The organism is Streptomyces sp. NPDC012510, assembly GCF_042955065.1.
Classification (GTDB): domain Bacteria; phylum Actinomycetota; class Actinomycetes; order Streptomycetales; family Streptomycetaceae; genus Streptomyces.
On record NZ_JBIBEN010000016.1, the window covers coordinates 1 to 115,343 of the forward strand.

At 70.9% G+C, this 115,343-nt stretch carries 88 protein-coding genes and 3 pseudogenes (1 of these 91 running past the window's edge); 38 read left to right on the top strand and 53 right to left on the bottom strand.

Features of this window, described 5'->3' with window-relative positions:
• Both ACFY9I_RS27335 and solA read right to left on the bottom strand, forming a co-directional pair.
• Positions 1-512 (bottom strand): HAD family hydrolase (locus ACFY9I_RS27335; RefSeq protein WP_391006119.1); only part of this gene is annotated, 512 nt, incomplete at its 3' end.
• Between the two features lie 55 nt (positions 513-567).
• Positions 568-1,704: an N-methyl-L-tryptophan oxidase gene (solA, locus tag ACFY9I_RS27340; protein ID WP_391006122.1), complete on the bottom strand. Its 1,137-nt coding sequence runs from the start codon at positions 1,702-1,704 to the stop codon at positions 568-570.
• Between the two features lie 277 nt (positions 1,705-1,981).
• Here solA and ACFY9I_RS27345 point away from each other — a divergent pair, with 277 nt between their 5' ends.
• A complete protein-coding gene (locus ACFY9I_RS27345) occupies positions 1,982-3,604 on the top strand; it encodes a PucR family transcriptional regulator ligand-binding domain-containing protein (protein ID WP_391006125.1) in 1,623 nt (540 codons plus the stop codon).
• Between the two features lie 84 nt (positions 3,605-3,688).
• On the opposite strand, the gene ACFY9I_RS27350 is transcribed toward ACFY9I_RS27345, so the two are convergent.
• Entirely contained in the window at positions 3,689-4,171 is a 483-nt protein-coding gene (locus tag ACFY9I_RS27350; protein ID WP_391006128.1) for a MarR family transcriptional regulator, read from the bottom strand.
• A 177-nt stretch (positions 4,172-4,348) separates the two neighbouring features.
• Between ACFY9I_RS27350 and ACFY9I_RS27355 the strand changes: the two genes are divergently transcribed.
• On the top strand, positions 4,349-5,713 hold the full coding sequence (locus ACFY9I_RS27355) for an aminotransferase class V-fold PLP-dependent enzyme (RefSeq protein ID WP_391006131.1): 1,365 nt from the start codon (positions 4,349-4,351) through the stop codon (positions 5,711-5,713).
• 205 nt (positions 5,714-5,918) lie between these two features.
• Entirely contained in the window at positions 5,919-6,704 is a 786-nt protein-coding gene (locus ACFY9I_RS27360; protein ID WP_391006134.1) for an MBL fold metallo-hydrolase, read from the top strand.
• A gap of 34 nt (positions 6,705-6,738) precedes the next feature.
• On the opposite strand, the gene ACFY9I_RS27365 is transcribed toward ACFY9I_RS27360, so the two are convergent.
• The 6 genes from ACFY9I_RS27365 to ACFY9I_RS27390 all read right to left on the bottom strand — a co-directional run bounded on the left by ACFY9I_RS27365 (position 6,739) and on the right by ACFY9I_RS27390 (position 12,366).
• Entirely contained in the window at positions 6,739-6,894 is a 156-nt protein-coding gene (locus tag ACFY9I_RS27365) for a hypothetical protein (RefSeq protein WP_391006137.1), read from the bottom strand.
• Positions 6,891-7,211 (bottom strand): hypothetical protein, encoded by a 321-nt coding sequence (locus tag ACFY9I_RS27370; RefSeq protein WP_391006140.1) that lies wholly within the window; start codon positions 7,209-7,211, stop codon positions 6,891-6,893. Before ACFY9I_RS27370 ends, ACFY9I_RS27365 begins: the two co-directional genes overlap by 4 nt.
• Before the next feature lie 146 nt (positions 7,212-7,357).
• Complete coding sequence (locus ACFY9I_RS27375) at positions 7,358-8,080, bottom strand: VOC family protein (RefSeq protein WP_391006141.1); 723 nt, start codon at positions 8,078-8,080, stop codon at positions 7,358-7,360.
• 132 nt (positions 8,081-8,212) lie between these two features.
• Positions 8,213-8,506: an antibiotic biosynthesis monooxygenase gene (locus tag ACFY9I_RS27380; RefSeq protein ID WP_391006143.1), complete on the bottom strand. Its 294-nt coding sequence runs from the start codon at positions 8,504-8,506 to the stop codon at positions 8,213-8,215.
• A gap of 113 nt (positions 8,507-8,619) precedes the next feature.
• Positions 8,620-11,181, bottom strand: a complete 2,562-nt coding sequence (locus ACFY9I_RS27385) for a GH32 C-terminal domain-containing protein (protein ID WP_391006146.1) — start codon at positions 11,179-11,181, stop codon at positions 8,620-8,622.
• 222 nt (positions 11,182-11,403) lie between these two features.
• Entirely contained in the window at positions 11,404-12,366 is a 963-nt protein-coding gene (locus tag ACFY9I_RS27390) for a PfkB family carbohydrate kinase (RefSeq protein ID WP_391006149.1), read from the bottom strand.
• 253 nt (positions 12,367-12,619) lie between these two features.
• Between ACFY9I_RS27390 and ACFY9I_RS27395 the strand changes: the two genes are divergently transcribed.
• The 4 genes from ACFY9I_RS27395 (at position 12,620) to ACFY9I_RS27410 (ending at position 16,769) form a co-directional block, all read left to right on the top strand.
• The gene (locus ACFY9I_RS27395) at positions 12,620-13,642 is read left to right on the top strand and encodes a substrate-binding domain-containing protein (protein ID WP_391006152.1); all 1,023 of its coding nucleotides are present in this window, start codon (positions 12,620-12,622) and stop codon (positions 13,640-13,642) included.
• Between the two features lie 168 nt (positions 13,643-13,810).
• On the top strand, positions 13,811-14,824 hold the full coding sequence (locus tag ACFY9I_RS27400; protein ID WP_391006155.1) for an ABC transporter permease: 1,014 nt from the start codon (positions 13,811-13,813) through the stop codon (positions 14,822-14,824).
• Entirely contained in the window at positions 14,821-15,657 is an 837-nt protein-coding gene (locus ACFY9I_RS27405; protein ID WP_391006156.1) for an ATP-binding cassette domain-containing protein, read from the top strand. The genes ACFY9I_RS27400 and ACFY9I_RS27405 overlap by 4 nt, the downstream gene beginning before the upstream one ends.
• A gap of 80 nt (positions 15,658-15,737) precedes the next feature.
• Positions 15,738-16,769, top strand: coding sequence for a substrate-binding domain-containing protein (locus tag ACFY9I_RS27410; protein ID WP_391006159.1), 1,032 nt, complete (start codon positions 15,738-15,740; stop codon positions 16,767-16,769).
• A 52-nt stretch (positions 16,770-16,821) separates the two neighbouring features.
• Here the strand turns inward: ACFY9I_RS27410 and ACFY9I_RS27415 are convergent, their stop codons facing one another.
• The 5 genes from ACFY9I_RS27415 to ACFY9I_RS27435 form a co-directional block, all read right to left on the bottom strand.
• On the bottom strand, positions 16,822-17,973 hold the full coding sequence (locus tag ACFY9I_RS27415) for a YhjD/YihY/BrkB family envelope integrity protein (RefSeq protein WP_391006162.1): 1,152 nt from the start codon (positions 17,971-17,973) through the stop codon (positions 16,822-16,824).
• A 61-nt stretch (positions 17,974-18,034) separates the two neighbouring features.
• Positions 18,035-18,736, bottom strand: coding sequence for an alpha/beta fold hydrolase (locus ACFY9I_RS27420; protein WP_391006165.1), 702 nt, complete (start codon positions 18,734-18,736; stop codon positions 18,035-18,037).
• Positions 18,737-18,922: 186 nt separating this feature from the next.
• Entirely contained in the window at positions 18,923-19,816 is an 894-nt protein-coding gene (locus ACFY9I_RS27425) for an alpha/beta hydrolase fold domain-containing protein (RefSeq protein WP_391006167.1), read from the bottom strand.
• 134 nt (positions 19,817-19,950) lie between these two features.
• On the bottom strand, positions 19,951-20,763 hold the full coding sequence (locus tag ACFY9I_RS27430) for a VOC family protein (RefSeq protein ID WP_391006170.1): 813 nt from the start codon (positions 20,761-20,763) through the stop codon (positions 19,951-19,953).
• Positions 20,764-21,385: 622 nt separating this feature from the next.
• Entirely contained in the window at positions 21,386-22,051 is a 666-nt protein-coding gene (locus ACFY9I_RS27435; protein WP_391006173.1) for an SDR family NAD(P)-dependent oxidoreductase, read from the bottom strand.
• A gap of 219 nt (positions 22,052-22,270) precedes the next feature.
• On the opposite strand from ACFY9I_RS27435, the gene ACFY9I_RS27440 reads away from it, so the two are divergent.
• Both ACFY9I_RS27440 and ACFY9I_RS27445 read left to right on the top strand, forming a co-directional pair.
• Positions 22,271-23,152: a PaaX family transcriptional regulator C-terminal domain-containing protein gene (locus ACFY9I_RS27440; RefSeq protein WP_391006637.1), complete on the top strand. Its 882-nt coding sequence runs from the start codon at positions 22,271-22,273 to the stop codon at positions 23,150-23,152.
• Positions 23,153-23,469: 317 nt separating this feature from the next.
• The gene (locus ACFY9I_RS27445) at positions 23,470-25,197 is read left to right on the top strand and encodes a protein kinase (RefSeq protein ID WP_391006176.1); all 1,728 of its coding nucleotides are present in this window, start codon (positions 23,470-23,472) and stop codon (positions 25,195-25,197) included.
• 36 nt (positions 25,198-25,233) lie between these two features.
• Here the strand turns inward: ACFY9I_RS27445 and ACFY9I_RS27450 are convergent, their stop codons facing one another.
• Entirely contained in the window at positions 25,234-26,727 is a 1,494-nt protein-coding gene (locus ACFY9I_RS27450; protein WP_391006179.1) for a hypothetical protein, read from the bottom strand.
• Between the two features lie 201 nt (positions 26,728-26,928).
• Here ACFY9I_RS27450 and ACFY9I_RS27455 point away from each other — a divergent pair, with 201 nt between their 5' ends.
• The gene (locus tag ACFY9I_RS27455) at positions 26,929-28,626 is read left to right on the top strand and encodes a DapH/DapD/GlmU-related protein (protein WP_391006182.1); all 1,698 of its coding nucleotides are present in this window, start codon (positions 26,929-26,931) and stop codon (positions 28,624-28,626) included.
• 341 nt (positions 28,627-28,967) lie between these two features.
• Positions 28,968-29,906 (top strand): alpha/beta fold hydrolase, encoded by a 939-nt coding sequence (locus ACFY9I_RS27460; RefSeq protein ID WP_391006185.1) that lies wholly within the window; start codon positions 28,968-28,970, stop codon positions 29,904-29,906.
• Positions 29,907-29,979: 73 nt separating this feature from the next.
• On the opposite strand, the gene fxsT is transcribed toward ACFY9I_RS27460, so the two are convergent.
• The 8 genes from fxsT to ACFY9I_RS27500 all read right to left on the bottom strand — a co-directional run bounded on the left by fxsT (position 29,980) and on the right by ACFY9I_RS27500 (position 41,863).
• The gene (gene fxsT / locus ACFY9I_RS27465) at positions 29,980-33,963 is read right to left on the bottom strand and encodes an FxSxx-COOH system tetratricopeptide repeat protein (RefSeq protein WP_391006188.1); all 3,984 of its coding nucleotides are present in this window, start codon (positions 33,961-33,963) and stop codon (positions 29,980-29,982) included.
• Positions 33,960-35,297 carry an FxsC protein gene (fsxC, locus tag ACFY9I_RS27470; RefSeq protein WP_391006191.1) on the bottom strand — a complete coding sequence of 446 codons (1,338 nt, stop codon included), beginning with the start codon at positions 35,295-35,297 and terminating at the stop codon, positions 33,960-33,962. The genes fxsT and fsxC overlap by 4 nt, the downstream gene beginning before the upstream one ends.
• A 4-nt stretch (positions 35,298-35,301) precedes the next feature.
• Positions 35,302-35,931: a TIR-like protein FxsC gene (locus ACFY9I_RS27475; RefSeq protein WP_391006194.1), complete on the bottom strand. Its 630-nt coding sequence runs from the start codon at positions 35,929-35,931 to the stop codon at positions 35,302-35,304.
• A gap of 191 nt (positions 35,932-36,122) precedes the next feature.
• The gene (locus ACFY9I_RS27480) at positions 36,123-38,495 is read right to left on the bottom strand and encodes an FxsB family cyclophane-forming radical SAM/SPASM peptide maturase (protein ID WP_391006197.1); all 2,373 of its coding nucleotides are present in this window, start codon (positions 38,493-38,495) and stop codon (positions 36,123-36,125) included.
• Between the two features lie 33 nt (positions 38,496-38,528).
• Complete coding sequence (gene fxsA, locus ACFY9I_RS27485; RefSeq protein WP_391006200.1) at positions 38,529-38,690, bottom strand: FxSxx-COOH cyclophane-containing RiPP peptide; 162 nt, start codon at positions 38,688-38,690, stop codon at positions 38,529-38,531.
• Positions 38,691-38,855: 165 nt separating this feature from the next.
• Entirely contained in the window at positions 38,856-39,755 is a 900-nt protein-coding gene (locus tag ACFY9I_RS27490) for an ATP-binding cassette domain-containing protein (RefSeq protein WP_391006203.1), read from the bottom strand.
• Between the two features lie 7 nt (positions 39,756-39,762).
• The gene (locus ACFY9I_RS27495; protein WP_391006206.1) at positions 39,763-40,836 is read right to left on the bottom strand and encodes an ABC transporter permease; all 1,074 of its coding nucleotides are present in this window, start codon (positions 40,834-40,836) and stop codon (positions 39,763-39,765) included.
• A 7-nt stretch (positions 40,837-40,843) separates the two neighbouring features.
• The gene (locus ACFY9I_RS27500; protein WP_391006209.1) at positions 40,844-41,863 is read right to left on the bottom strand and encodes a substrate-binding domain-containing protein; all 1,020 of its coding nucleotides are present in this window, start codon (positions 41,861-41,863) and stop codon (positions 40,844-40,846) included.
• A 573-nt stretch (positions 41,864-42,436) separates the two neighbouring features.
• Here ACFY9I_RS27500 and iolD point away from each other — a divergent pair.
• Together iolD and ACFY9I_RS27510 are read left to right on the top strand one after the other, a co-directional pair.
• Positions 42,437-44,311 carry a 3D-(3,5/4)-trihydroxycyclohexane-1,2-dione acylhydrolase (decyclizing) gene (iolD, locus tag ACFY9I_RS27505; protein ID WP_391006211.1) on the top strand — a complete coding sequence of 625 codons (1,875 nt, stop codon included), beginning with the start codon at positions 42,437-42,439 and terminating at the stop codon, positions 44,309-44,311.
• A gap of 95 nt (positions 44,312-44,406) precedes the next feature.
• Positions 44,407-45,177 carry a UTRA domain-containing protein gene (locus ACFY9I_RS27510; protein WP_391006214.1) on the top strand — a complete coding sequence of 257 codons (771 nt, stop codon included), beginning with the start codon at positions 44,407-44,409 and terminating at the stop codon, positions 45,175-45,177.
• 43 nt (positions 45,178-45,220) lie between these two features.
• On the opposite strand, the gene ACFY9I_RS27515 is transcribed toward ACFY9I_RS27510, so the two are convergent.
• A complete protein-coding gene (locus ACFY9I_RS27515) occupies positions 45,221-46,372 on the bottom strand; it encodes a Gfo/Idh/MocA family oxidoreductase (protein WP_391006217.1) in 1,152 nt (383 codons plus the stop codon).
• A gap of 154 nt (positions 46,373-46,526) precedes the next feature.
• Here ACFY9I_RS27515 and ACFY9I_RS27520 point away from each other — a divergent pair, with 154 nt between their 5' ends.
• A complete protein-coding gene (locus tag ACFY9I_RS27520; protein ID WP_391006220.1) occupies positions 46,527-47,531 on the top strand; it encodes a substrate-binding domain-containing protein in 1,005 nt (334 codons plus the stop codon).
• Positions 47,532-47,663: 132 nt separating this feature from the next.
• On the opposite strand, the gene ACFY9I_RS27525 is transcribed toward ACFY9I_RS27520, so the two are convergent.
• The 5 genes from ACFY9I_RS27525 to ACFY9I_RS27545 are packed head-to-tail and all read right to left on the bottom strand — an operon-like array spanning position 47,664 to position 51,853.
• Entirely contained in the window at positions 47,664-48,092 is a 429-nt protein-coding gene (locus ACFY9I_RS27525) for an ankyrin repeat domain-containing protein (RefSeq protein WP_391006223.1), read from the bottom strand.
• A gap of 42 nt (positions 48,093-48,134) precedes the next feature.
• A complete protein-coding gene (locus ACFY9I_RS27530; protein WP_391006226.1) occupies positions 48,135-48,737 on the bottom strand; it encodes a hypothetical protein in 603 nt (200 codons plus the stop codon).
• Between the two features lie 13 nt (positions 48,738-48,750).
• On the bottom strand, positions 48,751-49,623 hold the full coding sequence (locus tag ACFY9I_RS27535; RefSeq protein WP_391006229.1) for an ABC transporter permease subunit: 873 nt from the start codon (positions 49,621-49,623) through the stop codon (positions 48,751-48,753).
• Positions 49,620-50,561, bottom strand: coding sequence for an ABC transporter permease subunit (locus tag ACFY9I_RS27540; protein ID WP_391006232.1), 942 nt, complete (start codon positions 50,559-50,561; stop codon positions 49,620-49,622). Before ACFY9I_RS27540 ends, ACFY9I_RS27535 begins: the two co-directional genes overlap by 4 nt.
• The gene (locus ACFY9I_RS27545; RefSeq protein ID WP_391006235.1) at positions 50,558-51,853 is read right to left on the bottom strand and encodes an extracellular solute-binding protein; all 1,296 of its coding nucleotides are present in this window, start codon (positions 51,851-51,853) and stop codon (positions 50,558-50,560) included. The genes ACFY9I_RS27540 and ACFY9I_RS27545 overlap by 4 nt, the downstream gene beginning before the upstream one ends.
• A gap of 191 nt (positions 51,854-52,044) precedes the next feature.
• Between ACFY9I_RS27545 and ACFY9I_RS27550 the strand changes: the two genes are divergently transcribed.
• From ACFY9I_RS27550 to ACFY9I_RS27560, 3 genes are all read left to right on the top strand, one after another.
• Complete coding sequence (locus tag ACFY9I_RS27550) at positions 52,045-52,317, top strand: hypothetical protein (protein ID WP_391006238.1); 273 nt, start codon at positions 52,045-52,047, stop codon at positions 52,315-52,317.
• A gap of 63 nt (positions 52,318-52,380) precedes the next feature.
• On the top strand, positions 52,381-52,836 hold the full coding sequence (locus ACFY9I_RS27555; RefSeq protein WP_391006241.1) for an SRPBCC family protein: 456 nt from the start codon (positions 52,381-52,383) through the stop codon (positions 52,834-52,836).
• 288 nt (positions 52,837-53,124) lie between these two features.
• Positions 53,125-53,772, top strand: coding sequence for a methyltransferase domain-containing protein (locus ACFY9I_RS27560; protein WP_391006244.1), 648 nt, complete (start codon positions 53,125-53,127; stop codon positions 53,770-53,772).
• 30 nt (positions 53,773-53,802) lie between these two features.
• Here the strand turns inward: ACFY9I_RS27560 and ACFY9I_RS27565 are convergent, their stop codons facing one another.
• From ACFY9I_RS27565 to ACFY9I_RS27585, 5 genes are all read right to left on the bottom strand, one after another.
• Positions 53,803-54,369 (bottom strand): hypothetical protein, encoded by a 567-nt coding sequence (locus tag ACFY9I_RS27565; RefSeq protein WP_391006247.1) that lies wholly within the window; start codon positions 54,367-54,369, stop codon positions 53,803-53,805.
• A 696-nt stretch (positions 54,370-55,065) separates the two neighbouring features.
• Positions 55,066-56,220 (bottom strand): XdhC family protein, encoded by a 1,155-nt coding sequence (locus ACFY9I_RS27570; protein WP_391006250.1) that lies wholly within the window; start codon positions 56,218-56,220, stop codon positions 55,066-55,068.
• Between the two features lie 214 nt (positions 56,221-56,434).
• Entirely contained in the window at positions 56,435-58,822 is a 2,388-nt protein-coding gene (locus tag ACFY9I_RS27575) for a molybdopterin cofactor-binding domain-containing protein (RefSeq protein WP_391006253.1), read from the bottom strand.
• Positions 58,823-58,825: 3 nt separating this feature from the next.
• Entirely contained in the window at positions 58,826-59,461 is a 636-nt protein-coding gene (locus ACFY9I_RS27580; RefSeq protein ID WP_391006256.1) for a 2Fe-2S iron-sulfur cluster-binding protein, read from the bottom strand.
• Positions 59,461-60,351 (bottom strand): FAD binding domain-containing protein, encoded by an 891-nt coding sequence (locus ACFY9I_RS27585; RefSeq protein WP_391006259.1) that lies wholly within the window; start codon positions 60,349-60,351, stop codon positions 59,461-59,463. The genes ACFY9I_RS27580 and ACFY9I_RS27585 overlap by 1 nt, the downstream gene beginning before the upstream one ends.
• Before the next feature lie 308 nt (positions 60,352-60,659).
• On the opposite strand from ACFY9I_RS27585, the gene ACFY9I_RS27590 reads away from it, so the two are divergent.
• On the top strand, positions 60,660-62,333 hold the full coding sequence (locus tag ACFY9I_RS27590) for a PucR family transcriptional regulator ligand-binding domain-containing protein (protein WP_391006262.1): 1,674 nt from the start codon (positions 60,660-60,662) through the stop codon (positions 62,331-62,333).
• Between the two features lie 295 nt (positions 62,334-62,628).
• Entirely contained in the window at positions 62,629-63,405 is a 777-nt protein-coding gene (locus ACFY9I_RS27595) for a hypothetical protein (protein ID WP_391006265.1), read from the top strand.
• Between the two features lie 285 nt (positions 63,406-63,690).
• Here ACFY9I_RS27595 and ACFY9I_RS27600 read toward each other — a convergent pair whose 3' ends face one another.
• Positions 63,691-64,575 carry an FCD domain-containing protein gene (locus tag ACFY9I_RS27600; RefSeq protein WP_391006268.1) on the bottom strand — a complete coding sequence of 295 codons (885 nt, stop codon included), beginning with the start codon at positions 64,573-64,575 and terminating at the stop codon, positions 63,691-63,693.
• A 189-nt stretch (positions 64,576-64,764) separates the two neighbouring features.
• Here ACFY9I_RS27600 and ACFY9I_RS27605 point away from each other — a divergent pair, with 189 nt between their 5' ends.
• Positions 64,765-65,631, top strand: a complete 867-nt coding sequence (locus ACFY9I_RS27605) for a (2Fe-2S)-binding protein (RefSeq protein ID WP_391006271.1) — start codon at positions 64,765-64,767, stop codon at positions 65,629-65,631.
• A 360-nt stretch (positions 65,632-65,991) separates the two neighbouring features.
• On the top strand, positions 65,992-67,053 hold the full coding sequence (locus ACFY9I_RS27610) for a DUF2637 domain-containing protein (protein ID WP_391006273.1): 1,062 nt from the start codon (positions 65,992-65,994) through the stop codon (positions 67,051-67,053).
• Between the two features lie 180 nt (positions 67,054-67,233).
• Here the strand turns inward: ACFY9I_RS27610 and ACFY9I_RS27615 are convergent, their stop codons facing one another.
• Together ACFY9I_RS27615 and ACFY9I_RS27620 are read right to left on the bottom strand one after the other, a co-directional pair.
• Complete coding sequence (locus tag ACFY9I_RS27615) at positions 67,234-67,713, bottom strand: ATP-binding protein (RefSeq protein WP_391006640.1); 480 nt, start codon at positions 67,711-67,713, stop codon at positions 67,234-67,236.
• Between the two features lie 577 nt (positions 67,714-68,290).
• Complete coding sequence (locus ACFY9I_RS27620) at positions 68,291-69,715, bottom strand: protein phosphatase 2C domain-containing protein (RefSeq protein WP_391006643.1); 1,425 nt, start codon at positions 69,713-69,715, stop codon at positions 68,291-68,293.
• A 292-nt stretch (positions 69,716-70,007) separates the two neighbouring features.
• Here ACFY9I_RS27620 and ACFY9I_RS27625 point away from each other — a divergent pair, with 292 nt between their 5' ends.
• The 3 genes from ACFY9I_RS27625 to ACFY9I_RS27635 all read left to right on the top strand — a co-directional run bounded on the left by ACFY9I_RS27625 (position 70,008) and on the right by ACFY9I_RS27635 (position 72,448).
• Positions 70,008-70,373, top strand: coding sequence for a hypothetical protein (locus ACFY9I_RS27625; RefSeq protein WP_391006276.1), 366 nt, complete (start codon positions 70,008-70,010; stop codon positions 70,371-70,373).
• 376 nt (positions 70,374-70,749) lie between these two features.
• Positions 70,750-71,736, top strand: coding sequence for a helix-turn-helix domain-containing protein (locus ACFY9I_RS27630; protein WP_391006278.1), 987 nt, complete (start codon positions 70,750-70,752; stop codon positions 71,734-71,736).
• A 229-nt stretch (positions 71,737-71,965) separates the two neighbouring features.
• Positions 71,966-72,448: a DUF456 family protein gene (locus ACFY9I_RS27635; protein WP_391006281.1), complete on the top strand. Its 483-nt coding sequence runs from the start codon at positions 71,966-71,968 to the stop codon at positions 72,446-72,448.
• Between the two features lie 407 nt (positions 72,449-72,855).
• Here ACFY9I_RS27635 and ACFY9I_RS27640 read toward each other — a convergent pair whose 3' ends face one another.
• The 5 genes and pseudogenes from ACFY9I_RS27640 to ACFY9I_RS27660 all read right to left on the bottom strand — a co-directional run bounded on the left by ACFY9I_RS27640 (position 72,856) and on the right by ACFY9I_RS27660 (position 79,826).
• The gene (locus ACFY9I_RS27640) at positions 72,856-73,350 is read right to left on the bottom strand and encodes a methylated-DNA--[protein]-cysteine S-methyltransferase (protein WP_391006283.1); all 495 of its coding nucleotides are present in this window, start codon (positions 73,348-73,350) and stop codon (positions 72,856-72,858) included.
• Positions 73,347-74,845: pseudogene (locus ACFY9I_RS27645) on the bottom strand (DNA-3-methyladenine glycosylase 2 family protein). Before ACFY9I_RS27645 ends, ACFY9I_RS27640 begins: the two are co-directional and overlap by 4 nt.
• A 126-nt stretch (positions 74,846-74,971) precedes the next feature.
• Positions 74,972-76,123, bottom strand: coding sequence for a ribosome small subunit-dependent GTPase A (gene rsgA / locus ACFY9I_RS27650; RefSeq protein WP_391006286.1), 1,152 nt, complete (start codon positions 76,121-76,123; stop codon positions 74,972-74,974).
• A gap of 578 nt (positions 76,124-76,701) precedes the next feature.
• Complete coding sequence (locus tag ACFY9I_RS27655) at positions 76,702-78,252, bottom strand: cellulose binding domain-containing protein (protein WP_391006289.1); 1,551 nt, start codon at positions 78,250-78,252, stop codon at positions 76,702-76,704.
• Between the two features lie 242 nt (positions 78,253-78,494).
• Positions 78,495-79,826 carry a radical SAM protein gene (locus ACFY9I_RS27660; RefSeq protein ID WP_391006292.1) on the bottom strand — a complete coding sequence of 444 codons (1,332 nt, stop codon included), beginning with the start codon at positions 79,824-79,826 and terminating at the stop codon, positions 78,495-78,497.
• A gap of 448 nt (positions 79,827-80,274) precedes the next feature.
• Here ACFY9I_RS27660 and ACFY9I_RS27665 point away from each other — a divergent pair, with 448 nt between their 5' ends.
• On the top strand, positions 80,275-81,063 hold the full coding sequence (locus ACFY9I_RS27665; protein ID WP_391006295.1) for an SDR family oxidoreductase: 789 nt from the start codon (positions 80,275-80,277) through the stop codon (positions 81,061-81,063).
• A gap of 295 nt (positions 81,064-81,358) precedes the next feature.
• On the opposite strand, the gene ACFY9I_RS27670 is transcribed toward ACFY9I_RS27665, so the two are convergent.
• Positions 81,359-82,366, bottom strand: coding sequence for an NAD(P)-dependent oxidoreductase (locus ACFY9I_RS27670; RefSeq protein ID WP_391006297.1), 1,008 nt, complete (start codon positions 82,364-82,366; stop codon positions 81,359-81,361).
• Positions 82,367-82,525: 159 nt separating this feature from the next.
• Between ACFY9I_RS27670 and ACFY9I_RS27675 the strand changes: the two genes are divergently transcribed.
• The 9 genes from ACFY9I_RS27675 to ACFY9I_RS27715 all read left to right on the top strand — a co-directional run bounded on the left by ACFY9I_RS27675 (position 82,526) and on the right by ACFY9I_RS27715 (position 95,235).
• Positions 82,526-83,773 carry a D-arabinono-1,4-lactone oxidase gene (locus ACFY9I_RS27675; protein WP_391006300.1) on the top strand — a complete coding sequence of 416 codons (1,248 nt, stop codon included), beginning with the start codon at positions 82,526-82,528 and terminating at the stop codon, positions 83,771-83,773.
• Between the two features lie 190 nt (positions 83,774-83,963).
• Positions 83,964-85,259 (top strand): ROK family protein, encoded by a 1,296-nt coding sequence (locus ACFY9I_RS27680; RefSeq protein WP_391006302.1) that lies wholly within the window; start codon positions 83,964-83,966, stop codon positions 85,257-85,259.
• A 241-nt stretch (positions 85,260-85,500) separates the two neighbouring features.
• Positions 85,501-86,760, top strand: a complete 1,260-nt coding sequence (locus tag ACFY9I_RS27685; protein ID WP_391006304.1) for an extracellular solute-binding protein — start codon at positions 85,501-85,503, stop codon at positions 86,758-86,760.
• Between the two features lie 20 nt (positions 86,761-86,780).
• Positions 86,781-87,749, top strand: a complete 969-nt coding sequence (locus ACFY9I_RS27690; protein WP_391006306.1) for an ABC transporter permease subunit — start codon at positions 86,781-86,783, stop codon at positions 87,747-87,749.
• Complete coding sequence (locus ACFY9I_RS27695) at positions 87,746-88,621, top strand: ABC transporter permease subunit (protein ID WP_391006308.1); 876 nt, start codon at positions 87,746-87,748, stop codon at positions 88,619-88,621. The genes ACFY9I_RS27690 and ACFY9I_RS27695 overlap by 4 nt, the downstream gene beginning before the upstream one ends.
• A gap of 18 nt (positions 88,622-88,639) precedes the next feature.
• The gene (locus ACFY9I_RS27700) at positions 88,640-91,522 is read left to right on the top strand and encodes a glycoside hydrolase family 2 TIM barrel-domain containing protein (protein WP_391006311.1); all 2,883 of its coding nucleotides are present in this window, start codon (positions 88,640-88,642) and stop codon (positions 91,520-91,522) included.
• Between the two features lie 264 nt (positions 91,523-91,786).
• Positions 91,787-93,106 carry a jacalin-like lectin gene (locus ACFY9I_RS27705; RefSeq protein WP_391006314.1) on the top strand — a complete coding sequence of 440 codons (1,320 nt, stop codon included), beginning with the start codon at positions 91,787-91,789 and terminating at the stop codon, positions 93,104-93,106.
• 71 nt (positions 93,107-93,177) lie between these two features.
• Positions 93,178-93,765, top strand: a complete 588-nt coding sequence (locus tag ACFY9I_RS27710) for a WHG domain-containing protein (protein ID WP_391006316.1) — start codon at positions 93,178-93,180, stop codon at positions 93,763-93,765.
• A 60-nt stretch (positions 93,766-93,825) separates the two neighbouring features.
• On the top strand, positions 93,826-95,235 hold the full coding sequence (locus tag ACFY9I_RS27715; protein ID WP_391006319.1) for a hypothetical protein: 1,410 nt from the start codon (positions 93,826-93,828) through the stop codon (positions 95,233-95,235).
• 37 nt (positions 95,236-95,272) lie between these two features.
• On the opposite strand, the gene ACFY9I_RS27720 is transcribed toward ACFY9I_RS27715, so the two are convergent.
• From ACFY9I_RS27720 to ACFY9I_RS27730, 3 genes are all read right to left on the bottom strand, one after another.
• The gene (locus tag ACFY9I_RS27720; RefSeq protein WP_391006322.1) at positions 95,273-96,022 is read right to left on the bottom strand and encodes a methyltransferase domain-containing protein; all 750 of its coding nucleotides are present in this window, start codon (positions 96,020-96,022) and stop codon (positions 95,273-95,275) included.
• 108 nt (positions 96,023-96,130) lie between these two features.
• Positions 96,131-97,936 (bottom strand): DUF2264 domain-containing protein, encoded by a 1,806-nt coding sequence (locus ACFY9I_RS27725; protein ID WP_391006325.1) that lies wholly within the window; start codon positions 97,934-97,936, stop codon positions 96,131-96,133.
• 432 nt (positions 97,937-98,368) lie between these two features.
• Positions 98,369-99,415 (bottom strand): GDSL-type esterase/lipase family protein, encoded by a 1,047-nt coding sequence (locus tag ACFY9I_RS27730; RefSeq protein ID WP_391006328.1) that lies wholly within the window; start codon positions 99,413-99,415, stop codon positions 98,369-98,371.
• Between the two features lie 203 nt (positions 99,416-99,618).
• On the opposite strand from ACFY9I_RS27730, the gene ACFY9I_RS27735 reads away from it, so the two are divergent.
• Positions 99,619-101,298, top strand: a complete 1,680-nt coding sequence (locus ACFY9I_RS27735) for a rhamnogalacturonan lyase B N-terminal domain-containing protein (protein ID WP_391006331.1) — start codon at positions 99,619-99,621, stop codon at positions 101,296-101,298.
• 102 nt (positions 101,299-101,400) lie between these two features.
• Here the strand turns inward: ACFY9I_RS27735 and ACFY9I_RS27740 are convergent.
• The 3 genes and pseudogenes from ACFY9I_RS27740 to ACFY9I_RS27750 form a co-directional block, all read right to left on the bottom strand.
• Positions 101,401-102,108 (bottom strand): annotated as a pseudogene (locus ACFY9I_RS27740) (MFS transporter); the annotation flags it as partial.
• 134 nt (positions 102,109-102,242) lie between these two features.
• Entirely contained in the window at positions 102,243-103,655 is a 1,413-nt protein-coding gene (locus tag ACFY9I_RS27745; protein WP_391006334.1) for an RICIN domain-containing protein, read from the bottom strand.
• Between the two features lie 11 nt (positions 103,656-103,666).
• Positions 103,667-104,758: a family 43 glycosylhydrolase gene (locus tag ACFY9I_RS27750; RefSeq protein ID WP_391006336.1), complete on the bottom strand. Its 1,092-nt coding sequence runs from the start codon at positions 104,756-104,758 to the stop codon at positions 103,667-103,669.
• A gap of 240 nt (positions 104,759-104,998) precedes the next feature.
• Between ACFY9I_RS27750 and ACFY9I_RS27755 the strand changes: the two genes are divergently transcribed.
• A complete protein-coding gene (locus tag ACFY9I_RS27755) occupies positions 104,999-107,107 on the top strand; it encodes an autotransporter (protein ID WP_391006339.1) in 2,109 nt (702 codons plus the stop codon).
• Between the two features lie 264 nt (positions 107,108-107,371).
• On the opposite strand, the gene ACFY9I_RS27760 is transcribed toward ACFY9I_RS27755, so the two are convergent.
• Positions 107,372-108,808: an amino acid permease gene (locus ACFY9I_RS27760; RefSeq protein ID WP_391006342.1), complete on the bottom strand. Its 1,437-nt coding sequence runs from the start codon at positions 108,806-108,808 to the stop codon at positions 107,372-107,374.
• A gap of 138 nt (positions 108,809-108,946) precedes the next feature.
• Here ACFY9I_RS27760 and mmuM point away from each other — a divergent pair, with 138 nt between their 5' ends.
• Entirely contained in the window at positions 108,947-109,900 is a 954-nt protein-coding gene (mmuM, locus tag ACFY9I_RS27765; protein ID WP_391006345.1) for a homocysteine S-methyltransferase, read from the top strand.
• 94 nt (positions 109,901-109,994) lie between these two features.
• A complete protein-coding gene (locus ACFY9I_RS27770; RefSeq protein ID WP_391006348.1) occupies positions 109,995-111,065 on the top strand; it encodes a substrate-binding domain-containing protein in 1,071 nt (356 codons plus the stop codon).
• A gap of 66 nt (positions 111,066-111,131) precedes the next feature.
• Here ACFY9I_RS27770 and ACFY9I_RS27775 read toward each other — a convergent pair.
• The 3 genes and pseudogenes from ACFY9I_RS27775 to ACFY9I_RS27785 all read right to left on the bottom strand — a co-directional run.
• Positions 111,132-111,371 (bottom strand): annotated as a pseudogene (locus ACFY9I_RS27775) (carboxylesterase family protein); the annotation flags it as partial.
• Between the two features lie 155 nt (positions 111,372-111,526).
• Positions 111,527-112,786 (bottom strand): alginate lyase family protein, encoded by a 1,260-nt coding sequence (locus ACFY9I_RS27780; protein ID WP_391006351.1) that lies wholly within the window; start codon positions 112,784-112,786, stop codon positions 111,527-111,529.
• A gap of 75 nt (positions 112,787-112,861) precedes the next feature.
• Positions 112,862-115,343, bottom strand: the 3' portion of a protein-coding gene (locus tag ACFY9I_RS27785; protein WP_391006354.1) for an alginate lyase family protein. The gene runs 851 nt beyond the window's last position; the window shows 2,482 of its 3,333 coding nt (coding positions 852-3,333); its start codon lies off the right edge, out of view — the gene reads right to left on this strand; its stop codon occupies positions 112,862-112,864.

Below are 115,343 nucleotides of genomic sequence, written 5' to 3' on the forward strand. Positions count from 1 at the left end.
TCGGGGGACGCGTCGAGCTGGTCGAGCATGTACTCGAACGCGGCGTAGCGGGGCTTGTAGTAGCCGGCCTGCTCCGCGGTGTACACCGCGTGGAAGTCCGCTCCGAGCCGGGGCACGCTCTCGGCGAGGAAGGAGTCGTCCGCGTTGGAGAGGATCACCAGCTTGTAGTGCTCGCCCATCTTCTTCAGCGGTTCCACCACGTCCGGGTGGGGCCCCCAGCCGCGCACTCCGTCGGCGAACCGCTTGCCCGCGTCCGGGGCCGCCTTGATGCCCCACTTGCGGCAGACCCGCTCGAAGGAGTCCTGCAGCACCTGCTCGTAGGAGTAGTACTCGCCGCGGATCTGGTCGTAGCGGTAGCCGCGGAACTCCCTGACGAACTGGTCCCACTGCTCGGCGGGGATCTGGTCGCCGACGAGCTCCCGCGTGATGGGGGTGATCGGGTACTCGATCAGCGTGCCGTAGCAGTCGAACGAGACGTACTTCGGCCGGAACTGCAATGAGGGAATGGGCATGACAGAACTCCGATTTCCGGTTTGAGAGAACTGGACGAGGGGTGTGCGCCGTGGATCAGGCGGCGCCGACACCGGCAGGCGCGAGGAAGTCCACGGGATGGTCCGTGACGCCGTCGAGCGCCAGATCGGCGGCGATCTCCCCCATGGCGGGCGAGAGCTTGAAGCCGCTGCCGGAGAATCCGGCCATGACGATGATGTCGTCCTCGCCGGGGAGATGACCGACGAGCGGGTTTCCGGAGTCGGTGTAGCCCTCCATGTAGACCGACAGCCTGATGGGGTCGGGGTTCAGGTCGGGCATGAGTTCGCGGATGAGGTCGCGGAAGGTGGCGAGTTCCCCGGGGCGGACGTCGCGGTCGAGCCGCTCGGGGTCGGGCACCGGCAGATAGCGGGCGAAGGAGAGTCCGAGCTTGACGGAGATGCCGTCGGGTGACGGAAGCCCGTAGCAGTCGTGGGGTGTGCTGCGTACGAAGGCGGGGGCGCCGCCCGCGAACCAGTCGTGGCGGGTGGGGATGTGCCAGGAGCTGATCAGCCGACGGACGTCGACCGACTTCGGCAGGTCCGGCAGCAGGGTGTTGATCCAGGGGCCCACCGTCACCACCGCGGTGTCCACGTGATCGGTGCCGTGGTCGGTGACGACGTGTACCCCGCCACCGGGTGCGGGGGCGACCTCCCGCACCGGGGTGTAGCGGTGCAGCCGGGCGCCCAGTTGTTCGGCGCGGGTCGCGGCGGCCTGGATCGACGCCTCAGGTCTGATGATGGCGCCCATCCGGTCGAGCACGGCGGTGTGTCCGTCCGGGAGGCGGTGCTGCGGGTAGCGGCGGGCGAGTTCGTCCCGGTCCAGTACCTCGTGATCCAGCCCTTGGGCGGCGCTGGAGGAGAGCAGGAGCCGCATGGACGATGAGGTGCTCTCGCCCATCACGAGAGCGCCGCTGCGGCGTCGCAGCGAACAACCCGACTCCCGCTGGAGCCGGTCCCACATCCGGTCCGCGAGCCGCAGCAGCGGTATGTAGCCGGGTTCGCCGAGGTGGGCGGCTCGGAAGATACGGGTCTCGCCGCCGGCCGCGCCGCGGTCGTGACCCGGCGCGTACCGGTCGTAGCCGATGACCTCGGCTCCGCGGGCGGCTAGCCGCCACATGGCCTGGCTGCCCATGCTGCCGGCACCGATCACGGCGACGCGCTTGGGAGTGCGCATGAGTCGCTCCTTTCGCCGAGCGTGGCCTGAGGGGGTGGGTGGCAGTTGTGGCCCCAGACCGTGCGGGCCGGAGTGTTCCGGGCCCTGCTGGGGATGGCGTTCACTCTCGCCCTGACCGATCCCGCAGGTCAACGCACATTCTGTTCCGCGTTGGGAGCTTCTTGAGACGGTCTGTAACAACGGACGAACGACTCGGGGGAAGTGCCATCCGCCCTCTTGTCAGGGTGCTGGCCCGGTGCGAAGGTGACCCCCGGTCCCCCGGACGAAAGCCCTACCTATGCCACCCAGACACCCCGCAGTAGGACACTTCCCCACCATCGCGGAGGTTCTCAGCCTCCCCGTTCTCGTCGAAGGACTGCCCCGGGTGCTGGCCGGTGAGTCACGGCTCGACCGTCCGGTGCGGTGGGTGCACGTCACGGAGCTGCTCAATCCGGCGGACTTCCTGGAGGGCGGCGAGCTGGTGCTGACCACCGGCATGCCGTATCCCGAGGACGCCTCGAAACTGCGGGACTACGTCGACCAGCTCGCCGACGTCGGAGCTGCCGGCCTGATCGTGGAGCTCGGCCACCGGTACCGGAAGGTGCCCGACGAGTTGGTCTCGGCCTGTCGCGCCCGCGAGGTGCCGCTCGTCGAGCTCGCCCGTGGCGTCCGGTTCATCGACGTCACCCAGATGGTGCACGCGCTCATCCTCGACGCCCAGGGCGCGCTGCTGCGCCGGGGCAGGGACGTCCAGGACATCTTCACCGCCCTGACCCTGCGCGGGGCCTCTCCCGAGGAACTGGTGCACACCACGGCGGAGCTCACCGGAACCCCGGTGGTACTGGAGGACCTCACCCACCGGGTCCTGATGTGTGAACTGCTCGGCCGACCGTACGAGCCGGTGGTGTCGGCCTGGTCCCGTCGTTCCCGTGCCACGCCGACGCTGGAGAAGGTCGCGCCGAGCGGTCCGGAGGGGTGGCTGATCGCCCCGGTGGAGGACCACCACGGTCTGTGGGGGCGGCTGATCCTGCTGGACGGCCGACAGGCCCCGGAGCCCGACCCGGAGCACGTCCTGGTGCTGGAGCGCGCGGCGGTGGCCCTGACCATGGCACGCCTGGCCGGGCCGGCCTGGTGGGAGCGCCGCGCCCACCGCTCGGTGCTGCGGGACCTGTGCGAGCGGCGTTTCCGCTCGCCGGCGGATGCTCGGGCCCGCGCCGAGGCACTGGGACTGCCGGCCTTCGGGCACCGTCTCTTCGCCGTACTGATCCGCCACACCCGGACCGGCACACAGGAGGAGCACCTCGACGAGCGGATCGCCAAGGAACTGACGCAGACCGGAGTGCGCGCGCTGGTCGGAGAGACGGCCCCGGGCCGGATCGGCATCCTCCTCGCACTGGCGCAGGCCAGTGCCTGGCAACCGGTCGCCGAGCGGATCGGCCGTCTCGCACGGGAGGAACTCGGCCCCGACTCCGTCGTCGCCATCGGCCCCGGCGTGACCGACCTGTCCGGGATCGCCCGGTCATGGCAGGAGGCCGAGCAGACCGCCGAGGCCATCACGCCCGTCTCCTCGGACCGCTGGTTCCACGTACCCGCCGATGTCGAGCTGCCGGAACTCCTGGGTGTGCTGCGGGACGACAGCCGGCTCCAGCGGTTCGCGGAGCGGCAGCTCAACCGGCTCGTCGAGCACGACGACCGCAACGGTGGCGACCTGCTGCCCACGCTGCGCGCCTACCTCACGGCGGCCGGCAACAAGTCGGACGCGGCGAAACGCAGCGGCATGTCCCGGCAGGCGTTCTACCAGCGCCTCCACACCATCGAACGACTCCTGGGCTGTGACCTGGAGTCGGGGCTGCGGCGCACGTCCCTGCACGTCGCGGTGCTCGTCCTGGACTCCCGGGGGGCAGCGTCAGCCCAAGGGTGAGGTCCGGGCGCGCCATGCCCGTGCGAGGGTGAGGTCCGGGCGCGCCATGCCCGTGCGGCTCGTCAGTCACCGCGCAACGCCTTGTCAGTCGCCGCGCAACGCCTCGTGGATCTCGCTCAGCGAGCCGGTCAGCCGTACGTAGTCGTCACGGGTAAGCGGAGCCACGAAGTACCTTTCGACGACCCGCGCGTGGACGGCCGCGGCCTGCACGAACACCGCACGACCGCCCTCGGTCGCCTCCACCAGGACGCTTCTGCGGTCCCCGGGTGACGGCACCCGCCGGACCAGAGCGGCTCCCTCCATGCGATCGATCAGCCGGGTGATGCCGCCACTGGTGAGCGTGAGGTCGTCGGCGAGCCGGCGCTGCGAGACCCGCTCGTCCGGCTTCCGGCAGAGCCGGATGAGGACCTCGAACATGGTGTGGCTGATCGCGCACTCCCGTCGCAGGTCGGCGTCGATCCGCTGCTCCAGACGGGTGGCCGCCTTGAGCAGCAGTCCGAAGTCACGAACGAGTCCACTGTTGGCGGCGCGGGTGACCTCGTCCCCCCGCCGACTCGCGGCATCCACCTGCTGGCTCCTCTCCGCCACCGGCCCCGCCGGTGCCTCCCCCGAGTTTACTGCCCCTTCACCTACCGACCCCTCATATACCGAGCACTCAATTACTGATCAATCAATTGCTGAGCAGTCAGCAAAGTCGTATCGTGGGCGCACCGCACCAGAGGGAGTCGGACGAAAGGGAGATCGATGGACCTCAAGCACTGGCTCAGCCGGGCCGACGACGCGATACAGGAGTGGGCCGACACCTTCGGCCCCTACGAGCGGCACCCGTCACTCCTCATCGAGGACGAACGCTTCGCCGCCGCCTTCGAGGAGTTCACCGGACGGCTGAGAGACAACTACCCCTTCTTCCACCCGCGTTACGCGGGCCAGATGCTCAAGCCCCCGCATCCGGCCGCCGTGGTCGGCCACCTCACCACCATGCTGATCAACCCCAACAACCACGCCCTGGACGGCGGCCCCGCCACCGCCGCGATGGAACGCGAGGCGGTCGCGCGGCTCGCCGCGATGTTCGGCTACGACACCCACCTCGGGCACCTCACCACCAGCGGCACCATCGCCAACCTGGAAGCCCTGTTCGTCGCCCGGGAGATCCACCCCGGCCGCGGCATCGCCTACAGCGCCGACGCCCACTACACCCACGGCCGCATGTGCCATCTGCTCGGCATGAAGGGCCACCCGGTCCCCACCGACGACCTCGGCCGTATCCGCGTCGACGCGCTGGAGGACGTCCTTCGGACCGGAGAGGTCGGCACGGTCGTCCTCACCGCCGGAACGACCGGTCTCGGGGCCATCGACCCGATCCACACCGCCGTCGCCCTGCGGGACCGCTACGGTGTCCGGTTCCACGTCGACGCCGCGTACGGCGGGTTCTTCGCCCTGCTCGCGGGCCTCGACGGTCCCGAGGGACTGGCGCCCGAGCCGTGGCGTGCCATCGCCGAGTGCGACTCGGTCGTCGTCGACCCGCACAAGCACGGCCTCCAGCCCTACGGGTGCGGCGCCGTCATCTTCCGCGACCCCGAGGTGGGCCGGTTCTACCTGCACGACTCGCCCTACACCTACTTCACCTCCACCGAGCTCCACCTCGGCGAGATCAGCCTGGAGTGCTCCCGTGCCGGCGCCTCGGCCGCCGCCCTGTGGCTCACCTTCCGGCTCATCCCGCCCACGCCCGACGGTCTCGGACGTGTCCTCGCGGCAGGCCGCCGGGCCGCGCTGCGGTGGGCGGACCTGATCGGCGCGTCCACAGCCCTCGAGCTCTACCAACAGCCCGAGCTGGACATCGTCAGCTACTTCCCCGTCACACAGCCCGCGACCCTGACCGCCGTCGACACGGCGTCGGCACGCGTCCTGGCCGACGGCATGGCCGGTGCCGACCCGGTGTTCCTGAGCACCCTCAGGGCCGACCGCGAGGCGTTCGCGGCCCGCCACCGGGAGATCACCGCGGACGCCGACGGCGCACGCGTCCTCCGCAGCGTCCTGATGAAGCCGGAGTCCGAGCACCATGTGGAGCGCCTCCACGACAAGGTCGAACGCCTCACCAAGGCACTCTGACCGTCCGTGTGTCACGACCGGCCGGAAGGCGTCGGGCTGTGGCCGTCCGACCTCGCCGCCCTCACGTCGGATGCCATGGTGATGCCATGGGGATCGCAGGATGTCGCCGGCCGTGTCCGGGTCGTACGCTGTCCGCGGTGTCTCCCGAAGGAGGCCGGGAGCGAGCCGGATCCTCCTGTCGTCAACACCTGGAAGGGCGTACGACATGAAGGTCCATCACCTCAACTGCGGGACCATGCTCCCGCGCACCGCCCCGCTGGTCTGCCATGTGCTGCTCGTCGAGACGCCGGGCGGGCTGGTCCTGGTGGACTCCGGCTACGGCCTGGACGACATCGCCGATCCCGGACGCCGGTTGGGTCCTGCCCGTCACCTGATCAGGCCCGTTCTCCGGGCGGAGGAGACGGCCGTCCGTCAGGTCGAGGCACTCGGCTTCCACCGCGACGACGTCCGCCACATCGTCGTCACGCACTTCGACCCGGACCACATCGGCGGGTTGTCCGACTTCCCCGGCGCCCAGGTCCACACCACCGCGGCCGAGGCCCTCGGGTCGGTCGTCTCCCCGTCCTGGCGGGAGCGGATCCGCTACCGGCCGGCCCAGTGGGCCCACGGCCCGAAGCTCGTCGAGCACACGCCGGACGGCGAGGCGTGGCGCGGATTCGCCGCCGCCAAGGAACTCGACACCGTCGCCCCGGGGATCGTCCTGATCTCACTGCCGGGACACACACGGGGCCATGCCTGCGTCGCCGTGCACACCGGAACCCGCTGGATCCTGCACGCCGGGGATTCCTTCTACCACCGCGGCACGCTCGACGGACACTCCCCCGTACCGCGCGTCCTTCGCACGATGGAGTCCCTGGTGGCGTACGACGGGAGGAAGGTACGCGCCAACCACGCACGCCTCGCCGAGCTGCACCGGCGGGACGAGGACGATCTCACCCTCGTCAACGCCCATGATCCGTCCCTGTACGAACGGGCCCGCGCCGGCGCATGACGGACGGGCCCTCGGTACGGCTGGACCGCGCCGCCTACCCCGGCACGGCCGTCGCCCGGTCGTCCGTGGCGGTGCGCCTCGGCGTGGTGAGCACGGCGAGGCAACCGACGACCAGGGCGATGCCCGCCCAGCCGAGCAGGGCCAGGCGTTCACCGACGACCCAGACGGCTTCATGGGGCGGGCCCGTCACAGCGCCGCCAGGAGCAGCGGGGTCATGAGCGCGATGGGCGGAAGGAGCATGGCCGCCAGGTGGGTCAGCAACGTCCGGGGCATGGCCAGCACGGCGAACAGCAGCAGCCCACCCAGGAGCCAGCAGCCGAAGACGGGCACGGCGAAGTGCCAGTCAGCGGTCTCCTCCTCGCGGGTCATGGCCTCCGAGAAGGGCGGCATGCCGATCGCCTTCAGGAAGAGCAGGAGGCTCAGCAGCACATCGCTCACGCCGACGACGACCGCCACCCGCCGGTCCGCCCGGCGGGTCAGTCTCCAGATGTCCATGACGACACTCATGGCGCGAGCCTAATGCGGGCCCCTCCGGGCCCTTGAGTCCCTTGAACCCCTTGAACCCCTTGAACCCTTGAGCCTCTTCGGGTCCCAGGCGCGTTGGTTCCACGGGGTCCCAGGCGCGTTGGTTCCACGGAGATCCGCGTACGGCGCTACCGGGATGCCAGCACAACGAACTCGATGCCGTCGGGGTCGGCCAGCACGATCGGGCCGTCCTCGTCCCGGCCGGCGTCGGCGCGCGTCGCCCCGAGGGAGAGCAGACGGTCGACCTCCGCCTGCGGATCAGTGTCGGCGGGGACGACGAGGTCGAAACGCACCCGCTCCCTGTCCGCCTTCGGCAGCACCGGGGGTCCGCCCCAGGTGATCTTCGTGCCGCCGTGCGGCGACTGGATCGCGGTCTCCTCGTCCTGGTCCCAGACCAGCGGCCACCCCAGCGCCCGGCTCCAGAAGTACCCCACGGCCTGCGAACCGTCGCAGGCCAGCGCTCCGACGAAACCACAGCCGGCGAGGAACTCGTTGCCCGGTCCGAGGACGCAGAACTCGTTGCCGTCGGGGTCGGCGAGCACCACATGCCCCTCCTCGGGGCGTTGGCCGATGTCGATGTGGCGTGCGCCCAGTTCCAGCGCCCTTGCCACCGTCTGCCGCTGGTCCTCCGGGGAGGCGCTGGTCAGATCGAAGTGCATCCGGTTGGGGACGGTCTTCGGTCCCCGGGCCGGTACGAAACGGATACGGAAGCCGATGTCGTCAGCAGGCGGCAGTGAGACGCCGTGGCGTGGATCGTCGTCCGTCTCCCGGCCCAGGACGCCGGACCAGAACCGGGCGAGAGCCGACGGCTCACTCGCGTCGAAGCAGATCGCGAACAGTTGAGAAGTCATTTCCCCGCCCATCTCCGGTGCGCCGGCCCACCGCTGCGACACGGCACCTCGACCGCTGCCGACACGGCACCCGGCCTCTCGCCCGGAGCGTAGAGGCGGGCCGGCACACCCGCATCCGAATTTCCCCGGCCGTCAGGTCACCGGGTCGAGGAAGGTGAGCACGGAGGCGTCCTCCTCGATCAGTGGGGCGAGGGCGGTGTTGAAGGGGCCGCCGTAGGGAGCCTTGAGGTGGGCCTGGAAGGCGTCCTCGTCCCGGTAGACCTCGAAGATCCAGAACGCGCGGGGGTGGGCGGACTTGGTGTAGACGTCGAAGGTCAGGTTGCCTTCCTCCTCGCGCACTTTCCGGGCGTACTCCAGGATCAGGCGGGCGACCTCGTCCTGCGCACCCTCGCGGGCGGTGAACTCGGCGAGCAGGGTCTTGTGCACGGTGTGGTGTCCTTCGCGGTGGGGCGTGCGATGAGTCTTGATCGGGAGCAGTCGTGGAGAGGGGCGGGATCAGTCGAGGCGACGGGCGGGCTCAGTCGTGGCGATGAGCGGGATCAGTCGTGGGCGGAGTCGAGGTGCCAGACGGTGGCCCGGTCGAGCTTCACCGAGCCGTTCTCGGCGAAGACCCGCACCCCCTGGCTGGCGGGGTCGGGGAAGATCTGGTCGGTGATCACCGCCTCGCCGCTGCCGCCGAAGACCTCGACGGAGGACCAGTCGACGAGGATCCGCAGCTTGACCTTGCCGTTCTCGGCCTTCAGCGGGGCGGTCTGGACGCCGGGGAAGGTGCTGTTGAAGTCCACGGCGCCGGAGCGGGTGCGGTCGACGTAGAGCTCCTGGGTCGTGGTGTCGTAACCGATCACGGTCTCCTCACCGTCGGCGCCGGTGCGCACCTTCAGGCCGAAGCGGTCGGCGTCCTTGAGGGAGAAGGTCGCCTCGATGTCGAGTGCCTTGCCGTCCGCCGCGTTGCCGATCAGGGGCTTCGAGGTGTCCCTGACCGTGACACCGGTCGCTGTGGCGGGCCGCTTCCGCCGCAGGGACTTCAAGCTGTCCACCGGCTCGCTGGTCAGCCGGACACGGCCGTCGATCGTCCGCAGCGCCATCTCCCGGGGGGCGCTCTGCGCGCCGCGCCAGGGGGAGGTGGGGACTGCGCCGCTGTAGTCCCAGTTGCTCATCCAGCCGATCATGTAGCGCTTGCCGCCCGGGGCGTTCTCCCAGGACACCGCCGCGTAGTAGTCCTTGCCGTAGTCGGCCCAGTCGGCGCGCTGCACGACGGACTTGGCGGGTGCGTCCGCGGCGGTGAACCGGTCGGCCAGGATGTGGCCCCAGCCGGCGGTGTTCATGTCGGCGATCTGGATCCGCGCCTTCTTCCCGGCGTAGGGGCGCAGGTCGAAGGAGGCCCAGTCGAGGGTCTCGCTGTTGGCGCCGGTGGCGCTGCGGACGATCTGGCCGTCGACGATCAGGTTGACGGAGGTCTCCTGGGAGACGGGCCGGGCCACGCTGTCGGAGAGCATGATGTGGTCGACGTTGAGGTGGCCCCAGCCGCCGGTGTTGTCATCGACGATCCTCATCCGCGCCTTCTTGCCGGCGAGGTCACCGACGTCCCAGGCAGCCCAGTTGAGCGCCTCGGCGTCCTTGCCGGTGGCGCTGCGCACCACCCGGCCGTCGACGAGGAGTTCGAGGGCGGTGGGGTGGTCGGAGCCGACGGGGTGGTTGCCCCCGCCGATGAGGAAGTTGATGTGCTTCCTGTCGATGGTGAACTCGGGCGAGGTGAGGGTGCCGGTGGTCGAGTCGCCGTTCAGGTAGGTGTTGACCAGGCCACCGCCCAGGAATCCGGAGACCTCCTGCTGGTTGGGGAGGGTCCCGTGGGCCGGTGCCGTGCCGAAGGCGTCTCCGGTCGTCGTCCAGTCGCCGTAGTCGCCGCCCTCGAAGTCGGCGAGGACCGTGCCGGCGGGCGGGGGCCCCTGCTCCATGACGGTTCCGGGCTGGTGCGGGTGGCGGCCGCCGCCGACCTTGAAGTTCAGGTAGGGGCTGTCGACGGTGAATGCGGGGGAGGTGAGGGTGCCCGTGGTGCCGTCGCCCGAGTGGAAGCTGTTGGCGAGCCCCGCACCGTCGAAGCCGGTGACGGTCCCCTGCCCGGCCAGCGCTCCGGCCGCGGGTGCGTCGCCGAAGGCGGTGCCGGTGGTGGTCCACGTGCCGAAGTCGGTGCCCTCGAAGTCCTGCACGACCGTGCCGGCGGGCGGGGTGTAGGTGCCCTTGTCCTCGGCGGTGAACTTCTCGCCGTCGAAGTCGCCGATGAAGTACTGGGCGGCCGAGCCGCCCGCGATACCACCGGGGTTGATGTTGACGACGAGAACCCACTTGATGTTGTCCTCGTCCCCGTCGACCGCGAGGGGGAACAGGTCGGGGCACTCCCACACGCCGCCCGTGGCGCCGGCCGGACCGAACTCGCTCAGCTGCGTCCAGTCCTTGAGGTTCTTCGACGAGTAGAACCGCACCTTGTGCTCGGTGGACAGCGACACCGTCATCAGCCAACTCCTGGTGGGGGCGTACCACTGGACCTTGGGATCGCGGAACTCCCTGGAGCCGATGTCGATCACGGGATTGCCCTGGTACTTGGTCCACGTGCGGCCGCGGTCGGTGCTGTAGGCGAGGGACTGGGCCTGGACGCCCGTGTCCTTGTAAGCGCTGGTGTAGATCGCCACCATGGGCGGGTTCTTCTTCGTGCCGAAACCGGTGGTGTTGTTCCAGTCGACGACCGCGCTGCCGGAGAACACCATCTCCTCGTCGTCGTGCGACAGGGCGAGCGGCAGTTCCTCCCAGTGCACGAGATCCTTGCTCACCGCGTGCCCCCAGGACATGTCGCCCCAGGAGTTGCCGTTCGGGTTGTACTGGTAGAAGAGGTGGTACTCGCCCTTGTAGTGGACGAGGCCGTTGGGGTCGTTCATCCAGTTCTTCTGCGGCGTGTAGTGGAACTGGGGTCGGTAGGTCTCGCTGTACGGCGGGGTGTCGGCGGCGACGGCCCGGGGGGTCAGAGGTGTCGCGGCGAGGGCGCAGACGGTCGCCGCCGCCGCGATCACCCGGGTGCGGGCATGCCGGGATACGCGTCCAGAGCTCATGGTCACTCCTGTGCCGCCGTCGGATCCGCGCGGCGAGCCTGCCGCCCTGCGCGATCCGGCCGAAAAGGGACTCCCGGCCGACGCCGTCGTCCACGGCGGTCGGCAAGGAGTGTCAACGTTGACTTGTGTCATCGATGACATCGAGTGGCCCGATGATGCGGTCAATGTGGCCGAGGCGTCAACAGTCCGGTTGCGGCTCCTCCTTGACCGGCCGGCGCCGCGTCATGCGCGGTCGACCGCGGCGAGCTGCTCCAACTGGCTCTGCCAGGGCGGGTTGGGACCGGCGACCGAGCAGGTCAGAGCCGCCACCCGGACGGCGAACCGGCACGCCTCCGCGACGTCGTCGAGGCGGAGTCGGGTGAGCCGGCCGCCGAGGAGCCCCTGGGCGGCGAGGTGGTGCAGCAGCCCGGCGGTGAAGGAGTCCCCCGCCCCGACCGTGTCGACGACGGCCGCCCGCACGGCGGGCACCTCGACCCGTTCGCCGTCGAGGGAGGCGAGGGCCCCCTGGGCACCGCGGGTGATCACGACGAGCCGCGCCCCGGCCGCGTGCCAGATGTCGCACGCCTCCTCGAGCGGCACACCCGGCAGCAGCAGCTCCAGATCGTCCTCGCTCAGCCGGAGGATGTCGGCGAGGGCGCACCAGCGCGCCAGGCGGGACCGGTAGACGTCGGGGTGCACCAGCAGGGGCCGGACGTTGGGGTCGATGCTGACGGTCGCACGCCGTCCCGCCTCCACGAGGAAGCCCTCGATCGCGGCCGCGCCGGGTTCCCGGACCAGCGCCAGGGACCCGGTGTGCACACAGGCCGCCTCGGACAGGTCCGTACGGGCCAGCTCCTCTGCCGTCCACTGCCAGTCGGCCGTGCTCTGGGCGTGGAAGGAGAACGCCGCCTGCCCCTGGGCGTCCAGCTCGGCCACCGCCAGGGTGCTGGGCTCCGCCGCCGCGACGGCGTACGACAGGTCGACACCCGACGCCTCCAGGTGGGCGCGGAACAGACGGCCGAACACATCGCCGGACAGGCGCGCGAGGAAGCGGGCCGGGGTGCCGAGGCGGGCCAGGGCCACGGCCGTGTTCGCGGGTCCGCCGCCGGGCAGGACGCGCAGGGCGAGTTCGCTCGCGGTGGCGGCGGGTTCGGTGAACGCGTCCGCGACGCACTCCCCCAGGACGGTGATCTGACGCGGGCTCATGGGCTGCTCTTCTCTCACGGACGAACGGGCGACGGCGGACGCGTCGTGGCGCAGTTGCCGGACGGCCACGGACGAGCGGGGGCCGTCGGCGTTGCCGATTTGTGACAAGTGCAGGGCATTGACGTTTCCGGGAGACGGAGTCCATCATCCTCGCCAGGCAGTGTCAACGATGACATAAGTCAACGATGACACCCCCGGGGCGGCACGCGCTGCATCCGATCCCGTGCCGCTCGCTATCCCACAGGAGTCGATCATGTCTCGCACCACTCGCCTGTCCTCTCCCCTCCTCAGAGCCGCCGCCGTCGCGGGCGTCGCGGCCCTCACCCTGACGGCCTGCGGATCCGGCTCCGGATCGACCTCCACCGGCTCCGGTTCGGGCGAGGTCAAGGTCGGTCTGATCACCAAGACCGACACCAACCCGTTCTTCGTGAAGATGAAGGAGGGCGCGGAGAAGGCCGCCAAGGACAACGGCGCCGAACTGCTCACCGCCGCGGGCAAGTTCGACGGCGACAACGCCGGTCAGGTCACGGCCATCGAGAACATGGTCGCCTCGGGGGTCAAGGGCATCCTGATCACCCCGAGCGACTCCAAGGCCATCGTGCCCGCGATCGAGAAGGCGAAGGCCAAGGGCGTGCTGGTCATCGCCCTGGACACGCCGACCGAGCCGGAGAGCGCCGTCGACGCCCTCTTCGCCACGGACAACCTCAAGGCGGGCGAGCTGATCGGCCAGTACGCCAAGGCCGCCATGAAGGGCAAGAGCGCGAAGATAGCCACCCTCGACCTCGCGCCGGGCGTCTCCGTCGGCGTCCAGCGGCACAACGGCTTCCTCAAGGGCTTCGGCGTCGAGGAGGGCGACCCCTCCGTCGTCTGCTCCCAGGACACCGCCGGCGACCAGGCCAAGGGCCAGACGGCGATGGAGAACTGTCTCCAGAAGGAGCCGGACATCAACGTCGTCTACACGATCAACGAGCCGGCCGCGCTGGGCGCGTACACCGCGCTCAAGGCCAAGGGACGGGAGAAGGACGTACTGATCGTCTCCGTGGACGGCGGCTGCACCGGGACCCAGGCGGTCAAGGACGGCAAGATCGCCGCGACCTCGCAGCAGTACCCGTTGAAGATGGCCGCCCAGGGCGTCCAGGCCGTCGTGACGTTCGCCAAGGACGGCAAGAAGGCGTCCGGTTACACCGACACGGGCGTCACTCTCATCACGGACAAGGCGCAGGACGGGGTCGCGTCCAAGGACACCGCCTACGGCCTGGAGAACTGCTGGGGCTGATCAGCCCCGGGAGCCCGTACGGTCCGCCCCCGAGCGGCATCGCGCGGCTCCGCCTTCCCCAGCGGGGCGGCCGCCCCCCCTCCTCCCCGACCGGTGGACGGCCGCCCGCTCGTCCTCCCGCCCTCGACCGGGGCGGGCACGACCTCTGTCTTCCGACAAGGACTTCGCATGACAGCCACGACCACGCCACCGTCCACGTCCAAGCCGTACGCCGGGCTCACCGCACCGAGCACGGCCCGCAGACTGCTCACGGCACCGACCACTGGCCCGCTGGTCGCCCTCCTCCTGGCCTGCGCCTTCTTCTCGCTCTCGACCGACCAGTTCCTCACCGGCGGCAACTTCTCGCTGATCGTGCAGCAGGTCATGGTCGTCGGCACACTCGCCATCGGACAGACCCTGATCATCCTGACGGCGGGCATCGACCTGTCGTGCGGCGCGGTGATGGCGTTCGGCAGCATCATGATCGCCAAGATGGCGGCCGAGGGCTCGCTGCCCCCGCTCGCCGCCATCGCCCTGGGCCTGGTCGTCTGCGGTGGCTTCGGGCTGCTCAACGGGCTGTTGGTGCAGAAGATCCCGCTGCCCCCGTTCATCGTCACCCTCGGCATGCTCAACGTGGCGTTCGCGCTGACCCACATCTACTCCGAGGAGCAGACGGTCACCAACCTGCCGGGCCCGCTCACGGCCCTCGGGCAGACCTTCCCGCTCGGCGGCACCGACATCACCTACGGCTCCCTGGTCACCATCGCGCTGTTCCTCCTCCTCGCCTACGCGTTGAGCAGCACCGGCTGGGGCCGGCACGTCTACGCGCTGGGCAACAGCCAGGAGGCGGCACGGCTGAACGGCATCCGCACCTCCCGGCTGACCGTCGGCGTCTACACCGTGGCCGGCGTCCTCTACGGCATCGCCGCCCTGCTGCTCATCTCCCGCACCGGGGTGGGCGACCCGCAGGCGGGACAGACCGACAACCTCGACAGCATCACCGCCGTGGTCCTCGGCGGCACCAGCCTCTTCGGCGGACGCGGATCGGTGCTGGGCACCTTCATCGGCGTGCTCATCGTCGGTGTGTTCCGCAACGGCCTGCAGCTCATGGGTGTCGCCTCCATCTACCAGACCCTGATCACGGGTGTCCTGGTGATCCTCGCGGTGACCGTCGACCAGCTCTCCCGGAAGAAGGCCCGATGACCGCCACCTCCTCCCCCACGCCCGTGCTGCAGGCCCGTGGTCTGGTCAAGCGTTACGGCCATGTCACCGCCATCGACGGCGCCGACTTCGACCTGCTGCCCGGTGAGGTCCTCGCGGTCATCGGCGACAACGGGGCCGGCAAGACGAGCCTGATCAAGGCTCTCACCGGAGCGGTCACCCCGGACGCGGGCGAGATCCGCCTCAACGGCGAACCGATCACCTTCTCCGGTCCGCAGAGTGCCCGTGCCCACGGCATCGAGACGGTCTATCAGGACCTCGCCGTGGCCGCGTCCATGGACATCGCCTCGAACATGTTCCTGGGACGCGAGCTCCGCCGCCCCGGTGTCCTCGGCAGTGTCTTCCGCATGCTCGACAAGAAGCGCATGCGGGAGGAGGCCGCCGAGCACATGGCCGACCTGAAGATCGGTCTGCGTTCGCTGACCCAGTCGGTCGAGACGCTCTCCGGCGGACAGCGCCAAGCCGTCGCGGTCGCCCGGTCGGTGGCCTGGGCCCGCAGCGTCGTCGTCATGGACGAGCCGACCGCCGCCCTCGGCGTCAAGGAGTCCGGCCAGGTCCTGGACCTCATCCGCCGCGTCCGGGACAAGGGCCTGCCGGTCGTCCTGATCAGCCACAACATGCCGCACGTCTTCGAGATCGCCGACCGGATCCACGTCCACCGGCTGGGCCGTCGCGCGGCCGTGATCAAGCCCTCCGACTACTCCATGGCCGAGGTCGTCGCCATCATGACCGGCGCACTCACCGTAGACGAGGCCGGAGATACTGTCGTAGCGGATTCCGCGGCGGTCAAGGCCGCGGGCGTCCAAGCCGATTGACGGACAACCGAGCACGCGCAGGTTCCGGCCCGGCCTCGGCCGGGACCTGTGTGTGACGAGCACAGGAGACCGTTTCCTCCATGGCAGCGAACCGCCGCCCCACCCTGGCCGACGTCGCCCGAGAAGTGGGTGTCAGCGCCAAGACCGTCTCCCGCGTCCTCAACGAGGACGGACCCGCCTCGGCACGGACCAGGGAACAGGTGCTCGCGGCGGTGGCCAGGTTGGGCTTCCAGCCGAACCTCATGGCCCGCAACATCCGTGTCGGCGGACCCGACACCACCGTCGGACTGGTCATCCCCGACCTCGGCAACCCCTTCTTCGGGGCCGTGGCCAGCAGTATCGAGGACACCGTCCGCGACCGTGGTCTGACGCTGCTCATGGGGTCCTCCGCCGATGACCCCGACCGTGAACGCGGGCTGACGGACAAGTTCCTGGCCCGTCGCATCAGCATCCTCATGGTGGTGCCGTCCGTCGGCGCCGACCACTCCCACCTCAAGTCCCAGCGCGCGGCCGGTCTGCCCGTCGTCTTCCTCGACCGTCCGGGGGCCGGCCTCGCCACGGACAGTGTCGTCAGCACCAACCGTGCGGGCGCCCACGACGGCGTGGCCCATCTGATCGCGCACGGCCACCGGCGCATCGGGTTCATCGGTGACCTGCCCACCAAGCTCTACACCCGCCGGGAGCGTCTGGCCGGCTACCGGTCCGCCCTCCAGGAGGCCGGTCTCCCCGCCGACCGCTCCCTGGTCACCAACGCCCACGACCAGCACGGTGCTTCCGCCGCCACCGCCCGGCTACTGGAGCTGCCCGATCCGCCCACCGCACTGTTCGCCGGCAACAACATCGTCGCGCTGGGCATAGTCACCGAACTCGCCCGCAGCGACCGCAAGGACGTCGCCGTGGTCGCCTTCGACGACGTGGCCCTGGCCGAGGCCCTCGAACCGGCCCTGACGGTCGTCGCGCAGGACCCCGAGGAGATCGGCCGGGCGGCGGCGACCACCGCCCTGGCGCGCCTGGACGGCGACCGCTCCCGCGCCCGCGCCGTCACCGTCCCCACCCGTCTGATCGTCAGGGGGTCGGGGGAACGGCCTGCTCCACTGCTCCAGGGGGCGTGAGCCCTGCGGCGTCGCGGTGGCGTCGGCATGCGCCCGGCGTGGGCGCGGCGCCTCAGGTTTCGAGACGGCGGCGGTCCTCCTCGTCCCACTTGCGGGTGTCGCGCGGTTCGACGTACGGCTCCTCGTCCGGGGGATGTCCGCCCGCGACGGCCCTCTGACGGGCCAGCTCCGCGTCGAACTCCAGGCCGAGAAGGATCGCCAGGTTGGTGATCCACAGCCACACCAGAAAGATGATCACGCCGGCGAGCGTGCCGTAGGTCTTGTTGTACGAGCCGAAGTTCGCCACGTAGAACGCGAAGCCGGCCGAGGCGACCATCCAGATCAGCAGGGCGAGCAGGCTGCCCGGGGTGATCCAGCGGAAGCCACGGACCTTCGCGTTCGGTGTGGCCCAGTACAGCACCGCGATCATGATGGTGACCAGGAGCACCAGCACCGGCCACTTCGCGTACGACCACACGGTGAGCGCCGTGTCTCCGACGCCCAGCGCGCTGCCCACCTCCTGGGCGAGGCCGCCGGTGAACACCACGATCAGCGCGCTGATCACGGCCATGACCATCAGCACGACCGTCACTCCGACCCGGACCGGGAGCACCTTCCACACCGGGCGGCCCTCGGGGACGTCGTACACGGCGTTCGCGCTCCTGATGAACGCGGCGACGTAGCCGGAGGCCGACCACACCGCGAGCACCAGACCCACGATCGCCATGACGGAACCGAGCCCGGCCTTGCCCTGCATCTGCTCGACCGCGTTGGTGAGGACGTCTCGCGCGGCGCCGGGGGCGAGCCGCTGGATGTTGTCCAGCACCTCCTGGGTGGCGGACCGGCCGACGACCCCCAGCAGGGAGATGAGCGCCAGCAGGGCCGGGAACAGCGCCAGGATCCCGTAATAGGTCAGCGCCGCCGCCCGGTCGGTCAGCTCGTCCTTCTTGAACTCCTTGAGGGTGCCCTTCAGAACCGTCCCCCAGGAGCGCCTCGGCAGCTCCGTCGGGCTGTCCGGCGCCCGCCGCTCCACTTCTTCGTCCGGCCCGGCGTGCGGCGCCCGCGCGTCCTCGACCTCGCGGTCGGCGACGCCGTGCGCGCTGTGCGCGTCGCGTGCGTCACGTGCGTCACGTGCGTCACGTGCGTCACGTGCATCACGTGCATCACGTGCATCACGTGCGACGTGCGTGCCGCGCCTGCCATGCCGTTTCAACGTCCGCATCATGCGGGCCGGGTATCCGACCGAGCACTACTTATACGTACATTCACGACATTCGGGCAGGCAATCACTCGACGGCGTACCCGTCGAGGGACTTCATGAACCCGTCGAAGTCGTCGCGGTGGATGGTGTGGCCCGCGCCGGCGACCGTGCGGACTTCGAAGCCGGCCGCGCGGAGCCGGTCCACGTCGTCCGCGCCGATCAAAAAACTGGGGTCGGCGAGCTGGACGAGGGAGGGCACGACGGGCCGGGCGGGAACGAACCCGGTGAGCGGGCGGCCGTCGAGGAAGCGCGCGGTGTCGACGTCCCAGGCGGCCAGTGTGGCCACCTCGACGTCGACGTCCTCGGCGTCCCAGCGCGGGTTGAACGCGCTGATCTGATCGCGGGTGGTGTGCTTGAAGGAGGCGAAGACATCGGGGCCGATCTCCCGACCGGGGTCGGCCGAGGACCAGGCCGGGTCCGAGTAGACCGCCCGCCGGGGCCGCAGCCGCTCCACGGCGAGGGACAGGACGAGTCCGCCCAGGGAGTGCCCGATGGCGAGATCGGCCCCCTGGGGCAGCGAGTCGACGAGGTCGTCGGCGAAGAACTGCGGGCTGTACTCGCCACGGGGCGAGAGCCCGTGTCCCCGCAGGTCCACGGCGATCACCCGGTAACCGCGTTCGGCGAGGGCCGGGCCGACCCTGCGCCAGGTGCGGGAGTCGGACATGATGCCGTGCACGAGCAGGGCCGTCCGTTCACCTGCGCCCCATTCACGGGTGTTGAGTCGCACATCACGCCTTTCGTCGGTTGGACGCCGTGGCACGTACCGCGCCCGGCCTCGGCCGAGCGTATGCACCGACCACGACCGAGCGCCTGCATATAGCGCCTGCATATAGCGCCTGCACATATACGGCGGTGGCGTCAGGGCGCTTACGACGGTGGCGTCGGGGCGCGTACGACAGTGGCCAGGGCGGCGTCAGGGGGCGAGGGCGGTGCGCAGGGTGCCGGCCATCAGTTCTATGGCTTCCTTGCCGGCCGGCACCGGGCCGGTGTGCGTGAAGTAGTGGTCGACTCCCTCGAAGACCCGGTGGGTGACCGGGACTCCAGCGGCGTCCAGGGCCTTGGCGTAGGCGTCGCCCTCGTCGCGCAGACGGTCGTTCTCGGCGGTGATGACCAGGGCTGGGGGCAGCCCGGCGAGGTCGTCGGCGAGCCCGGGTGAGACCAGGGGGTCGGAGAGGTCGGCCGGGTTCGGGACGTAGGCGGAGGTGAAGATCCGCATGAGCTGAGGGCTGAGCAGCGGCTTGGCGATGCGCGCATGCTTGGTCGACGGGTCCGCGACCTGGTCCAGCGGTGCGGAGTCGATGATCTGGAGCTTCGGGGTGAAGGTGCCCCGGTCGCGGGCCAGGCGGCAGACTCCGGCGGTCAGGTTGGCTCCCGCGCTGTGTCCGCCCACGGCGACGCGCGAGCCGTCCCAGTCGTGGGCGGCGCCGTTCTGGACGACCCACTCGGTGACGTCGTACGCCTGCGTGATCGGGGCGGGGAAGGGCCGCCGGGGGGCGACGGCGTAGTCCACGTTGATCACGACGCAGCCGGCTGTGGCGGCTATGTAGCGGCAGATGTGGTCGTCCTGCTCGGGGCGGGCCACGACGAAGCCGCCGCCGTGGAAGTTGACGTACACGGGAGCGGGGGTGTCGGTGCCGGCCGGGGGGCGGTAGACGGTGCAGGACACCGGTCCGGCGCCGGTCTCCACCCGGAGGGACTCCGTCCGCTTCGGCAGGTCGGTGAAACGCAGCTCCTTGTGGACCCGGGTCATGACGCCACTGAGCAGCAGTTGAACGCCCCTGGCCTGGATTCTGGCACTGAACGACATGATCGACCCCGCCCATCGCTACAACGTTGAATTAACAGGATTCCTGATGATGGACGGTAATCCTGATTTGCGCAACGATGAGCGTCTGAAGGACGGGCGGGGTCAGCTATGGGCGGGTCTGGCTCTGGGCGGGGTCAACTCTCGGCGGGGGTGAGGACCACGAAGTCCGCCTTGGACGGGTCGAGGCACACGGCGAGGCGGCCGACCCCCTCCGCGTCCTCCGGTCCCATCTGCACGTCGCCGCCGTTGCCGGTGACGGCGGCGACCGCCGCGTCGCAGTCGGTGACGGCGAAGACCGGGTGCCAGTAGGGCCGCCCGTTCGTCAGGGCGAGGTCCTCCTCGCGGAGTTGCATGAGACCGCCCTGCATCCGTTCCTCGGGGAGTCCGGCGGGCGTGATGAGGGTGTACGTGCCCGCGTCGCCCGGCAGTCGCATCTCGCCGAACTGCCAGCCGAACACCTCTCCGTAGAACTCCTTGGCCGCCGCGACGTCGGTCGTGTACAGCTCGGTCCACGACAGCGAGCCCGGCTCGTCCGCCCGCTCGAAGCCCTGGTCCTTCCCGGGCTGCCAGACGGCGAACTGGCCGCCCAGCGGGTCGTTGTACTGCGCCATCCGGCCCCAGTCGCCGAGGTCCCTCGGAGCCACCCGCACGGTGCCGCCCACGCGCTCCACGGTCTGCGTCGTGGCGTCCGCGTCGTCGACGGTGTAGTAGATCATCCAGGCCGAACGCGCACCTTCCTCGGTGAGCTTGCCGAGCCCGCCGACGGCCTTGCCGTCCTTCCGGAAGGCTCCGCCCTCCATGTCCTCCCCCTCGCCCCCGCCCTCGTCGCTCATGGGCTCGTACTCCCAGCCGAGCACCGCGCGGTAGAAGGCGGCCGCGGCCGGTACGTCGGGGGCACCGAGGTCGAGCCAGCAGGGGGAGCCGGGAGTGAGGTCAGTGGTGATCACGGGATTCCCCTTCGCACTAGCGGATCCAGTGATCTCAGCCTGACACCCACCCGCGACGCTCGCGCGTCGACCGCGATGGGGGTGCCGGAGCGCAGGGTGAAGGACGGGGTCGGGCCGGTCCGGGGGAGACCGGGGGCGGCGGGACCAGCGGAACCCCCGGGGGGCGGCGGCACGGGCAGGGCAATGTCGGAGCTTGGCAAGGTGTTGCCGGGCGGGCAGAGCGTCACACGGCTATGGCATCGCGGGGTGCCACACGGGTCGGCACCGAGCGGAGCAGTACGCGTTCGTGGATCGGGCCGGGCGCAAGCCGGCGGTGCGCCACGGCGTCAGCCGCGTCCCAGGCCCGCACCCGCGAATGAACCCGACTCAGGCGCCCGGTGACCGCCACCGGTTCGAGCGCCCACACCGCAGACGCGTCCCAGGCCCGCGCACTCACGGATCAGCCCGTCGCCGGACGGAGTGGGCGCGATGGAAGGCCGTCCGGCCCTGGCCGGCGGCTTCCCACGCCGACCCGTCGTGATCGCCGGGGTGCGCCGGTCACCGGCGGGACCGGACGGCCCGCGTTCCCGTCACCGCTTCGGTGGGGTCGGGCGCCGGCCGGTCGTCACCGTGGGGTCGCTCCTCAGGCGTCGAGGTCGTCGGCGAAGTGGCGGAAGCCGTGGCGGTCGCGGTGGAGCTTCCACAGGGTGTCGGCGAGAACGGCCGGGTCCTTTCTGGTGTGACCGGGGACGATCGCGCCCGGGACGACGAGTTGGGCGACGTGGACACCCTCGGCCGCGAGGGTGTCGTGCAGCATGTGGCCGTACGCGCTCTCCGCCGCGAAGGCGATGGACGTACCCGCCCGGTCGGGGCGCGGGACCACGGCCGTGCCGCCGTTGACGAAGAGGATGGTGCCGCGGCCGAGGTCGCGCATGCCGGGCAGCACCCGCCGTACGGCGGCGGCCGGACCGTAGACCGAGAATTCGATAGGACCGACGAGATCGGCGTGGCCGGTCTCCAGCACCGGCAGCATGAAGTCCCGGTGCGGCAGCGGGCTGTACTGCAGGACCTCGATCGGGCCCAGGGTCGTACCGGCCGCGTCCAGTGCGGCGGCCAGAGCCTCCGGGTCGCGTACGTCGGCGGCGAATCCCCGGGCCGTGACGCCCTGGTCCGCGAGGTCGGCGGCCAGCGCCCGGGTCCGTTCGAGGTCACGGGCGACGAGCGCCACGGCGAACCCCTCACGGCCGAAGCGACGGGCGACGGCCGCGCCGAGCCCCGGCCCGGCCCCGATGACGGCGATGGTGGTCATGATGGCTTCCCTCTCCGCTGCCCCTCCGTGGACGGTCGGCCGCCCGGCGCTCCGGCCTGCTGGGTGGCGTCGACGGTCCCCATCATGAAGGGTCGGCGCCGATGCCGCCGATCACCCTGCGTCCGCCCCGCCGGGGCCTCGAAGGGGCGGCCGTACTCTTGCCCCGTGGAGAACTACGACATCCTGGACACCCCGGACAGCGGCACCCCGGACAGCGGCATCCCGGACAGCGACGCTCCGGACGCCGACCTGCCGGACGGTCCACAGCCGCGCCCGCAGTCGCTCATGCTCGCCTTCTTCGGCAACCACGTGCTGGAGGAGGGCGACCGTGACCTGTGTGTCTACTCGGGCAGCATCATCGACGTGCTCGGCCGTGTCGGGGTGGGCGAGCAGGCCGTGCGGTCGACGTTGACGCGGATGGTGAACCGAGGTCTGCTGCGACGCCGACGCGAGGGCCGCCGAATGTACTTCGGCCTCACCCCGCAGGCGACGCGCGTCCTGGGGGAGGGCCGCACCCGCATCTGGGAGCAGGGCGCCGTCAACGACGACTGGGACGGCACCTGGACCCTCCTCGGCTTCTCCCTCCCCGACCCCTGGAAGCGCCGTCGCCACGACCTGCGCTCCCGGCTCACCTGGTCGGGGTTCGGCGCGCTCTACAGCGGGCTGTGGATCGCCCCGGGGAACGTCGACATCGCCGGCGCCGTCGCGGAGTTGGGGCTCACCGAGCACGTCAAGATCTTCCACGCCCAGGCCGACCCCACCACCGACGTCGAGCTGATGATCCGCGACACCTGGGACCTCGACGGCATCGCTGCACGCTATGTGGCCTTCGACAAACGCTGGACCGGCCACCTCGGCACCGGCTCCGGCGACGACCCGATCGGCACCCTGCTGCGCCTCGTCAGCGAATGGCTCTGGACCATCCGCACCGACCCCCGGCTCCCGGCCCGCCACCTTCCCGCCGACTGGCCGGCCCGCCCCGCCGAGGAGACCTTCCGCCGCGTGGCCGGACAGACGACGGGGCCGGCCCGGCGGACGGCCCTCGAACTCCTGGACACGGTGCCGCTGCATCAGGGGTGGTCTGAAAGGCCATCGACATGAAGGTCGAGGCGAAGGCCGAGGTGCGCATCAAGGCACCCTCGTGTCCAGCTCCTCGTGTCCAGCTCCTCGTGTCCACGGCTCCCCCCGGCCCGAGGCCACCGACCGGTGGGGCGCGGCCGAGCCCATGAGACGCTCACGCAGCCGGTCCCGGACTCCGGCGGCCCACTTCCCGGACCGGTCGGGTGCTCCCCACGACGTGCGAGTGCTCACGAGTGCTCACCCCGCGCCCTCACAGGCCGGTCCGCTCCATGGCCGTGGCCCGGGGCCGGTTATTGTGACGAGGCGAATCGAACGTACGCAGGGCTGGCGGAGGGCACGTGGTGTCGGACGTAGGGCGGCTGATCGCCGGGCGCTACCGGCTCACGGAGCAGATAGGCCGTGGCGGCATGGGCACGGTGTGGCGGGCGGGTGACGAGGTCCTCGACCGCCAGGTGGCGGTGAAGCGGTTGCACGTGCAGCCGCACCTGTCCTCCGACGATCTCGTCACCCTGTACGAGCGCACCCGGCGCGAGGCGCGCAGCGCGGCCCGGATCGCGCACCCGAATGTGATCGTCGTCCATGACGTCGTCGACGACCACGTGGACGTCGACGAGAGCGGCACCGGGGACGGCCGGCCGTGCATCGTCATGGAGTACGTCCCGGCGCCGACACTCGCCGATCTCCTCATGGACGGCCGGACCCTCTCCCCCGAGGAGGCGGCGCGGATCGGTCTGGGCATGGTCGCCGCGCTGCGCGCCGCGCACGCCGCCGGTGTGCTGCACCGCGACGTCAAACCCGGCAACGTCCTGCTCGGCGCCGAGGGCCGGGTCGTCCTCACCGACTTCGGTATCGCGATGACCACCGACGCCTCGACCCTGACCAAGACGGGCGAGATGGTGGGCTCGATCCACTACATGGCCCCTGAGCGGATCCGGGGCCAGAAGCCCGGCCCCGCCTCGGACCTGTGGGCGCTGGGCGCCACGCTGTACCAGGCGGTGGAGGGCCACCCGCCCTTCCGCCGTCTCACCGCGATGGAGGCGGCGTACGCCATCGCCGTGGACCCCCTGGAGCCCCTGAAGCAGGGCGGCGCCCTGCAGCCCCTGATCGAGGCCCTCCTCGCCAAGGACCCCGCCGACCGCCCCTCCACCGAGCAGACGGAACGGGCGCTACGGGCCGTGCTCTCCGGCTCGGCGACGATCGCCCTGCCGGTCCCGGGCACCGGGGGATCGGCCGACGTGGACCCGCCCACCGGCGCCCCGTCCTTCGGTGGCGAAGTCCTGGACCGCGTGTCCTCCGGCGGGGGCGCCTCCGACGGGCGGACCGGCGGTGGCGGGCGGCTCGTCGGCCGGGAAACCGGTGGTGGAACGGATCCGGTCGTCACAGACCGTGACAGTGGCCGGGGCGACTCCCCGATCGGCGCGGACCCGAACGCCGGCGGGCCCGCCCGTCGGGGCAGTGGCAGGCGTCGCACCCTCGTCCCGGTCGCCGTCGCCGTGACCGGGGCAGCCGCGCTGGTCGGAGCCACGCTGTACTCGATGTCCGGCCCCGAGGGCGACGACACCTCGCCGAGCGGGAACACAGCCACCTCCACCCCGTCCCAATCGCCCTCCCCCTCCCCCGTTCCCGACGGCTTCCGCCTGGTCACGGACAAGACCCTGGGCATCGCCTTCCCCGTCCCGGACGGCTGGCAGGCCGGCAAAAGGACGGCAGAGTCGGTCACGTACACCGACGAGGCGAAACTGGCGGAACTGACGATCGGCGTCGTGGACCCCGCCGGCTCGCACCCGATGGCCCACTTCGAGGACATCGAGGCGAACACCAAGATCAACTACCTCTCGTACCGCAAGCTGCGGATGCAGAAGACCACCTTCCGCGGGCAGCCGGCGGCCGTGTGGGAGTTCACCTTCCAGGGGCGGGCCCGTCCGTTCCGCGCGATCGACCTCGGGTACGGCCGTGCGGGCCAGCGGGAGTACGACATCTACCTCTCCGCGCCGGAGGCCGACTGGGACACCTATCGTCCCGTCTTTTACACGGCCAGGGACGGTTTCGTCACCGGGGTCTCCTGAGCCCCGCCCACCTGTCTCCTGAACCCCGCCCACCCGTCACCGGGGCCCGGCCACTGCCCGGGTGCCCGTCGGTGCCACGTGCAGCCTGAACCCGGCGACCTCGTGGACGGGCCACGGCCGGGCGTACTCGGGCGGACCGCCGCCCGGGGCGACGAGGGCGGCCACCGGAATGCGTTCGGCGGTCTCCAGGATGCCTTCGCGGGTGATGTTGGCGTTGTTGCCGTGGGTGTGGCCGGAGGCGCAGCCCGCGTAGTAGGCGATGGGGATGGCGTAGTCACCGGTCAGCAGACAGGGCGGCCGGACGCCGAGGTTCCGTAGTTCGGCGGCGGTGCGGTCCCAGTCGCGGTGGAAGGCGTCGGTCCGCTCGACGGTGCGGGACAGCACCGTGTACTGCACCGCGAGGTGCCCGAGGAGCCCGAGCCCCACCACGGCCCCCACGACCGGCCGCCAGGACCCGCCCGGCCCCGTGACGAGGTCGAGCAGCGCGTCGGCGACGGGGATCGCGAGCAGGGCGTACGCGGGGAGCAGGAAGCGCGGCGCGGCGTACCCGATCAGGAACAGGTACGGGACGGCCGCGGTGGCGGCACAGGCCAGGGTCACCGCGGTGGCCGTGGCCCGCCCGGTCCTGAGCGCGACGACGAGTCCGAGGGCGGCCAGCACCGGGAGGACGAACCACCAGGCGAGGACCGCCGCGTTCGGCATGTCGCCGGTGCAGGGACGGCACAGCGTGCGCCCCACGAGAGCGCGCATCTGGTCGTCGACGGCGATGTTCCAGCCCAGCCCGCCCTGGATCCGGGAGGCGTCGGCGAGCCGCCGTGCCGGCCCGCCGTACTGGGCGTAGGCCTCGACGGTCCACGCCCCCGCGCCGGTCCCGAGCCCGGCCGCCAACGCCGCCAGAAGCCCCGGCCGCCGCCATCCCCGTACACCCACCAGCAGCGCGAACAGCGGGAGAGCCACCCACACCGCGTCCGTGGGCCGCATCCAGGCCATCAGCGCGGCACCGGCGCCCGCACCCCACAGGGCCGCCCGGTCTGTGGGATCTTTCCGTACGCGCAGGCAGCACCCCACACAGACGAGTGCGCCGATCGCGACCCAGTGGTTGGGCATGGCCTGCGGACCGTAGAAGAGGGTCACCCACAAGGAGGCGAACAGCGCGCCCCCGAGCGCCAACACCCGCGTGGGGAACAGCCCCCGCCAGGCCCGCAGGGCGAAGTACAGCGCCACCCCGGACAGCACCGCCAGATAGACGCGCAGCAACACGGTGGACGACGACCACCCGGCGACCGGCGCGACCAGCAGCGAGACTCCCCGGGCGCGCGGTGCGCTGAAGAACGCCGCCGGTGCGTGCGGGCTGACCTGACTGACGTACACGGACTCGTCCCAGCCGAGCCCCATCGCCGGTGGCACGAGAAGGAGTTGGGCCAGGGTGAAGGCTCCGGCAACGACGGCGAGGGGGATGAGAAGCGGTGTGACGGTCGTCGTGACGGTGACGGGCGCGACGACCGGGGCGGCGTTCGGACTGATGCGCATGACCCATCCCGGGGAATATGAATAAAACCATCCCAAAGCGACGAAATGATGTGTCATGCGCTGTCGTTCCGTCCCCGCGGCGCACCGCCCCCGGCCCACCTTCACCCTCCCGGCCCAGCCCGGCTTCCCCAGCCCGGCTCCCCTCCCGGCACTCTTCCGCCCTCTTCCTCACGGGACGGGCGTCCGCCTAGCGTGCGGTCCATGGATCACCGACAGCAGCCGCCCCTCAGGTCCTTCGTCCACTTCGACCACTGCCCCTGGCTGTTCGAGAAGGAGGCCAGCGAGGAACAGCGCGCCGCGCAGCGGGAGCGCCAGCGGTCGCTCGGCGGGGACAGCGCCGTGGGCGAGCGGTGTTACGTGGCCGAGTCGGCGGCGGTGTTCCCCGACCGTCTGCGGCTCGGCGACGACTCCTACATAGCCGCGCACGCCTATGTGACCGGCGCCCTGACCACCGGCAGCGACTGCACGCTCAACCCGTTCACCGTCGTACGCGGCACGATCGCCCTGGGCTCCGGTGTGCGCGTGGGCGCCCACACCTCGCTGCTGGGCTTCAACCACTCCACCGCCCCCGACCAGCCGGTCTTCCGGCAGCCCCAGACCAGCCGGGGCATCACCGTCGGCGACGACGTGTGGATCGGTTCCCATGTGGTCGTCGTCGACGGCGTCACCATCGGCGACCACTGCGTCATCGGCGCGGGAGCGGTGGTGACGAAGGACGTGCCGGCGTGGACGGTGACGGCCGGGAATCCGGCGCGGCGGATCCGGGACCGGCGGGAGACGGGGGGCCACAGGCAGCCGGCGAGCACGGGGAGTGGGGACGACGCTCTCACCCGGTTCGCCGACACCACCCGCGCCCAGGCCGCCGACCTTCTCGACCGGTGCTGGAACGGCACCCACTACACCGACCGCCCCGGCGCCGCCCCCACCGTGCGCGCCCACTGCGACGCGGTGGAGATCGCCGACCTGCTGTTGGGCCGACCCCCGGAACACCTGACCGAGGCAGAACACATCGAGCGCCTCGCGGCCCTCCAGGACGAGGAGACCGGCCTCCTACCCGAATTCGGCGAGCGGCTGCCGCCCATGGACGCCGACGGCTTCATCGGCGAGGGCGCCGCCCTGTACCACGTCCTTTCCGTGGGTTACGCGCTCGACCTCCTGGGCGCCTCCTTCCGCCATCCGGTACGCGGGGTGAGCGATATGACGGCCAGTCAACTCATGGCCCGTCTGGAGCGGTTGCCCTGGAGCGACGGCGCGTGGAGTGCCGGTGCCTGGATCGACTCCTGGGCCACGGCCGCCCACTGGAACCTCCGACACCCCAGTGGCGCCGGCCTCACCGCGGGCACCCTCGAAGCCCTTTTCGGCTGGCTCCTCACCCGGGCAGACCCCTGGACCGGGATGTGGGGCACCCCCTCGGGCACCGCCGGCCGCCTCCAGGTGGTGAACGGCTACTACCGGCTCACACGGGGTTCCTTCGCACAGTTCGGGGTACCCGTCCCCCATCCGGAACGGGTCGTGGACGCGGTGCTGGACCACGCCCGTGACACCCGCTACTTCGGTGCGGGGCGGGAGAACGCCTGCAACGTACTGGACGTCGCCCACCCGCTGTGGCTCTGCACACGGCAGTCGGGCGGCGGGGACGGAAGCGACGACAGCTACCGCGCGGCCGAGATCCGCCGTTGGGCCGAGCAGCGGCTCGGCGCCGCCCTGACCCGCTGGCAGGACGGCGAGGGCTTCGGGTTTGGACCCGGTACGGCGGGGCCGGGCCCGGAGCCGGGCCTGCAGGGAACCGAGATGTGGCTCGCCATCGTCTGGCTCCTTGCGGATCTGCTGGGCCGCTCCGACGCCCTGGGCTATCGGCCACGTGGCGTACACCGCCCGGAACCGGCAGGCGGAGCGTGAGGCGCGCCACGTCCGGAACGTCAGCGTCCGCACTGCCCCGTACGGGTGGTCGCGCCGTCACCCAGGTGCCGGGCACCGGGCAGGAACCGGAACGGCTCGGAGAGTGCGAGGAGGCTGAATACCCCATGACTCACTCGGTCACCATGAATTCCCCCCTCACCCGGCGACCCGTGCCCCGGTGGTCTACCTTGGTCCGTGAACAGCCGAGCGGCCCACGTTTACCCAATTCTTGCCACATGAAGCCAGAACGGCTGAGCAGCTACTAGGAGCGGGGCTTCCCATGCGTAATGCTGGGAGGTCCCGCGCTTCACTCCACAGCCGCTGGCACGGGAGGGCATCGGGTGGTTAAGACAGTGAAGACGCCGTCAAGCGGACGGACGATCGCCTATGAGACGTGGGGCGATCCGGACGCACACCCGGTGTTTCTGCTGCACGGAACTCCCGGAAGCCGACTCGGGCCCCGCCTGCGCACCTTCGATCTCCACAAGCTCGGCGTACGGCTCATCGCCTACGACCGACCGGGGTACGGCGGCTCCGACCGCCACGAGAAACGGACGGTGGTCGACGCGGCCGAGGACGTCGACGCCATCGCCGGGGACCTGGATCTCAAGAAGTACTCGGTGGTGGGCAGATCGGGCGGCGCACCGCATGCCCTGGCCTGCGCGGCACGCAACATCGGCAGCCAAGTGGCGAGTGTCGCCGCGTTGGTCTCGCTCGCCCCGCCGGACACCGACGACGACGGCTTCGACTGGCACGGCGGGATGTCGGAATCCAATGTGTCGACCTACGACCTGCTCGACCGTCACGCCCCCGATGTGACCGAGCTGGGCGCGCTGCTCGCCCGGAACGCCGAGACCATCCGGCGCGACCCCACTGTCTTCCTCGCGTCCCTCCAGGAGGAGATGCCGAACGTGGACCGGGTGATCGTCGAGGACGCCGGGATCCGCCAGCACCTCCTCACGAACTACCTCTCCGCCGTGGGTCGCGCGCAGCAGGGCGAGGAGGCGGCGGCCGATCCACGGGCACCGATGGGCTGGGTGGACGACCTGGTCGCGTTCCGGTCGCACTGGGGGTTCAAGCTCGACGAGATCGACGGTTCGGTGCCCGTGATGCTCTGGCACGGGGAGCGGGACGTCTTCGCCCCGGTCGCCCACTTCCACTGGCTGGCCAAGAAGATCCCCTCGGCCAAGGCCGTGCTGCAGCCCTCCGCGGCCCACTTCGCGGCGCTCCCCGCGCTGCCCCACGTGCTCGCCTGGGCCCGGGACTCGGCCGGCCGCTGACATCCGCCGCGGCCGGTGCGGCCGGTGCGGCCGACACCGGCACCGGCCGCACCACCCCGGTTCGCCCAGCCTTCTAGATCGGGTGCGGCTCCAGGTCGAGACAGCTCAGCTTCCACTCCTTGAGCGCTCGCACACGGGGGTGCTCCCTGCCGATCCGCTTGCTCAACGCGGCCAGAGCGTCATGGTGCTTGGTGCGCGCCTCGTCGGCGCGGCCCAGACGGCTCAGGACGACGGCATGGTTCCCCGCGCAGGTCAGCGTCGACGGATGATTGGGCTCAAGGCCCCCCTTGAGCAGTTCGTAGGCCTCGGAGCTGGTTCTACGGGCGGCCTCCCACTCGGCGAGCGCCGCCTGCGCGACGGCCAGGTTCGTCCGGCAGATGAGGACGTGGGGGTGGTGATCGCCGTTGAGCTCGGAGAACCTCTGCTCGGCCTTGCGCAGCAACTCCTGTGCCTCGGCGGCCACTTCCGGGCGAACGGCCTGGATGTCGTGGAGCAGCAGCACCGCGTGGTTGACCGAGCAGGCCACTGTCTGGGAGTGCTCCTCCCCCAAGGTGTCCCTCAAATCTTCGTGGACCTTGCGGATCAGCTTCAGTCCCTCGTCGACGCGGCCCTGGGCGGCGATGTCGCCGGCGAGGCTCATCTCCAGCAGCAGCTGTTCGGAGGACGACTTCTCCCCGTCGGGTGTGGGAGTGCTCCTCAGCACATGGCGCACGAGTTCCTCGGCCTCCGCCGCGCGGCCCGCCCTGCGCAGGGAACCGGCCAGGCCCTTGGCCGTGTTCAGCACGGTCGGTGAGCCCTGGGTGAGGCGAGGATTACGCAGACAGCGCTCGTAGGCGCGCTGCAGCAGCGTGACGGACTCTTCGTAGTCCCCGCAGTCACGCAGGTCCCGCCCCAGGTTCACCGCCGACTCGATGGTCAGGGGGTGGTCTTCGAGCTGGATCGCCTCGCGCAGCTCAAGCGTCCTGCGGTCGAGGTCACGAGCCTTGTGGTATTCACCGGACAGACGTAGGGCCACAGCGAGGTTGTTGGCCGCGCTGAGGGTCCGCGCGTGGTCCTCCCCGTAGATCTCCCCGTACTTCTCGTACGTCTCCTCGTCGTACCGCAGAGCCTCCGACAGCCGTCCCAGCCCGCGCAGGTCGGCGGCGATGCTACTGGTGGTCATGAGGATGTGCTGGTCGTCCTCGTCCTCCAGAACCGTGCGTTGCCGCTCCAGGACCTCCTGGTCCAGGGCGAGGGACTCCTCGTACCTGCCCTGGGCGCGCATGACGTTGGCGATCTGGAAGCGCATGTGGAGTGTCCAGCGTTCGTCCGGGGAGCCGTCCTTGGACCAGTCGATCACCCGCTGGGCGCTGTACTTCATGGCCTGGTTCAGCTCTCCCCGGCGGCGCAGTTGGCGAACCCGGTCCACGAAGAGCTCCCTGATGCCCTCGTCCGCGGTGGTCTTGGCCCACGGCGTACCGAGGTGCGGCCAGATGATGCGGTACTTCTCCCAGGTGTTGGGGTTCTCGGGGTCGTCCCCGCTGGGCCTGGCCGCGACCAGCGAGCGATAGACCACCGCTTGTGCCGCCTCGCGCTCCTCTTCGCTCATCATCCCCCGCATGGCGACCTGCATCATGCGGTGCACCGTGATGCTCCGGGCCTTGCGGTCCACCGTGACCAGCGAGAACTTGCTCAGCTCCTTGTACGCGCGGGAGACCGTACGGACGCCGCCCAGTGCCCGGGAGACCTCGAAGCCCTCCAGCAGATCCATCGAGATCGGCTCGGGGCCGTAGTACGAACAGATCTGGAGGAGCCGCATCGCCGCCGGAAAGTTCGATCTCAGTTGTCCGAGGGCGAACTCCCAGGTGTGCTTGACTTCGCCGACGGTGTTGTCGGCCGGGGCGCCGGCGGCATGGGGCTGGAGCTGTTGGATGTAGTCGTGGACGTCGGCCCTGGCCTGTTCGATGTAGGCCGCGGCACGCTCGATCGCAATCGGCAGGTCGCCCAGTGCCTCCGCGATCTGGTAGGCCTCCGTCCGGCCGCAGTCGGGAAGCCGAGTGCGCAGGTGGGCGATGCTCTCGTTCCGTTCAAAGACGGGTACGTCGATGGTGTCCACGAAACGCCCCCAGCCCTCGGCGAGCTGACTGGTGACCAGGATGTGGCCGCGCCTGCCGTCCATCAGGAACTCGAGGAGGTTGCCGGGCTCCGGGACGTTGTCCAGAATCAGCAGGTAACTGTCATACCGGTCGCCGTCGTTGAGTGCCTCATGGACGGCCTTGGCCGTGTCGGTCGGATTGGGCCGCTCCTGCAGCTCGAGTCTCGCGGCCAGGTTCGCGTACGCCTCGAGGCCCCGGTAGTCCTCCTCGGCCTGGATGTGATAGACGACGTCGTAGTCGCTCTTGTAGCGGTAGGCGAACTCCTGGGCGAGCAGGGTCTTCCCGACACCGCCCATGCCCTTGAGGACGAGCGCTCGGGTGTCCTCCTGCCACAGCTTCTCCCGGATGCCCTCCAACAGCTCCGTACGGCCGGTGAAGGACGACGTGCGCAGCGGAACCTGGAAGACCAGGGGCTCGGTCTTCGGGAAGCGGGGGAGCTTGACCTCGGCCCCCGTGAAGTGGCTGTGCGTCAGGGACTCCCCGCTGCGCCCGAACCACGTCAACAGCGTGTCGCGCCCCTCTTCCTGGCTTCCGCAGCGCGTCATGTCGGCGAGCTGTTCCGTGAAGGGCGCCTCGAGTGACACCTGCTGGTCGACCTTCATGGAGACCAGTTGGTGCGTGCGCCGGTCGCTCTCCGCCCAGACCGCTTCCCAGGTCGTACGGAACCGGGACGACCTCTGGTAGTCCTGGGAGAAGATGATCAGGGTGTGCGAGGCGGACTCGACACCGCGCTCGATCTCGTCGCGCACCAGCGCGCCCTCGACCGTGCCCTCCTGCGCCAGGTGGACCTTGAAACCGGCCTGTCCCAGGACCGCGCTCGCCCAGTTGGCCCAACTCCTGTCCTGGGGGACGAAGCTGACGTACACATCGGAGATGCTGGGCGGCCGATGGCGGGTGTACCGATCCAGGGTCTTGCGGCGCAGCGGCTCGTCGATGCGCGGCATCGAGGTGACCTGGCCGTCCGTGATGACGTCGGCGAGTCTCTCGTAGGCCGACAGCAGGCTCTTGGGATCCCCGGGTTGCTCGCGGAACGGGGCGAGCGTCTCCTCGTACGAGTAGATGGGCACGTAAGGGATCTCGACACTGCGCCAGTAGTCCTCGGGGTCCCTTTCGGGGACGTGCTTGCGCACGATCCGGTCGAAGCGGTACTGGATCTGGCCCCGCGCGGCGTCCAGCCGGTCGGCCTCGGCGTTCTCCACGCGCATCGGGACGGGCAGGATCCGGATGTCCCGGTTGCGGTACAGCATTCCGTCGATGCGCTCGGCGACTCCGGCGGCGCCCTCGATGCTCTGGCTGCTGGGGGTGAAGCAGGTGACCACGGCCTGCGGCAGATTGACGGTGCAGATGTCGGAGATGTCGTTGAGGCCCGTACGGCTGTCGATGAGGACGTAGTCGAAGTTCTCGGTGAACTCGCGCTTGAGCCCCTCCAGGAACCGGGTGGCCAGCGGCCCCTCCATGAACTCCTTCCAGTCGAACTGGGAGAACGCCGCGAGGTAGCCCTTGTTCTTCGTTCCGGCCGGGAGGTAGTAGAGCTGACCGCCTTGGGGGAAGTCCCAGTCGACCTGGATGAGGCATCTGTTGAGAGTGATGCCGTCGGCCACCCCCAGGTCGGCCTCGGCCGGGTATCCCGGAATCGGCTCCATCCGGTGCGCGGCCCCGCCCACGCCCTGCGCCGAGAGCACGAAGTGGGTCGACCGGCTGACCAGTTCGAGCACTCCCGGCGTCTCACGCAACTGCCTCTCGCTGAGGAAGGGGTGCAGGAAGCGGTCCAGTCCCGGAGCGTCGAGGTCCCAGTCGACGACCAGGACGCGATTGCCCGAGGAGGCCAGGATCCACGCCGTGTTGGCGAGCGCCATCGTCCTTCCCGTGCCGCCCTTGTACGAGTAGAACGTGATGATCCTGCGCGGGTCCTCGCCGGTCATGACCTGCCCTCCACGCGACGTCCGCCGCTCGGTGCCCCGTCGCCCCCGCCGGCGTCGGGCCCTCGGGACAGGTCCGCACCGGATTCCGGAACGTCCCGGACACCGGTGGCGTTCCGGGACAATTGCGAATGAATGTACCGCAAATAGCGGATCTTGGTTGCCTCGGCCAGTTCGCTGAACCAGCGCGTGAAGACATCCGCTCCGGCCAGACCGCGCACCGCTTCCTGCTCGCCCGCCCGGCCCTCGCTGAGGAAGCGGGGAAAGTGTGTCAGCAGCAGTCCGCGCAGCCGGTCGGACTGCTCCTTGGTCTGCAGATCGTCCCCTGCCAGCGTACTCAGCACGGCCGTCCACGGCTGTCGGGCCGCGTCGAACTCCCTTGCCTGGGCCGCCATTTGGTCGTTCTCCAGGGCCCAGGGGTCGACCACCAGGATCCAGGGGGCCGTCGGGATCTCCGCGCTCCTCAGTTCCGCCTGGTGTTTGTGGAAGGGCAGCACGGTGGGCTCGAAACCGAGGTTGCGGGCCACGGACTCCATCTGCTCGACCAGGGGTCCGACCGCCTGGCCGTACGGCCGCCAGTCGTCGACGCGTGGGCCGTAGCGTGTGTTGTCCCGGCCGACCGGTAACTGTTCCTCGGTCGGGGCGAGCACGGTGATGTGCAGTGGGGAGGCGAAGGGCGGGTCGGCGAAGGCGTCGTCCAGCCCGGCAAGCGTCACCGGCTCGGCCGGCCTCCCCGCACCGCCGGCCGGGGGCTGCCCGGGCACGGTCGCGGCCTGGTCGACTATGCGTCTGGCGAGCCAGTCGGTGACCTGCTCGACCTGGGCGCGGAACCGGTCGGCCGCCTGCTCGTCCTCCGGGTCCGGCCGTTCGGTCAGGTCGAGCAACTGGTCGAGCAGCCGGTGCAGGCCCATGGAGGCGTAGTTCTCGGCGGCCTCACCGATGCCTTCGGGCACCTCGGGGTACTGCTCCTTGACCCTTTTGGGGAGCGAGGTCGGCGGATAGGGCGTCCACAGCACCGGGACGATGCTCGGCCGAGCCGTCTGAACGGTGCCCTGGGTGACGGCGGTCCACTGCCGTCCGCACTGCGGATTGCTGAAGTAGCGCTTCGAGTACAGCGGGACGAAGACCTGACAGCCGAGGAGCGCTTTGATCGCCTTCTCCCCCGGCTCGCCGGGCCGCTCGACGAAACCGGCCTCCTCCCGCGGCACTCTGGCGTACCGCGCCACCTTCCCGCACAGTTCGTCGAAGAACTGGAAGACCAGCCGATTGGGATCCTGTGAGGCGTCCCGGTGCCGGGGAGCAGGAACCCGCGCATAGCTCATGAAGAACATCGGCATCCCGCTATTCCCCCTCGAAGACGTTCCGGAGGTCGCTGAACAGTTCCACGTCACACGGTTCAAGGCTGGTCTGCTGAGCCACTTTGACGATCATCTGGGCGAGCGCCCACACGGAGCTGCGGTACTTGGCGTGACGGCCCGCCTGCTTCAGTCCGTAGAGACCGGACTGCAGGTAGTCCTTACCCAGATCGGGGTGGGCGTACTGCACCTCGGCCGCCACCGGCGGCAGGGTCAGGTGCTGCTCCCCCACCCAGAGGACGGGGATGATGGCGTTGCCCGTGTACGGCCTGGTGCGCAGGCGCTGACGCCGTGCGAAGGCGTCCCATTCCTTGCCGCACCATTCTCTTCTGAAGTACCGGCTGTTGTAGATCGGTACGAAGACCCGGCAGGTGGCCAGCGCCTGCTTGAGTCTGATCTCCCAGAAGTCGCCGGGTTCCATCCTCTTGTCGAGGAAGCCGGGCGCTTCCTGACCGTCGTGGTCCGTCAACTGCATGATGGCGCTGCATAACTGGGCGTGGAACTGCTCCAGCGCCATATCCGACGCGTCCTTCGTGGGCCGGGCCCCCGCCAGCGGCGTCCGCGCGTAACTCATGAAGAACACATACGGATCGGAGGAGACCGTCGCTCGGGTCACCTGAGAAGCCGGATGAATCATGGACTCGCCTTTCCCCTCCCCCGTCGCCCACCTCGGGCCTCCCAGCCCCGAGCATCACAGCTGAATCTCCTCCAGGATCCATTGGAACGCGAAAACCGCCGCCGGTGCCAGGGGTCGTCCGGAGCAAGTTGTACCGGACACCGGTGCGGAGAACGGGAGTTGGCCCACCATTAGACCGCGACCGGACCTGTTTCGGCCACTCCGCCCAGGGTTTCCGCCTCGTCCCGGAGCCCTCGGACGAAGCGATGGCCCATGGCGGTCAGGGAGCCGGTTCCGGCCACGGTGTCCAGGGCGTCCAGCACCGCCCTACGCCAGGTGTCGGCCTCGACGAGGGAGCGTTCGTACAGGGCGGTACCGACACCCGCCGCTCCGCGCCGGACCCTGATCCGCCAGACGTCCGCGACGGCCAGGTGGGCGTACGCGCCCTGCACGATGGCGTCGAGCGGACGGGGATCGGGACGCCACAGCACCCGGTAGCGGCGTTCGTCGAGGCCGTCGAGCAGGTCGAACATGTCGAGCATCGCACCCAGTTTGACGTGCTGGTACTCATGGATGAGCAGCATGGCCAAGTCCTCGGCCGTGCGGGGCAGCGCGATGCCGACCGCGCCGAAGGCGTGCCGGGAGGTGGCGCTGACGTCGGCACCCGAGAGTGCGGGCGCGAGCGGCGTCACCGTGGTCAGTCCGGCGGCGATGCCCTGGGCGTAGTCGGGGTACTCGGTCCGGATCAGTTGCCAGGCCTCGCCGAACATCGCCTCCCACCGGCGGAATTCGGCCTCGGTCAGTCGAGGCAGCGGTTCGTATCCGTAGCAGTCGCGGGAGGGGTCCAGGTCGTCGAGGGCCACTTCCAGCCCGTCGGCCGACAGATGCCGCATCGGCTGCCAGACCATGCCGTCGGCCGGCCGCTCCCGGCCGAGGGTTCGTCCTTCGACGGTGATCGACGCGTCGGCCGCCGTCACGGTGACGGTGCCGGACCGTCGATCACGGCCGCCGTCGGGCAGCGACAGCCGCCCCAGGCCGGGCAGGTGGATCGCCGGGCCCTCGGGTCCGTGCCGCGGCGGCACGGACAGGGTCAACCGCCCGCCGGTGCGTACGACGGCGGAGAGCGCGGCCTCGGCGGGGTGCCCCTCGGCCCGCCGGACCGACTGACCGCAGGCGAGGGCCCACACCCGCAGATAGGGGTCGGCCAGCACCGTGTCCAGCGCGACCGGGGGCAGGGCGAGGATCGCGTCCCAGCCCGGACCAGAGTCCGCCGAGCCGGCGGGGCCCGGGGTGTCCGCGCGGCGGGCGGCCGCCAGCAGCGCCCTTCGCTGGCTGTTCTGTGCCGCCGCCAGGGAGCGGACGGCCGCCGTCCCGCCGTGTCCGGCCGCCAGTTCGTCGAAATGGGTCCAGGACAGTCCGTGCCAGCCGTGCCGGACGCCGGCGTCGTCGCGTTCGGTGGTCTGGACGTATCCGATGACCTTCAGCAGGTCGGCGCAGTAGACGGACGGATTGTCGAAGCCGTTGGACGCACGGTGGCGGTGACCGTAGAGTCCGCCGCCGCAGACCGATACGACGGGGCAGGCGCGGCACTGCGCGCTCAGCCCGTCGAGTCCGGCGCGGCGGGCCTGGATGCCCCGGTGCTCGGCGGCCTGCTCCAGGCGGTGGGTGGTGATGTGCATGCCGGTCCCGGGGGCTCCCGGATAAGCGGTCTTCAGCCAGTCCGCCTGTTCGATGGCGCCGTCGGTCTCCACCACCAGCAGGTCCGAACTGCCCAGCCCCAGTGCCTCGGTGAGGCTGCCACGGCCACGCGTCAGCCGGCTGATGGACTCGAACATCCGGATCCGCACCGGCATGCCGTCCGCGGTCCACTCCTTGTGCACGGCGATCAACCAGTCGGCGTAGTCGGCGCCGGTCTGTGAGCCGGGGCGGGGCGGCGGGTGCTCCCAGGTGGCATGCGGCAGCAGGAAGTCGATGGCGGGAGGGCGCAGTTCGGTCAGCGCCCGGTACACCTCCACCGGGTCGTTCTCGACGTCGATGGTGCACAGCAGCCCGCCGAACGCGCTGCGGTGGGCCGGTGCGCCGAGACGGCGCACCGCCCGCACCACGTCCCGGTGGGAACCCGAGCCGTCCCGCCTGACCCGGTGGCGGTCGTTGGACGCCTCGTCGCCGTCGAGCGAGATGCTGGTGACGATCGACTCCTCGACGAGCATCGCGCAGAACGCGTCGTTCAGCCGCAGGCCGTTGGTCTGCATACGCAGGTCGAGTTCGGCCACCCCGTGCAGGGCGGAGCGCAGTTCGCGGGCGAAGCCGCGCAGCCGTTCCCGTCCGGCGAGCAGGGGCTCACCGCCGTGCAGCACGCAGTGGACACGGGTGAGCCGGTGCTCGGCGGCATGCTCGGCGATCCGGGCCGCCGTACGACGGAACGTTTCATCGGACATCGTCACCGGACGCCCGCGCCAGCTCTGGTCGGCGTGCTGGTAGACGTAGCAGTGGTCGCAGGCCAGATCGCAGCGACTGTGCACCTTGATCACGAACTGGCGGAAGGGCCGCGCCGCCGCGGTCACCGGTCCGGTCCCTCGTCGTTCCGGTCGGACCGGTCAGAGGGAGGACTGGAAGGCGGCCACCGGCTCTCCGCCACCTGCGAGCATCCTTGCCATGGCCGACTCCTGAGCGGACTCCGGTACCTCGTCCAGCGAGGTGTCGTGCAAGTCCCTGACGACGCTCGTGGCGAAGGGCTGCTCGTACCTGTCCATAGGCATCTCCTCGAGCGTACGGCTCCGGGCGGCACACCTCATGGTGACGGCCCGGTAACCGAACAGCAAGGCGATCGCCAGCCAAGTCCATGAATCAAACAGACAGCGTCATACGCCTTGACCGTGAGGTTCCTCCCCCTGGAGCGGCCGCCCGCGGGGAGCGGCCGCCGCTCAGGCAGCCCCGTCCTTCGACGGGACCACGGGTGCGGTGAGGTCGTCCTCCTCGGGGAGTTCCTCCACGTCGACCCCGCGTACTTGGGCGAGTTCGTGTTTGAGGGCGGCGAGTTCGGTGCCGCCGGCCATGTGGTTGGTGAGTTCCTCGAGGCTGACCTGGTCGCGGGCGGCGGAGAGTTCGAGGGTGCCCAGGCGCAGGACGCTGAAGTGGTCGCCGACCATGTAGGCGTGGTGGGGGTTGTGGGTGATGAAGATGACGCCCAGGCCGCGGTCGCGGGCGGCGGCGATGTACTTGAGGACGACGCCGGACTGTTTGACGCCGAGGGCGGCGGTGGGTTCGTCGAGGATGAGGACGCGGGCGCCGAAGTAAACGGCGCGGGCGATGGCCACGCACTGGCGCTGGCCGCCGGAGAGGGTGCCGATGGGCTGGTCGAGGTCGTCCAGGACGATGCCCATGTTGCGCAGTTCGGCATCCGCGGTCTGTTTCATCCTCGGGATGTCCAGGCGCCGGACGGGCCAGGGGCCCTTGGTGAACTCGGAGCCGAGGAAGAAGTTGCGCCAGACCGGCATCAGGGGCACGGTCGCCAGGTCCTGGTAGACGGTGGCGATCCCGGCGTCCAGGGCCTCGCGGGGGGTGGTGAACCGCACGGGTTCGCCGTCGACGAGGACGTCGCCCTCGGTGTGCTGGTGCAGGCCGGAGATGATTTTGATGAGGGTGGACTTGCCGGCGCCGTTGTCACCCAGGACACAGGTGACGCGGCCGGGGTGGACGGCGAGGTTCACCCCGTGCAGGGCACGGACGTTGCCGTAGGCCTTGCCGGTGTTTCTCAGCTCCACCACGGGCGCCTGGTCGGTGGACGCGGTTTCGGGGGTGCTGGTTTCGTTGCTGATGGTCATGGGTGGTTTACCTCCGGGTGGCCTGGGCGCGGACCCACAGGTTGACGAGGGCGGCGATCAGGAGCATCACGCCGAGGAAGGCCTTGAACCAGTCGGGGTTCCAGTTGGCGTAGACGATGCCCTGGTTGACCATGCCGAAGATGAAGGCGCCGATGACCGGGCCGATCGCCGAGCCGTAGCCGCCGGTCAGCAGGCAGCCGCCGATCACCGCGGCGATGATGTAGAGGAACTCGTTGCCCACGCCCTCGTTGGACTGCACCGTGTTGAAGGAGAACAGCAGGTGCATGCCCACGAACCAGGCCCCGGCACCCACGCCCATGAACAGGGCGACCTTGGTGAAGTTCACCGGCACACCCACCGCGCGGGCGGAGTCCTTGTTGCCGCCGACGGCGAAGATCCAGTTGCCGAACTTGGTGCGCAGCAGCAGCCAGGTGGCCAGGGCGGCGAAGACGAGCCAGTAGAAGATCGTGATCTTGAAGTCGACGCTGCCGATGGTGACCTCGGAGGCGAAGATGCTCTTGGCCTGGTCGAAGCCGTCCATGTCGGCGATCGAGTCGGACGCCACGTTGCCGGTGAAGATCTTCGTCACCGCCAGGTTGGAACCCTGGAGGATCAGGAACGAGCCCAGGGTGACCAGGAAGCTCGGCAGCCCGGTCCTGATCAGCAGCCAGCCGTTGAACGCGCCCACCGCCAGGGAGACGACCAGGGCGACGATCACACCCGTCCACACGTTCACCGTCAGCTGGAAGCTGAGGATCGCCGCCGTCAGCGCCGAGGTGGTGACGGCGACACCGGCGGACAGGTCGAACTCGCCGCCGATCATCAGCAGCGCCACCGGCAGCGCCATGATGCCCATGACCGAGGCCTGGTAGAGCACGGTCGCCAGGGAACTCGCCTCCCGGAAGGAGGGAGCGACGGCGAAGAAGAAGACGTACACACCGATCGCGGCGATGAGCGCGCCGACCTCGGGGCGGGCCAACAGCCGTCGGCCCAGGGAACGTTCCACGGTACGGCCGTCCTTCTGGGCGGCCGGCGGAGCCGGCGGCGAGGAACTCGCCGCCGGTGCCGTTGCTTGGGTCATGACCGGATCACCGGGTGCCCTTCGCGGCGAACGAGGCGATCGCGTCGACGTTGTCCTTGTCCACGAACGCCGGACCCGTCAGCACGGGCGCCTCACCACCGCCGCTGTAGTTGCCGTTGTTCTTGTAGAGCCACAGCGAGTCCACGGCCAAGTAGCCCTGCAGATAGGGCTGCTGGTCCACGGCGAACTCGATGTCCCCCGCCTTGATGGCGTCCGTCAGCTCCTTGTTCAGGTCGAACGTGGCGACCTTCGCCTTGCTGCTCGCGTCGTCCACGGACTGCACGGCGGTCAGGGCGATCGGGGCACCGAGGGTGACGACCTCGTCGATGGAGGTGTCCTGCTTGAGCTTGGCGGTGATGGTGGACTTCACCGACGGCATGTCCGTGCCGTTGACGTAGAGGTTCTCGGTCTGGCCCTTGAAGGTCTTCTTCACACCGGCGCAGCGCGCCTCCAGGGAGACGTTGCCCTGCTCGTGGATGACACAGACCGCGTGCTTGGCACCGGTGTCGTTGAGCTTCTTGCCGAAGGCCTCACCGGAGACGGTCTCGTCCTGGCCGAAGAAGGAAAGCAGGCCCTGCTCCTGCCACACGTCCATACCGGAGTTGAGGCCCACGACGGGGATGCCGGCCTTCTCCGCCTTGGCGATGACGTCCTTCATCGCGTCCGGCTTGGCCAGGGTGACGGCGATGCCGTCGACCTTCTGGTCGATCGCGTTCTGGACGAGGTTGGCCTGGTTGGCCGCGTTCGGGTCGTTGGAGTAGACGAGCTTGACGTTGTCCTTGTCGGCGGCCGTCTGCGCGCCCTTTCGGACGATGTCCCAGAAGGTGTCACCCTGGCCGGCGTGGGTCACCATCGCGACGGTCATCCTGGGGGTGTCGGCCTTGCCCGCGGAGCCGTCCGCCCCGCCCTCCTCGGCTTCCTTGCCGCCGGAGCTGCTGGAGCAACCGGCTATCAGCAGCGCGGAGGCCGCCGCCATGGCGAAGAAGGGGGCCACTCTGCGCGAGCGGGGGTGAAGCGTGCGGTCCATCTTTCCTGCACCTCACTGTGCGACAGGGGGAAAGGGAACGGGACAGCGTCGGGCGGAGTGCCCGCGCAGGCCCGGACCTCGAAAGTCCGGATCATTGTGCCGGTATGCCGACTGCGCTGTTTCGTTGGGACGGGATACAAACCCCTGGCGGACCCCGCTGTCAAGACTTTGTCAAGACATCATTTCAGGATCAGGTCAGGATGTCCGTACAAAACCTTGACAGGGGGTCGTTCCGGGTCCTACACCTGGGATACATCCGGGGCCCGAGCGCTCGCACCCCTTCGCGCGCAGGGGCCTCCGGTGGCCGCACACCCGTCTGAGGAGCGACACGCATGCCCGAGTCCGCCGGACCCTCCGTCCTGCTTGCCGTGGGCCGTGTCGAAATCGATCTCCATCCGTTGCACACCCGCGTCCCTCGCGCACGTGTCGAGCCCTTGAAGTCGTTCGGGGCCACGCCCCTCGTCCCCGCCGGGTGCGTTCCCGGGTGCCGGTGAGTGGGCGTTCTCGCCCACGAAAACCCGCAACACTCCTGCAAGATCCCCACAAGAACCCCTTCGCCCCTGTGAGGTTCCGATGTCCCAGCCCACCCGCCGTCTGACCGTCGCTCAGGCGCTGGTGCGGTTCCTGGCCGCGCAGTACACCGAGCGCGACGGCGTACGCCGTCGGCTGATCGCCGGGACCTGGGGCATCTTCGGCCACGGCAACGTGGCGGGGCTGGGCCAGGCCCTGCTGGAGGCCGGTGAGGGGACGATGCCGTTCCACCAGGGCCGCAACGAGCAGTCCATGGTGCACGCCGCCGTCGGCTACACCCGTCAACTGAACCGCCTCTCCGCGCAGGCGGTCACCACGTCCATCGGCCCCGGCGCCACCAACCTGGTCACCGGCGCCGCCCTGGCCACCATCAACCGGCTGCCCGTTCTCCTCCTGCCCGGCGACTACTTCGCCACCCGCTCCGCCGACCCGCTGCTCCAGCAGTTGGAACACCCGACCGAGGCCGATGTGTCGGTCAACGACACCCTGCGCCCGGTCTCCCGCCACTTCGACCGGATCACCCGTCCGGAGGCCCTGATCCCGGCCGCCCTGAACGCCATGCGGGTCCTCGCCGACCCCGTCGACACCGGCGCCGTCACCCTCGCCCTGCCGCAGGACGTCCAGGCGGAGGCGTACGACTGGCCGGAGGAGTTCTTCGCCGAGCGCGTCTGGGGCGTACGCCGTCCCGCGCCCGACCCGGTCGAGCTGGCGGAGGCCGTACGGGCCGTCCGCGCGGCGCGGCGTCCGCTCCTCGTCGCCGGCGGCGGTGTCCACCACAGCGAGGCCGAGGAGGCCCTGAAGGCCCTGGTCGAGGCCACGGGCATCCCGGTCGCCTCCACCCAGGCCGGCAAGGGTTCCCTGCGCTACGACCACCCGGCCGACCTCGGCGGCATCGGTCACACCGGCACGGCGGTCTGCGACGACATCGCCCGCACCGCCGACCTGGTCATCGGAGTCGGCACCCGCTACACCGACTTCACCACCGCCTCCCACACCCTCTTCCAGGCCCCGGACGTCCGTTTCGTCAACCTGAACATCGCCGCCTTCGACGCCCACAAGCTGGCGGCCCGGACGGTCGTCTGCGACGCGCGGGCCGGTCTCGCGGCACTCGCCGAGGCGCTGGACGGCCACCGGGTGAGCGAGGCGTACGAGGCCGAGTACCGGGCCGGGAAGGAGCGCTGGGAGCAGGTCGTCGAGGCCGCCTGCACCCCGGCCGACGAGAACGCCGTGCCCACCCAGAGCCAGGTGCTCGGCGCCCTCGACTCCGTCGTCGGGGACGAGGACGTGGTCATCAACGCGGCCGGCTCGCTCCCCGGCGACCTGCACAAGCTGTGGCGGGCCCGCAGCCCCCGCCAGTACCACCTCGAGTACGGCTACTCCTGCATGGGCTACGAGATCCCCGCCGGGATCGGGGTCCAGCAGGCGGCGCCCGGCACGGCCGTCTGGTCGCTGGTCGGCGACGGCACGTATCTGATGATGCCGACGGAGATCGTGACGGCCGTCCAGGAGGGCCTGCCCGTCAACCTGGTCCTCATCCAGAACCACGGCTACGCCTCCATCGGCGGCCTCTCCGAGTCGGTCGGCGGCGAGCGCTTCGGCACCGCCTACCGCTACCGCGCCGCCGACGGCACCTTCTCCGGCGCACCGCTCCCGGTGGACCTGGCGGCCAACGCGGCCAGCCTGGGCATGGACGTCATCCGCGCCAAGACCGTACGGGAACTGCGTGACGCCCTGACGGCGGCCCGCGCCTCGGACCGGCCGACCTGTGTGTACGTCGAGACCGACCCGACGCCCACCGCCCCCCCGGCCGAGGCATGGTGGGACGTCCCGGTCGCGGAGACCGCCTCCCGCCCGGCGGCCGTCGAGGCGCGCGTGACCTACGACCGCGAGGTGGCCGGCCGGCGCCGTCACCTCTGACCGGGCCGCCGTCACTTCTGTTCCGGCCACGCACACGTCATGTAAGGACAATGCGATGACAGGGGTTCCTGTCATCCGGACGGACGGATACCCTCATGGGCGTGACCAGCGCGACTGCGGGGAGTACAGAGAGCCTCGACCTCAGTGTCGACCGGAGCAGCCCGGTGCCGCTGTACTACCAGCTCGCCCGGCAACTGGAGTCGGCGATCGAGCACGGTGCGCTCGGCCCCGGCAGCCTCCTGGGCAACGAGATCGAGCTCGCGGGCCGTCTGGGCCTGTCCCGGCCGACCGTACGGCAGGCCATCCAGTCGCTCGTCGACAAAGGCCTGCTCGTACGGCGCCGGGGCGTCGGCACGCAGGTGGTGCACAGCCAGGTCAAGCGGCCGCTGGAGCTGAGCAGTCTCTACGACGACCTGGAGGCTGCCGGTCAGCAGCCGACGACCAGGGTGCTGCTGACCGAGATCCGGCGGGCCTGCGCCGAGGTCGCGGCCGCGCTGGGCATCGCCGAGGGCGCCGAGGTGCACCTCTTCGAGCGGCTGCGCCTCACCCACGGCCAGCCGGTGGCCTTCCTGTCCAACTACGTCCCGGCCGGGCTGCTGGACCTCGACACCGAGCGCCTGGAGTCCACGGGCCTCTACCGGATGATGCGCAACGCCGGCATCACCCTGCACAGCGCCCACCAGAGCGTCGGCGCCCGTATCGCCACCCCCGAGGAGGCCGAGCGCCTCGGCGAACCGGAGGGCGCCGCACTCCTCACCATGCGGCGCACGGCGTACGACGACACCGGCCGCGCGGTCGAGTACGGCACCCACATCTACCGGGCCTCGCGCTACTCCTTCGACTTCCAGCTGCTCGTCCGCAACTGACGTCTCCCCAGGGGGAGTCGACGGGCCGGAACGGTCCAGGGGCTCAGAGCTCCACCCACGCTCCGGACGCGGCCGAGCGGCTCATGGCGTCGAGTGCGGTGGCGCTGTGCACGGCGTCGTCCAGGGTGGTGCCGTGCGGGGTGCCCTCGGCGACGGAGCGCAGGAAGTGGTACGCCTCGATCACCTTGAGGTCGTCGTAGCCCATGGCGTTGGCGGAGCCCGGCTGGAAGGCGGCGTACGCGCCGTGGCCGGGGCCGACGTGGAGGGTGTGGACGGCCTGGTCCTGGTAGGCGTCACCCTTGCTGACGCCCAGTTCACCCATGCGGCGGAAATCCCAGAAGAGCGCGCCCTTGGTGCCGTGGATCTCGAAGCCGTAGTTGTTCTGTTCGCCGACGGAGACCCGGCAGGCCTCCAGGACGCCCCGGGCGCCGGAGGCGAAGCGGAGCAGGCAGTTGACGTAGTCCTCGTTCTCGACGGGGCCCAGCTCGCCGCCCGAGGCGCGGGTGTGGCCGGCGGTGGCGCCGGTGGGCCGGGCCCGCTCGGGGACGAAGACCGCGCTGTCGGCGGTGAGGGAGGCGATGTCGCCGAGCAGGAAACGGGCGAGGTCCACGCCGTGCGAGGCGAGGTCGCCGAGGACTCCGCTGCCGCCGCGCTCCCGCTCGTACCGCCAGGTCAGGGCGGACTCGGGATGGGCGGCGTAGTCGCTGAAGAGGCGGATACGGACATGGGTGACGGTGCCGATCTCCCCGTCGGCGATCAGCTCGCGGGCGGCGTCGACGGCCGGCGCGTTGCGGTAGTTGAAGCCGACGGCGCCCTGGACGCCGGCCTGGGCGACCGCGTCGGCGACGGCGCGGGCGTCGGCGGCGTCGAGCCCGACCGGCTTCTCGATCCAGATGTGCTTGCCCGCCTCGGCCATGGCGACACCGATCTCCCGGTGCAGGAAGTTCGGCGCGGTGATGCTCACCGCCTGGATCCGTGGGTCGGCCAGCACCTCGCGCCAGTCCCGGGCCGTCGTGGCGAACCCGAACCGCTCGGCTGCCTCCTCGGCGCGTCCCGGCACCTCCTCGACGACGGTGATCAGCTCGGGGCGCAGGGGCAGCTCCGGGAAGTGGTGCGGCACCCGGGCGTACGCCTGGGTGTGCACCCGTCCCATCCAGCCGAACCCCACGACGGCGACACCGAGCGCACTCACCATGACTGCCCTTCCCCGGACCTTCCTCGGACCCTCACTGGAATCACCGACCCGCTTTTGGACCGTTCCAGAGCGTACGCCGCTCACTCTGCGAGGTGGTCTTCGCCGGTGTCAAGCCCTTTGACAACCGCGCCACGGCTGTGGAACGGTCCACACCATGAGACCCCCGACGATCCGCGATGTCGCCGAGCGGGCCGGTGTGTCGAAGTCGCTGGTCTCCCTGGTGCTGCGCGGCTCCGCCCAGGTACGCGCCGAGAAGCGGGAGGCCGTGCTCTCGGCCGTGGACGAGCTGGGCTACCGGCCGAACGCCGCCGCGCGCAGCCTGAGCGAGCGTCGTACGCGCACCGTCGGCGTCCTGCTGAACGACATGCGCAACCCTTGGTTCGTCGAGCTGCTGGACGGCCTCAACTCCCGGCTCCACGACAACGGTCTGCGCATGCTGCTGGCCGACGGCCATCTCAACCGGCGCCTCGGTGAGGACCTGACCCGCACCTTCACCGAGCTGCGGGTCGACGGCCTGATCGCGGTCGGCACACTGCCGCCGTCCGAGGCGCTGCGCACGGCTGCCGGTCTCGTCCCGACCGTGGTCGCGGGCGCCCGCGAGCCCACCCTCCCCCACGTGGACGTCGTCGCGGGCGACGACCAGCACGGCGCCCGCCTCGCCACCGAACACCTCATCGGCCTCGGGCACCGGCGTATCGCGCACATCGCGGGAGAAGGCGTGGTCGGCGCGCTGCGCCGCCTCGGCTTCGAGACGGTCATGCACGAGCACGGGCTCAGCGACACGGCGACCGTCGAACGCGGCGACCTCACGGAGGAGGGCGGCTACCGCGCCACGGTCCGGCTGCTCAGCCTTCCCGAACGTCCCACCGCCGTCGTGGCGTTCAACGACATGGCCTGTGTGGGCGCCCTGTCCGCCGCCGAGGAACTCGGGCTGAAGGTGCCACGCGACCTCTCCCTCGTCGGCTACGACAACACCTACGTCTCCCGGCTGCGCCACCTCTGGCTGACCACCGTGGACAACGCCAGCCACGACGTCGGCCGCGGTGCCGCCCAGTGCCTGCTCGACCGCATCGCCGACCCGACCCGCCCCGCCGAGGTCGTCCTGACGACGCCGACGCTCGAGGTCCGGGGCACGACGGGCCCGCCCGCGGACGACTGAGCCGCCGGTCACGGGCCCACGGGCCCACGGGCATCAACTCCTGCGAAGGGGCCGTCAGTTGGACGGCGGCAGGCAGTGGTCGTCCGGTGCGACGGTCTGCGTGGCCTGGGGGCGGTTCGGGCCGTACTCCTTCTAGGCTCTCCAGGAGGGCCGCGCCCCGGCGGCGAGCAGAGCGGCCGACGTCTCGGCGTAGGGGCCGGTGGCCGCCCAGTCGAGTGGGGAGCGGCCCGTGCCGTGGTCCTCGCGGAGGTTGGGGTCGGCGCCGTGCGCGAGGAGTGCGCGCACCGCTTCGGTGTGCCCCCAGCAGGCGGCGGCGCAGAGCGGTGTGCCCTGCGTGCCGTGTCCGCTCTCGGTGTCGGGGGAGGCCCCGGCGGCCAGGAGCACGCGGACCGTGTCGGCGGCACCGTGGACGGACGCCGCGTACAGCGGCGTCGTCCCCTCGGGGTCGGTCGTCTCCGCAGGGGTTCCCGCTCGCAGCAGCGCCTCGACACCGGCGGTGTCACCGATCATCGCGGCCCAGACCAGCCGCTTGGACAGCTTCTTCCGCCGCCGCCTGTTCACCGTTCCGCTTCCCCTCCCGTGGGCATCCTGGCCGCCACCCCATCACATCCCCTCTTGAGGAGCGACCTCTTTTCCCCGTACGTCGACGGCGGTGAGCGCCAGAGCCAGCAGCCCCGGTACGAGGAACGCGAGCGGCAGCAGCATCCAGGCGCTCGTCGCGGCCGCCGCCACGGCGAGGACGACCAGAGCGCTGCCGCCCGGATCGCGCACCGCGTCCCGAGCCGCCCCCCGCACCGCGACGGGCCAGTCGGTGACCGACTCGGGGCGGGCGCAGGCGCGCAGGGCGACCACGGCGGCGCCGGTGCCGATGGCGGCGGCGAGGAGGGCGAAGGCGGGGCCGCCGGGGAGTCCGGCGCGGGCGAGCGCCAGATCGGCGAGGACGAGGGTCATGCCCGCGAGGGCCACGAGGCCGGCGGTCAGGTCGCCGGGCCGCAGGCGTCGCCGCAGCGCCGTGAAGAAGCGGCCGGCCGTGGCCGGACGGTCCTCCCGTACGCCGCGCAGGACCGCGCAGGCCGTGGAGAGCGCGGCGGGCAGGGTCACCAGCGGGAGACTCACGACTGCCACGGCGACCCCCACGCCGAGCACGTCCGCGAAGAGCGTCATCCGGGGGCCGAAGATCTCGCCCGCTTCCTTGTTCGTGCGCATCGCGCTCACTTCCCTACCCCTTGATTCCGGAGTTGGCCATTCCCTCCACCAGGAAGCGCTGGAAGGCCAGGAAGAACAGCACGATCGGGAGGAGGGCGAGCACCGACATGGCGAACATCGGACCGAAGGCCGAGGTGCTCGACGCGTCGACGAAGGACCTGAGTGCCAGGGTCAGGGTGAACTTCTCGGGTGAGAAGAGATAGATGAGCTGGGTGAAGAAGTCGTTCCAGGTCCAGATGAAGGTGAAGATGGCGGTGGTGATCAGCGCGGGCCGGGTGAGCGGGAGGATCACCAGGAAGAAGCTCCGGAACGGTCCACATCCGTCGATCCGTGCCGCCTCCTCCAGTTCCCTGGGCAGCCCCCGCATGAACTGCACGATGAGGAAGACGAAGAACGCCTCTGTGGCGAGGAACTTCGGCAGGATCAGCGGCCAGTAGGTGTTCACCATGCCGAGCTGGTTGAAGATGATGTACTGCGGGATCAGAACGGCGTGGTGCGGAAGCATGATCGTCGCGATCATGAAGGCGAAGAGCGGTCCACGGAAGCGGAACCGCAGGCGGGCGAATGCGTACGCCGCCAAGGAGCAGGACAGGACGTTCCCGACGACCGCGCCGCCGGCGATCAGCAGGGAGTTGCCGAGGAGCCGGCCGACCGACACGTCGTTGACGCCGTCGAGCGCCGTCTCGTAGTTGGACCATTCCAAACGGCTGGGCAGCAGGTCGAGGCTGGCGATGACCTCGTTCGCGGGCTTGACGGAGGTCGCGAGGAGCCAGGCCAGCGGGTACAGCATCACGAGGAGCGCGGCCAGGCAGCCGAGGTGCAGGGCCACCCGTCGCCAGGCAACCGGCTTGCGGACCACGGGAGTCGAGGGCGTGGTGGTGGTCATCGGTCCCCCTCGGAGGCGTAGAAGACCCAGGAGCGGGAGGTGCGGAAGAGGATCGCGGTGACCGCGCCGATGGCGAGCAGCAGGACCCAGGCCATGGCGGAGGCGTAGCCCATGTGGGAGGCGACGAAGCCCCGGTCGTAGAGGTAGAGGGTGTAGAAGAGGGTGGAGTCGGCCGGGCCGCCCTTGCCCGCGCTGACCGCGAAGGCCGGTGTGAAGACCTGGAAGGCCTGGATGGTCTGGAGCACCAGGTTGAAGAAGATCACGGGCGACAGCATCGGCACCGTGATCGACAGGAACCGGCGCCACGCACTCGCACCGTCCACCTCCGCCGCCTCGTACAACTCCCCCGGTATCTGCTGGAGTCCGGCGAGGAAGATGACCATCGGGGCGCCGAACTGCCACACCGTGAGCAGCGCCACCGCGAGCAGCGCCCAGCCGGGCCGGTTGACCCATCCGCCGGTGCCGAGGAGGTGGTCGACGGTGCCGCCGTCGTTGAAGATCGCCCGCCAGACCAGGGCGATGGACATGGATGCGCCGAGCAGGGAGGGGGCGTAGAAGGCGGAGCGGTAGAAGGCCCGGCCGCGCTTCATGTTCTTCAGGGCCAGGGCCACCAGCAGGGCGAGGCCGAGTTGGAGCGGTACGGCGATGACGACGTATGTCAGGGTCGTCACCACCGAACGCCAGTAGCGAGGGTCCTCGGTGAACATCTGGGTGTAGTTGCGCAGGCCCACCCAGCTGGGGGCGTTGAACAGGTCGTAGTCGGTGAAGGAGAGGTACAGCGAGACGGCCATCGGGAGCAGCGTGAGGACACAGGCCCCGAGCACCCAGGGGGACAGGAACACCCAGGCCGCGCCTTCGCGTCGATGTCGCCGGGCGGGCCGTTCGGGCGGGGCGACCTTCTTCCCCCGTACGGTCGTCGGCACCTGCGTGGTGGTCATGACCTCAGCTCCGCCTTCGCCTCGGTGATGTAGTTCTCGGCGGCCTCTCGGGGGGACATCCGCTCGTAGGAGACCTGGTCGTAGTCGCGCTGGAAGGTGGTCTGCAGGGCGCTGTCGCCCGAGGGGGGTGCCTGGGGCGGCGGGTCGAGCTTTCCTTCGACGGTGGCCTGGTAGTCGTAGATGGTCCTGTCGAAGTCCTTGAGGTCGGCCGCGATGTCCTCGCGGATCGACTCGTTGACGGGGATGCCCCGGGTCGCGCCGAGGATCTTCGCCGCCTCCCTGTCGTTGAGCATGAAGTCGACGAGCCGAGCGGACTCCTCGGGGTGTTCCGAGTCGGCGGCCACGCCCATGAACATGGAGGGTTTGAAGTACTGGCCGGGTGTGCCGTCCTCGCCCGCCGGCATCGCAGCGAGGGAGATCCCGGTGGGGACCAGGGCGAGGTAACCGCTCGCGGGGGCGTCCCAGTTGAGGTCCGAGGCGGCCTCGCCCCGGCCGAGCGGGGTGTTCTCTACGGTGCCGTCGAGCTGGGTCGTCTGCTCGGCGGGCGAGACGGCGCCCTCGCGGCGCAGCCCGTCGGTGAAGGTCCACCAACGGGTCAGGTCGTCCGCGTCGAAACCGAGTCGCCTGTCCTGCGTGTACAGGGCCTTGCCCTGACCGCGCAACCAGATCTCGAAGGCGTCCTCGCTCTGGCCGGGGTCGGTGCCGCCGGGCGCTCCCGTCTTGGCCGCCACCTCGCGCATCGCGTCGGCCCACTCGCTCCACGTCCAGCCCACGCGCGGCGGTTCGAGGCCGGCGGCCTTCCACTTCTCGGTGTCGTAGACCATGGTCTCGGTTCCGCGCCCCTGCGGCACGGCGTACTGCCTGTCGTCCACCTTGCCGGTGGCGAGGAGCCCCGGTTCGAACTCGGCGGTGTCCAGGGCCGACCGCTGCTTCGCGAGGTCGAGGAGCACACCGCCGGACGCGTACTGGTCGATCATCCGGTAGTCGAGTTGCATGACGTCGGGCGCGTCGCCGCCGGCGGCCTGGGTGGCGAGCTTCTGCTTGTAGGCCTCGTAGCCGGCGAAGGAGGTCTGTACGTCGATTCCCGGGTTCTTCTTCTCGAAGAGCTCGACGGCCGTCTGTGTCCGGGCCGCCCGGTCCGGGTTGCCCCACCAGGTGTACCGCAGGACCACCTTGCCGCCGACCTCGCCCGACCCGTCCGGTCCCGAGCAGCCGGTGAGCACCGCGCAGAGCGCCAGCGCGGTGGCCGCCGCGAAGGGTTTCCAGGACTTCCTCGTCCTGCTTCGGGGCATGAGTGGGTCACCTCTTCCACTAGAAAGCGCTTCCACCCCCCGTACGACCCTAGGGAAGGTCCGGATGACACGACAAGACCCCCGCACCGCATCCGCCGACAGCCTCCCCATGGCGACCACCGGTGTCGCGAAGACCGGTCACGCGGCACCGGGGGTACGGGCAGCGGCCCGTCGCGGAGGTCGCACAAGCCATGGCAGCCGGCAACGCGTCCGCCACGGTTGCCGGCCGGGGCCGCGCCATGGCCGCCGGCCCGGACCGGGGCACGGCCGGCGGCGGCCGACCCGATCCCGGCGCCGGCGCCGGCCATGAGCGCGCCATGGACCGCGCCCACCCAGCCGGGACCGACATCAGCCACCGGCCCACCACGGACGTCGGTCACCAGCACACCACGGACGTCGGTCACCAGCACACTTCCGGGTCATCGGACGAGTTCGAGGCTCTCCGGGGAGCATCCCGTCGGTGACACCGGGGGGGCCGGCGCCCCGGGCGCCGGTCCCGTCCGTGCTTGTCCACTTACGATCACCGCGTGGTTCTCTTCCTTCTGGAACGCTTCCCCGGGCTTTCCACCGAGGTCGCCTGGCAGCGCCTCACCGACTGGCCCCGGCACGCCGACGTCGCCCCCCTGACCCGCGTCACCGTGCGCACTCCCCCGCCGACGGGCGTGGGCACGGTGTTCGTCCCCCGCAGTGGCATCGGTCCGCTCGCCTTCGACGACCCGATGGAGGTCGTGGTGTGGCGGCCGCCGGAGGGCGAAGGTTCGGGCAGGTGCCGCCTGGTCAAGCGTGGTTCGTTCGTGACCGGGTGGGCCGAGATCGAGGTCCATCCCCACGGCGACGGCGCGTCCCGTGTGGTGTGGCGGGAGGATCTGCGGGTGCGGTGGCTGCCGGGGCTCTTCGACCGTCTCCTGGATCGGTCGGCACGGCGGATGTTCGGGCGGGCGGTGGACGGGCTGCTCGCGCCCGGCGATCGAGGTCCGAACTGAGCTGCGCTGCGCCGGCTGCTGTCAAGCGGTCCGGATCCGGTCGCGGTCGGCATGGGTGAGGTCGTCGTCTCGGCCGAGGCCTCGTTCGAGTCTGGAGATGGTGGTGGGCCGGACGCCGCAGTGCTGGGCGATGGCTGTGAGGGACGTTCTTGGCTTACCGCAGGGGTCTCAGGTCGGCGATGCCGGGGACGGGGACGGGGACGGTGGTGAGGCAGCCCGACACAGAGCTGCGGCCCAGGGACCTGAGTATCCGCAGCGATGTCAGACCCTCCGGCTACCGTCGCGCTCATGACCACACACCACCTGCACACCACCCGGGAGTCCTACGACACTGTCGCCGCTGACTACGAGAAGCTGCTGAGAGACGAGTTGGCGAACAGCCCGTTCGAGCGGGCCATGCTGGGCGTCTTCGCCGAGCGGGTGCTGGGCGCCGGGGGCGGGCGCGTCGCCGATCTCGGGTGCGGTCCGGGGCGGGTCACCGGCCATCTGGCCTCGTTGGGGCTCGACATTTGTGGCATCGACCTCTCACCGGAGATGGTCGCCGTGGCCCGCTGGGCCCACCCCCGACTCCGGTTCGACGTGGGCACGATGACCGCGCTGGACTTCGCGGACGGCTCCCTGGCCGGCGCGCTCGCCTGGTACTCCACGGTTCACACGCCGCCCGCCGAACTCCCGGCGGCATTCGGTGAGTTCCATCGGGTCCTCGCCCCCGGTGGCCTCCTCGCACTGGCCTACAAGGTGGGCGACGAGTCCGTACACCTGTCGCATGCGTACGGCCACGACCTGGATCTCGACGTGTACCGCTTCCCGCCGGACCTGATCACCGAGTTGCTGCGTGACGCCGGGTTCGTCGAGGCGGCGCGGCTGGTACGGGAGGCGGACGGACCCACGGCGAGCACACCGCAGGCGTACGTGCTGGCGCGCAAGCCGACGTGACGCGCCGCGAGTTCGCAGAGCGGGGCCCGGTCAGGACGTGCCTGGGTCCCCGTTCCGGGCGGCGACCAGGCCGTCGCGTCGGTCGCGGTCTCCGTCGCCCGTGGTGCTGAGGAGGGTGTCGCAGATCTCGCGGAGCTTGTCCGTGGCCTGCTTCGAGAACAGTCCGCAGAGCCCGGCTATGCCGGAGAAGCCGTACGGGTTGGTCGCGCCCGCGCCGGAGCTGCCGGCGAACAGGCCGCCGCGCAACAGGAAGTAGACGAGGAGGGCGAGGGCGACGCCGATACCGGCGCGCAGGAGGTACCACCACAGCCAGCTCGCGTAGAGCCGTCGGTTGCCGACGTACGTCGCGAACGAGGTGGCCGCGTGGACGAAGCTGCCGAGCGCACTGCACACGACCACGGCGAGCAGCATCGCGGTGTCGGCGGTCAGCGACCAGTCGCCGAGACCGAAGGGCGACCAACGCGCGGTGGCCGTGGGCTCCGCGCCGGGCTCGACGGTCGCGAGCACCGCCGGCCAGAGCGTCACGAGTGCGCCGCAGACGAACACGACGTCGGCCAGGAGGAAGAGGCCGAGAAGAGTGGTCGCCGCCGTCGACAACCGCCGTTCGTCACGGTTGCCACCGTCACCGTCACTGGCACCGGCACCGGCACCGGCACCGGCATGGGTCGCGGCATCGGTCTCGGTCTCGCCTTCCGCAACCGCACCGGCTGCAGGTCCGGGTCCGGCCTCACCTTTGGGTTCAGGTCCGGGTCCGGCTCCGGGTCCGGCTCCGGGTCCGGCGCCAGTGCCGGCTCCGCGTTGGGGTCCAGGTCCGGCTCCGACTGCGGCTCCGGCTCCGGCTTCAGGTCCGGGCTGGGGCCCGGGTGGGGGTCCGGCCTCACCTTCAGGTTCGGGTCGGGGTCCCACATCGGCTCCGGCACGGGGTCCAGGGACGGCCTCGGCTCCGGCTCCCGCTCCGCTCGAACCGTCGCCCCCAGCCGCGTCCGCATGCGAGCCCGGGGCGGAGTCCGTGTCCGGATCCTGGTCTCGGGCCGTGGGCGCATCTGCATCGCGCGCCGTGCCGGGGGCTCCCCCGGCACCGTCCCCGGCATCCCCGGTGGAGCCCTCACCCGCACCCGCACCACTGCCTGGCGCCCCGGCCACGCCCCGGTCCTCCGGGCGCTCTTCCCCGCTCACCGTGGTCAACTTCCCGCCCCCGTAGTGCTGTCACCGTTTGGGAAACGGTCGCCTCTGCCGCCCCGGCGGTCAAGTGACCGACAAGGGCTCGGGCTCGGGGTCGGAGTCAGATGCGGTTCAAGAGACCCGCAGAGTCGGCAGCTCCGTGATGCCGGGCGGGCCGTCGTGGTGGAGGGGGGTGTGCGCGCCGGTCAGGGACACCCCGCTGCCGCCGCGCCGTTCGGCGACGATCTCGGCGGCGATGGAGAGGGCCGTCTCCTCCGGCGTACGGGCACCGAGGTCGAGGCCGATGGGCGAGCGGAGACGGGCCAGCTCCAGTTCCGTGACGCCGACCTTGCGGAGGCGGTCGTTGCGGTCGAGGTGGGTGCGACGGGACCCCATGGCACCGACGTACGCGACGGGCAGCCGCAGCGCGAGTCGGAGGAGCGGGACGTCGAACCTGGCGTCGTGGGTGAGGACGCACAGGACGGTCCTGGCGTCGACGTCCGTGCGCTCCAGGTACCGGTGGGGCCACTCGACGACGATCTCGTCCGCCTCCGGGAAGCGGGTGCGGGTGGTGAAGACGGGGCGGGCGTCGCAGACGGTGACGTGATATCCGAGGAACTTGCCGACACGGACGAGCGCCGAGGCGAAGTCGATCGCGCCGAAGACGATCATCCGGGGCGGCGGAACGGACGACTCGACCAGGACGGTGAGCGGCGCTCCACAGCGTGAGCCCAGCTCTCCGATCTCCAGGGTGCCGGTGCGTCCGGCGTCGAGCAGGGCGCGGGCCTCGGCTGCGACCGTGCGGTCCAGTTCGTGGTGGGCGCCGAAGCCGCCCTCGTACGAGCCGTCCGGGCGGACCAACAGGGCGCGGCCCCGCAGTCGCGCCGGGCCGGAGACGATACGCGCCATAGCGGCGGCCTCCCCGCTCGCGGCGGCCGAGAGCGCGGCGGCGACCACCGGGCGGACGGGGTCGCCGACCCGTACCGGTGTCACCAGGATGTCGATGACTCCGCCGCAGGTCAGGCCGACGGCGAAGGCGTCATCGTCGCTGTAGCCGAAGCGTTCGAGGACCGGTTCGCCGTCCGCCAGCGCCTGGCGGCACAGGTCGTAGACGGCGCCCTCCACGCAGCCACCGGAGACCGAGCCGATCGCCGTGCCGTCGGCGTCCACCGCGAGGGCGGCGCCGGGCTGACGCGGGGCGCTGCCGCCGACGGCCACCACGGTGGCCACGGCGAAGTCGCGTCCTTGTCCGGCCCACCGGTGCAGCTCTTCGGCGATGTCCAGCATCTTCGGTCTCCTTGAGCGACGTGTTGGCGGACGGTACTCGGTATCGGACGCCTGGTGCGCCCCCAGCCGGCTCTGCAAGGCAGGGGGCGCACCCCTGCCTTTCAGGGGCGCGCGCGGGGAACTGCGCGACCGGCCCGCACCGGCACCCGCACCCGCACCCGCACCCGCACCCGCCGATCCGAGCCCCCGATCCCTTACGCGACCCGGCCCATGACTACGCCGTACCCGTCAAATGTTCCGGTCGTACGGGCGTCCGGTTCAGCTCCAGCCCCGTCGCGTTCCGGATCGCCGCGAGGACGGCCGGGGTCGACGACAGGGTCGGGGCCTCACCGACGCCACGCAGCCCGTACGGCGCATGGTCGTCGGCGAGTTCGAGCACGTCGACGGGGATGGTCGGCGTGTCGAGGATCGTGGGGATGAGGTAGTCCGTGAAGGAAGGGTTGCGGACCTTCGCGGTCTTCGGGTCGACGATGATCTCCTCCATGACCGCGATGCCGAGGCCCTGGGTCGTGCCGCCCTGGATCTGGCCGAGGACGGAGAGCGGGTTGAGGGCCTTGCCGACGTCCTGGGCGCAGGCCAGTTCGACGACCTTGACCATGCCCAGTTCGGTGTCGACCTCGACGACGGCCCGGTGCGCGGCGAAGGAGTACTGGACATGGCCGAAGCCCTGTCCGGTGCGCAGGTCGAAGGGCTCGGTGGGCCGGTGGCGCCACTCCGCCTGGACCTCGACGGCCTCGTCGCCGAGAACGTCGACCAGGTCGGCCAGGACCTCGCCGGCATCGGTGACGACCTTGCCGCCCTCCAGGACGAGTTCGGCGGTGGCCCAAGCGGGGTGGTAGGAGCCGAACTTGCGGCGGCCGATCTCCAGGACCTTCTCGCGGACGAGCTCGCAGGAGTTCTTCACGGCGCCGCCGGTGACGTACGTCTGGCGCGACGCGGACGTCGATCCGGCCGAACCCACCCGGGTGTCCGCCGGGTTGATGGTCACCTGGATGACGCCCAGCTCGGTGCGGGCGATCTGCGCGTGGACGGTGATGCCGCCCTGGCCGACCTCCGCCATCGCCGTGTGCACGGTCGCCACCGGTTCACCGCCGACGACCTCCATCCGCACCCGTGCCGTCGAGTAGTCGTCGAAGCCCTCGGAGAAGCCGACGTTCTTGATGCCGACCGCGTAGCCGATGCCCCTGACGACACCCTCGCCGTGCGTGGTGTTGGACAGGCCGCCCGGGAGCTGTCGTACGTCCGCCGCCTCGCCCGCCGTGAGCCACTGCTTCTCCGGCGGCAGGGGCATCGCCTTGACGCGGCGCAGGAGTTCGGCGACCGGGGCCGGGGAGTCGACGGCCTGGCCGGTGGGCAGGAGCGTGCCCTGCTCCATGGCGTTGCGCTGCCGGAACTCGACCGGGTCCATGCCGAGCTTCGCCGCCAGCTTGTCCATCTGCGCCTCGTAGGCGAAGCACGCCTGGACCGCGCCGAAGCCGCGCATCGCGCCGCAGGGCGGGTTGTTGGTGTACAGGGCGATGGCCTCGATCTCGACGTCGTCGACGACGTACGGGCCCACGCCGAGGGAGGCGGCGTTGCCGACGACGGCCGGGGAGGCGGAGGCGTAGGCGCCGCCGTCGAGGACGATCCGGGCCTTGAGGTGGGTGAGCCTGCCGTCCTTCGTGGCCCCGTGCTCGTAGTACAGCTTCGCGGGGTGGCGGTGGACGTGGCCGAAGAAGGACTCGAAGCGGTTGTAGACGATCTTGACCGGCTTGCCGGTGCGCAGGGCGAGCAGACAGGCGTGGATCTGCATCGACAGGTCCTCGCGGCCACCGAAGGCACCGCCCACACCGGCCAGTGTCATCCGGACCTTGTCCTCGGGCAGACCGAGGACGGGCGCGATCTGGCGCAGGTCGGAGTGGAGCCACTGGGTGGCGATGTAGAGGTCGACACCGCCGTCCTCGGCGGGCACGGCGAGACCGGACTCGGGACCGAGGAAGGCCTGGTCCTGCATGCCGAAGACGTACTCGCCCTCGACGATCACCTCGGCCCGTTCGCGGGCCGCCGCCACGTCTCCGCGGACGATCGGCTGCCGGTGGACGATGTTGGGGTGCGGGACATGGCCGATGTGGTGGTCGTCGCGGTTCTCGTGGACCAGGATCGCGTCCGGCGCGGTCGCGGAGGCCTCGTCGGTGACGACCGGCAGTTCCCGGTACTCCACCTTGATCTTTGCGGCGGCGCGGCGGGCGGTCTCCGGGTGGTCGGCGGCGACGATGGCGACGGGCTCACCGTGGTGGCGGACCTTGCCGTGGGCGAGGACCGGGGTGTCCTGGATCTCCAGGCCGTAGCTGCGCACCTCGGTCGGCAGGTCGTCGTACGTCATCACGGCGTACACACCGGGGGTGGCCAGGGCCTCGGCCGTGTCGATGGAGAGGATCTCGGCGTGGGCGACCGTGGAGCGCAGGATCTGGCCCCAGAGCATGTCCTCGTGCCACATGTCGGACGAGTACGCGAACTCGCCGGTGACCTTGAGGGTGCCGTCCGGGCGGAGCGTGGACTCGCCGATGCCGCCCTTGGTGCGGGAGCCCTGGGTGAGGTTGGTGGGCAGGCCGGTGGTTGCCATGGATCAGACCCCTTCGGACTGCCGGGCGGCCGCGAGGCGGACCGCGTCCATGATCTTCTCGTAGCCGGTGCAGCGGCACAGGTTGCCCGACAGCGCCTCGCGGATGTCCGCGTCGGACGGGTTCGGGTGGCGCTCCAGCATCTCGTCGGCGGCGACGAGCAGACCCGGGGTGCAGAAGCCGCACTGGACGGCTCCGGCGTCGATGAACGCCTGCTGGATCGGAGAGAGCGTCGCACGCGGGGTTACACCGGCGCCCTCGCCGGTCTGCGAGTCGGTACCCCGCGCGGCCCACCGCTTGGCCTCGTCGAGCGAGGTCCCGTCCGCGTCGCCCGTACCGCACGCACCCGTACCGCACGCGCCGGGGCCGCGACCGCCGTGCCGCGCCCGCTGCTCGGCGAAGTCCGCCAGCCCCTCGACGGTGACGACCTCGCGGCCCTCCACCTGTCCGGCAGCGACCAGACACGCGCACACCGGCACGCCGTCCAGACGGACGGTGCACGACCCGCACTCACCCTGCTCGCAGGCGTTCTTCGAGCCCGGCAGTCCGAGACGCTCGCGCAGCACGTACAGCAGGGACTCGCCCTCCCACACGTCGTCGGCTTCCTGCGGACGGCCGTTGACCGTGAAACTGACGCGCATTACGCGGCTCCCTCCGTGCGGGCGGCGGTGCCGCGGTAGGACTCCCAGGTCCACATCAGCGTCCGGCGGGCCATGACGCCGACGGCGTGACGGCGGTAGCTCGCGGTGCCGCGTACGTCGTCGATCGGGTTGCAGGCGCCGGCGCACAGGTCGGCGAACTGCTTGGCGACCGACGGGGTGATGATCCGGCCGTTGTCCCAGAAGCCGCCCTCGTCGAGCGCGGCGTTCAGGAACTCCTCGGCCGCCTCGGCCCGTACGGGGGTCGGCGCGGCCGAGCCGATGCCGGTGCGCACGGTCCGCGACGACGGGTGCAGCGCCAGCCCGAACGCGCACACGGCAATGACCATGGCGTTGCGTGTGCCCACCTTGGAGTACTGCTGCGGGCCGTCCGCCTTCTCGATGTGCACCGCGCGGATCAGCTCGTCCGGCGCGAGGGCGTTGCGCTTGACGCCGGTGTAGAAGTCGTCGATGGGGATGAGCCGGGAGCCCCGCACGGACTCCGCCTCGACCTGGGCGCCCGCCGCGAGCAGGGCCGGATGGGCGTCGCCGGCCGGGGAGGCGGTGCCGAGGTTGCCGCCGACTCCGCCGCGGTTGCGGATCTGCGGGGAGGCGACCGTGTGCGAGGCCAGGGCGAGGCCGGGCAGCTCGGTGCGGAGGTTCTCCATGATCCGGGTGTACGGGACGGACGCACCCAAGCGAACCGTTTCCTCGCCGACCTCCCACTCGGAGAGCTCGGCGATGCGGTTCAGGTCGAGCAGGTACTCGGGCCGACGGTGGTCGAAGTTGATCTCGACCATCACATCGGTGCCGCCGGCGATCGGCACAGCGGTGGGGTGCTCGGCCTTCGCGGCGAGCGCCTCCTCCCAACTGGCGGGGCGAAGGAAGTCCATTGACCGGCTCTCTTATTCGTCTTGAGTCGTTCTGATCGAGCCAGATCGAGTGCGGCGGGGCCCGGCTCGTTCAGGTGCTGTCCACGTGGATCCAGCTTCAGTACACAGCTCCCGATCCGCCCCGGTCAGTCACGGAAACCATGAAGGAGTTGCCTGGCCAAGGGGCGCATCTTGTAGATTCGTATGAATGGAGGCCATCGGCAACCTCCAGGTTTTCCTTTGGACACATCCGGAACACACCCGGGGCCCGGAAAGAGGATGCCGAGTCCCTGGCCACTGTTTTCGAGACAAGAACGGCGGCGACGAGAATGCGCCTGCGCGCACTGCTGGACACCGACGCGTTGGGTCTGCGGCTGCTCGGCGGCGAGGACGAGCTGGACCGCACCGTGCGCGGTGTGATGACCACCGACCTCAGGGATCCCAGCCGCTACCTCTCCGGCGGCGAGCTGGTGCTCACGGGCCTGGCCTGGCGCCGGGACGCCGGCGACTCCGAGCCCTTCGTACGGATCCTGGTCGCCGCCGGGGTCACCGCGCTGGCCGCCGGCGAGGCCGAGCTCGGCGACATCCCCGAGGACCTGCTCGTGGCCTGCGCCCGGCACCGACTGCCGCTGTTCGCGGTCAACGAGTCGGTCGCCTTCGCGACCATCACCGAGCACGTCGTACGGCAGGTCTCCGGTGAGCGCGCGGGGGACCTGGCGGCCGTGGTGGACCGCCACCGCCGGATGATGACGTCCGGCGCCGCGGGCGGCGGCCCGGACGTCGTCCTGGACCTGCTCGGCTCCGACCTGGACCTCAGAGCCTGGGTGCTCTCCCCCGCCGGCCGCCTGATCGCGGGCCCCGAGGTCGCCGGGCCCGCGCTCCCCGCCGAGCTGTGCGCACGGCTGGCCGCCGAACACCTGGCGGCGACGCGCACGGGGCGGCGCGGCCCCCACCGCGTGGCCGTCGGCACCACGACGTACTCGCTCTTCCCGATCAGCAGCACGGGTCGCGCCCCCGGGGAGACCCGTGACGCACGCGGGACGGCGCTCTCCGACTGGCTCCTCGCCGTCGAGGCCGATGCCGGGGACTGGCCCGCCGAGCGGCTCGACCTGCTGTACGGCGTCACCCAGCTCATCGCGGTCGAGCGGGACCGGCGCGACGCGGCCCGCACGGTACGGCGACGGCTCGCCCAGGAAGTTCTCGAGCTGGTGCAGGCGGGGGCCGCACCCGCCGAGATCGCGGCGCGGCTGCGGGTCGCCGCGCCGGTGCTGCTGCCCGGCCTCGGGTCGGCGCCGCACTGGCAGGTCGTCGTGGCCCGGGTCGAGTGGGACGGCGAGGCGACCCACGACGGACCGCTCACCCAGGCTCTGCTGGAGGAGATCCTGGTCGACCCCCTGGCGACGGGCCCCGAGCCCTCCGACCGGATCGCCGTCGCTCACACGGACGAGGAGGCCATCGCCCTCGTCCCCCTCGCGGCGGTCCCCTCGGAGCACGACGCCTCCGGCTCCGGCATTCACGCCGACACGCTTCTCGCGGCCGTACGGGGGCCGCTGACCGCCGGCCTCGACGGCGACGGACGGCTCACCCTCGGCGTCAGCGCGGCCGTGCACTCGGCGGAGGGTCTGCGCGGCGCCCTGGAGGAGGCCCGGCACGCCCGCCGGGTGGCGGCGGCCCGCTCCGGCCGGGTGTGCGCGGCCGGCCACCAGGAGCTGGCCTCCCACGTCCTGCTCCTGCCCTTCGTCCCCGACGACGTACGCCGCGCCTTCACGGCCCGGCTCCTCGACCCGCTGCGCGACTACGACCGCCGCCACCGCGCCGAGCTGATCCCGACCCTGGAGGCGTTCCTGGAGTGCGACGGCTCCTGGACGCGCTGCGCCGCGCGGCTCCACCTGCACGTCAACACGCTGCGGTACCGGGTGGGCCGCATCGAGCAGTTGACGGCCCGGGACCTCTCCCGTCTGGAGGACAAGCTCGACTTCTTCCTGGCCCTGCGCATGAGCTGAGGTCGTGGGTGGTGGGGAAGACAGCGCTGCCCGGACCTCAAGTCCTCGTCCCCGCCCGGCCGTGTGCGGCCGAGGGGCGTGCGGTCGGCCGTTCACGCCTTGTCGCGCTTCTCGACCACCGCACCCACCCACCGCGTCTCCGGACAGGCCGGTTCGCCTCTTCGGAGGGCTCCCGGGTCGGTCTGATCCCCTCTCGCAAGTGAAAACTTTCACACACCCTCTTGGCCGTGCCCCTGTGTTCGTGCTGAGATGCCGCCACCACTCAAAGCTCAAGGGCGTGCTCGGGGAGGGCAACGTGGCGCATACCGCCATGTCTGGTAACGGAACGACCGCCGGTGACGATCCACTCCAGACCGCGGTATGGCGGCTGCGCTCACGCGCCTGCTGGGTCGACGCCGCCACCCTCATCGAACCCGTCACCCCACAGGCCTCGCTGCAGCGCACCGCGCTGCTGGTGGAGCGCTGTCTCTACACCGAGCAGGGCTGGGAGGACGCCGAGGACGCGCTGCGCACGGCCGAGGCACAGGCCCGGACCGACGACGAGCGGGGCGCGGCGGCCTGTGAGCGCGGCCAACTGGCGTACGCGGCCACGCTCCTCGGCGTCCGCGACCGCTCCGACGAGGCGCGGGCCGCGCTCGGCCGGGCGGCGGCCCTGATCGCCCCCGGCGCACCCGGCCGGGCCCTGCTCGACTTTCGCCGGGGCGTCCTCGCCGAGAACCTCGCCCGCTCCCCGCAGGCCGCCCGCGCCGCCTACCGCCGCGCCCACGCGGGCGCCACCGCGCACGGCGACCTTCTCCTGCAGTCCTTCACCTGGCGCCACCTCGCGGGACTCGCCCTGCACGACGGCGAGTTGGCCGAGGCGCGGCACGGTTTCGCCGAGTCCCTGCGCATCCGCGAGGAGTTGGGCTACCTGGTCGGCACGGCCCCGGCGCTGGTCTCCCTGGCCGACACGGAGTCCGAACCGGAGGCCTCGCGACTGCGCGAGGAGGCGGGGCGGTTGTTCCGGCTTCTGGGCGGTGTACCGACGTGGTTGGCGCGGCAGTTGGCCCCACCGCCGGCGGCGACGGCGTGAGCGGCGGGGCGTGGGTGAGGGTGAGGGTGCGTGTTCGGCTGCGGGTGCGTGGGGGCTGGTCGCGCAGTTCCCCGCGCCCCTGAAAAGCCAAGGGCGCGCCCCGGGCCTTTCACCCCGCACCCCCGCCACCTTTCAGACCCGCAGCCCCCTCGCCCTGCAAACCCGCACCCCCGCCGCCCTTCAGGCCCGCAGCCCGTCGCCTTCCAGGCCCTCAGGGCCTGGTCTTTCAGGGGCGCGGGGAACTGTGCGAGAAGCCCCACCGCGCCCGCGGCCGCCGACGTCCCCTCAGCCCCCCGCCCCGAAATGCCTCTCCACCAGACAGCACGCGGCCTCCAGGTCCTGCGCCATCAACGCGTCCAACAACGCGATGTGCTCCGCCGCGTCCGCCATCAGTTCCACACGGCCGCCGCCCCCGGAGACACCCACATGGCCACCGCCCAACGGCAGTTGCGTACGCCGGTGGAGGTCGTCCGTGATCTGCAGCAACTGCTCGTTGCCGGACAGCCCCAGCACCCCCCGGTGGAAGGCCCGGTCCGCCTCCCCGTACGTCGCACGGCACCCGGAGGACGCCGCCCGAGCCGTCTCGTCGGCGAGGGGCCGCAGCTCACCCCAACGGTCGGCCGGCACCGTACGCGCGAGCCTCATGACCACCGGCACCTGGAGCAGCGCCCGCACCTCCGCCAGCTCGGCCAGCTCCCGGGCCCCTCGCCGTACGACACGGAAGCCCCGGTTGGGCACGACCTCGACCGCGCCCTCGATGGCCAGTTGCTGCATCGCCTCGCGTACGGGGGTGGCCGAGACCCCGAACCGCTCCCCCAGGGCCGGCGCCGAGTACACCTCCCCCGGCGTCAGCTCCCCGCCCGCGAGGGCCGCCCGCAGCGCGTCGAGGATCTGCCCTCGTACGGAGGATCGCTGAACCACCGGCCGCTGCTGGCTGCGGGGCAGCGGGATCGGCGTCTCGCTGTGCGTGTGCTCACCCCGGGCCGCGTCGGCGACGGGCCCTGCCTCGCCGCGCACCGGGTCCGCGCCGCCCTCCGCCACGAGGCCCCGCCCCCGGTCGACATCGGCGACGCCCGGCTGTGCGGGCACGCGGTAGTCCGCATCCGGTCGGGCTGCCTCCGGCGCACTCGCGGTCGCGGCCCGGCGCGTGCGAGGTCCGGCCTGCTCCACGTGTCCTCCTCCGAGCCGAGTCGTGTGTCGAGTAGTGCGGCCGGCTGGGTACATGGGTGCGCTTTGGTCACTACTGGGGTTGTTACCGGTCGTAAAGCACCATAGGCGCACATGCCCTCAGTTCAAACCTCGACCACCACGGGTAAGGTCAGCCTTACTTGGCAGCGATGGTGAAACGGCGGTCCCCGTATGCCCCTCTCAGCACCGGCTCCGACACTCGGTTCGCGCACGTCACCCATGACGGTCGCGTACGCCCGGCTGACCGAGGCACTGCCCGTGATGAGCGTGACAGAACTCTCTCCCACCGATCCACTGCCCGAAGGTGAGGGGTGGGTCTCCGCGGCCGGGCTCGCGGCGGCCGGCGCGGAGCTGGACGCGTTCCTCGCCTGGGACGCGGCCCAGATCGTGCGGGACCACGGCCGCGAGGGGCGCCCGGACGTGGTGGCGACCTTCGGGCTGCACCGGTACTCCTGGTACGCCTGTCTGCTTTTCACGGTCCCCTGGTTCCTGCGGCGGCGGGTGCCGCGCTTCCCCGTCGGGCAGGTGGCGTTCCAGCGGGAACAGAGCCGGCTGGCGGTCCGTGGCGAAACGTTCAGCTGCCTGCCGGACGATCCCGCGTCCGCCGAGCCGGGCGCCCGGGTGGTCCCGGACGAGGAGGCACTGCGGGCCGAGGTACGGGCCGCGTTCGCCGAGCACATAGAACCGGTCCTCGGTGGCTTCGGTCCGCGCATGCGGCGGCGCGGGCGGGCGCTGTGGGGCATGGCGACCGACGAGGTCGTCGAGGGGATCTGGTATGTCGCCGAACTCCTGGGCGCCGACGAGCAGGAGCGCTGCCGGCGCGAGCTGGAGCTGCTGCTGCCGGGTTCCACCCGGCCGTACGTGGGCGGGGCGGGCTTCCGCGAACTGACCGGGCCGGGCGGTGAGTCGCTGCCCACCCGGGACCGGGCGAGCTGCTGCATGTTCTACACGCTCGCCCCGGAGGACACCTGCGTCACCTGCCCGCGTACCTGCGAGGCCGAGCGGGTGGCCAAACTGACGGCCACCGTCACCGGTTGACGGGCTCTCGGAGCGCCCGGGGCCAGTGCCGGGGGCCCACGTCCGGGATCCGCGCCGAGCCACCCCCCGGCGATCGCCTACGGCATGTGCCGTAAGATCAACTCCGGGTGGGACCCTCATCGGGTTACAGGTGGTTCACAAATTCCTCACATGCCGCAGGAACTTTCCGTGGAACCACTCGAACAGGTAATCTCACTCGCACTCAACTCCCGTCCCTCGCGCGGTAGTTCGAGCAGAATGCCGTCATGCGTCACTCATTGCACTTCTTTGGCGGTCTCTTGCCCCGAAACCCCCTGAGGGCCGCGAGGATTGGGCCACTATGGCGGGCGTTACGCCCTATCCCAATGCAAGGGACCCCTGATGAGATTGACCGACATATCGCTGAACTGGCTGCTTCCGGGCGCCGTACTGCTCCTGGGCATGCTTGCGGCGGTTGCGGTGCTCGCGCGCGGCAAGCGCTCCGGGGAGCACGCCAAGACCGAGGATTCCTGGGAACGCAGCGAGGAGCGCCGTAGGCGCAAGGAGGCTCTCTACGGCACGGCCTCCTACATCCTTCTCTTCTGCTGTGCCGCGGTCGCCGCCGCGCTCTCCTTCCGCGGCCTGGTCGGCTTCGGTGAGCAGAACCTGGGCCTCACCGGCGGGTGGCAGTACCTGGTTCCGTTCGGCCTGGACGGTGCCGCCATGTTCTGCTCGGTGCTCGCGGTGCGCGAGGCCAGCCACGGTGACGCCGCCCTCGGCTCCCGCATACTCGTGTGGACGTTCGCCGGTGCGGCGGCCTGGTTCAACTGGGTGCACGCGCCCAGGGGTCTCGGCCACGACGGCGCCCCTCAGTTCTTCGCCGGCATGTCCCTGTCCGCCGCGGTGCTCTTCGACCGCGCGCTGAAGCAGACCCGCCGTGCCGCGCTGCGCGAGCAGGGTCTGGTGCCGCGTCCGCTGCCGCAGATCCGGGTGGTCCGCTGGCTGCGGGCCCCGCGCGAGACGTACAAGGCCTGGTCGCTGATGCTCCTCGAGGGCGTGCGCAGCCTGGACGAGGCCGTGGACGAGGTGCGCGAGGACAAGCGGATAAAGGAAGAGAACCGGACGCGCAAGCGCGAGCAGGAGCGTCTGGAGCGGGCCCACCTCAAGGCCATCAGCCGCGGCCACCGGGGTCTGCCCGGCCGTGGCGGCGGTGGCGGCGGCGGTGGCGGGCTCCAGGTGGACACCACCGTGGAACGTGTGCCCGCGGCCCAGGTGACCTCGGAGCCTGCCATATCGACGCCGGAACAGTTGCCCGTACGCACCCGGCCCTCCCTGCAGCCCGTCCGCAACGGTGCTGACAAGTCGATCACCGTCGACCTCACCGCGGAGGACGACACCATGGCCTTGCCACGGCTCGACTCCCTGGAGCGCAAGCTGAAGGACCTTGAGCAGCAGTTCGGCTGATCCCGGACCACACATCGGACAGGGGCGCGGCACATGCCGCGCCCCTGTCCGTTTGCGCGTGTCCGTTCGTCGTGTCGGTTCACGTGTCGTCCGTAGCGCGTGTCGGTTCGCGCGTCGTCCGTTTCCGTTCGGTATTGCTTCCCGGCAGGGCCGGTCCGAGTGGGCCGGTCGAGGTGCCGCTCAGCCGGCCGCGGAGGCGCCGCTCAGACCGCCGTCCAGGTCGAACCACACCGCCTTGCCCACTCCATGCGCCCGTACCCCCCAGGCGTCCGCGAGGGACTGCACGAGGAGGAGGCCGCGTCCATGGGTGGCGTCCTCGGCGTTCGGCTTCCGCGGGGTGGGTCTGCGGCCCACGAAGTCCCGTACCTCCACGTGGAGTCCACGCGGTGACACGGTGGCGGTCAGCACCGCGTCGTGGTCGGTGTGGACGAGCGCGTTGGTCACCAGCTCGCTCGTCAGCAGCTCCGCTATCTCCGCCATCTCCGCTCTGCCCGGCAGCCCCCATTGCCGCAGCAGGTCCCGCAGCGCCCTACGGGTTTCGGGCACCGCCCGCAGGTCCGCCCGCCCGAGTCTGCGCCTGAGCTGTCCGGCACCGGCCTTGTCCGTCGCTCCGCCTGCCGCTTCCTCCGCCGCCTCTGCCGAGAAGGCCCCTACCGCCATGGGACCGCCCCCTCGTGCCTGCCTCTTCATGACCCCCGCCCACGCGCCGATGACGTTCCCCTCCTGCTCGAACACGTACACGGAGATCCATGCCCCGTCCGGATCGCGGCACTCATGCCGGATCGCCAACGACCGTCCGTACGCTTTCAAACGCACAGAGTCAAGCCAGCTATCAGTACCTTGGGAGAGCGCTTCCCTCCCCGGAAAACCCCGCGCGGGCCGACGAATCCGGCGTCCCCCGAGTGCGGGCGGCCCCGACCGTGCCGCCGCGGTCGGTCCCATACGCCCATGCGGGGCCGCCGATCCGGCCGATGCCACCGGGACACGGCCGGCGTGGACGCCCGGCGTCCGCCGCCAGGAACCGACCACTCGGCTCGATGATGTTGATTGGCCGGAATTCTGCGCCGGCACAGGTCAACTTCCGGCCGAGCGCGGCTGGTTGACGCCTACCCTTATCGGCCGAACACGGCTGGTTCACGCCTGTCGTCACCGGCCGGGGATCGGACGGCGGGCACTGTTGGCCTGGTCTTCCTCGTCCGCCCTTTCATCGTTGTCGTCATTGCCTCAGTCCCCGCGGTCAGGCCTCCCACACGGCGGCGGCCGTACGGTCGTCGGCGTAGCCCTTGACCCGGACCTGGGCGTCGGCGAGGAAGGCGGCGAGTCCGGGCGGCTCGTCGGCTCCCCAGCGGGCCGCCAGGTGTTCGGCGAGCGGGGCCTCGCCGCGCAGGGGCTCGGCCAGGCCACCGGTGCACAGGAGCAGGACGTCGCCCTCGCGGGCCACGGAGGCCCGGAAGCGGAAGGGTTCGCGTGGTGGGGCGGGGGCGGGTTCGTACGGGCTCGGCGGTGTCGTGATGCCGAGGTCCATGGTGAGGCGGTCACCGTCGGGGGTCTCGTGCGGCAGCGAGCCGAAGCCCACCACCGGCGCGCCCGCCGTGTCCGAGACCCGGGGCTCTATGTCCTGCCACTCCCCGTCCCGCAGGCGGAACAGCCCTCCGGCACCGACCCCGAAGAACACGCGGGTACGGCACCGGGGATCGGCCGGGAGCAGCAGACAGCGCAGGTGCGCCGTGTACTCCTCCGGGTCGAGCCCCTGCTCGGCGGCGCCGGCGCGCAGTTTGCCGAGGCTGCGGTCGGTGAGCCGGTGCAGCCCGGACTTCAGGTCACCGCGCCGGGCCGCCCTGATGTCCTCCACCAGCCGCACATGGCTGAGCCCGACGGCCCGGCCGATCCACCGGCACGCCTCCGCGGCCGCGCGGTGCGCCCCCGGAGTGGCCCGCGCGCCCGTCGCCATGGCCACCAGGACCAGGGCCTGCTCACCCACCCCGAAACGGACGGTCAGAAGCGCGTCGCGGCGCGGCTCGCCCCGGTACCGCGCGGAGTCGCCGCGCAGCGACGCCGCGCGCAGCGTGCACGCCCCGTAGCGCGCGCCGTCCAGCACCGTGTCCGCGACCAGGTCCCCCAGGTCCTCCGGATCCGCCGACGGCAGCGCGGTCGGCTCCGCGTCGTAGGTGGGCGGCCCGGACCCCACGTACGCCACCTGTGCGGGGCGGTCGAGCCGGGTGGATGGCCTGGCGTCGGAGGGCTCGGCCTCCACCGGGTGGGCTGTCCGGCGGGGGTCGTGCCCGCGTTTTCTGAGGCCTCCGGCCCCCGACGACTCCGAGGAGGCCGCCTCCGGGGACCGGCGTGGCGCGGGCGGGACGGCGTCGGAAGGCTGGGGCGCGGGCGGGACGGCGTCGGAGGGCTGGGGCATGGGCGGGGCGGCGTCGGACGGTGGGGGTGCCGGCGAGCGTGTCCAGGGGCCCGCGGGCCTGGGTGGGCTCGACGGTCGCCTCGGGAGGGGGGGCGGTGGCTGCGAAGGGACCGGAGGGCCGCCGGGGGCGGGCAGCGCGGCTGCCGGGGGCCGCGAGGTCGTTCCTTCCCCGGTTGGTGACTGTGTGGGCGTACGGCGTCGGGGGGCGGCCGTGGGGTTGCCGGGTGGGGTGGGGCCGGACGGGAAGGTCACCGGGCCCGTGGGCTGGGCGGTCGGGGGCTCCCAGGGGGCGCGCTGCGGGGTGAGGCCGCTGCGGCGCAGGGCCTCGGCGGTGGCGTCGGGGCTGGAGTCGGGCGTGGGGTCGGGGGGCGTGGCGGGTTTCGGGGGGACGTCGGGTCGGCTGCCGCGTTCGTCCTGCCCGGGGTTTCCGTCGACATTCGCCCCGAGTCCGTCGGCCTCGCCCCACCTCTCGGGGGCGCCTGGCTGCCCTTGAGGAGGGACTCGGTCCGAGAGGGCACCCGACAGCCCCGGCGCGGGGCCCGAGGTGTCCGGGACCACGCGCGGTCCGCCCGGCTGGGCCGATCCGCTGCCCGGCGCACTCCCGGTGCCCGATCCACCCCGCGCGCCCGACGCACCCGGCACGGCACCCCACGCACCCGAGGTGCCCGGCATCGCGCTCCACGCGCCCGACGTGCTCGATGTGCCCGACGTGCCCGCCGGTGTCGGCGGTCGGGCGGGCGGTGTCGCCGGGCGGGCGGGCGGTGTCGCCGGGCGGGCGGGCGGTGTCGGCGGCTGCCCGAGCGTGCCCGCTGCCGAGGCGAAGCGGTCGTCGAGGGAATCGGCCGCGACCGAGGGGCCCGTGTCCCCGTTGTCGTCGTCGTACAACTGCCGCCACCAGTCGTCCTCTTGACCGGTCGGCCTCTCCCCCTGCTGGCTCATGCCCCTAATTGTCCACCTCAGGAGCCGTATGAAAACGGGGCATCCGGAAAATCGGCCCGCAGAGCCGTGGACCGCACGGCGTGTCGGACTAAGTGTCGAACTCCGGTGCGACGCGGGGGAACAGAGGGGATGGAGGGACGCTCGGGCCGGAAGGGCTCGGGTTCGGACGTTCCTCCGAGTGCGGCCGCCCGCATGGCCGAAGGACGGTGCCTGGCGGACGGTATCTGGCGACGGGGACCACCGGGCGATGCCGTGCGACCCCGCCCTGTCGGTGGGATGTGCGGTGCGGTGATGATGTGCCGAGGCGGAAGTGCGCCGGAAGGCGCGGCAAGGGAGGGCGTCGCCGCATGCTGGGAGCGATCGGTCTCAACGAGACGCACGAGTCGGCGTACCGGGCCCTGGTGTCCGTGGGCGCCGCCGACGTACCGGATCTGGCGCGCCGGCTCACGCTCAGGGAGCACGACACCGAGCGCGTGCTGCGTCGGCTGGAGCGGCACGGGCTGGCGGCCCAGTCCTCGGCCCGCCCGGGCCGCTGGGTGGCCGCGCCCCCCGGGGTCGCCCTGGGCGCGCTGCTCACCCAGCAGCGGCACGAGCTGGAGAAGGCCGAGCTGGCGGCGGCGATGCTCGCCGAGGAGTACCGGACGAACTCGGCGGAGCCCGCCGCGCACGACCTGGTCGAGGTGGTGATCGGCTCGGCCGCCATAGCGCAGCGCTTCCTGCAACTGCAGCTCGGCGCCACGGAGGAGGTCTGCGCCATGGTCACCGGCGCTCCGATCGCGGTGTCGGGGCCGGAGAACGATCCCGCGGAGGAGCAGGCCACCGGGCGCGGTGTCGGCTACCGCGTGGTGGTCGAGCGGGCCGTCCTGGACGAGGACAGCGGGCTCACGGAGCTCTCCGCCGCGCTGGACCGTGACGAGCGGGTACGGGTGCTGGACGAGGTGCCGACGAAACTGGTGATCGCCGACCGGGCGCTCGCGATGGTCCCGCTCACCACGCAAACCGCCGAACCCGCGGCGCTCGTCGTGCACGCGAGCGGGCTGCTGGAGCTGCTGTCGGGTCTGTTCGAGTCGGTGTGGCGGCAGGCCCTGCCGCTGCGGCTCGGCGCCGCCGGCCGTGTCACCGAGGACGTCCCGGACGACCCCGACGACGCCGACCTGGAGATCCTGTCCCTGCTGCTGGCCGGCATGACCGACGCCAGCGTCGCCAAACAGCTCGATCTGGGCCTGCGGACCGTACAGCGCCGGGTGAAGCGCCTGATGGAGCTGACGGGGGTGACCACCCGGTTACAGCTGGGCTGGCACGCGTACGAGCGTGGCTGGGTCACCCGGGACTGACCGGGGCACGGCGCGCACTGGCCGAAACCGGCGTACACGGGCCGGGCACCGGCGCGCATGGGCCGGGCACCGGCGCGCATGGGCCGGGCACCGGCGCGCATGGGCCGGGCACCGGCGCGCATGGGCCGGGCACGGGTCGGTGCCACCTGGGCGCTGCCCCAGGACCTGCACACCGGCACACCGGCACCACTGACCTGCGCCTTCACGCGCGGTCCTGCACCCTGGGCAGATGGGAGCGTGGGAACTCCTGCTGGTCGCAGTGGTGCTGCTGCTCGGCCTGATCGGAGTGCTGGTGCCCGGCGTGCCGGGGTCCTGGCTCGTGTGGGCCGGGGTCATGTGGTGGGCGCTGGAGGAGCCGCGGCCCATCGCCTGGTGGGTGCTCGTGGGCGCCACCGCCGTCCTGCTGCTCTCCCGCGCGGTCCGCTGGGTCCTGCCGCCCCGGCGGTTGCAGGAGAGCGGCGCCACCCCCCGAATGGGGGCGTACGCCGGTGTGGGCGCTCTCCTCGGTTTCGTCCTCGTCCCCGTCCTCGGCACGATCCCCGGCTTCGTCGGTGGCATCTACCTCTCCGAACGGCTCCGTCTCGGCTCTCACGGCGCGGCGAAGGCGGCGACGCGCACGGCGATGCGCGAGGGCGGGTCCAGCGTCCTCGCGGAGCTCTTCGCCTGTCTGCTGGTGACGGGAGCGTGGGTGGGTGTGGTGTTCGGGGGCTGAGGAGGACCCCCCTCGGGGCTGCCGGCCGGTCCCCGCTGACGGCCGGTCCCCGCTGCCGCGAGCCGATCCGGCCGGCTCTCAGCCGGTGACATCCACCAGGTAGACGGCGTCGGACAGGGCGCGCATGCCCGCGTCGTTGAGGTGGACATGGTCGCCGGGGTCGTAGGCGGGACGGATCCGGTGCGGGCGGAGGGGGCCGCGGACTGGCCCGGCCGAAGCCCGCCACCGCGTCGAAGATCCCGTCGGCCCGGATCGAGGCGTTCACCGCCTGTCGTACCCGCGGCGGAAGCGACACAGGCCCCTCATCACTTCCCTGGGCGCCGGCCCCGTGCACGCGCCCTCACACCGTTGGCGCACTCGGCCCTCGCGGGTTGACGCGGGCCGGGTACGGCCGGTCCCGGGCGGTGCTACAGCACGCCCTCCAGGTCGAGGAGCAGGCGTTTGCGGTGGAGGCCGCCGGCGTACCCCGTGAGGGTGCCGTCGGCGCCGATGACCCGGTGGCAGGGGCGGACGATGAGGAGGGGGTTGGCGCCGATGGCGCCGCCGACGGCCCGGACGGCGGCGCGGGGTGCGCCGATGCGGGCGGCGATGGCGCCGTACGTGGTGGTCGCGCCGTACGGGACGTCGTCGAGCGCGGCCCAGACCCGTCGACGGAAGTCGGTGCCTTCGCCGGCCAACTCCAGCGTGAATTCCTTGAGTTCACCGGCGAAGTACGCGGCGAGCTGCCCCTCGGCGGCCCGGAAGGGCGCGGGGTCGCGCAGCCAGTGCGGCAGGGGGACCCGGCCGCCCTTCTGCTCCGGCACGGAGAGGGAGGTCAGGGCACCGCACTCGTCCGCCGTGAGGAGAAGTGGTCCGGCAGGGCTGTCGACGGTGGTGTAGTACGTCCGCTGCTCGATGCTCACGACTGAACTCCCGATTCCCGCTGTTGTGTCGACGTCGGCGCGGCGCTGCCCGGCTCCGGCCCGCCTGCTGTCCTGAGGTGCTGGAGGGCGTAGGAACGCCAGGGCCGCCAGGTGTCCGGCACGGCCTCGTCCGGCGGTGCCGCGTCCGGGTCGCCGAGGGCGCGGGCGCGGATCGCGGCGACGGTACGGGCATCCAGGCCCGGCAGGGCCGACAGCGCCGCCGCGGCCTCGTTCCGGTCGACGCCCACGTCGAGGCGTACGGTGCCGTCGGCGAGGGCGGTGGCGAGGGCGCCGAGCGGTCCGTCCGCTCCGGCCAGCGCGTCCGGTTCGGGGAACAGGTGCGTCAGGGTTCCGTGCGGGGCGTCCAGCGTCTTCCCGTAGGTCCGCACCAGCCGTTCCGCGTTCTCGCGCCCCACGAGCGCCCGTACGGCGAACTCCTCCGGATCGGCCGCGCCGGGCGAGCGCAGCCCTGGTCTGGCGGCGACCAGCGGCGCGAGCCGCGCGTCGGCTCCCAGGCGCCCGTCCACGGCGTAGGGATCCGCGTCGAGGTCGAAGAGCCGACGCAGCCGCTGCACGGCCGTGGTGAGATCCCGGGGATCGGTCAGACGCAGCCGGGCGTCCAGCCAGCCACCGGGGTTCGAGGCAGCGCGCCGGTCCGGTTGCTGGGCGGCGCCCGGCCGGCCGTCGGGCCGTCCGTCGGCGACGGCCCCGGAGCGCCCCCGGCGCCCGCCCGGCCGTTCGTCGATCTCGGCGACTCCCGTGCCGTAGGGCAGCCGGAGGGTGCGCCGGTAGGTGCGGTGGCCGCGTTCTCCGGTGATGTCCTCGATGCCGGGGACGGCCTCGGCGGCGAGGACGTCGAAGACGGCGGTCGACTGGTACGGCCCCGGTGGGCGAGCCGCAGGGGGACACCGGCGGTCGGTGCTCCGGCGGACCGCTGGGGCGCCCTCGCGCGCAGTCCGCTCGGCGTCAGGGCGTAGACCGCTTTGATCGTGTCGTTGAACTGGCGCACGCTGGCGAAGCCGGCCGCGAAGGCGATCTCGGTGACCGGCAGTGCGGTGGTCTGGAGGAGGACGCGTGCGGTGTGGGCCCGCTGGGCGCGGGCCAGCGCGACGGGCCCGGCGCCGACCTCGGCGGTGAGCTGCCGCTGGACCTGGCGCGCGCTGTATCCCAGCCGCAGCGCCAGCCCGGCGACACCCTCCCGGTCGACGACGCCGTCCCCGATGAGCCGCATGGCCCGGCCCACGGCGTCCGCGCGCACGTTCCACGCGGCCGACCCCGGCACCGCGTCCGGCCGGCACCGTCGACAGGCCCGGAACCCCGCGCCCTGGGCGCCGGCCGCCGTCGCGTAGAAGCGGACGTTCTCCCGTTTCGGCGTCACCGCCGGGCAGCTCGGCCGGCAGTAGATCCCGGTCGTCTCGACAGCGAAGAAGAACTCCCCGTCGAACCGCCCGTCCCTGCTGCGCACGGCCTCGTACCTGGTGTCCTCGTCCTTCATGCCTTCCAGTGTCGACGACCGCGACCATCCGGTCCGGCGGAATTCGGACACGGCGGTGCTTCCCTCCGAGGGGACGCGGGTGAGCGGGGCCCGTTGCGGCGAGCCCCGCTCATCCGCGGCGGGAAGTCAGCGCCAACCACCCCTCTTCGCCTCCATGGCGGCGCGGCCCTCCGCGTGCTTGCGCTTCCAGTCCTTCCGGATCTCGGCGCGAAGCCTGGCGTCGCTCTTGGCCACGATCCGCTGGTTCTCGCGGAGCAGCTTGCGGTAGCTGTCGAGCCGTCGCTCCGGCAGTTCGCCCGACTCGACCGCGCCGAGGACGGCGCAGCCCGGCTCGGCGATGTGCGCGCAGTCGTGGAAGCGGCAGTCGGCGGCGAACTCCTCGATCTCCGCGAAGACCTGCCCGACCCCGCTCTCGGCGTCCCACAGGCCGACACCGCGAAGCCCCGGGGTGTCGATCAGGACCCCGCCGCCGGGCAGGGCGAGGAGGTTGCGGGTGGTCGTGGTGTGCCGTCCCTTGCCGTCCACGTCACGGATGGCCTGGACATCCATGACGTCCTCGCCGAGCAACGCGTTGGCGAGGGTCGATTTGCCCGCACCGGACTGCCCGAGCAGGACCGACGTGCCGCCGGAGAGGACCGCGGCGAGGACGTCGAGTCCCTCGCCGAGGGCGGAGCTGACCGTGAGCACGGCCACACCGGGCGCGACGGTCTCCACGTCCCGCACCAGATGCGCGAGCGTGGCCGGGTCCGGCACGAGGTCGGCCTTGGTGAGCACGACCACCGGCTGGGCCCCTGATTCCCAGGGGTTCGCCGCGTTGTGCAGCAGAGCCTCACCGTTCGAACTGGACATCGCGAGCGCCAGGAACCGCTCGATGCGCGCGAGGTCGAGTTCGACCGCGAGCGACACACAGATGACGATGTGCTCGATGTTGGTGGCCAGCACCTGGCCCTCAGAACGCTTGGACGAGGTCGAGCGCACAAAGGCGGTACGGCGCGGGAGGAGCGTCCGCACGTACCGCGGATCACTTCCCTCAGGGTCGACGGCGACCCAGTCCCCCGTGCACACCACCTTCATCGGGTCACGGGGAACGACGAACTCGGTGTCGGCTCGGACGGTGCCGGCCGGGGTGACGACGTCGCACTGGCCTCGGTCGACACGTACGACACGGCCGGGCAGAAGACCCTGCTCGGCAAAGGGAGCGAACTCGGCTTCCCAGCCCTCGTCCCAGCCGTAGACGGCGAGAGGGTGCGACGAAACCGAAGAAGAAGAGAAAGACAAGGGGTGACCCTTCACAGGGGTGGCCCCGGCACCGCGCCCATTGGCGCGGGAGAAGAGTGAGGTCAGCCGGAGACCACGGAGGTGGACTGAATGAACATCCGGATGCGGGCAGCGCCCATCTCAACGACAGCCATCGGTCACACCTCCCAAACCAAGCCAGGTCACCCGAGCCAACCTCGGGTCACCGCTCGAGCAGCACTGACCTTAGAGACAGTCAGGCCGCGCCGCCACCGAATTTCGGCAACCCTTGTCCACGGGTCATCCCATGCCGTAGAGCGTCTCCAGGTCGACCAGTTGGATAGGTGATCGCCGCCGCCCGCCCTGACCACCGACTGGGTTGCCGACGACGAGAGCTGACCGCAAGCCACGAGTCTCACCTGTGGGCATTTCGGGGAGTAATTGAGCGTTTTCGAACCACACGTCGAGACGTGGTGCAGGACGACGACGGCCTTCAGATGCCGGTGATCCGATTCGTGCGGCAGCGGAGCTTTCGCAGCAGGCACCAGCCCTTCAGGACAGCCCTGGCCTGCTCGCCGACGCACTCAGTCCGCCTGTCGGCAGGCCTTCCCCCTACGCACTCAGTCCGCCTGTCGGCAGGCCTTGCCGTTGAGTGTGAAGTCTCGCGGTGCGGGGTTCTCGTCGTCCCGGGTGCCGAGGAAGCCGACGCCGAAGGTGCCGCCCTTGGTGACGGTCTTGTTGTAGTCGGCGGCACTCGCGGTGACCTCGGAGCCGTTCTGGTCGAAGGTGCCGTCCCACATCTGGGTGACGCGCTGGTCGTCCTCGTAGGTCCAGCCGAGGTGCCAGCCGTCGAGGGCCTTGGTGGAGGTGACGGTGACGGCGGCCTGGAAACCGCCGGGCCACTCGTTGACCACCTGGTAGCGGACGTGGCAGGTGGCGGCGGACGACTTGCCCGGGTCGACGGGCTCGTGGGGGACGCGGGCAGGCTTGGAGGAGTCGCCCTGGGGCTTCTCGTTGCTGTTGCCGTTGCTGTTGCCGTTGCTGTTGCCGTTGCTGTTGCTGTTGCGGCTGTCGCCGTCGTCTTCGGAGCCGGGCTCCTGGGGGCGGGACGTACTCTGCAGTTCGGACGACGATCCGCCGGGCGGGGGCTCGGTCGCCGGGAACCGCGGGTCCTGCCGCACCACCGACGACTCGCCGGCCGACGTGCCGCCGGCGACGGTGTCATCGTCGCCGAAGGGCATGAGGGAGACGGCGAGCGCCAGCACGGAGACGAGCCCGGCCCCGACTAGCACCCCGTTGCGGCCGAGCCGGGGCTTCGGCTCCTTGCCCGGGGAGAAGCCGAGGTCGGTGCCGGTGGAGTCGGCGCGCCCCGGGAGCAGTCCCGCTTCGGCGGCGCGGCGGCGGCGCTCCAGATAGGCGAGGCCGCCCCAGCCGATCACGCCACCGGCGAGCGCGGCGGGCAGCCCGCCGCCGTGCAGGCCGAGGCAGGCTGCGGCCTCGGCGCACTCCACGCAGGTGGCGAGGTGCCGGGAGAGGTCGTCGGGGGTGTCGGTGCCGGGCGAGCGGGTGACGGCGTCCAGCAGCCGGGCGTAGCTGCGGCAGTCGGCGTGCAGGGGCACGTCGAGCTGGTTGCGGTGGCAGCGGTCCCTGAACAGGGACCGCACCTGGTCGAGTTCGGTGCGGGCCACGGCCGGGTCGAGGCCGAGGCGGCGGGCCACCGAGGTCAGTGGCAGCGACTCGACCTCGACCAGCCAGAGCAGGGCCGCGTCGGGTTCCTGCATGTCCCGCAGGGCACGCAGGGCGAGGGGGCGGTGCAGCGGCGGGCCTGTGTAGCGGGCGGCCTTGTCCGAGTTGAGCCAGAGGCGCAGGTCAGGGTCGAGCCGGTGGCCCTGTCCGCCCGTCTCCCAGGCCGCGGCGCTGGTTCTGACCCAGGTCAGGAGGAACGGTATTCGGGGCAGCCGCCCGGCACGCCGTCCGGCACCGCGTTCGGCCCCCGCGTCGAACTCCAGGGCGTGTGCCTCGTGCATGCCGTGGGTGAAGGCCTCGGTGGCCAGTTGGGTCGCCGCGGTCGAACCGGAGGTGCACAGGTCGGCGTACGACAGGACCGCGTCCCAGCACTCAGAGAACAGCGCGGCCTCGGCGGCGTCCTGGGGCTTCGGCAGGTCGGGCATGGGTCTCCTGCATCCACAGAGCGAGGGGGGAAGTCCGCAAAAATGGTCAACTACCCTGTAAATCAAGGGGAGTTGAGGGGGCCACCTTGCGGCTGCCCCAGAGCTTTTCACGGTACCCACACAACTGACAAGCTGCGTCTTCAAATGCGGTTACCAGCAGTCGCACTGTTCAGTTGTACGTACGCCGACCCCAATCGACTCAATGGCCACAGGAGTTACTGGACGGAAACTTCCCGAGGGCTCTAGGCGGTCGCCTCGTCGCCTTCCTCGACGGCCGGGAGGCTGTCCATGAAGGAGCTGACGGAGAAGACGGCGTTGCCAGGTCCGGGCGGGCCGTATCCGGGCGGCGAGGACAGCCCGAACTCCTCCATCGTGGCTCGGTATGCCTGCAGCAGCCGGATGTGGTACTCCAGCGGCGCACCCTGCGGGTTGGCCTTTCCGAGCGGGGTGGTGGGCTCCGGGCACCAGGTGGTGAAGCGGGGCGTGATGCCGTGCGACATGAAGAAGCGCAGGCCCTCGGTGGTCGAGGCGATCGCCTCGTCGACCGTCTTGAAGCCGAAGGGCTCCGCCATCTCCACGCCCGCCACGAAGTTGGGGATCACATTGCGCGCGCCGAAGACTCCGGCCGAGTCCAGGATCCGCTTGTGCCACTCGTCGCGCCCGACGTACCGCTCCTTGCCGGGGCAGTACATCTTGAAGAGGTACTCGTCCCACACCTCGTAGTTGGGGTGGTAGATCTTCACGCCGTAGTCGTGGAACCGCTTGACGTCGTCCAGCGGCAAAGCCTGGGCGACGACCTTGCCGATCCAGCGGTTCGGGAAGCGCTCCTCGATGGCCTTGGCGTAGTGGCCGTAGAAGTCGGCCTCGTCACGGCCCGCGACCGTCTTGGTGATGGCGCCGCCAGTGAGCGTGTACGCGGTGGAGGTCTTCGCCGTGTCGTACCGGTCGATGATCTCCAGCGCCTCCAGGACCTCGTCGACGTCCTTCACGCCCGTGTACGGGCGGCCCGCCGCCTTGTGCTGGCGCCAGTTGTGGTTGATGTCGCAGTACTGGCACTCCTCCTTCGCGCCGAAGTACTGGCAGACGCGGAAGACGGTCAGATAGATCAGGTAGCCCCACTGGATGGTGGGGGCCACCTCCATCACGGACTTCCCGTTGGAGAGGGTGTGCCGGTAGTACTCCGGCATGGGCGGGACGCCGACGTCCGCGATGCGCCTGCCGTCGAGGTAGAGGCCGAGGAGGCCTTCCTCGTCGGCGGCCACGCGGTAGGGCGAGGACGGGTTGACCCGTACGGAGACGACCGTGCGCCGCAGGTCGTACGGGCCACCGGTGAGGATGATCTCCTCCGGCGGGCGGCGCAGGGCGGCCTCGCCGAGTTCGGGCAGGGTGCCGTGGTCGAAGGAGAAGATGAAGTACGACTTCGGCTTGACCTCGCCCTGCTCGTTGTCGCTCAGCGCGGAGGCGTCGAAGGCCACACCGCCCCTGAGCAGGTCCTCCTTGAAGACGGCTTCCCGTGGCACGTGCGGGAACCTCTCCATCAGGTCCTCCACCAGTGCGGTGCGGCTGCCATCCATCCCGTTGTCTCCTCGCTCCCGACGGCGCCCGGGGGTCGCCCGCACGCAACTCCCCACGGTAAGCCTCCGGCGGGCGGGCGGAGGGAGCGGGGGGCTTGTCGGGGGTGGCGCGTTCGAGCTCGGGGGCCGTGGCGCGCTCGATTTCCGGGGTGGGGTGCGTTCGAGTTCGAGGGTGGGGTGCGTCGGCGGGTGCGGGTGGTTTGTGGCTGATCGCGCAGTTCCCCGCGCCCTGATGGCCCTGCGGGCCCCTCGCAGGCACGGCGCAGCCCCTGCCTGCGAGGGCGCGGGGAACTACGAGCAACCCCCGTCCACCCGCACCCTCCGACGACACGACCGGCTGATCTTGGTGAAGGTCGGGCGGCGGCCACCAGCTCGGTCGGTGCGGCCGACGCGGGGGCGAAGGAATTGGGTTGCCACGCCCGCATCACAGGCCGAACGATTGCGCCTTGTGACGACCACTGGAGAGAAGCCGCCGTTTGGCGCCGCAAGGCCGGTCGCGTTGGTGACCGGCGTCGGCCGGTCCGTCGGCATCGGCGCGGGCATCGCTCACCGGCTGGCCGAGGCGGGCTGGAACATCGCCTTCACGTACTGGACGCCGTACGACGCTCGCATGGCCTGGGGCGCCGAAGCCGGTGCCGCGGGCACCATCGCCAGGGCGTTGACCGAACGGGGCGCCGACGCGGTGGCGGTGGAGGCGGACCTCGCCGACCCTGAGGCGGCGCAGCGTGTCTTCGATGAGGCCGAGCGTCGCCTCGGCGGCATCACCGCCTTGGTGATGTGCCACTGCGAGTCGGTCGACTCCGGCCTGCTCGACACCACGCTGGAGAGCTTCGACCGCCACTTCGCGGTCAACACGCGTGCCACCTGGCTGCTGATCCGCGAGTACGGCCGTCGCTTCCACGGGGCCGCGGGCACCGGACGCGTCATCAGCCTCACCAGCGACCACACCGTCGGCAACCTGCCCTACGGAGCGAGCAAGGGCGCACTGGACCGCATCACCCTGGCAGCCGCCCACGAACTCTCCCACCTCGGGGTCACCGCCAACGTGATCAACCCGGGGCCGGTGGACACGGGTTGGATGTCCGACGACATCCGGGACCACGTACTGCGTCAGACGCCGCTGGGACGTCTGGGCAGCCCGCAGGACACCGCTCATCTCGTGGAGTTCCTGTGCTCACCGCAGGGCCAGTGGATCAACGGGCAGCTGCTGAAGAGCGACGGGGGTTTCGCCGGCTGACCGGCCGACCCGACTGCGTGGCCTCCTCGCGTTAGACCAGGACGCCGTACTCGCACCTGGCGCCGGAGCGAATCAGGACGGGCCCTGGTGAACGCCCATCCCCGTGCAGGGGATGGGCGAAGTCCTCGGGCAGCCGCCGGGAACCGTTCCCGATCTCGATGTGGTCGGCCCGTTCGTGTGGATCACTCCACGAGACCCGGAGGTGCCGGACGCCCGCTCAGCCGTCGCCGACCTGGCGAGGGAGCCGGCACCACCGGCCCGGCGCCTGCTCCCGCCCGAAGGGCGACCGGCCCGGTCATGCGGTCCGTTCCAGCGCGGCCCGGTCGAGGGCGTGGGCCAACGGATGCCCGGCCGCCAAGCGTGCGGCCTCCTCCATGACCGCGAGGCCGAGGCGGGCGACCTCGTTGCCCTGGGAGCCGGCCAGGTGCGGGGTGACGAAGGCGTTCGGGAGGTCGAGGAGGGGGGAGTCGGCGGGCAGCGGCTCGGGGTCGGTGACGTCGAGGATCGCGGAGAGCCGCCCGGCGCGCAGTTCGTCGATGAGCGCGTCGTGGTCGACGAGGCCGCCGCGCGCGGTGTTGATGAGGACGGCCCCGTCGGGCATGAGGGCGAGCGCGCGGCGGTCGATCAGCCGACGCGTCTCGGGGGTGTCCGGGGCGTGGACGCTGACGATGTCCGAGGTGCGCAGCAGGTCGTCGAGCGGCAGCAGGGGTACGCCGAGGGCGGCGGCCCCGGCCTCGTCGACATAGGGGTCGGTGAGGGTCACCCGCAGGTCGAAGGGGCGCAGCAGCTCGATGACGCGGCGGCCGATGCGGGAGGCGCCGATGAGGCCGACGCGGCGCCCGTGGTTGCCGATGCCGGGGACGAACCCCCAGCCGGGTGAGACCCGTTCGGCCCGGAGGCGGTCGCGACTGCCGAGGATGTCCTTGCCGGCGAGCAGGATCATGGCGAGCGTGTACTCGGCGACGGGCAGCGCGTTCGCGGTGGCCGCAGTCGAGACGGCGATCCCTCGTTCCCATACGGCGGGGGCGAGGAATCCCTTCACCGAGCCCGCCGAGTGCAGGACGGCCCGCAGCTCGGGCGCCGCGTCGAGGACCGCCTCGTCGATCCGGGGGCAGCCCCAGCCGGTGATCAGCACCTCGGCCGCGGCCAGCGCCTTCCTGACCTCGGGGTCGCTGAAGTCCTCGGCTACCAGGGCGGGGTTGATCTCCACGGCCTCCCGCAGTCGGGCCAGCACGTCCGGCGGGAAGATCTGCGGAACGTTCTCGGCCGTCATGGCGAACAGCGCGCGGGGACGCTCGTGCAAGGAAGAAACCTTCCGACTGGGAGAGGAGGGGCATGATAGCAAGCGCTCTCTACGTTAGGCGGGCACTCGCTGAGGGGTCAATGAACTGGACACGGCGGAGAAGATGACCTTCGACAGGCCTCGACCACAAGGGCTTGCTGATCGCGGAGGACTTCGGGCATGACCACGCAGACCCTGACCAACTGGGCCCGCAACATCACATACGGCGCCGGGGAGCTGCACCGGCCGCACTCGGTCGAGGCGCTGCGGACCTTGGTCGCGGGCGCCGAGAGGGTGCGGGTACTGGGCAGCGGCCACTCGTTCAACGAGATCGCGGATCCGGGCCCCGAGGGCCTGTTCCTCTCCCTGACCGGGCTGCCGCCGGAGATCGAGGTGGACGCGACGGCCCGTACGGTCCGGGTCGGAGGCGGTGTCCGGTACGCGGAACTGGCCCGCGCGGTGCACGCGCACGGTCTCGCCCTGCACAACATGGCCTCCCTCCCGCACATCTCCGTGGCGGGCTCGGTGGCCACCGGCACCCATGGCTCGGGCGACGGGAACGGTCCACTCGCGGCGGCCGTGCGCGAGGTCGACCTGGTCACGGCGGACGGTTCGACGCTCACCCTGGCGCGCGGTGACGAGCGCTTCGGCGGGGCGGTGACCTCGCTCGGCGCTCTGGGCGTGGTCACCGCCCTCACCCTCGACCTGGAGCCGGCCTTCGAGGTGAGCCAGCGGATCTACCGTGAACTCCCACTGGTCGGGCTGGACTTCGCCGCCGTGTCGTCGTCGGCGTACAGCGTGAGTCTCTTCACCCGCTGGCGGCACTCGGGCTTCGACCAGGTGTGGGTCAAGCGGCGCGTGGACCGGCCCACGGTGGACTTTCCCTGGGCGGTGCCCGCGACCGAGGCGACGCATCCGGTGCCGGGGATGCCGGCGGTGAACTGCACCGAGCAGTTCGGGGTGCCGGGCCCCTGGCACGAGCGGCTGCCGCACTTCCGGGCCGAGTTCACGCCGAGCAGCGGGGACGAGTTGCAGTCGGAGTATCTGCTGCCGCGCCCGTTCGCCCTGGACGCGCTGCACGCGCTCGACGAGATCCGGCATGCCGTGGCGCCCGTGCTGCAGGTCTGCGAGGTCCGTACGGTGGCCGCCGACGCGCAGTGGCTCAGCCCGGCCCAGGGGCGGGACACGGTCGCCCTGCACTTCACCTGGATCGCGGACGCCGCGCCCGTGCTGCCGGTGGTGCGGCGGGTCGAGGAAGTGCTGGCGCCGTTCGAGGCCCGGCCGCACTGGGGCAAGGTGTTCACGGTTCCGGCGGCCGGCCTGCGCGGGCTGTATCCGCGGCTGGGTGATTTCCGGGCGCTGGCCGAGGCGCTGGATCCGGTCGGCAAATTCCGGAACGCGTTCGTTCGGAACGTCCTGGACTTCTGACGACACCGGAATCCTGGGTTCCCGCGTGGACTCGTGAGGCCCCGTCGGCCTTCAGCCAGGGACGCTGTTCGTCGGGGGGACTTTGTAAACCCCCTTTCCTAACCCCTTGTCGAAAGTCCCTCCGCGCCATAGCCTGGCGACCGCGCCGGGGCAACAGGCCTCGTCATGGCCTGGAGGGATCGAGGGGATCATGTCGTCGGTGAAGCGCACCTCACGCGACATCCGCACCGCGAACCGCTACGAGGTGCTGCGCCAGATCATCGCCAAGTCTCCCACCTCCCGGCAGGAGCTGGCGGCGGCCACCGGGCTGAGCCTGGCCACGGTCGCCACGCTGGTCGGTGAGCTGCTCGACCTCCGCATGATCACCGAGGTCGGCTTCGAGGACTCCGCCGGGGGTCGCCCCCGGGGCCTGGTGGCCGTCAACGCCTCGGGGGGCGCGTTGATCGGCGTCGACATCGCGGAGACGTACGTCCATGTCGAGCTGTTCGACCTTGCACTGAACGTGCTGGCACGCGCCGAGGAGGACGTGCGGGCCGGCGAGAGTCTGCCGGAGCAGATGGTCGGCCATGTCGCGGCCGCCGTGGGCTCGGTGGTCGCGCAGGCCGGCATCGAGGGCGCCCGGGTGCTCGGCGTCGGGGTGAGTGTGCCGGGGCAGGTGGACCGTGCCACCGGCATCTCGGAGTACGCGCCCAACTGGGACTGGCACGACGTGCCGCTGCTGGACCTGCTCACCGAGCACATCGCCTACCCCCTGTACCTGGACAATCCGCTGCGCGCGGTCGCGGTGGCCGAGCTGTGGTTCGGGGCCGCGCGCGGGTGCGGGGACGCGGTCGTGGTCAACCTGGGCACCGGTGTGGGCGCCGGGCTCGTCCTGGGCGGCGGGTTGCACCGGGGGGTGAGCAACAGCGCCGGCGAGTGGGGCCACACGACGATCGTGCTGGACGGCCGGCTGTGCCACTGCGGCAACCACGGCTGTGTGGAGACGTATGTGGGCGCCCCCGGGATCATGTCGAACCTCCGGGAGTCGAGCCCGCGCAGCACTCTGCTGCATCCCGAGGACCAGACGGCCACCATCGCCGCGCTCGCCCAGGCGGCGGCCCGGCGGGACCCGGTGGCGCTCAAGGTGGTGCGGGACACCGCGCGCTACCTCGGCGCGGGCATCGCCGACCTGGTCAACCTGTTCAATCCCGAGGTGGTCGTGCTCAGCAGCTGGGTCGCCGCCGCCCTCGGCGAGCCCCTGGTCGCGGAGGTCCGCGAGGCCGTCGCCCGGCACGCGCTGCCGCGGCCGATGGCCGCCACCGAGATCGTCCTGTCCCTGATCCCCTCCGACCCGGCGTGTCTGGGCGCGGCGACGTTCGCGCTCGAAGGGGCGCTCCAGTCGGGCGGGCAGAAGCCGGGCACCCGCGGCGCACCCCGACAAAACAGGCCGGCCGTACGCCGCCTAGGGCGCCCCGAAGAGCGCGAACGCCTGCGCGAACACCCCTGAGCCGAGGGCCGCCGGCCCCTGACCCGGCGGCCCTCTCCCCCCACACGTCACCCTTTGCGCCGCACGGACGTTCGGAACACCAAACCGAATACAACGCTTCGAACAGGCTTCGTCCAACCCCTTGCCGAAGCCTTTGTCGAAGGTTAACGTCCCGCTCCGCAAGACCCTTTGAGCCAACTGGCACTGAGCCGCCGAGCCACAGGCCCAGAGCCGCAGCCGTATTCGAGACAAGGACGTCAGCATGTCGGCATTGAGCAACATGAACTTCGACCGCCGCACCGCACTGCGGGCCGCGCTGGGTCTGGCCGCCGCCGGCGGACTGGCCGCGTGCGGCGGCAACACCGGCCGCAGCAGCGGCGGGGGTGCCGGTCTCACCCAGTACTTCCACGCGTACGGCGAGGCCGGGACCGAGCAGGCCATCAAGCGCTACGCGAAGGCGTACAAGGAAGCCAACGTCACCACGCAGTGGATCACCGGTAACAACTTCGAGCAGAAGCTGTTCGCCGCGCTGCTCACCAAGAACGCGCCCGACGTCTTCGAGTTCCACCCGCAGATCCAGCTCATCAAGAGCGGCCAGGTGGCCGATCTGACCGACATCATCGAGCCGGTCAAGGACGACTTCAACAAGGCCGACATCGAGTCGCACACGGTCGACGGCAAGATCTACGGCGTCCGCATGATCGACGACCCGCAGTTCTTCTTCTACCGTCCCTCGGTTTTCGAGAAGGCCAAGATCGAGGTGCCGCAGACGCTGGAGGAGCTGATGGCGGCCGCCGACAAGCTCACCACCAGCAAGGTCAAGGGCGCCTTCCTCGGCAACGACCTCACCACGATCCAGAACCCGCTGATCTGGTCGGCCGGCGCGAACACCCTCACCCCGGACAACAAGCCCGCCTTCAACACGGACGGCGTCGCCGAAGGCCTGAAGCAGCTGCGCTCCCTGTTCACCAGCGGCAACCTGCTGCTCGACGCCCCCACCGACTGGTGGGACCCGTCGGCCTTCACCCAGGGCCTGACCGCGATCCAGTGGTGCGGCATGTGGGCCATGCCCGCGATGATCGACGCGCTCGGCGACGACATCGGCATCTTCCCCTTCCCGAAGGTCGGCTCCGCGGGCAAGCAGTCGGTCACCAACGGCGGCTGGTCGATGTTCGTCAACGCCAAGGGCGACAACGTCGAGGCGGCCAAGGAATACGTCAAGTGGCTGTGGATCGACCAGAAGGAGTACCAGGAGGACTGGGCGCTCTCCTACGGCTTCCACATCCCGCCGCGCACCTCCATAGCCGAGTCCGCCACCAAGCTGAAGACCGGTCTGCCGGCCGAGGGTGTCAAGCTCTTCAACGAGTTCGGCCACTTCGACAACATCGGCTGGACCCAGGCGATGATCGCCGCGGTCAACGACGTGATGGCCAACTCCGTCCGTAAGAACGAGGACCCCAAGGCCCAGCTCGCCGCCGCCGAGAAGAAGGTCAACGCCGAGCTCACGAAGCTCTTCGGATAGGCCGCCGGACGGATCTCGACATGTCGACCACCACAACGCGCGGGGTCGCCTCCTCCCCCGCCCCGGCCAAGGTCTCCCAGGACCGGCCGCGGCGGGGCCTGCGGGCGAACAGCACCGTCAACTTCTGGCTCTTCACCGGGCCGTTCCTCATCGGCCTGGTGATCTTCGTCTTCGTGCCGATCGGCTGGAGCCTGTACCTCAGCTTCTTCGAGGCACGCTTCACCGTCACACCGAGCGAGTTCATCGGCCTGGAGAACTACAAGCAGATCCTGTCGGACTCCGACTTCAGGAACTCGCTCGTCACCTTCACCGTCTTCGCCGCGTTCATCGTGCCGACCACCTGGGCCCTGTCGCTCGGGCTGGCGCTGCTGGTGAACCGGCTGCGGTTCATGCGGGCCTTCTTCCGGTCCGTCTTCTTCCTGCCCACCGCCGTCAGCTACGCCGCCGCCGCGCTGATCTGGAAGATGTCCATCTTCAACGGCGTTCGCTTCGGCCTCGCCAACACGGTCCTGAGCTGGTTCGGGGTCGACAACGTCGCCTGGCTGGGCAACCCCGACCCGCCGTGGTACTGGCTGGTCATCGTGACCGTCCGGCTGTGGCTCCAGGCCGGCTTCTACATGATCCTCTTCCTCGCCGCGCTCCAGAACATCCCCAAGGAGCTGTACGAGGCCGCCTCTCTCGACGGCGCCAAGCCGGGCTGGCAGACCTTCCGGTACATCACCCTGCCCCAGCTGCGCTCGACGTCGACCGCGGTCATCCTGCTGCTGCTCATCGCCGCCTACCAGGCGTTCGACGAGTTCTTCATCCTGCTCGGCAAGGCCACCTGGGGCATGCCGCCGCTGGTGGAGCTGTACAAGATGGCGCTGGGCGAGAACCAGAACTACGGCGCGGGCAGCGCGGGTGCGCTGATCCTGACCGCCCTCATCTGCCTCGTGACCCTGCTCCAGGGCAAGATCATGGGCTTCGGAAGGGGTGACGAGTCCCAGTGACCACCACTGCACCCGACGTCAGGAAGCCGGCGAAGACCAAGCGTCTCGGCGGTGTCATGGGCAACACCGGTCTGTATGTCGCGACCGGCGTGGCCGCCGTCCTCTTCCTCGTCCCGTTCTATCTGATCGTCCGCAACGCCTTCATGACGGACCCGGAGATCACGGGCGAGGAGTGGAAGTGGTTCCCCACCGACATCCAGTGGGGCAACGTCAGCGAGCCGTTCGACGACGTCACGGTCGACTTCGCCCAGTCGATGTGGAACTCGCTGGTCGTCGCCGTCCTGCACACGGTGGGCATCCTGCTGATCTGCTCGCTGGCGGGATACGGCCTCGCGCGCATCCCGTACAAGCACGCGAACAAGGTCTTCTACGCGGTTCTGGCCACCCTGATGGTGCCCACGGCCGTGACCTTCGTGCCGAGCTTCGTGCTCGTCTCGTCGCTCGGCTGGGTGGACACCTACCGCGGTCTCATCATTCCGGGCCTGTTCAGTGGTTTCACCTGCTTCCTGTTCCGGCAGTACTTCCTGGGGTTCCCCAAGGAGCTGGAGGAGGCGGCGCGTGTGGACGGGCTCGGTTACATGGGCGCGTACTGGCGGGTCGTCGTACCCAACTCGCTGAACTTCTTCGCCGCGATCGCGACGATCACGTTCATCGCGGGGTGGAACGCCTTCCTGTGGCCCCTGGTCATCGGCCAGGACCCCAGCGCGTGGACGGTCCAGGTCGCTCTGTCGTCGTACGCGACCAACCAGACCGTCAACTACCACCTGATCTTCATGGCCACGGCCATATCGATCCTGCCCCTGGTGTTCGTCTTCCTCTTCCTCCAGCGCTGGCTGGTGCAGGGCATCGCGCAGACCGGCATCAAGGGCTAGGCACCAGCAAGGAGACCGATGTCTTTCCGCACCACCGGGATCACCGCCACATCCGTCGACTACGTCGAGGACGTGTCGCCGGGCAGCGGGGCGCTTCCGCCCCGTGCCTGGTACGCGTCCTCCGACGCCGAGTCGCTCTCCCTGAACGGCGACTGGAGCTTCCGGCTCTCCCCCACCGCCGACGCCGAGGACGAGTCCTTCGCGACGGAGGGGTACGACGCCGGGGGCTGGGCCCGGGTGACCGTCCCGGGTCACTGGGTCCTCCAGGGGGACGGGGCCTTCGGGGCGCCGGTCTACACCAACCATCTGTACCCCTTCCCGGTGGATCCGCCGAGGGTGCCGACGGAGAACCCGACCGGCGACCATCTGCGGTACTTCGACCTGCCGGCGCAGTGGCCTGCGGACGGTGGGGCGGTGCTGCGCTTCGACGGTGTGGAGTCGTGCGCGCGGGTGTGGCTGAACGGCACGGACATCGGTGAGTTCAAGGGTTCCCGACTGCCGCACGAGTTCGCGGTCGGGCACCTGCTGAAGCCGGCCGGCAACGTGCTCGCGGTCCGGGTGCACCAGTGGTCGGCGGGCTCCTACCTGGAGGACCAGGACCAGTGGTGGCTGCCCGGCATCTTCCGGGACGTCACCCTGCTGCACCGCCCGGTGGGCAGCGCCCTCGACTTCTTCGTGCACGCCTCGTACGACCAAGTCGGCGGCATCGGGACCCTGCGCGTCGACTCCGACGTCGACGGGCGGGTCCTCGTGCCCGCCCTGGACATCGATGTCGAGACCGGTGGGTCGGTGACGGTCCCGGTGGAGCCGTGGACCGCCGAGACGCCAAGGCTGTACGACGGCGAGCTGGTCACCGAGGGCGAGCGCGTCCCGCTGCGGATCGGTTTCCGCACGGTCGTCGTGGAGGACGGGCTGCTCAAGGTCAACGGCAAGGCGATCCTGTTCAAGGGCGTCAACCGGCACGAGTGGCACCCGAGGAAGGGCCGCGCCCTCGACCTGGAGACCATGCGCGAGGACGTGCTGCTGATGAAGCGGCACAACGTCAACGCCGTGCGCACCTCGCACTACCCGCCGCACCCGGCCTTCCTCGACCTGTGCGACGAGTACGGCCTCTGGGTGATCGACGAGTGCGACCTGGAGACCCACGGCTTCGTCGAGCAGAACTGGCGGGACAACCCCGTCGACGACGACCGCTGGACCCCCGCCCTGCTGGACCGCGCGGCCCGTATGGTCGAGCGGGACAAGAACCACCCCTCGGTGATCGTCTGGTCGCTCGGCAACGAGGCGGGTACCGGCCGGGGACTGACCGCCATGGCCGAGTGGATCCACGGCCGCGACGGCTCGCGCCTGGTGCACTACGAGGGCGACTGGGACTGCCGGGACACCGACATCTACTCCCGGATGTACGCCGACCACGCCGAGACCGAGCGCATCGGCCGGGGCCTGGACGGCGGCACCCACAAGCGTCGCGGACTGCCCTTCATCCAGTGCGAGTACGGTCACGCCATGGGCAACGGCCCCGGCGGACTCGCCGACTACCAGCGGATCTTCGAGGAGTACGACCGGATCCAGGGCGGCTTCATCTGGGAGTGGATCGACCACGGCGTCCAGCACCCGAAGCTGGGCTACGCCTACGGCGGCGACTTCGGCGAGGAACTGCACGACGGCAACTTCGTCTGCGACGGCCTGGTCTTCCCGGACCGGACGCCCTCCCCCGGCCTGATCGAGTTCAAGAAGGTCGTCGAGCCGGTCCGCATCGACGGTGACGGCCCGACGGGCACCGTACGGGTGCGCAACGCGTTCGACTTCGCGGACTTCTCCGGGCTGGCCTTCGAGTGGTCGTACCAGGTCGACGGGAAGACGGTGGAGGCCGGCACGCTGTCCGTGCCGCCGCTGAAGCCCGGCGAGTCGGCCGAGGTGAAGCTGCCGCAGCCGCCGACCGGTGGACCGGCGGGCGAGACACAGTGGACCGTACGGGCGCTGCTGGCCGAGGACACGGCCTGGGGGCAGAAGGACCACCAGGTGGCGTGGGCCCAACTGCCGGTCGCGGAAAGGCTGTTGCCGACCGTGGTTTCTAGCGACCGCCCCACGGCGAGCGAGAAGCTGATCTACCTCGGCCCGGCCTCCTTCGACGTCCGCACGGGTGCGCTGAAGACCATCGGCGCCCTGGATGTGACCGGGCTGCGGCTGGACGTGTGGCGGGCTCCGACCGACAACGACGCGGGGGCGCCCTGGCAGCCCGACGTGCGGTACGGCCTGCTGTGGCGCAAGCTCGGTCTCCACCGGATGCGGCACCGTCTGGACGGCGTGGAGCTGGGCGAGGACGCGCTGACCGTACGGACCCGGGTGGCACCGGCGGCGTGGGAGATCGGCCTGCGCACGACCTACCGGTGGACCTCCGACGGGACGCGGCTGAAGCTGACGGTGTCGGTGGCCCCCGAAGGCGACTGGACCGTTCCACTGCCGAGGCTCGGCATCCGCTTCGGGCTGCCCTCCGCCAACGCGGTGAAGTGGTACGGCGGAGGCCCCGGCGAGGGCTACCCGGACACCAAGTCGGCGTCCATGCTGGGCCGTTGGCACTCCACGGTCGACGAGCTCCAGACGCCGTACGTCCGCCCGCAGGAGAACGGCGCCCGACCCGACGTCCGCTGGGCGGAGCTGGGCGGTCTGCGCGTCGACGGTGAGCCGGAGTTCTCTTTCACCGCCCGCCGCTGGACCACCGAACAACTGGACGCCGCCGAGCACCTGACCGACCTCCGGGCCGGTGAAACGGTCTGGGTCAACCTCGACCACGGCCAGATGGGCATCGGCTCCCAGTCGTGCGGTCCGGGCGCGCTGCCCCAGTACCACCTGCTCGCCGAGCCGACGGAGTTCTCGTTCGTGTTCTCAACAACCAACTAAAGCAGGCCGGAGAACCGGACAGGGAGGTCCCACACCGGGGGCCTCCCTGTCCGCTGTCGTACAGCGACCTTCGCGCGGGCTCCCTCGCCGGCTTCGCCGTTCGGCAGGATCACCTCGGCACTCACTGTTTCCCCGGCCGCTGTTTCCCGTCACACTGGTCGCCACTGAAGCTGAGCACTATTCAACTTCCTGGTGATTGTTCTGTTTCCCGGGATCCGCTCCCCCATCGCCGGATCCCCAGACCCTGACCGGAGACGCCCCACCATGAGAAGACTCCTCGGCGCCCTTGCCGCCGGCGCGCTGGCCGTCACCGGACTCGCCACCACCGGTGCCACGCCCGCGGCCGCCGCCACCAGCGGCACGTTCAATGTGCTGACGTACAACGTCGCCGGTCTCCCGGAAGGCCTCAGCTCCGGCAGCCCGGAGAAGAACACGCCGCTGATATCGCCGCGCCTCGGGGCGTACGACATCGTGAACGTGCAGGAGGACTTCAACTACCACGCGGCGCTGTACGCGGGTGACGACCACCCGTACCGCACGGCGACCAGTGGTGGCGTGCCGTTCGGGGACGGCCTCAACACGCTGTCGGACTACGCGTTCGAGGACTTCCAGCGGGTGAAGTGGAACAACTGCACCGGCACCAACTGCCTCACCCCCAAGGGATTTTCGCTGGCCCGGGTGCGGCTCGGCGAGGGCGTCTTCGTCGACCTCTACAACGTGCACACGAACGCCGACTCCGACGACGCGGCCCTCGCCGCCCGCCGCGCCAACGTCACCCAGCTCTCGGAGTTCATCAAGGCGAACTCGGCGGGCAACGCGGTGATCGTCATGGGCGACACCAACACCCGCTACACACGCACGGGCGACAACATCCGCAGCCTCGTCTCCGAGAACGGCCTCACGGACCCCTGGGTGCAGCTGGTCAAGGGAGGTGTGGCCCCCGCCCTGGGCAGTGACGCGCTGGTCTGCCCGACGACGGCCCCGACCAACGACTGCGAGGTCGTGGACAAGGTCTTCTACCGGGACAGTGACGTCGTGAACCTGACGGCCACCCGCTACAACAACGACTGGGCCAAGTTCCTCGACTCGGCGGGCGCCAACCTGTCCGACCACTTCCCGCACACGGTCGACTTCTCCTGGACCCTGAACCCGGGGCTCAGGGCCAGCGACTTCTTCGGCGGGCCGCACGGCACCGCGTTCAACGACGCGGACAACCTTCCCGCGGCCGTCTCGCCCCGCACCCTCACCCTGCGCGGCGCCTCCCGTCTCGACGCGGTCTCGCTCACGCACGACGGCGGTACGACGCTGACCCACGGCGGCACGGGCGGTACCGCGACCTCCCTCACCCTGGCCCCGGGCGAGCACCTCACCTCGGTGAAGTTGACCCAGGGCCAGAAGGACGGCCGCACCCGGATCTTCTCCGCCGCCTTCGGCACCGACAAGGGCCGCACCCTGTCCGCAGGCACCGCCTCCTCCGACACGCGGACCTTCACCGCTCCCGCCGGCTGGCAGATCGTCGGCTTCACCGGCCGCTCGGGCAGCGAGATCGACAAGCTGGGCGTGCTGTACGCACCGATCCGCTGAGGCACGGCTCGGCATGGGGGTCCAGGCTTTAACCTAAAGCCCCTAGGATCACGTCCCCCCGAGGTACCCCCATGCCCCGAGTCGGTCTCACCCCCGACCGCATCACCGCGGCCGCCGCCGATCTCGCCGACGAGGTCGGCTTCGAGAACGTCTCGCTCTCCGCCCTGGCCCGCCACTTCGGGGTCAGGGACGCGAGCCTGTACTCACACGTCAGGAATTTGCGGGATCTGCGGGGCCGGATGGCGCTCCTCGCCGGCGGCGAGATGATCGAGCGGATCGCGGCGGCCGTGGCCGGCCGGGCCGGCAAGGACGCGCTCGCCGCCTTCGCCGGTGCCTACCGGGAGTACGCCCTCCAGCACCCCGGCCGCTACGCGGCCACGCAGATCCCCCTCGACCAGGCCCTCGTCACCGACTCCTCCGCCCTGCGCCGCACCGCCGAGATCACCTACGGCATGCTCCGCGCGTACGGCCTCGACGAACCCGATCTCACGGACGCCGTACGGCTGTTGCGCAGCACCTTCCACGGGTACTGCGTCCTGGAGGCCGGGGGCGGCTTCGGCGCGCCCCGGGACGTGCGCCGGTCGTGGGACAAGACCGTCGAGGCCCTGCATCTGGCGCTCACCCACTGGCCGCGGGAGAGCGAAGCGCCGCACTGTTGAGGTCTCAATTATTGTTCGCCCGGACGGCAACCTTTCACCCTCCGACGGCGACCACCGGACATGACACCTGCACCACCCACACCCTCCGCCCCGTCCCGACACCGTCGCCGTCACCTCGTGCGCAAGCCCGTCATCGGCTCGCTCGTGGCGGCGTCCGTGCTGGCGGGTGCCTGGTACGCGACCGCCGGGGCGGCGCCCACGACCAGCGCGGCGGCCGGTGACCTCACCGTCTCGAACACGACCGTGAGCCTGCCGGCGAAGTTCCCCTACCTCTCGGCGGGCTACAACAACAGCCGGGAATGGACGCGGACGGCTACGGCCGCCGCGCCCAACGGCACGCTGCGGGTCGCCTGGCCGGCGTCGGACGGCATCCATGTCACCTCGCTGACGGCGGCCGGGAAGCGTTCGGGCGCCGACACGGTCGTCAAGGGGACGAAGGAGATCGGTGGGCTCGTCGCTCACAACGACGGCTTCGCGCTGCTGACCCGGGTCGCCGACAGCAACAAGTGGAAGGAGACGGCCGCCGCGCTGATCCGCTACAAGGGCGGCAAGCAGGCCTGGCGGACCAAGCTCACCGGCAGGTCCAGCAACGACACGGCACCGCTGCTCGACGGCCAGCTCGCCTGGAACGGCAAGAAGTACGGCGCCTACTTCGTCGTGCACGGCGCGGGCGGCTTCGCCGACGGCCACTTCGGCGACAAGCTCGCCTACGTGGGCTCCACCGGCAAGAAGCTCGGCGGCGGCTGGGGCTGGGGCTGTTCCCACAACGAGGGCATAGCCCTGCGCGCCGAGACCAGCGGGAACTTCACCTCCCTCTGCTTCGACGACTGGCGCTCCGGCCTGTTCGTCTCCACCGGCATAGCCGCCCCGGACAACGCACCCGTCGTGCAGCGCGAGCAGTGCTGGGCCGGTTACTGCGGCGGCACCTTCGCGGGCCGCACCGGCGACCTTGTGAAGTCCTCCACCGGCCGCTACGCCACCGCGTTCGCCTCGCGCGGCGCCGCCTCCGCCAAGAAGAACCCGGAGGACTCCAGCGGCCGGGGCTGGACGGTCAAGCCGAGGACCAGCGCACACCAGGTCGCCGTGGCGTTCCTGAAGAACCGCAACACGCCTTCGGGCAAGCCTGTCTACCTCACCTCCGCCAAGGGCACCGAGCACGTCAACGTGCGCGTCGCCCCGTACGGCAAGAACCGGCTGCTCGTCTCCTACGAGACCCTGAAGAACGCCAAGTGCGCGAGCGGCACCTGCACCGGCACCTTCACGGGCACCCACCTCCGCCTCGTCGACTGGAACGGCAAGCTCCAGGGCGCCGACAAGGTCGTCAAGGCCCGGATCTCCGGTGACATCGCCGTCCTCAAGGACGGGACGCTCACCTGGGCCTACGCCCCGGTCACCCCCTCCTACAAGACCGGCCTCAACGGAGCCTCACCCACCACGAAGACCCTCAAGATCGCCCGGCTCGAGCCCTGACCGTCCCCGGCTCCGTACCACCCGTCCGCCGAGGCGGTCAGGTGGTACGGAGACGGAAGTGCAGCAGGCCGGCGGCATCGGCAGGGGCCGGCTTCCCGTCCGTGTCGGTGACCGCGGCCACGGCCAGGCCGGCGGCCGCGGCCAACTCCTCGAACCGGTCCCGGGGATACCAGTGCAGGATCCACGGGCGGTCTTCGACGGTGCTCTCCGAGCCGTGGTGCCGTTCGTAGCGCAGAAGCGTCGTCTGCGTCCGGGCCGTCTCGTCGCGCTGCTCGGCGACGACGGACACACGAAGCTCGGCGCCGTCCGGCGCGGTGGCGGTACGCACCTGACCGATCTGTTCGGCGGGGGTCGGTGCGGGGGTGAACAGGGGCACCAGGGCGGTGCCGCCTTCCGCCAGGTGAGCGCGGATGCCCCGCAGAGCGGCGAGCGCCGTGGCATCGTCGGGGAGCAGGGTGAAGGTCGGCCCGGCGAGGAAGATCGCCTGGTAGTGGCGGGGCAGACGCAGAGCCTCCATGCGCTGGTGGTACACGGTGGCACGGAGGTCCTGTGCGTCTGCCCGGCGCCTCAGTCGCTCCAGCATGTCGGCGGAGGAGTCGACGCCGTCGACGTCCATGCCGCGCCGGCGCAGTTCGAGCAGGGGATCACCGTCCCCGCACCCCAGCTCCAGAGCCGGTGTTCCGGCTTCCTCGATGAAGGCCGCGTAGAGTTCGGGATCCTGGGAGTGGGACTTGAGCGGTCCGTAGAGGTCCGCGACGATGCCCGTGTAGAAGTCAGCTGGGTCCACGCCCCGCACCCTACGCAACTCTTTCCGTACGCTCACTCGAATTTCCAGGGGTCGGGCTGAGGGGTCGGGCCGATCTCCGGTCGCCGTACCTCACCCCCTTCGTCGCGGTCACCCTCCCGCCCCCGCACGGGACACACCGACCGGTACGAGATCCGGCGAGTCGACCGCGCCGTCCGTCAGCCGGGCCCGTACCTCGGTCCCGTCGGCCCAGCGCACACGCAGTTCGTCCGTCCCTTCCAGGCGTACGGACACCGTCTCCTCCAGGGGGACGGCGGCCGGCTCGGCGGTGAGGCGGGCGAGGGCGACGAAGAGCGTGGCGTCCTCGGAGGTCGCTCCGGCCAGCGCGATGCCGGCCTCGAAGGTAGCTCCACTCGTCGCCGCCCCGGACTCCGCTCCCACGTGCTCGGCGGTGAGACCGACCGCCGGGCGGAGTTCGGTCCGTACGCCGGTCCGCGCCGCCCAGCCGGTCACACGCACCTGCGTCCCGGGCGCCGCGCCCGCCACGAGGTGGGCCCGTACCTCCACCGCGCCGCGCGCGAGCACCAGGCTCGTCACCCGGGCTCCCTCTCCGGCCGAGTGGCGGGACGCCGCCCATCCCTCGCCCACGCCCAGCGGCTCGATGTCCGTCCGGCCGGGGTCGCCGCCGACGAACACGGTGTTGTCGTAGGACTTCACCGGCTCCGCCAGGGGCACCGGCTCGGTGACCGTCGAGTAGGCGAGCCTGGTGTAGAAGGGGTCGTAGCGGACGTCCTCGCTGCCGTGGTTGTGCAGGCGCACCAGACCGTCCGCACGCGTGGACTGGAGCAGCCAGTTGGGCGGGCCCACCGGGCGGACCTCGTCCTCCCGCTCCACCGGACCCGGCTCCTCCGTCGCCGTCCACACCTCGTGGTCCGGCGGTAGGAGCAGGCCGAGGAAGCCCTTGCTGGCCCAGTACGGGGAGGCCGGGCCCGAATAGCCCTGCAGCACGGCGGAGTCGGGGCCGTGCCAGCCCAGGGACAGCAGGCCCCTGTCGTCGACCGCGCCCCGGTCGAGGAAGTACTTCAGCGCCCCCGACGCCAGCCGCCGCGTCCGGCCCGGCGACAACGGCGTACGCCCGGTGAGGGCGCCCAGCCACAGCGGGACGGTCGTCGCGAAGCGGTAGGTGAGGGAGCGGCCCTGGTGCATCGGGGCGCCGTCACCGCCGAACAGACGGGCGTAGTCGCCGAGATGGGCCGACAGCCGGTCGCCGTAGCGGGCGAGGAGGCGTTCGTCGTTCGCGAGCCAGGCGTGTAGCACCGGGTAGAGGTGCATAGCCCAGCCGTTGTAGTAGTCGAACTTGCGGCCGTCGCCGTCGGTGTACCAGCCGTCGCCGAGGTACCACTGCTCGATGCGGTCGAGTCGCCGGTCGACGACCCGGCGGGACAGCTCGGGTTCGTATCCGATCTCTTCGAGGAAGCCGCCGACCGTCACCGGGAACAACTCCCAGTTGCAGGGCCAGGGTTCGGCGGTGAGGGCGTCGCCGAGCCAGGCCGCGGCCCGCTGGCGCACTCCGTCGTCGAGGCGGTCCCAGAGCAGGTTCCGGGTCACGCGGAGCGCGAAGGCGATCGACGCGGCCTCCACGAGGGGCTGGCTGCGGTCCTCGATGCGTGGCCAGGCGCCACAGACTCCGGCCGCGAGGCCGTCGGCGTACCGGGCGAGCGCCTTCTCGTCCCGGCGGAAGGCGGCGAGGAGCAGGGTCCGGGCGTACCCCTCCAGACCGTCCGAGAGCCGGCCCGACCAGCTCGTGCGGTCGCCCGGCAGGTGGTACAGGGCCCCGTCGGCGGTCGCGTACGGCTCCACGGCCGCCAGCAGCGAGTCGGCCGCGGCCTCCCAGTGGGCGCGGGTGTAGCCGGTGTACGGGCTGAGGACGCGGTCGTCGTGGGGCTGGGAGGGCATGCGGTGCGCTTTCTGACTGGAGGCTGGAGGTCGGGCGTGGCTGGGGTACGTCGACGGATGCGGGTGTGTGGGGCTTCTCGCGCAGTTCCCCGCGCCCCTACAAGATCAGCCCCCGGGCCCAGAAAGACAACGGGGCTGCGCCCCCGAATGCCAGCAGAGCTGCGGCCCCGAACGCCAGCAGGGCTGCAGACCAGAACAACAACGAGGCTGCGGGCCGGAAGGACAGCGGGGCGCCGGGCCCGAAAGACAGCGGGGCCCTGGAGGGGAAAGCACGGGGCGCAGCCCCAGCTTTCAGGGGCGCGGGGAACTGCGCGAGAAGCCCCACACACCCGCACCCGACAACGCACCGCCAGCACCCTCGACACCCCCCGTCCGGCGCAGCCCCCACGCAGACCTGGGGCGCCCCGGTTCCGGTCGGGACGCCCCAGGGGCTCATCCCTCCCTGGTCCTGCCCTCGGGCACCAACCCCCGGGCGACGAGTTCGTCGCGCACGAGGTCGGCGTAGACGGTCGCGCCGTGCACGGAGGTGTGGGTGTTGTCGCGCTTCTCGTTGTAGAGGTAGAGCGCCTTGGAACCTTCCGTGCCCAGCGATTCGACCAGGGTCTTCGTCTTGGCGGTGAGGTCGATCACCGGCACGCCGGCCGCGGCGGCGACCTCGCGGGTGACCGCCGGGTGGTCCACGCCCAGGCCGTTCACGAGCAGGGCCGTGCCGTTGTTCAGGGTGCCGTCCGCGTTGAACCAGCGGCGGACGATCGGGGTGACCAGGACCGGCTTGCCGCCCTTCTCGCGGACGCCCGCGACCAGGGTCTCCAGGTTCGCCCGGTAGGTGGCCCCGTCGGTCTGCTTGTCGTTGTGGGCGAGCTGGATCAGGACCAGATCGCCGCGGCGGATCTGCGGCTGGACGGTGGCCCACAGCCGGGAGTCGGCGAGGTAGGACACCGTACTCTCGCCGGAGTCGGCGTAGTTGGCGACCGAGACACCCTTGCGCAGGTACTGCGGGAGCTGCTGGCCCCAGCCGGAGTAGGGATCGCCGGGCTGGTCGCAGACCGTGGAGTCGCCGACGAGGAAGATCTGGCGGGCCCGCTTGGCGGGGGTCACACGGATGTCGGCGAGCGCCGGTGCGGAGCCCCCGATGACGAGGTCCAGGCCGGGGGTGCCGTCGGGGCCGGTCGGCTCGCCCTCGGGGGTGCGGACGTCCACGGTGAAGCTGCGTGAGACCCGCTCACCCGCCTCGGTGGCCGTCTCGGCCAGGAGCGTGCGGCGTGTCTCACCGGTGATCGCCGTGCTCGCGGCGCCGTCACCGCCGAGGCGGACCGTCACGTCGTACGTGCCGGCCGGAACGTCGAAGTGGCAGACGTTCGCGGCGCAGTTCTTCATGCCGAGCGGCGCGGGGCCCCGGTGCGCCTCGGCCGGTACGGCCGTGAGGACGGTACCCAGGGTCGTCGCCGCCGTCAGCGCGGCGACAGTGAAACGTCTCATTTACGGCTCCTCGGGAGGATGACAAGACCCGGCGGCTGGACCGTACCCCGTTTGGCAAGCGCTTTCTAGATGTCGGCGCACTTTCACAAGATTGCCAACTTCCTCGCGACGAAAGCCCTTTCGCGAAATCGATTCAACTGTCACCCTTCCGAATCACCGAACTCCCCACGCTCCCACCCCCACACCTCTCGAGGAGGGCCCCCATGTCCGGATCCACCGACAGACCGACGCTGGGCCGTCGTGGCTTCGTCGTCGGTACGGCGGCCGGTGCCGCCGGTGCCGCGCTCGCCGGGCCGCTGGCCGGCACCGCCCGTGCCGCGGCCTTCGGCTACACCGACGACGGCACCCACTACGTCGTCGACACCGGCGCCGACCTCGTGTTCAAGGTCAGGAAGAGCAACGGCGACCTGTCGTCGCTGGTCTACCGGGGCACGGAGTACCAGGGCTACGGCGGCATGAGCTCGCACATCGAGTCCGGCCTCGGCAGTTCCACCGTGACGATCCGGCAGTCCGGCACGACGATCCTGGTCTCCGTCGCCTACGGCACGCTGAGGCACTACTACGCGGCCCGCAGCGGCGAGAACAACATCTACGTGTGGACGAACAAGGCCGACACCTCGGTCTCGGCGACCCGCTTCATCCTGCGGGTGAGGGCGGGCCTGTTCCTCAACGACGAGCCGGACTCGTACACCTACGCGCCCACCACCATCGAGGCCTCGGACGTCTTCAGGAAGTCCGACGGCCAGACCCGCTCGAAGCACTTCTCCAAGCTCCGGGTGATGGACTACGACTACGTCGGCTGGTCGGCGAACGGCGTCGGCCTGTGGATCGTGCGCTCCAACCACGAGAAGGCCTCCGGCGGCCCCTTCTACCGCTCCCTGCTGCGCCACCAGAGCGCGGACGGCGGCGGCCTGTACGAGATCCTCTACTACGGCCAGAACCAGACCGAGGAGCAGCGGTTCGGCCTCCAGGGCCCGTATGTGATCGCCTTCACGGGCGGCGGGGCGCCCTCCTCGTCGCTGTTTCCGGGCACGCTGACCACCCCCTGGGCGGACTCGCTCGGCCTGGCAGGGTACGTCGGCGCGAGCGGCCGGGGCCGGGTGGCGGGCGTCGGCATCACCGGGCGGAACACGACGTACCCGTACACGGTGGGCCTCGCCAACTCCACCGCGCAGTACTGGGGTTCGGCCAGGGCGTCGGACGGCTACTACTCCATCTCCGGGGTGCTTCCGGGGGCGTACACCCTCACGGTGTTCAAGGGTGAACTGGCGGTGTACACCACCTCGGTGACGGTATCGGCGGGTGGCACGACGACCCTGAACTCGATCGCGATCCCGTCCACCAACGACCCGTCCAACGCGGGCGTGATCTGGCGGATCAACGACTGGAACGGCACGCCGAGCGGCTTCAAGAACGCCGATCTGATGACGTACGCGCACCCGTCGGACGCCCGTGCCGCCTCCTGGACCGGCAACGTGGTGATCGGCAGCGGCACCGAGACCTCCGCCTTCCCCTGCTACCTCTGGAAGGACGTCAACAGCGGTCTCCTCGTCTACTTCAGGCTGACCGCCGCGCAGGCCGCCGCCGCGCACACCCTGCGGATCGGTGTGACGACGGCCTACGCCAACGGCCGGCCGCAGATCGCCGTGAACAACTGGACCTCGGCGATCCCCTCCCCGCCCACCCAGCCGAACACCCGCTCACTGACGAACGGGTCCTACCGGGGCAACAACCACACGTTCACCTACAACGTGCCCGCGTCCGCCTGGCTGACGGACACGAGCCAGTACAACATCCTGAAGATCAACGTGGTCAGCGGCTCGGGATCGACGTCCTACCTCAGCGCCGGCACGGCGATCGACGCGATCGACCTGTTGAGCTGAACATCCGTCAAATCCGGGACGTCCACGGTCGGTTCGCACGACGGTCGCACGTGTACGTGACGACGGCGGTCGAGCCGGCGGTGGACGCACGGGTCGAGGGCACTAGCCAGCGGGTTCGGAGGTGACCAAGGGGATCCGCCACGCGACACACCCGGCCGCGACGAGCCCGACGACGGCCAGGCAGCTACTGACGGGGAACGGATCGGTGCTGTCCAGGGTGGGAGCGAACCCGATGCCGACGTACAGCGTGACACCGGTGGCACCGCCCAGTTGGTCGGCGGCTCGCTGTACGCCGGAGGCGATGCCTGCGTCGTCTTCGGTCACCCCGGTCACCGCGACGTACTGCAGCCCGACGAGCCCGAACCCCATCCCCGCAGCGATGAGCACCATCGCCGGAACCATCGCCAGACCCGTGGCCGCCCCGAGGAAGGAGACCAGAGCGATGGCGACCATCGCCAACGCGGTGAACCCGATGCCGGCCAGGACGCAGGCTCGGGCACCCCACTGTCCGAGCAGCCGGGGCACCAGCATCGAGGCCGCGATCAAGGACACCGCCAGAGGCAGCATCGTCAGACCGGCCTGAAGCGGACCGGCGCCCGACCGGTCATGCAGGTAGTACGTGAACAGCAGGAACGAGGTGGACAGTGCCGCGCTCAGCAGAGCGGTGGCGAGGTCGGCCAGGACGCGCGGCCCGTTGCGGAAGAACCGCAGTGGCACGAGCGGGTCCCGTGAACGGCGCTCGACCCTGATGAACAGGGCTCCCGCCACCACCGCGCCGACGAGGGCAACCGGCGGCCGCCAGGACAGCGCGCCGCCGCGGCGACCAGACGGCCCTGCTCCCTCATGGTGAGGGAGCAGGGCCGTTCATCGCCGTTCGGGGACGACCGCCTACCTCAGCGCCGGCACGGCGGTCGACGCGATCGACCTCCTCGGCTGACCTCCGGTCATGTTCCGCGCGTCCACTGCTGGTTCGTGCCGCTGTTGCACGTGTACGTGATGATCGCGGCGCCGTCGGCGGTGGACGCGCCGTTCACGTCCAGGCACTCGCCGGTCGCGCGGGACTTGATGTTCACGTAGGAGCCCGAGGTGGTCACCGACCACTGCTGGCCGGTGGCCGAGGAGTTGCAGTTCTCCTGGGTGACGGTGTTGGCGTTCTCCTGGACGCACAGGGAGCTGTGACGGGTCATCAGCTGGTAGTAGCCGCTGCCGACGGACTTGAACCAGTACTTCTGGTTGTTGCCGCCGTTGCAGGCGTACTGCTTGATCTGGCCCCCCGCCGTCTGCGACTGGTTGGTGACGTCGGCGCACTTGGAGGAGTGGCGGGCGATCAGCGTGTTGTACGTGGCGCTGGTGCCGCTGATCGTGCCGGTGGCCGTGTCGACGGTGATCTCCGGCGACCAGGACATGGACATCGTGGTCGAGGTCGGGAAGGTCAGCGGCAGCCAGACGTAGCGGGAGTCGTTGACCGTGCCGCCGATGGAGTTGCCCCAGCGGTCGCCCATGTAGAGGTACGAGGTGGTCGACGTGCCCTGCACGGGCAGGACGTACGCGGTCTGCGAGCCGAAGGTCGTGGAGTCGCCGACGTTGGCCATGGCCGTCCAGGGGCCCGCGATGTTGGTGGCGGTGGCGTACTGCTGCTGGTTGGGGTTCCAGCCGGTCGCGCCCGAAGTGAGCATGAAGTAGACGCCGTTGCGCTTGAACAGGGCCGGGGCCTCGCGGTGGCCGCCGTGCCAGGGGTCGGCGACGAGGGCGGCGATGCCGGTGTAGTCGGCGGTGAGCCGGTAGATCTGGAGGTCGTAGTTCTCGCGGGCCGCCGAGATCATGTAGCCGGTGCCGTCGGTGTCCACGAAGACCGTGATGTCACGGGACATGTGCTGGCCGAGGGGACGGAAGCTGCCCCGCCAGGTGTAGTTGCCGTCGACGGTGTCGGAGACGGCGACGGCCGCGCGGGCCTCGCTGTAGTCGACACCGTTCTCCTTGTGCATCCACATCACGAACTTGCCGGTGGCCGCGTTGTACATGACCTTCGGGCGCTCGATGTTGGCGGTCGCCAGCTCCGGGTCGGTGGCCTCGGTGAGGACGTGGTTGCGGAACTCCCAGTTCTTCAGGTCCGTGGAGCGGTAGGCCGAGACGTACCGGAAGGTGTTGTCGGCGTTCCGGTTCTCCCCGAACCAGTAGTAGTAGGAGCCGACCTTGATGACCCCGCCACCGTGGGCGTGCAGCGGGTTGCCGCCGCTGTCGGTGAACTGGGTGCCGTTGGTGATGGTCTGCGGCGCCGCCTGGGCGGGGCCGGCCGTGGCGAGGGCGCCTGCCAGCGCCAGACAGAGCGCGAGGAGCATCGCGTACGCACGTCTCATCTCAGCTCTCCTTACCGGGTGCTCGGGGTGGGTGTGTCGGCGACGGGCACACCGAAGTCGGGGGTGCCGTCGGGCTTCCAGCGCAGGCGCTGGACGCGGGTGTGACGGTTGGGGTCGTTGAGCGGGTCGCCGACGATGTCCTTGTACTGGCGGGCGTGGTAGACGAGGACGTCGGTGCGGCCGTCCTCGGCGACGGTGAAGCTGTTGTGTCCCGGCCCGTACTGCTTGGTGGTGTCGTTGCTGGTGAAGACCGGCGTCGGGGACTTCGACCAGTTCGCCGGGTTCATCAGGTCGGCGTCCTCGTCGATCGTCAGCAGGCCCATGCAGTAGTTGGAGTCGGTCGCGCTCGCCGAGTACGTCATGAACAGCCGGCCGTTGCGCTTGATGACCGACGCGCCCTCGTTGACCTTGAAGCCGATGATCTCCCAGGGCAGCTCCGGGGTGGAGAGACGGACTTGGGGACCGGTCAGGGTCAGCGGGTCGGCCATCTTCGACAGCCAGAGCGCCGTGTTGTTGTCCATCCCGGGCTCGTGCTGCGCCCACGCGAGATAGCGGGAGCCACGGTGGGTGAAGGTGGTGGCGTCCAGGGAGAAGGTCTCCCAGGCGGTCTTCAGTTGCCCGCGTTCGACCCACGTCCCCTTGAAGGGGTTGGGGTGGGAGTTCTCCAGGACCCAGATGCGGATCGCCCAGATGTCCTCGGCGGGCGCGGAGGCGAAGTAGATGTACCACTTGCCGTCGATGTGGTGGATCTCCGGCGCCCAGATGTGCGCGCCCATGACACCGGTGGCGTGCTTGCGCCAGATGACGGACTCGGACGCCGTCGACAGTCCGCGCAGGGTGCGGGATCGGCGCAGGATGATCCGGTCGTACTCGGGCGCGGTGGCCGTGAAGTAGTAGAAGCCGTCACGGTGCCGGTGGATGTGCGGGTCGGCCCGGTTGCGGACCAGCGGATTGACGTACGGGGCGGCGGCGCCGGGACCCGACGGGGAGCTCGCCGCGTGGGCGGCGCCCGCGGGCAGCGCGGTGAGGGCGCCCACGGCCAGGGCGCCCTTCAGGAGCAGCCTGCGGTGGGGCGGCTCGGGGAGGTGGTGTTCGCGGCTCATCCAGGCTTCCTCTCGGAGGGGGGAACAAAAGGAAACAGAAATGTTCGACATTTCGCACAAGATCGTTCATCCCGAACGGCGAAAAGGTAAGGGTGTGTTACGCGGAGGTCAACGGGTCGGGCGAGACCCACACAACCTCACAGCGACCTACCGAGCGGAACAGTGGTGTCAGACCGGATCAAACCCATCGCCGGGCGCGAATTTCTGTTATCGGCGGGTCCCTGAACCGTCTCCTACGACGTGCGCAGCCATACCCACAAGACAGCGGCGGCCGCCGGAGCCCTGGCGATCACCGCCCTCATGCTCGGTGCCCCGACCGCGACCGCCGCCGGCCCCCGTGATGTGACGGCCGACGTCCTGGCCGGACGGAACGTCACCCTCAACGGCGACACGGTAGTGACCGTGCCGTCCGGGACGACCACGTACGACGGCGTGTTCAGCGGCACCGGAACGCTCACCGTGCGCGGCACCGGGACGCTGGTCCTCACCAAGGACAGCGACTTCACCCTGCCGAAGGCGCGGCAGCGGCAGAGCGTGAGAACGCTCGGCGGCAACCACCCCTACGTCACCGTGACCAACCCGGACCCGCCGGCCGTGACCGTCGAGAGGGGCGCGACCCTCCAGTACGGGAACAGCGGCTCGACGGGGGTGATCGGCCACTACCCGTACAACACCCCGGCGTTCCGGCTGAACCAGAACAACATCAAGGTCGACGGCACCCTGCGGCTGTCGCTGAAGGACGTCCAGTACAACCTCGGCACCATCAGCGGCTCCGGTCTCGTCACCCAGCCGAGGTTCCTCTGGGCCACCTGGGACCTGTCGGGCACCCACCCCTTCACCGGTGTGATCGACAACGGCACCCAGGTGAACGGCGGCGCGCCGGAGTTCGCGACCTCACTGCCGGGGGTGCGGAAGATCCTCAACCAGGGCACCTGGACCGTGGACACCCCGCTCGGCCAGACCGTCACCATGAGCGCGGACTTCTACCAGCGCGAGTACGGCAGCGACATCAACGTCCAGTCGCGGCCCGGCAGCAAGGTGGTCCTCACCGGCCAGTACAGCTGGTCGAACCAGGGCGGCGACACCAACCCCTCCCTCAGCGACCCCGCCCTGAACTGGACGCCCGCGCGCAAGAACGTCAACAAGCGCGGCACCAACATCAAGGGCGCCAACGTCCAGTGGGGCGACGGCACGACGAACAAGATCTTCATGCCGGGCACGGCCGAGACCGTCTACATCAACCTGTTGGCCGCCCGCTCCCGTTCGCTGCTCACGTTCGACTACAACGGGCCGGTGACCCTCGGCGCTCCCATCGGCGGCGGCCGGTTCCACGACACGCTCTCGGCGCCCGGCGCCGGGGACATCGTCATCAAGGGCACGAAGGGCAACGACGTCACCTTCGCCGCCGTCCAGTACTACAACGGCTCCACGACGGTCGAGAAGGGCGCCGTGCTGCGGCTGGGCAGCGGGAAATCCGGCGGCGACGGCGGGCTGTACACCAAGGGCGACCTCCACAAGGTGGTCAACAACGGTTCGCTGATCGTCCGGAACGTCTCCAAGCCCGTCATCCTGTCGCGCGTCGGCGGCAGCGGTTCGCTCACGCAGTCGGGCAAGGCCACCACGACGCTGACGGGCGGCGCGGTGACGTACACCGGGGCGACGACCGTCACCAAGGGCACCCTCGCGCTCCGCTCCGGAGCGAACCTCGCCCGGAGCAGGACCATTCGGCTCACCACCGCCGGGGCGAAGCTCGACGTGGGCACGGCCGGGCTGAAGGTGACCAGGTCGCTGTCCGGCAAGGGCACGGTGAAGGGCTCGGTGACCAACGCGGGCGCGGTCGTGGCCGGCCTCACGGTCACCGGCGGCTACACCCAGACCTCACGGGGCGAACTGGTGCTGCGCCGGAAGGCGTTGAAGGTCGGCGGGAACGTGAAGCTCGCCGGTGGACTGGACTTCGCCGCCCTGGGCGACGTCGGCGGTCCCGGCGAGAAGATCACCGTGATCGATCACAAGGGCAAGGGCAGGAACACCGGTACGTTCAGCGGTCTGCGCGAGGGCGCCAAGGTGAAGCTGGGCGACAACACGTACCGGATCAGCTACAGGGGCGGCGACGGCAACGACGTCGTCCTGACCGCGGCGAAGCCGAACGCGTCACCGGCCGCCGAGGCCGGCTCCGGCTCCGGCACCCGGGACACCCGCACACAGAACGCGAGCGCCTCCGTCGACAGCGGTCTCGGCTGGTGGCCGTACGCACTCGCCGTCGGCGTGCTCTCCGGCCTGTTGGTACCGATCACCCGACGCCGCAGGAACGGCCGCCGACGCGGCGGCCGGCACGCGGCCACGGGCTGAGACCGGGGTACCGGGCGGCGAGCGGTCGCCGGTACGCCACCACTCGTGGGCGGTCGCCGAACAGGCTCGGTGACCGCCCACGAGCGCGTCGCGGCTCCCGGCGGTGCCGTGCCGCACGACCGGTTCCGGCAAGGCCTCGCGACCAGCCGGGCCGACCCGGGAGCCCCGGGGCCAGAGCGGACCGAACGTCGTGTGCCGCGCCTCCTCTTCGCGCTTCTGGAAGCGCACGGCTTCCGAGCGGCACCCCGCCGGGCGGCCTCGGACCTAACCCGTGGTCCCGCCCTCGGCCCCGGCGGCGCCGGGCCTTTCCTGCCGCCCGCTCAGCCACACGTACACCGGGATGCCGGCGAAGAGGAACAGGACGCCCTGGTAGACGGCGGCGTAGCCCGCGCCGGCGATCAGCCAGAAGGAGAAGGCGAAGCAGAGGGCGGCGACGATCAGGTCGCGGACGAGGCCGGCGGGGCGGACCCTCGCGCGGGTGCCCCGGGCCAGCCAGTAGAGCTGCGCGGCGGCGGACAGCAAGTAGGGGACACAGCCGGTGAACGTGGTGATGAGGACCAGGACACGGAAGGCGGTGTCCGGGTCGTCGGCGTAGTTCACGACGATGAGGAGCGTGCCGAGGGCGGCGGTGGCGAAGACGCCGAAGCCGGGCACGCCGCCCTTGCCGACGCGGGCGAACGGCTTCGGGAAGAGACCGTCACGGGCCGCGGCGTACGGCATCTGGGCGCTCAGCAGGACCCAGCCGTTGAGGCATCCCACGATCGAGGCGACGGCGACCAGCGCGATCACCGTGCCGCCCCAGCTGCCACCGGCCATCGAGTTCACGGCGTCGGCGAAGGGCGCCCCGGACTCGACGAGCTCCTTGTGCGGGACCAGACCGAAGACGGCGACCGTGCCGAGGAGGTAGACGAGGGCGGAGGCGAGCGTGCCCAGGACGCTGGCGCGGCCCACGGTGCGCTCGGGGTCCTTGACCTCGCCCGCGCTGACGGCGGCCGACTCCACGCCCAGGAAGCTGTAGAGGAGGAGCGCGGCGGCGGCGGCCACCGCGCCGGCGGTGCTCTCGCCGGAGGCGTTGAAGGGGCCGTAGTTGTCGGTGTCGACGAAGAACAGACCGACGGTGGCGACCAGCAGCAGCGGCACGAACTTCAGGACCGTGGAGACGATCTGCACGGCGCCGACATAGCGGGTGCCCGCGAAGTTCGCGGCGGCGGGCAGCCACAGGGCGGCGAGGGCGACCGCGGCCAGGACGACCTTGCTGTCGCCCAGCGGTATCAGCACATCGACATAGCCGACGACGCCGACGGCGAGGGCGGCGATGCTGACCCAGCACATCGTCCAGTACGACCAGGCCGACAGGAAGCCCGCGAAGGGGCCGAAGGCGTCGCGGGGATAGACGTAGAGGCCGCCGGTGACCGGGCTGCGTCTGGCCAGCTTCCCGAAGAGCAGCGCCAGCAGCACGGCGGCCACGGAAAGGACCACGAAGGCGAGCAGACTCACCGTGCCGTACGGGGCGACGGCGGCGGGGAGGGTGAAGATGCCGCCGCCGATGATGTTGCCCATGACGAGCGCGGTGGCGGCGGCGAGGCCGAACTTGCGACCGGGCCCGGTCGCGTCCGCCCCCGGCCCGGTGTCCGCGGTCGTCTCGGATCCCACGGCCGGGGTCGGCTCGGGTTCGGTGGCCTCTGGAGGGCTGGTGGTCATGGCGGTTCCCGGGGGTGGGCGGGGTGGGACGGGGAGGGCGTGATCGTATCCCCATGGTCCACATGGTGGTCAATCTGTTCATCCACCGGACACAATCGGGTGTGTGCCGCCCCTGTGGGTTCGACTACCGTCGACGGCATGACCAGCGACACGCCCGGCACGTTCCCCGGCACCCCCGGCCCCCGTCCCACTCCCTTCGCCGAAGCCCTCGCCGCCCGTGTGCTCGTCCTCGACGGCGGTATGTCCAACCAGTTGGAGTCCGCCGGGCACGATCTGAGCGACGAGCTGTGGTCGGCACGGCTGCTCGCGGAGGAACCGGAGGCGATCACCGAGGCCCATCTCGCCTACTTCGAGGCGGGCGCCGACGTGGCGATCACCTCCAGCTACCAGGCCACCTTCGGGGGCTTCGCCAAGCGCGGGATCCGCAGGGAGAAGGCGGCCGAACTCATGTCCCTGAGCGTCAAGTCGGCCCTGGACGCGGCGGCGGGGGCCAAGGCGAGGGGCGTCACGCGTCACCTGATGGTGGCGGCCTCGGTCGGCCCGTACGGGGCGATGCTCGCGGACGGCTCCGAGTACCGGGGCCGGTACGGGCTGAGCCCTGCCGAGCTGGAGCGGTTCCACCGGCCCCGTCTCGAAGCCCTTGCCGCCGGCCGGCCCGACGTACTGGCCCTGGAGACGATCCCGGACACCGACGAGGCCGAGGCACTGCTGCGGGCGGTCCGCGGGCTGGACGTGCCCGCCTGGCTGTCGTACACCGTCGCCGGCGACCGCACCCGAGCGGGGCAGCCGCTGGAGGAGGCCTTCGCCCTGGCCGCCGACGCCGAGGAGGTCATCGCGGTGGGCGTGAACTGCTGCTCGCCCGACGACGTGGACGGGGCGATCGAGACGGCCGTCCGGGTCACCGGCAAGCCCGTCGTCGTCTACCCGAACAGCGGCGAGTCCTGGGACGCCTCGGCGCGGGCCTGGACGGGCCGGTCGACATTCACCACCGGGCAGGTCGAGGGCTGGCGTGCGGCGGGGGCCCGGTTGATCGGCGGCTGCTGCCGGGTCGGACCGGAGGCGATCTCGGGCATCGCGCGGACGCTGCGCTGACGAACTCCGCGTCACGACCCCTCCCCCGCTGCTAGCCTCCGTTCCGGGGAAACCGGTTACTGACGTGGTGCCGAGAGGCTGGACGGGGCGGGGCATGACGAGGAAGAGCGCCGATGGCGGGGGCCGCAGCACGATCCGGGACGTCGCCGCGCGCGCCGGGGTCTCGGCGGCGACGGTGTCGCGGGTCCTCGGCGGGGTCTACCCGGTGAGCACCGCGACCCGCGCCCAGGTGCTGCGGGTCGTCCGCGAACTGGACTACGTCGCCGACGCCCGCGCCAAGGCGATCGCCGGCGTCGGCACGCCCACCCTCGGGTTCGTCCTCGACGACATCACCGGCCCCTCGTTCGCGCTGATGGCGCACGGCGTGGAGCGCGAGGCGACCCGGCTCGGCCATCTGTGCCTGGTGTGCAGCACCGACGGCGACGCCACGCACGAGCGGGACTTCATCGAGACGATGCGGGCGCAGCGGGCCGCCGCGGTCATCCTGGTCGGCGGCTGCGCGGACACACCCGAGTACCGGTCGCGCACCGCGCAGGTCGCCGACGCGCTGGCGGCCGCCGGCTCACGGCTCGTGCTGTGCGGGCGGCCCCCGCTGGGCCCCGGCGCGCCGGTCACCGTCATCGAGTACGACAACGAGGGCGGTGCCCACGCCCTGTGCGCGCACCTCCTGTCCCGGGGCCACCGGCGGATCCTCTTCCTCGGCGGCGCGCCGGAGCACACGACCGCGCAGGGGCGGGAGCGCGGGTACCTCGCCGCGCATCGCGCGCGGGACGTCGACGCGGACCCCGCGCTGCGGCTGGCCGGGGACTTCACACGCGACTCCGGCTACCGGTCGATGCGGCGGGCGTTGGAGACGGGCCTGGAGTTCACGGCGGTGATGGCCGCGACGGACATGGTGGCGGCGGGGGCGCTCACCGCGCTGCACGAGGCGGGGGTGTCGGTGCCGGGGGACGTGTCGCTGGTGGGGTACGACGACATTCCCTTCGCCCGGGATCTGTATCCGCCCCTGACGACCGTGCGGGTGCCGTACGAGGAACTGGGGCGGCTCGCGGTGCGGGCGGCTCTGGATCGTGGGCGGGGTTCGGACGACGAGCACCTGTTGTTGGGGACGCATGTGGTGGTGCGGGGCTCTGTTCGGGCGGTGGGGGGTGCGTCCGGCGGGTGAGGATCGGCGGGTGCGTCCTGCGGGGCAGCGCGCCGTTGCTGTTGGCGCCCGCCGACTGTTCGAAGACTCCGACAGATAGCGGGCGAACGCCTCCGAGTACGGCGGTTTCGGAGGCGTCGGCCAGAAGTCGACGGTGTCACGCACACCCGCCCGGGGGTCGGGCGGGACGGGCGGTCGGAACCGGTGGGGGCCGAAGGGCGCCGCCGCGTACGGGACGCCCCGGAACACCGTGATCCCGTTCTCGTTCTCGTGCCCCTCCCCGTGCTCGTAGGTGCCGTGTACGTCCCCGTACGGCGTCCTGACCACGGGGGCCCGGCCGGTCTGCCGTCATCGCAAACCAGCTCCTCACGCCCGCCGCTCGTGAACCGTCGTTCACATCAGAGCACCACATCCCTTCGGGGTGTTCCGGTCGTGCCGGGTCTCAGAAGGTTCGTTCGGTCGACGACGGGGCCGCCACGGGGCTATTTGGCGTACATCAGGGTGCCGAAGCCCAACTGGTCGAAGCCGCCGCTGGTGGTGCCGTAGTCTCCGCCGCCGCCCTCGGGACGGACTCTCTCGGCCATGGCCTTGATGTAGGGGACGTCCAGGCCCCGGCGGCGGCCGTAGTGGTAGTACAGGATGTCCCAGACGGGCCTGACCTGGCCGCGGCCCACGGAGGAGATCGCGGTGTGGGTCTGCCGGGCGCAGTTCTGGCCGGTACCCCAGGTGTAGGCGGTGAAGGGCACGCTCTGGCCGAGGTTGTACTTGGCGACGTACTGCGCGGCCTTCATGAAGCGGTTGCTGCCGTAGCCGTACAGGTCGTCGCCCTGGGACCAGGCCATCTCGCAGAAGGCGCCCATCTGGCCCATGCCCATCATGGTGTGCCCCTGGTCGCGGCCGGACTCCTGCCACTGGCCGAGCGCGTAGCCGGCGGAGTCTGTGTGGAGGAACGGGACGGCGTGGGTGAGGGAGCCGTTGCCGGCACCGTTCTTGAAGTAGTTGACGGCCTGGTCGTACTTGGCGCCGTCGTCGCACAGGATCCCGATCGCGAGGATCGAGTTCATGTTGCACAGGTCCCAGTTGGCCCAGTAGTTGGTGATGCAGGCGTCGTTGTGGTTGTTCAGGAACTGGTTGTTGAGCGGGTAGAAGACGTTGAGCATCATCGTCTTGAACCGGTCCAGGTTGAACCCGCTGTAGCCGCGCATGAGCTCGGCGGCGTTCGCGAACTCGTAGCCGTAGATCCCGGCGGCCAGGAAGCGGTCGGCGTTGCCGGTGACGGTGGTCAGGGTCGACGACCAGGCGTTGAGGATGCGGACCGCCGCGTCGCCGTTGGCGGTCGTGCCGGCGATCTTCCAGCGCAGGGCGTTCTGGTAGGCGGCGTGGATGTCGTTGTACAGGACGGTGTAGTTCTCGCCCGTGCCGCCGCGGATGATCGTGGCCTGTGGCCTCGGTGTCCAGGTGCTCGCGGAGTGGGAGTTGGCGGTCAGGCGGTTCCAGCCGGACAGCCACGGGTTGTCACCGGCGGCGACCCGCGCCTTGGCGCGGTTGAGTTCGCCGTAGGCGTGCAGCATGCCGGGGTGGGTGAAGGTGGCGGGGGCGGCCTCGGCCGTGGTGGCGGCGAAGGCGCCGCCCAGCGCGAGGCCGGCCGTCAGGCCGCCGGCGGTGCGCAGCAGACCTCGTCGGCTCGGCGCGCCGTCGGGAGTGGTGTCGTCCGGTTCGTTGTGGGGGGAAGTGCGGCTCATCTGTGCGTCTCCATTCCATGGAGGAGCAGCGATCGGGGGAGGGCGGGTGGGTGCCCGCGCCTCCCCCGAGGTCGCTCAGGTGGGGGTGATGCTCACCTCGCTGAATCGCGCGGTGCCGTGGGTCAGCGGGCTGCGGGAGCAGACCACCAGGCCCACGTAGTAGGCGGCGTCACCGAAGCCGGGGATCTCTCCCTCGGCGAGGGGGGTGAAGGTGACGCCCCCGTCTGTGGAGGCCGCCGCGGCGAAGACGCTCCCGGTGCGCCTCAGCCGCAGCAGGCAGGGGGTGGTGACCGTGGCGTTGCCGGTGAACGTCGACCGTCCGGCCACGGTCGTGCGGAGCATGAGCTGGGCGCTGGTCCCGCCGCTGACGATGGCCCCGGCCGCCTGGTCGAACGGCGACAGCGACTTGGCCATCAGCAGCCCGACCCGGTCGGCGTCGGCCCCGGTGCGGGAGTCCAGCCGGACGGTGACCTCGCAGTCACCGGTGATCGGCCGCCGTACGAACTGGCCGGTCATCCCTTGGTTGTTGACGGTCAGGTCGACTCCGGCGCCGTGTACGACGAAGGTCCCGTCCTCCTCGTACGCGGTGCTGCCGGGGGTGCGGACGGCGACCACGCCGAGGGTGCCGAACAGGCGGTCGTCGAGGACCGGGTCGCCGAGGTCGCCGTAGGTCCAGGGGGTGGGCGGGGGTGTGCCGACGGTCAGGGTGAGCGTGCCGGTCGCCTCGCCCGCCGCGTTGCCGGCCGTGGTGGTGAGGGTGAACCGGCCCGTCCGGGTGGGGGTTCCGGAGATCAGGCCGGTGCGCCGGTCGAGGCGGAGGCCGACGGGGAGTCCGCTCGCGGTGAACCGTACGGGTGCGTGTGAGGCGCGGATCAGGTGCTGGAAGGCGTCGCCCCGGTTGGCGAAGGCCGTTGTCGTGGAGGTGAGTTGCGGCCGGGAAGGGGTCGGCATCGGTGCGGAGGCGGGTTCCGAGCGCGGGCCCCGTCCGCCGCTGTTCGTCTTGGAGACGGTGTAGTGGTACGTGGTACCGGGGGTGCCGGTCGCGTCCGTGTACCGGAGGCGGGCGCCGAAGCCGACCGGGCCGACATCGCTCGCGATCGTCCGATAGGGGCCGTCGGCGTCCGTGGCGCGCTGCACCTTGTAGCGGGCGGAGAGGTCTGGATCGGTCCAGGCCAGCTCGACCGCGTCGGCACCGGCCCTCGCCTGCAGATCGGTGACCCGTCGGGCCGGGCGGCCCACCGACCAGACCTCTCCCCCGGCGGCGGACACCACGCTGACGTTGTCGAAGGCTCCGGTGCCGGTCTCGGCGTACTCCTCGTCCACTCCCAGGCAGGACGTGAGGACCAGCCCCGCGTGGACGGTGCGCCCCAACGCGACCTCGGTGGTGCCGACTTCGGTCCAGTGGACGCCGTCCGGGGAGATGGCGCCGGTGCAGCGGCGGCCCCTGCGGGTCACCCGCACCCAGTACGGGGCCCGCAGCCGGTAACCGTCGCCCGCGCCCTCGACGTACGGGGCCTCGAGCGGTGTCGCCGACTCCGGCAGGGAGCCCAGGCCGGAGATCGGGAAGGCGGCGGCCGTGGTGATGGCCTGCTGCTGGGAGGGCGGCACCGGTGTGCTGCCGGTGGCGGAGATGTCCGCGCCGGCCGCCGGACGCACGCTCCACACACCGCTCCAGGTGTGCAGGGGCAGCCCCTGGATCAGCATCGAGGCGTGCGGGGCGCCGGCGTCGAGCGAGTCCCGGAGCGTGACGCCGATCTTGGAGTACTGGGAGCTGAGCGGCCACACGATCCGTGCCGTGACGGTGCCGTCGCCACGCAGCGGCAGATGCGCCAGATGGTAGGTGTCCGCCGTCCCGCTCGCCCGCAGCACGAACCGCTCGCCGTCGAAGCCGGCGGAACCCGCGATCCCCACGTCCCCGAGGTCCTGGCCGGTCCAGGGCTCGGGAAGGCCCGCGGCGGTGGCCGCCGGGCACGAGGGGTCGCTGCCGCCCCGGGAGTTGGTGGCGGTGACGGTGTAGTGGTATGTCCTCCCTCCGCGCACCTCCTTGTCGGTGTAAGTCGGCTCGGTGAGACCGTCGGCGACCTTCTCGTACGGTCCCTCGGGGCGGGTGGACCTGCGGACCGTGTACGCGGTGGCCCAGGCCGACGGCAGCCACGCGACGGTCACGGCCTCGCGGTCGCCCACCGCCGTCACACCGGCCGGTGGCCTCGGGGCGGGCACCGTGGCGGGGGCCGTGGCCCCGGCGTAGGCGAAGGTGCCGAAGCTGGGCAGGTCGTCGTTGCTGCCCTCGACGACGCGGGAGCCGCCCGTGCCGCGGAAGAGGGCCGCCTTGGTGGCGGGGGCGTCGAGGCCGCGTACGCCGGCGTAGTGGGCGTGGTACATCTCGTAGATCGGCGGGATGGTGCCGCGGCCGACGGCCGAGACGGTCTTCTTGATGTACTTGCCGGTACGGTCCAGGTCTGGGGTGAAGGGGACGTCGCCGCCGAGGTTGTAGCGGGCGGCGTACTCGGCGTTGGCCAGGAGGCGGTGGCCGTCGAAGCCCCACAGGTCCACGCCC

What these genes read in the sequence shown, in the direction of transcription:
- solA (WP_391006122.1), bottom strand. Translation starts at nt 1,704, where the DNA reads ATGCGCACTCCCAAGCGCGTCGCCGTGATCGGTGCCGGCAGCATGGGC.
- ACFY9I_RS27345 (WP_391006125.1), top strand. Translation starts at nt 1,982, where the DNA reads ATGCCACCCAGACACCCCGCAGTAGGACACTTCCCCACCATCGCGGAG.
- ACFY9I_RS27355 (WP_391006131.1), top strand. Translation starts at nt 4,349, where the DNA reads ATGGACCTCAAGCACTGGCTCAGCCGGGCCGACGACGCGATACAGGAG.
- ACFY9I_RS27360 (WP_391006134.1), top strand. Translation starts at nt 5,919, where the DNA reads ATGAAGGTCCATCACCTCAACTGCGGGACCATGCTCCCGCGCACCGCC.
- ACFY9I_RS27370 (WP_391006140.1), bottom strand. Translation starts at nt 7,211, where the DNA reads ATGAGTGTCGTCATGGACATCTGGAGACTGACCCGCCGGGCGGACCGG.
- ACFY9I_RS27375 (WP_391006141.1), bottom strand. Translation starts at nt 8,080, where the DNA reads ATGACTTCTCAACTGTTCGCGATCTGCTTCGACGCGAGTGAGCCGTCG.
- ACFY9I_RS27385 (WP_391006146.1), bottom strand. Translation starts at nt 11,181, where the DNA reads ATGAGCTCTGGACGCGTATCCCGGCATGCCCGCACCCGGGTGATCGCG.
- ACFY9I_RS27390 (WP_391006149.1), bottom strand. Translation starts at nt 12,366, where the DNA reads ATGAGCCCGCGTCAGATCACCGTCCTGGGGGAGTGCGTCGCGGACGCG.
- ACFY9I_RS27395 (WP_391006152.1), top strand. Translation starts at nt 12,620, where the DNA reads ATGTCTCGCACCACTCGCCTGTCCTCTCCCCTCCTCAGAGCCGCCGCC.
- ACFY9I_RS27400 (WP_391006155.1), top strand. Translation starts at nt 13,811, where the DNA reads ATGACAGCCACGACCACGCCACCGTCCACGTCCAAGCCGTACGCCGGG.
- ACFY9I_RS27405 (WP_391006156.1), top strand. Translation starts at nt 14,821, where the DNA reads ATGACCGCCACCTCCTCCCCCACGCCCGTGCTGCAGGCCCGTGGTCTG.
- ACFY9I_RS27410 (WP_391006159.1), top strand. Translation starts at nt 15,738, where the DNA reads ATGGCAGCGAACCGCCGCCCCACCCTGGCCGACGTCGCCCGAGAAGTG.
- ACFY9I_RS27415 (WP_391006162.1), bottom strand. Translation starts at nt 17,973, where the DNA reads ATGATGCGGACGTTGAAACGGCATGGCAGGCGCGGCACGCACGTCGCA.
- ACFY9I_RS27425 (WP_391006167.1), bottom strand. Translation starts at nt 19,816, where the DNA reads ATGTCGTTCAGTGCCAGAATCCAGGCCAGGGGCGTTCAACTGCTGCTC.
- ACFY9I_RS27435 (WP_391006173.1), bottom strand. Translation starts at nt 22,051, where the DNA reads ATGACCACCATCGCCGTCATCGGGGCCGGGCCGGGGCTCGGCGCGGCC.
- ACFY9I_RS27450 (WP_391006179.1), bottom strand. Translation starts at nt 26,727, where the DNA reads ATGCGCATCAGTCCGAACGCCGCCCCGGTCGTCGCGCCCGTCACCGTC.
- ACFY9I_RS27455 (WP_391006182.1), top strand. Translation starts at nt 26,929, where the DNA reads ATGGATCACCGACAGCAGCCGCCCCTCAGGTCCTTCGTCCACTTCGAC.
- fxsT (WP_391006188.1), bottom strand. Translation starts at nt 33,963, where the DNA reads ATGACCGGCGAGGACCCGCGCAGGATCATCACGTTCTACTCGTACAAG.
- fsxC (WP_391006191.1), bottom strand. Translation starts at nt 35,297, where the DNA reads ATGCCGATGTTCTTCATGAGCTATGCGCGGGTTCCTGCTCCCCGGCAC.
- fxsA (WP_391006200.1), bottom strand. Translation starts at nt 38,690, where the DNA reads ATGCCTATGGACAGGTACGAGCAGCCCTTCGCCACGAGCGTCGTCAGG.
- ACFY9I_RS27490 (WP_391006203.1), bottom strand. Translation starts at nt 39,755, where the DNA reads ATGACCATCAGCAACGAAACCAGCACCCCCGAAACCGCGTCCACCGAC.
- ACFY9I_RS27495 (WP_391006206.1), bottom strand. Translation starts at nt 40,836, where the DNA reads ATGACCCAAGCAACGGCACCGGCGGCGAGTTCCTCGCCGCCGGCTCCG.
- ACFY9I_RS27500 (WP_391006209.1), bottom strand. Translation starts at nt 41,863, where the DNA reads ATGGACCGCACGCTTCACCCCCGCTCGCGCAGAGTGGCCCCCTTCTTC.
- iolD (WP_391006211.1), top strand. Translation starts at nt 42,437, where the DNA reads ATGTCCCAGCCCACCCGCCGTCTGACCGTCGCTCAGGCGCTGGTGCGG.
- ACFY9I_RS27510 (WP_391006214.1), top strand. Translation starts at nt 44,407, where the DNA reads ATGGGCGTGACCAGCGCGACTGCGGGGAGTACAGAGAGCCTCGACCTC.
- ACFY9I_RS27515 (WP_391006217.1), bottom strand. Translation starts at nt 46,372, where the DNA reads ATGGTGAGTGCGCTCGGTGTCGCCGTCGTGGGGTTCGGCTGGATGGGA.
- ACFY9I_RS27520 (WP_391006220.1), top strand. Translation starts at nt 46,527, where the DNA reads ATGAGACCCCCGACGATCCGCGATGTCGCCGAGCGGGCCGGTGTGTCG.
- ACFY9I_RS27530 (WP_391006226.1), bottom strand. Translation starts at nt 48,737, where the DNA reads ATGCGCACGAACAAGGAAGCGGGCGAGATCTTCGGCCCCCGGATGACG.
- ACFY9I_RS27535 (WP_391006229.1), bottom strand. Translation starts at nt 49,623, where the DNA reads ATGACCACCACCACGCCCTCGACTCCCGTGGTCCGCAAGCCGGTTGCC.
- ACFY9I_RS27540 (WP_391006232.1), bottom strand. Translation starts at nt 50,561, where the DNA reads ATGACCACCACGCAGGTGCCGACGACCGTACGGGGGAAGAAGGTCGCC.
- ACFY9I_RS27545 (WP_391006235.1), bottom strand. Translation starts at nt 51,853, where the DNA reads ATGCCCCGAAGCAGGACGAGGAAGTCCTGGAAACCCTTCGCGGCGGCC.
- ACFY9I_RS27550 (WP_391006238.1), top strand. Translation starts at nt 52,045, where the DNA reads ATGGCAGCCGGCAACGCGTCCGCCACGGTTGCCGGCCGGGGCCGCGCC.
- ACFY9I_RS27560 (WP_391006244.1), top strand. Translation starts at nt 53,125, where the DNA reads ATGACCACACACCACCTGCACACCACCCGGGAGTCCTACGACACTGTC.
- ACFY9I_RS27570 (WP_391006250.1), bottom strand. Translation starts at nt 56,220, where the DNA reads ATGCTGGACATCGCCGAAGAGCTGCACCGGTGGGCCGGACAAGGACGC.
- ACFY9I_RS27575 (WP_391006253.1), bottom strand. Translation starts at nt 58,822, where the DNA reads ATGGCAACCACCGGCCTGCCCACCAACCTCACCCAGGGCTCCCGCACC.
- ACFY9I_RS27580 (WP_391006256.1), bottom strand. Translation starts at nt 59,461, where the DNA reads ATGCGCGTCAGTTTCACGGTCAACGGCCGTCCGCAGGAAGCCGACGAC.
- ACFY9I_RS27585 (WP_391006259.1), bottom strand. Translation starts at nt 60,351, where the DNA reads ATGGACTTCCTTCGCCCCGCCAGTTGGGAGGAGGCGCTCGCCGCGAAG.
- ACFY9I_RS27590 (WP_391006262.1), top strand. Translation starts at nt 60,660, where the DNA reads ATGCGCCTGCGCGCACTGCTGGACACCGACGCGTTGGGTCTGCGGCTG.
- ACFY9I_RS27605 (WP_391006271.1), top strand. Translation starts at nt 64,765, where the DNA reads ATGCCCCTCTCAGCACCGGCTCCGACACTCGGTTCGCGCACGTCACCC.
- ACFY9I_RS27610 (WP_391006273.1), top strand. Translation starts at nt 65,992, where the DNA reads ATGAGATTGACCGACATATCGCTGAACTGGCTGCTTCCGGGCGCCGTA.
- ACFY9I_RS27615 (WP_391006640.1), bottom strand. Translation starts at nt 67,713, where the DNA reads ATGGCGGTAGGGGCCTTCTCGGCAGAGGCGGCGGAGGAAGCGGCAGGC.
- ACFY9I_RS27630 (WP_391006278.1), top strand. Translation starts at nt 70,750, where the DNA reads ATGCTGGGAGCGATCGGTCTCAACGAGACGCACGAGTCGGCGTACCGG.
- ACFY9I_RS27635 (WP_391006281.1), top strand. Translation starts at nt 71,966, where the DNA reads ATGGGAGCGTGGGAACTCCTGCTGGTCGCAGTGGTGCTGCTGCTCGGC.
- ACFY9I_RS27655 (WP_391006289.1), bottom strand. Translation starts at nt 78,252, where the DNA reads ATGCCCGACCTGCCGAAGCCCCAGGACGCCGCCGAGGCCGCGCTGTTC.
- ACFY9I_RS27660 (WP_391006292.1), bottom strand. Translation starts at nt 79,826, where the DNA reads ATGGATGGCAGCCGCACCGCACTGGTGGAGGACCTGATGGAGAGGTTC.
- ACFY9I_RS27675 (WP_391006300.1), top strand. Translation starts at nt 82,526, where the DNA reads ATGACCACGCAGACCCTGACCAACTGGGCCCGCAACATCACATACGGC.
- ACFY9I_RS27680 (WP_391006302.1), top strand. Translation starts at nt 83,964, where the DNA reads ATGTCGTCGGTGAAGCGCACCTCACGCGACATCCGCACCGCGAACCGC.
- ACFY9I_RS27685 (WP_391006304.1), top strand. Translation starts at nt 85,501, where the DNA reads ATGTCGGCATTGAGCAACATGAACTTCGACCGCCGCACCGCACTGCGG.
- ACFY9I_RS27690 (WP_391006306.1), top strand. Translation starts at nt 86,781, where the DNA reads ATGTCGACCACCACAACGCGCGGGGTCGCCTCCTCCCCCGCCCCGGCC.
- ACFY9I_RS27700 (WP_391006311.1), top strand. Translation starts at nt 88,640, where the DNA reads ATGTCTTTCCGCACCACCGGGATCACCGCCACATCCGTCGACTACGTC.
- ACFY9I_RS27705 (WP_391006314.1), top strand. Translation starts at nt 91,787, where the DNA reads ATGAGAAGACTCCTCGGCGCCCTTGCCGCCGGCGCGCTGGCCGTCACC.
- ACFY9I_RS27710 (WP_391006316.1), top strand. Translation starts at nt 93,178, where the DNA reads ATGCCCCGAGTCGGTCTCACCCCCGACCGCATCACCGCGGCCGCCGCC.
- ACFY9I_RS27715 (WP_391006319.1), top strand. Translation starts at nt 93,826, where the DNA reads ATGACACCTGCACCACCCACACCCTCCGCCCCGTCCCGACACCGTCGC.
- ACFY9I_RS27725 (WP_391006325.1), bottom strand. Translation starts at nt 97,936, where the DNA reads ATGCCCTCCCAGCCCCACGACGACCGCGTCCTCAGCCCGTACACCGGC.
- ACFY9I_RS27730 (WP_391006328.1), bottom strand. Translation starts at nt 99,415, where the DNA reads ATGAGACGTTTCACTGTCGCCGCGCTGACGGCGGCGACGACCCTGGGT.
- ACFY9I_RS27735 (WP_391006331.1), top strand. Translation starts at nt 99,619, where the DNA reads ATGTCCGGATCCACCGACAGACCGACGCTGGGCCGTCGTGGCTTCGTC.
- ACFY9I_RS27745 (WP_391006334.1), bottom strand. Translation starts at nt 103,655, where the DNA reads ATGAGACGTGCGTACGCGATGCTCCTCGCGCTCTGTCTGGCGCTGGCA.
- ACFY9I_RS27750 (WP_391006336.1), bottom strand. Translation starts at nt 104,758, where the DNA reads ATGAGCCGCGAACACCACCTCCCCGAGCCGCCCCACCGCAGGCTGCTC.
- ACFY9I_RS27760 (WP_391006342.1), bottom strand. Translation starts at nt 108,808, where the DNA reads ATGACCACCAGCCCTCCAGAGGCCACCGAACCCGAGCCGACCCCGGCC.
- mmuM (WP_391006345.1), top strand. Translation starts at nt 108,947, where the DNA reads ATGACCAGCGACACGCCCGGCACGTTCCCCGGCACCCCCGGCCCCCGT.
- ACFY9I_RS27770 (WP_391006348.1), top strand. Translation starts at nt 109,995, where the DNA reads ATGACGAGGAAGAGCGCCGATGGCGGGGGCCGCAGCACGATCCGGGAC.
- ACFY9I_RS27780 (WP_391006351.1), bottom strand. Translation starts at nt 112,786, where the DNA reads ATGAGCCGCACTTCCCCCCACAACGAACCGGACGACACCACTCCCGAC.